This window comes from Bradyrhizobium sp. LeoB3, assembly GCF_055456055.1.
In genome coordinates this window covers 1-83,836 of record NZ_JBVBEF010000030.1, presented here as the reverse complement: position 1 = coordinate 83,836, position 83,836 = coordinate 1, and the positions used below count along the sequence as shown (strand labels likewise).

The 83,836-nt window shown below is 62.9% G+C and carries 83 protein-coding genes and 1 pseudogene; 42 read left to right on the top strand and 42 right to left on the bottom strand.

Annotation, left to right across the window (positions count from 1 at the left end; genetic code table 11):
- Window positions 1-340: 340 nt before the first annotated feature.
- Window positions 341-781: a hypothetical protein gene (locus ACZXDY_RS20630; RefSeq protein ID WP_464346745.1), complete on the bottom strand. Its 441-nt coding sequence runs from the start codon at window positions 779-781 to the stop codon at window positions 341-343.
- Window positions 782-992: 211 nt separating this feature from the next.
- On the opposite strand from ACZXDY_RS20630, the gene ACZXDY_RS20625 reads away from it, so the two are divergent.
- Together ACZXDY_RS20625 and ACZXDY_RS20620 are read left to right on the top strand one after the other, a co-directional pair.
- Entirely contained in the window at window positions 993-1,760 is a 768-nt protein-coding gene (locus ACZXDY_RS20625; protein ID WP_464346744.1) for an SDR family NAD(P)-dependent oxidoreductase, read from the top strand.
- Window positions 1,761-1,921: 161 nt separating this feature from the next.
- Window positions 1,922-2,173, top strand: a complete 252-nt coding sequence (locus tag ACZXDY_RS20620) for a helix-turn-helix domain-containing protein (protein WP_028166132.1) — start codon at window positions 1,922-1,924, stop codon at window positions 2,171-2,173.
- 38 nt (window positions 2,174-2,211) lie between these two features.
- Here ACZXDY_RS20620 and ACZXDY_RS20615 read toward each other — a convergent pair whose 3' ends face one another.
- Window positions 2,212-2,427 carry a hypothetical protein gene (locus tag ACZXDY_RS20615; RefSeq protein ID WP_464346743.1) on the bottom strand — a complete coding sequence of 72 codons (216 nt, stop codon included), beginning with the start codon at window positions 2,425-2,427 and terminating at the stop codon, window positions 2,212-2,214.
- 160 nt (window positions 2,428-2,587) lie between these two features.
- On the opposite strand from ACZXDY_RS20615, the gene ACZXDY_RS20610 reads away from it, so the two are divergent.
- Window positions 2,588-3,097: a collagen-like domain-containing protein gene (locus ACZXDY_RS20610; RefSeq protein ID WP_456644775.1), complete on the top strand. Its 510-nt coding sequence runs from the start codon at window positions 2,588-2,590 to the stop codon at window positions 3,095-3,097.
- A 37-nt stretch (window positions 3,098-3,134) separates the two neighbouring features.
- Here the strand turns inward: ACZXDY_RS20610 and ACZXDY_RS20605 are convergent, their stop codons facing one another.
- Window positions 3,135-3,401: a DUF2277 domain-containing protein gene (locus ACZXDY_RS20605; protein ID WP_028166130.1), complete on the bottom strand. Its 267-nt coding sequence runs from the start codon at window positions 3,399-3,401 to the stop codon at window positions 3,135-3,137.
- 144 nt (window positions 3,402-3,545) lie between these two features.
- On the opposite strand from ACZXDY_RS20605, the gene ACZXDY_RS20600 reads away from it, so the two are divergent.
- On the top strand, window positions 3,546-3,791 hold the full coding sequence (locus tag ACZXDY_RS20600) for a DUF2188 domain-containing protein (protein ID WP_028166129.1): 246 nt from the start codon (window positions 3,546-3,548) through the stop codon (window positions 3,789-3,791).
- Window positions 3,792-3,878: 87 nt separating this feature from the next.
- Window positions 3,879-4,484, top strand: coding sequence for a pyridoxamine 5'-phosphate oxidase family protein (locus ACZXDY_RS20595; protein WP_464346742.1), 606 nt, complete (start codon window positions 3,879-3,881; stop codon window positions 4,482-4,484).
- A gap of 57 nt (window positions 4,485-4,541) precedes the next feature.
- Here ACZXDY_RS20595 and bfr read toward each other — a convergent pair whose 3' ends face one another.
- Window positions 4,542-5,027, bottom strand: coding sequence for a bacterioferritin (bfr, locus tag ACZXDY_RS20590; protein ID WP_464346741.1), 486 nt, complete (start codon window positions 5,025-5,027; stop codon window positions 4,542-4,544).
- Window positions 5,028-5,161: 134 nt separating this feature from the next.
- Window positions 5,162-5,425: a (2Fe-2S)-binding protein gene (locus ACZXDY_RS20585; protein WP_455998293.1), complete on the bottom strand. Its 264-nt coding sequence runs from the start codon at window positions 5,423-5,425 to the stop codon at window positions 5,162-5,164.
- Window positions 5,426-5,686: 261 nt separating this feature from the next.
- Here ACZXDY_RS20585 and ACZXDY_RS20580 point away from each other — a divergent pair, with 261 nt between their 5' ends.
- Complete coding sequence (locus ACZXDY_RS20580; protein ID WP_028166125.1) at window positions 5,687-6,010, top strand: hypothetical protein; 324 nt, start codon at window positions 5,687-5,689, stop codon at window positions 6,008-6,010.
- A gap of 233 nt (window positions 6,011-6,243) precedes the next feature.
- Window positions 6,244-6,525, top strand: coding sequence for a hypothetical protein (locus tag ACZXDY_RS20575; RefSeq protein WP_028166124.1), 282 nt, complete (start codon window positions 6,244-6,246; stop codon window positions 6,523-6,525).
- An 80-nt stretch (window positions 6,526-6,605) separates the two neighbouring features.
- Here the strand turns inward: ACZXDY_RS20575 and ACZXDY_RS20570 are convergent, their stop codons facing one another.
- From ACZXDY_RS20570 to ettA, 3 genes are all read right to left on the bottom strand, one after another.
- A complete protein-coding gene (locus ACZXDY_RS20570; protein WP_464346751.1) occupies window positions 6,606-7,805 on the bottom strand; it encodes a lytic murein transglycosylase in 1,200 nt (399 codons plus the stop codon).
- A gap of 145 nt (window positions 7,806-7,950) precedes the next feature.
- Window positions 7,951-8,538, bottom strand: a complete 588-nt coding sequence (locus ACZXDY_RS20565) for a TIGR00645 family protein (protein WP_028166122.1) — start codon at window positions 8,536-8,538, stop codon at window positions 7,951-7,953.
- 107 nt (window positions 8,539-8,645) lie between these two features.
- Window positions 8,646-10,295: an energy-dependent translational throttle protein EttA gene (gene ettA, locus ACZXDY_RS20560; protein WP_130229899.1), complete on the bottom strand. Its 1,650-nt coding sequence runs from the start codon at window positions 10,293-10,295 to the stop codon at window positions 8,646-8,648.
- Between the two features lie 253 nt (window positions 10,296-10,548).
- On the opposite strand from ettA, the gene ACZXDY_RS20555 reads away from it, so the two are divergent.
- Window positions 10,549-10,740: a hypothetical protein gene (locus tag ACZXDY_RS20555; RefSeq protein WP_028166120.1), complete on the top strand. Its 192-nt coding sequence runs from the start codon at window positions 10,549-10,551 to the stop codon at window positions 10,738-10,740.
- 217 nt (window positions 10,741-10,957) lie between these two features.
- A complete protein-coding gene (locus tag ACZXDY_RS20550) occupies window positions 10,958-11,920 on the top strand; it encodes a D-2-hydroxyacid dehydrogenase family protein (protein WP_464346740.1) in 963 nt (320 codons plus the stop codon).
- Here the strand turns inward: ACZXDY_RS20550 and ACZXDY_RS20545 are convergent, their stop codons facing one another.
- Window positions 11,921-12,898 (bottom strand): sugar-binding transcriptional regulator, encoded by a 978-nt coding sequence (locus tag ACZXDY_RS20545; RefSeq protein ID WP_464346739.1) that lies wholly within the window; start codon window positions 12,896-12,898, stop codon window positions 11,921-11,923.
- A 114-nt stretch (window positions 12,899-13,012) separates the two neighbouring features.
- Here ACZXDY_RS20545 and ACZXDY_RS20540 point away from each other — a divergent pair, with 114 nt between their 5' ends.
- Both ACZXDY_RS20540 and ACZXDY_RS20535 read left to right on the top strand, forming a co-directional pair.
- Window positions 13,013-14,218 carry an ABC transporter substrate-binding protein gene (locus ACZXDY_RS20540; RefSeq protein WP_464346738.1) on the top strand — a complete coding sequence of 402 codons (1,206 nt, stop codon included), beginning with the start codon at window positions 13,013-13,015 and terminating at the stop codon, window positions 14,216-14,218.
- Window positions 14,218-15,528 (top strand): amidase, encoded by a 1,311-nt coding sequence (locus ACZXDY_RS20535; RefSeq protein WP_464346737.1) that lies wholly within the window; start codon window positions 14,218-14,220, stop codon window positions 15,526-15,528. Before ACZXDY_RS20540 ends, ACZXDY_RS20535 begins: the two co-directional genes overlap by 1 nt.
- 16 nt (window positions 15,529-15,544) lie before the next feature.
- On the opposite strand, the gene ACZXDY_RS20530 is transcribed toward ACZXDY_RS20535, so the two are convergent.
- Window positions 15,545-16,513: an NAD-dependent epimerase/dehydratase family protein gene (locus ACZXDY_RS20530; protein ID WP_464346736.1), complete on the bottom strand. Its 969-nt coding sequence runs from the start codon at window positions 16,511-16,513 to the stop codon at window positions 15,545-15,547.
- A 137-nt stretch (window positions 16,514-16,650) separates the two neighbouring features.
- Window positions 16,651-17,862 (bottom strand): L,D-transpeptidase, encoded by a 1,212-nt coding sequence (locus ACZXDY_RS20525; RefSeq protein WP_464346750.1) that lies wholly within the window; start codon window positions 17,860-17,862, stop codon window positions 16,651-16,653.
- Between the two features lie 306 nt (window positions 17,863-18,168).
- On the opposite strand from ACZXDY_RS20525, the gene ACZXDY_RS20520 reads away from it, so the two are divergent.
- Window positions 18,169-18,945 carry a hypothetical protein gene (locus tag ACZXDY_RS20520; RefSeq protein ID WP_464346735.1) on the top strand — a complete coding sequence of 259 codons (777 nt, stop codon included), beginning with the start codon at window positions 18,169-18,171 and terminating at the stop codon, window positions 18,943-18,945.
- A gap of 10 nt (window positions 18,946-18,955) precedes the next feature.
- Here ACZXDY_RS20520 and sseA read toward each other — a convergent pair whose 3' ends face one another.
- The 3 genes from sseA to ACZXDY_RS20505 form a co-directional block, all read right to left on the bottom strand.
- Entirely contained in the window at window positions 18,956-19,813 is an 858-nt protein-coding gene (sseA, locus tag ACZXDY_RS20515) for a 3-mercaptopyruvate sulfurtransferase (protein WP_464346734.1), read from the bottom strand.
- A gap of 128 nt (window positions 19,814-19,941) precedes the next feature.
- A complete protein-coding gene (locus ACZXDY_RS20510) occupies window positions 19,942-20,355 on the bottom strand; it encodes a rhodanese-like domain-containing protein (protein ID WP_464346733.1) in 414 nt (137 codons plus the stop codon).
- A gap of 133 nt (window positions 20,356-20,488) precedes the next feature.
- A complete protein-coding gene (locus ACZXDY_RS20505) occupies window positions 20,489-21,664 on the bottom strand; it encodes a vWA domain-containing protein (protein ID WP_028166113.1) in 1,176 nt (391 codons plus the stop codon).
- 229 nt (window positions 21,665-21,893) lie between these two features.
- Between ACZXDY_RS20505 and ACZXDY_RS20500 the strand changes: the two genes are divergently transcribed.
- Both ACZXDY_RS20500 and ACZXDY_RS20495 read left to right on the top strand, forming a co-directional pair.
- Window positions 21,894-22,736: an AAA family ATPase gene (locus ACZXDY_RS20500; protein WP_028166112.1), complete on the top strand. Its 843-nt coding sequence runs from the start codon at window positions 21,894-21,896 to the stop codon at window positions 22,734-22,736.
- 77 nt (window positions 22,737-22,813) lie between these two features.
- Window positions 22,814-24,316, top strand: coding sequence for a flavin-containing monooxygenase (locus ACZXDY_RS20495; protein WP_464346732.1), 1,503 nt, complete (start codon window positions 22,814-22,816; stop codon window positions 24,314-24,316).
- 117 nt (window positions 24,317-24,433) lie between these two features.
- Here the strand turns inward: ACZXDY_RS20495 and ACZXDY_RS20490 are convergent, their stop codons facing one another.
- The 4 genes from ACZXDY_RS20490 to ACZXDY_RS20475 all read right to left on the bottom strand — a co-directional run bounded on the left by ACZXDY_RS20490 (window position 24,434) and on the right by ACZXDY_RS20475 (window position 28,832).
- Window positions 24,434-26,077: a GMC family oxidoreductase gene (locus ACZXDY_RS20490; protein ID WP_464346731.1), complete on the bottom strand. Its 1,644-nt coding sequence runs from the start codon at window positions 26,075-26,077 to the stop codon at window positions 24,434-24,436.
- A gap of 27 nt (window positions 26,078-26,104) precedes the next feature.
- Window positions 26,105-26,698, bottom strand: a complete 594-nt coding sequence (locus ACZXDY_RS20485; RefSeq protein ID WP_464346730.1) for a GNAT family N-acetyltransferase — start codon at window positions 26,696-26,698, stop codon at window positions 26,105-26,107.
- A 135-nt stretch (window positions 26,699-26,833) separates the two neighbouring features.
- On the bottom strand, window positions 26,834-27,760 hold the full coding sequence (locus tag ACZXDY_RS20480; RefSeq protein WP_464346729.1) for an SMP-30/gluconolactonase/LRE family protein: 927 nt from the start codon (window positions 27,758-27,760) through the stop codon (window positions 26,834-26,836).
- 232 nt (window positions 27,761-27,992) lie between these two features.
- The gene (locus ACZXDY_RS20475; protein WP_464346728.1) at window positions 27,993-28,832 is read right to left on the bottom strand and encodes a GyrI-like domain-containing protein; all 840 of its coding nucleotides are present in this window, start codon (window positions 28,830-28,832) and stop codon (window positions 27,993-27,995) included.
- 242 nt (window positions 28,833-29,074) lie between these two features.
- On the opposite strand from ACZXDY_RS20475, the gene ACZXDY_RS20470 reads away from it, so the two are divergent.
- Window positions 29,075-30,304, top strand: coding sequence for an ABC transporter substrate-binding protein (locus ACZXDY_RS20470; RefSeq protein ID WP_464346727.1), 1,230 nt, complete (start codon window positions 29,075-29,077; stop codon window positions 30,302-30,304).
- 144 nt (window positions 30,305-30,448) lie between these two features.
- A complete protein-coding gene (locus tag ACZXDY_RS20465; protein ID WP_464346726.1) occupies window positions 30,449-31,552 on the top strand; it encodes a mandelate racemase/muconate lactonizing enzyme family protein in 1,104 nt (367 codons plus the stop codon).
- A 112-nt stretch (window positions 31,553-31,664) separates the two neighbouring features.
- Here ACZXDY_RS20465 and ACZXDY_RS20460 read toward each other — a convergent pair whose 3' ends face one another.
- Window positions 31,665-32,027 (bottom strand): hypothetical protein, encoded by a 363-nt coding sequence (locus tag ACZXDY_RS20460; RefSeq protein WP_464346749.1) that lies wholly within the window; start codon window positions 32,025-32,027, stop codon window positions 31,665-31,667.
- A gap of 177 nt (window positions 32,028-32,204) precedes the next feature.
- Here ACZXDY_RS20460 and ACZXDY_RS20455 point away from each other — a divergent pair, with 177 nt between their 5' ends.
- A complete protein-coding gene (locus ACZXDY_RS20455) occupies window positions 32,205-32,429 on the top strand; it encodes a hypothetical protein (RefSeq protein WP_028166103.1) in 225 nt (74 codons plus the stop codon).
- A gap of 336 nt (window positions 32,430-32,765) precedes the next feature.
- On the opposite strand, the gene ACZXDY_RS20450 is transcribed toward ACZXDY_RS20455, so the two are convergent.
- Together ACZXDY_RS20450 and ACZXDY_RS20445 are read right to left on the bottom strand one after the other, a co-directional pair.
- The gene (locus tag ACZXDY_RS20450; RefSeq protein WP_464346725.1) at window positions 32,766-33,200 is read right to left on the bottom strand and encodes a cupin domain-containing protein; all 435 of its coding nucleotides are present in this window, start codon (window positions 33,198-33,200) and stop codon (window positions 32,766-32,768) included.
- A 327-nt stretch (window positions 33,201-33,527) separates the two neighbouring features.
- A complete protein-coding gene (locus ACZXDY_RS20445; protein WP_464346724.1) occupies window positions 33,528-34,181 on the bottom strand; it encodes a glutathione S-transferase in 654 nt (217 codons plus the stop codon).
- A gap of 202 nt (window positions 34,182-34,383) precedes the next feature.
- On the opposite strand from ACZXDY_RS20445, the gene ACZXDY_RS20440 reads away from it, so the two are divergent.
- Window positions 34,384-35,604: a polyhydroxyalkanoate depolymerase gene (locus ACZXDY_RS20440; RefSeq protein WP_464346748.1), complete on the top strand. Its 1,221-nt coding sequence runs from the start codon at window positions 34,384-34,386 to the stop codon at window positions 35,602-35,604.
- A 138-nt stretch (window positions 35,605-35,742) separates the two neighbouring features.
- The gene (locus tag ACZXDY_RS20435; protein ID WP_464346723.1) at window positions 35,743-36,537 is read left to right on the top strand and encodes a substrate-binding domain-containing protein; all 795 of its coding nucleotides are present in this window, start codon (window positions 35,743-35,745) and stop codon (window positions 36,535-36,537) included.
- A 130-nt stretch (window positions 36,538-36,667) separates the two neighbouring features.
- Here the strand turns inward: ACZXDY_RS20435 and ACZXDY_RS20430 are convergent.
- From ACZXDY_RS20430 to ACZXDY_RS20410, 5 genes and pseudogenes are all read right to left on the bottom strand, one after another.
- Window positions 36,668-37,465, bottom strand: a pseudogene (locus ACZXDY_RS20430) (autotransporter outer membrane beta-barrel domain-containing protein); the annotation flags it as partial.
- 33 nt (window positions 37,466-37,498) lie between these two features.
- Window positions 37,499-38,245, bottom strand: coding sequence for a transporter substrate-binding domain-containing protein (locus ACZXDY_RS20425; protein WP_464346747.1), 747 nt, complete (start codon window positions 38,243-38,245; stop codon window positions 37,499-37,501).
- A gap of 156 nt (window positions 38,246-38,401) precedes the next feature.
- Window positions 38,402-38,827 (bottom strand): DUF4399 domain-containing protein, encoded by a 426-nt coding sequence (locus ACZXDY_RS20420; RefSeq protein WP_028166092.1) that lies wholly within the window; start codon window positions 38,825-38,827, stop codon window positions 38,402-38,404.
- Window positions 38,828-38,852: 25 nt separating this feature from the next.
- Window positions 38,853-40,415: an SUMF1/EgtB/PvdO family nonheme iron enzyme gene (locus ACZXDY_RS20415; protein WP_028166091.1), complete on the bottom strand. Its 1,563-nt coding sequence runs from the start codon at window positions 40,413-40,415 to the stop codon at window positions 38,853-38,855.
- A gap of 199 nt (window positions 40,416-40,614) precedes the next feature.
- Window positions 40,615-41,793, bottom strand: a complete 1,179-nt coding sequence (locus tag ACZXDY_RS20410; RefSeq protein ID WP_464346722.1) for an MFS transporter — start codon at window positions 41,791-41,793, stop codon at window positions 40,615-40,617.
- A gap of 122 nt (window positions 41,794-41,915) precedes the next feature.
- Between ACZXDY_RS20410 and ACZXDY_RS20405 the strand changes: the two genes are divergently transcribed.
- Both ACZXDY_RS20405 and ACZXDY_RS20400 read left to right on the top strand, forming a co-directional pair.
- On the top strand, window positions 41,916-42,716 hold the full coding sequence (locus ACZXDY_RS20405) for an AraC family transcriptional regulator (protein WP_464346721.1): 801 nt from the start codon (window positions 41,916-41,918) through the stop codon (window positions 42,714-42,716).
- Between the two features lie 106 nt (window positions 42,717-42,822).
- Window positions 42,823-44,175, top strand: coding sequence for a malonyl-CoA decarboxylase (locus ACZXDY_RS20400; protein ID WP_028166088.1), 1,353 nt, complete (start codon window positions 42,823-42,825; stop codon window positions 44,173-44,175).
- Window positions 44,176-45,286: 1,111 nt separating this feature from the next.
- Here ACZXDY_RS20400 and ACZXDY_RS20395 read toward each other — a convergent pair.
- The 7 genes from ACZXDY_RS20395 to ACZXDY_RS20365 form a co-directional block, all read right to left on the bottom strand.
- On the bottom strand, window positions 45,287-46,456 hold the full coding sequence (locus ACZXDY_RS20395) for a mandelate racemase/muconate lactonizing enzyme family protein (protein WP_464346720.1): 1,170 nt from the start codon (window positions 46,454-46,456) through the stop codon (window positions 45,287-45,289).
- A gap of 137 nt (window positions 46,457-46,593) precedes the next feature.
- On the bottom strand, window positions 46,594-46,863 hold the full coding sequence (locus tag ACZXDY_RS20390; RefSeq protein WP_028166086.1) for a DUF3297 family protein: 270 nt from the start codon (window positions 46,861-46,863) through the stop codon (window positions 46,594-46,596).
- Window positions 46,860-47,336 (bottom strand): glutathione peroxidase, encoded by a 477-nt coding sequence (locus tag ACZXDY_RS20385; RefSeq protein WP_130231380.1) that lies wholly within the window; start codon window positions 47,334-47,336, stop codon window positions 46,860-46,862. The genes ACZXDY_RS20390 and ACZXDY_RS20385 overlap by 4 nt, the downstream gene beginning before the upstream one ends.
- Window positions 47,337-47,538: 202 nt before the next feature.
- Window positions 47,539-48,930 (bottom strand): amidase family protein, encoded by a 1,392-nt coding sequence (locus ACZXDY_RS20380; RefSeq protein WP_464346719.1) that lies wholly within the window; start codon window positions 48,928-48,930, stop codon window positions 47,539-47,541.
- A 281-nt stretch (window positions 48,931-49,211) separates the two neighbouring features.
- Window positions 49,212-49,781: a c-type cytochrome gene (locus ACZXDY_RS20375; protein ID WP_464346718.1), complete on the bottom strand. Its 570-nt coding sequence runs from the start codon at window positions 49,779-49,781 to the stop codon at window positions 49,212-49,214.
- A gap of 145 nt (window positions 49,782-49,926) precedes the next feature.
- On the bottom strand, window positions 49,927-51,201 hold the full coding sequence (locus tag ACZXDY_RS20370; protein WP_464346717.1) for a PQQ-dependent sugar dehydrogenase: 1,275 nt from the start codon (window positions 51,199-51,201) through the stop codon (window positions 49,927-49,929).
- Window positions 51,202-51,376: 175 nt separating this feature from the next.
- Window positions 51,377-51,637, bottom strand: coding sequence for a DUF6894 family protein (locus ACZXDY_RS20365; RefSeq protein WP_028166081.1), 261 nt, complete (start codon window positions 51,635-51,637; stop codon window positions 51,377-51,379).
- Window positions 51,638-52,017: 380 nt separating this feature from the next.
- Here ACZXDY_RS20365 and pqqA point away from each other — a divergent pair, with 380 nt between their 5' ends.
- The 6 genes from pqqA (at window position 52,018) to pip (ending at window position 56,469) form a co-directional block, all read left to right on the top strand.
- Entirely contained in the window at window positions 52,018-52,098 is an 81-nt protein-coding gene (pqqA, locus tag ACZXDY_RS20360; protein ID WP_035635412.1) for a pyrroloquinoline quinone precursor peptide PqqA, read from the top strand.
- A gap of 151 nt (window positions 52,099-52,249) precedes the next feature.
- Entirely contained in the window at window positions 52,250-53,179 is a 930-nt protein-coding gene (pqqB, locus tag ACZXDY_RS20355) for a pyrroloquinoline quinone biosynthesis protein PqqB (protein ID WP_464346716.1), read from the top strand.
- Between the two features lie 35 nt (window positions 53,180-53,214).
- Window positions 53,215-53,970: a pyrroloquinoline-quinone synthase PqqC gene (gene pqqC / locus ACZXDY_RS20350; RefSeq protein ID WP_028166079.1), complete on the top strand. Its 756-nt coding sequence runs from the start codon at window positions 53,215-53,217 to the stop codon at window positions 53,968-53,970.
- A gap of 12 nt (window positions 53,971-53,982) precedes the next feature.
- Entirely contained in the window at window positions 53,983-54,291 is a 309-nt protein-coding gene (gene pqqD, locus ACZXDY_RS20345) for a pyrroloquinoline quinone biosynthesis peptide chaperone PqqD (protein WP_464346715.1), read from the top strand.
- Window positions 54,288-55,493 (top strand): pyrroloquinoline quinone biosynthesis protein PqqE, encoded by a 1,206-nt coding sequence (pqqE, locus tag ACZXDY_RS20340; protein ID WP_464346714.1) that lies wholly within the window; start codon window positions 54,288-54,290, stop codon window positions 55,491-55,493. Before pqqD ends, pqqE begins: the two co-directional genes overlap by 4 nt.
- A complete protein-coding gene (gene pip / locus ACZXDY_RS20335; RefSeq protein WP_464346713.1) occupies window positions 55,483-56,469 on the top strand; it encodes a prolyl aminopeptidase in 987 nt (328 codons plus the stop codon). Before pqqE ends, pip begins: the two co-directional genes overlap by 11 nt.
- A 28-nt stretch (window positions 56,470-56,497) precedes the next feature.
- On the opposite strand, the gene ACZXDY_RS20330 is transcribed toward pip, so the two are convergent.
- Window positions 56,498-58,819, bottom strand: coding sequence for a caspase family protein (locus tag ACZXDY_RS20330; RefSeq protein ID WP_464346712.1), 2,322 nt, complete (start codon window positions 58,817-58,819; stop codon window positions 56,498-56,500).
- Window positions 58,820-59,405: 586 nt separating this feature from the next.
- Between ACZXDY_RS20330 and ACZXDY_RS20325 the strand changes: the two genes are divergently transcribed.
- Together ACZXDY_RS20325 and ACZXDY_RS20320 are read left to right on the top strand one after the other, a co-directional pair.
- Window positions 59,406-59,612: a hypothetical protein gene (locus tag ACZXDY_RS20325; protein ID WP_464346711.1), complete on the top strand. Its 207-nt coding sequence runs from the start codon at window positions 59,406-59,408 to the stop codon at window positions 59,610-59,612.
- A gap of 126 nt (window positions 59,613-59,738) precedes the next feature.
- Complete coding sequence (locus ACZXDY_RS20320; RefSeq protein ID WP_464346710.1) at window positions 59,739-60,335, top strand: sister chromatid cohesion protein PDS5; 597 nt, start codon at window positions 59,739-59,741, stop codon at window positions 60,333-60,335.
- Between the two features lie 534 nt (window positions 60,336-60,869).
- Here the strand turns inward: ACZXDY_RS20320 and ACZXDY_RS20315 are convergent.
- The gene (locus ACZXDY_RS20315; RefSeq protein ID WP_464346709.1) at window positions 60,870-61,742 is read right to left on the bottom strand and encodes a LysR substrate-binding domain-containing protein; all 873 of its coding nucleotides are present in this window, start codon (window positions 61,740-61,742) and stop codon (window positions 60,870-60,872) included.
- 135 nt (window positions 61,743-61,877) lie between these two features.
- Between ACZXDY_RS20315 and ACZXDY_RS20310 the strand changes: the two genes are divergently transcribed.
- The 3 genes from ACZXDY_RS20310 (at window position 61,878) to ACZXDY_RS20300 (ending at window position 65,179) form a co-directional block, all read left to right on the top strand.
- Window positions 61,878-62,921, top strand: a complete 1,044-nt coding sequence (locus tag ACZXDY_RS20310) for a D-cysteine desulfhydrase family protein (protein WP_464346708.1) — start codon at window positions 61,878-61,880, stop codon at window positions 62,919-62,921.
- A 32-nt stretch (window positions 62,922-62,953) separates the two neighbouring features.
- On the top strand, window positions 62,954-64,552 hold the full coding sequence (locus ACZXDY_RS20305) for an MFS transporter (protein ID WP_464346707.1): 1,599 nt from the start codon (window positions 62,954-62,956) through the stop codon (window positions 64,550-64,552).
- A gap of 66 nt (window positions 64,553-64,618) precedes the next feature.
- Entirely contained in the window at window positions 64,619-65,179 is a 561-nt protein-coding gene (locus tag ACZXDY_RS20300) for a VOC family protein (RefSeq protein ID WP_464346706.1), read from the top strand.
- Window positions 65,180-65,238: 59 nt separating this feature from the next.
- Here ACZXDY_RS20300 and ACZXDY_RS20295 read toward each other — a convergent pair whose 3' ends face one another.
- Complete coding sequence (locus ACZXDY_RS20295) at window positions 65,239-65,634, bottom strand: (R)-mandelonitrile lyase (protein ID WP_464346746.1); 396 nt, start codon at window positions 65,632-65,634, stop codon at window positions 65,239-65,241.
- A 124-nt stretch (window positions 65,635-65,758) separates the two neighbouring features.
- On the bottom strand, window positions 65,759-66,538 hold the full coding sequence (locus ACZXDY_RS20290) for a carboxymuconolactone decarboxylase family protein (RefSeq protein WP_464346705.1): 780 nt from the start codon (window positions 66,536-66,538) through the stop codon (window positions 65,759-65,761).
- A gap of 116 nt (window positions 66,539-66,654) precedes the next feature.
- Here ACZXDY_RS20290 and ACZXDY_RS20285 point away from each other — a divergent pair, with 116 nt between their 5' ends.
- The 4 genes from ACZXDY_RS20285 to ACZXDY_RS20270 all read left to right on the top strand — a co-directional run bounded on the left by ACZXDY_RS20285 (window position 66,655) and on the right by ACZXDY_RS20270 (window position 69,968).
- Complete coding sequence (locus tag ACZXDY_RS20285) at window positions 66,655-67,554, top strand: LysR family transcriptional regulator (RefSeq protein WP_464346704.1); 900 nt, start codon at window positions 66,655-66,657, stop codon at window positions 67,552-67,554.
- Window positions 67,555-67,979: 425 nt separating this feature from the next.
- Window positions 67,980-68,591, top strand: a complete 612-nt coding sequence (locus tag ACZXDY_RS20280) for an NF038122 family metalloprotease (RefSeq protein ID WP_464346703.1) — start codon at window positions 67,980-67,982, stop codon at window positions 68,589-68,591.
- A gap of 125 nt (window positions 68,592-68,716) precedes the next feature.
- Window positions 68,717-69,430: a cadherin-like domain-containing protein gene (locus ACZXDY_RS20275; RefSeq protein ID WP_464346702.1), complete on the top strand. Its 714-nt coding sequence runs from the start codon at window positions 68,717-68,719 to the stop codon at window positions 69,428-69,430.
- On the top strand, window positions 69,378-69,968 hold the full coding sequence (locus ACZXDY_RS20270) for a cadherin repeat domain-containing protein (RefSeq protein ID WP_464346701.1): 591 nt from the start codon (window positions 69,378-69,380) through the stop codon (window positions 69,966-69,968). Before ACZXDY_RS20275 ends, ACZXDY_RS20270 begins: the two co-directional genes overlap by 53 nt.
- A 132-nt stretch (window positions 69,969-70,100) precedes the next feature.
- Here ACZXDY_RS20270 and ACZXDY_RS20265 read toward each other — a convergent pair whose 3' ends face one another.
- Both ACZXDY_RS20265 and ACZXDY_RS20260 read right to left on the bottom strand, forming a co-directional pair.
- Window positions 70,101-70,895: an alpha/beta fold hydrolase gene (locus ACZXDY_RS20265; protein WP_464346700.1), complete on the bottom strand. Its 795-nt coding sequence runs from the start codon at window positions 70,893-70,895 to the stop codon at window positions 70,101-70,103.
- 109 nt (window positions 70,896-71,004) lie between these two features.
- Window positions 71,005-71,514: a DUF4269 domain-containing protein gene (locus ACZXDY_RS20260; RefSeq protein WP_464346699.1), complete on the bottom strand. Its 510-nt coding sequence runs from the start codon at window positions 71,512-71,514 to the stop codon at window positions 71,005-71,007.
- Between the two features lie 203 nt (window positions 71,515-71,717).
- Here ACZXDY_RS20260 and ACZXDY_RS20255 point away from each other — a divergent pair, with 203 nt between their 5' ends.
- A complete protein-coding gene (locus ACZXDY_RS20255; RefSeq protein ID WP_464346698.1) occupies window positions 71,718-72,461 on the top strand; it encodes an SDR family oxidoreductase in 744 nt (247 codons plus the stop codon).
- 48 nt (window positions 72,462-72,509) lie between these two features.
- Here ACZXDY_RS20255 and ACZXDY_RS20250 read toward each other — a convergent pair whose 3' ends face one another.
- Together ACZXDY_RS20250 and ACZXDY_RS20245 are read right to left on the bottom strand one after the other, a co-directional pair.
- Complete coding sequence (locus ACZXDY_RS20250) at window positions 72,510-73,526, bottom strand: methyltransferase (protein WP_464346697.1); 1,017 nt, start codon at window positions 73,524-73,526, stop codon at window positions 72,510-72,512.
- 49 nt (window positions 73,527-73,575) lie between these two features.
- Window positions 73,576-74,556: a Bug family tripartite tricarboxylate transporter substrate binding protein gene (locus tag ACZXDY_RS20245; RefSeq protein WP_464346696.1), complete on the bottom strand. Its 981-nt coding sequence runs from the start codon at window positions 74,554-74,556 to the stop codon at window positions 73,576-73,578.
- A gap of 163 nt (window positions 74,557-74,719) precedes the next feature.
- Between ACZXDY_RS20245 and ACZXDY_RS20240 the strand changes: the two genes are divergently transcribed.
- From ACZXDY_RS20240 to ACZXDY_RS20220, 5 genes are all read left to right on the top strand, one after another.
- Complete coding sequence (locus tag ACZXDY_RS20240; RefSeq protein ID WP_464346695.1) at window positions 74,720-76,291, top strand: winged helix-turn-helix domain-containing tetratricopeptide repeat protein; 1,572 nt, start codon at window positions 74,720-74,722, stop codon at window positions 76,289-76,291.
- A gap of 46 nt (window positions 76,292-76,337) precedes the next feature.
- Complete coding sequence (locus ACZXDY_RS20235; protein WP_028166059.1) at window positions 76,338-77,009, top strand: DUF4286 family protein; 672 nt, start codon at window positions 76,338-76,340, stop codon at window positions 77,007-77,009.
- A 264-nt stretch (window positions 77,010-77,273) separates the two neighbouring features.
- A complete protein-coding gene (locus tag ACZXDY_RS20230; RefSeq protein WP_464346694.1) occupies window positions 77,274-79,073 on the top strand; it encodes an FAD-dependent oxidoreductase in 1,800 nt (599 codons plus the stop codon).
- Entirely contained in the window at window positions 79,043-80,890 is a 1,848-nt protein-coding gene (locus tag ACZXDY_RS20225; RefSeq protein WP_028166057.1) for a 2-oxoacid:acceptor oxidoreductase subunit alpha, read from the top strand. Before ACZXDY_RS20230 ends, ACZXDY_RS20225 begins: the two co-directional genes overlap by 31 nt.
- 130 nt (window positions 80,891-81,020) lie before the next feature.
- Complete coding sequence (locus tag ACZXDY_RS20220; RefSeq protein WP_028166056.1) at window positions 81,021-82,076, top strand: 2-oxoacid:ferredoxin oxidoreductase subunit beta; 1,056 nt, start codon at window positions 81,021-81,023, stop codon at window positions 82,074-82,076.
- A 138-nt stretch (window positions 82,077-82,214) separates the two neighbouring features.
- Here ACZXDY_RS20220 and ACZXDY_RS20215 read toward each other — a convergent pair whose 3' ends face one another.
- Window positions 82,215-83,405 carry an ABC transporter substrate-binding protein gene (locus ACZXDY_RS20215; protein ID WP_464346693.1) on the bottom strand — a complete coding sequence of 397 codons (1,191 nt, stop codon included), beginning with the start codon at window positions 83,403-83,405 and terminating at the stop codon, window positions 82,215-82,217.
- Window positions 83,406-83,836: the final 431 nt, after the last annotated feature.

Below are 83,836 nucleotides of genomic sequence, written 5' to 3'. Positions count from 1 at the left end.
TGTGGTCCTACCCCCGTGCTTTTTGTTGCACGGGACCCACGGGTGCAACCAGCACCCGGCTTTCCCTGCGCCCTCTAGTCGATGAGAGGGTGAAACGAAACGCAAAGCTCGGACGCAAAGCGCCGCGAGAACGCGGACTCACATCTCCTCCGCTGTTTGAAATTTGAATCAGAACTCACAATGACAAAGGAGAGCGACGCGCTCCAATCCATCCCCTCACCCTGAGGAGGTCGCGGAGCGACGGTCTCGAAGGGCGAGGCCACCGGCGGGGCCTCATCCTTCGAGACGCGGCGAAGACGCCGCTCCTCAGGATGAGGGGCAAACGGCTCTCCGCGCCTCGCTACTTCATCGTGATCGCGAGCCCGCTCAAATCGGCATTCGCCATCAATCCGATCTGGTGGCCGACGAGTTCGAGCACGGCGCCCTTCTGGTTGGTGAGCACGATGGCGCGGGCGCCGCCGCCGATCGCAAGGCCGGCGCCGGCTGCGCCGTAGACACCGGCGACATCGCTAGGACGATTGATGTTGCTGACGCGGCCGCGCAGCACCGTCTTCGAGCCGCCGAATACCAGGCCGTAGTCGAGGCCGCCGACCGACAGCGGATATCTGCGCCCGTGAAAATTCAACACGCCGCCACCGCCGGAGCCGCCGATGATCCAGCCTGCCTTGTAGATCGTGAGCGAGACAGTGCCGCTCTCGGCATGGGCAGCCGAGGAGAGAATGGCGCCGGCGAAAGCGGACAGCGCGAGGAGCGCGGCGCGAAAGGCGGATAGCAGTTTCATATCAAGGTCTCCGGGGTTTTCTTGGAAAGCATCAATGGCGACAGATCGATTCGCACGTTGCGAAGTGTAGCGCGGATGCAGGATGGAGCGAGAATCTGTAGGGTGGACAAAGCCAACGGGGCGCGCGTTCGCGCAACCCGTTGGCTTTGCCCTCCCTACAAAATGGATTAGCCTCTCCGCGGCGTCCAACAACAAGCAAGAGGAAACATCCATGGCCCTTCTCGAAAATCATATCGCCGTCATCACCGGCGGAGGCTCCGGCATCGGCCGCGCGATCGCAGCCGGCTATGCGCGCGAAGGCGCTCGCGTCGTGCTGCTCGATGTCAACGAGAGCGCGGCGGCGGAAGTGGCGAGGGAGATCCGCGACGCCGGCGGGAAGGCCGACAGCTTTGCGCTCGACGTCACCAGGCGCGAGGATTGCATCGCGCTTGCAAAGGAGATTTCCGGCAAGATCGGGCAGGTCTCGATCCTCGTCAACAATGCCGGGATTACGCGGCGCAACGGCATGCTCGGCGCGGACGAGGCCGTGATCAAGGATTGGGAAGATATCATCGCGATCAACCTCACCGGCGTCTTCAACGTGACGCATGCGTTCCTGCCGCAGATCCGTGCCACGAAGGGACGCATCGTCAACATCGGATCGATCCAGTCTTTCGTGCATGTGCGCACGCCGAGCTCGCCCGCCTACACAGCCTCAAAGCACGGCGTGCTCGGCTTCACCCGCGCGCTCGCTGCCGAGCTCGGCAAGGAAGGCGTGCGCGTCAACGCGATCGGCCCCGGCTTCATCGAGACGCCGCTGAACGCCCAGACGCGCGCGAGCAATCCGGAGCTCGTGAAGAGCTTCATCGCGCACACGCCGCTCGGCCGCGCCGGCAAGGCGGAGGATATCGTGGGACCGGCGATCTTCCTCGCCTCCGACCTGTCGGCCTATGTCACGGGATCGATCGTGATGGTGGATGGCGGCTACCGGACGGTGTGAGCATGGCGCGTGCGGGAACCCCAGCGCAAATGTGGATGGTGGCGATCGCGTTAATCGTTTGTTAACCATCTGCGGCCACGGTCTCGCGCGGGCAAGGGGTTTGTTCGTTCTCGATGTTTCCGATTCGCGATGTTGCGAACGGGCGTTGCTCGGGAGGTGTCATGTCCTATGTGTCCACGCAGCCCCTGCCGGAGATTCCGGCGTCCTCACTGGCCCCCAACGAAATCGTGCCGCTCCTGATCGGAGCCACCGTCGGCGAGGTCGAGCGCGAGCTGGTGCTGCAAACCCTGATCCGCTGCAATGGCAACCGCACGCGCGCCGCGCGCGTGCTCGGCGTTTCCGTGCGCACGTTGCGCAACAAGATCAGGAGCTATTCGGCCGACGGCATCGAGGTGCCCGCGCCGAACGATTAGTCGGAATTGCCTCAAGCGTGCGATCGCGTGCTTCTCACCTAGGCGCCGAGCGTGATGACGAACGAGATCACCGCTACGCTTCCCGCGATCAGCACGATCGCTCGCAGCACGAAAGCGGTCTCCACCAGCAACAGCGGCTGCGGCTCCTCGGCATAGGCGATCGGCACGATGTCGGGCACAAGGAGCTGTTCGGCGCCCAAGGCAATCGCGAACAGGACCAGCGAGAGCAAGAAGATCTTCCAGCCTGCATTCATGGCTTCGCTCCCGTCCCGCCAGCCACGCTCCCGAGGATGCCATGCCGCGCGATCGCATCATTGATGTTGATCAATGCGGCAATGGCGGCTCGCGGAATTGAAGCGGTCGTCAAACGCCGCTAAAAAACGCGCGGGCGCAGTTTTATTTCGGAGTGCAGCAGTGGCCGATGAAGCTTCCAGCCGGCGCGGAGCAGCGGGCGCGCCGGGCCCACGCGGCCGGCCCGGCGAACAAGGGCGGCCGGGACCGCAGGGACATCCCGGCCGGCGCGGCCCCGATGGCGCGCGCGGCAAGCCCGGCCCGCAAGGCAAGCCGGGAGCGCAGGGCAAACCTGGTGCGCAAGGGAAACCTGGTGCGCAAGGCAAGCGCGGTGAACCGGGTCCGCAGGGAGCGCCCGGCCTGCAAGGTCCCGCCGGACCGCAGGGACCTGCCGGTCCGCGCGGCGAGCCGGGCCCGCCCGGGCAATTGCCGTCGATCGAACAGGTGATGCCGTGGCTTCACATGATCTTCGACGCCTGGGAGGACTACCGCCGCCAGCGCGAGCAGGAGGCGGCCGAGCGCGAAGCGTTGGCTGCGGCCGTGGCCGAGCAGCCCGACGGCCTCGAGGATCCCGATGATGATGACGAGGATCGCAAGGACAAGAAAAAGAAGAAGCACAAGGACAAGAAATAGGCCGCGCGTCGATCGCGCAGGTCACGCCCGCCGCAGCTCACCCGAACCGCAGGCGCGAGCGCTCCTTGGCCTTCTCCGCCTCGATCTCGCGGTCGCGCGCCGGTGCCGTGGTGTGTAGCGAGACGAGAAGCCGGCGTGCGGCGTCTGAGACCTCGGCGACCGCGCGATCGAAGGCGGCTTCATTGGCCTGCGACGGCTTGTTGAAGCCGGACAGTTTGCGCACGAATTGCAGTGCGGAAGCGTGGATCTCGTCCTCGGTCGCCGGCGGCTCGAAATTGAACAGCGTCTTGATATTACGGCACATGCTTTGCTCCTGTCACCGGCGGCCCGGGCCCGTTGCCTGCCCTAAGGACGATTGGTCCATGGAAATTCCGACATCATCGCCTATTCTGTCATGAAAGCGCCGGTGGCTTCACCCTTCCAGTGTCAACCATGAAGCGAGTTCCCGATGAGCCATGTGATCTACAAGATCGTCGAGCATGACGGCGGCTGGGCCTACACCGTAGACGGTGTGTTTTCCGAACCGTTCGCGACCCATGCCGCAGCGCTGGCGGCTGCGCGGCGTGCCGCGGCCGAGCAGCGCGTGCCGGGCCGCACCGAGGCAATCGAGTATGAAACCCCTGACGGACAATGGCACTCCGAGACCGCTGCCGGCAGCGACCGCCCCGAGACGGATGTCGAGGATCGCGGCTGAGAATGAGCCTGCTTCCTCCGGCACGGGATGACGGCGGAATTTCCCGATGATACGCTTGTCACAAATACGACATCCGGAGGACCGACCGTGACCGACCTTGCCGCTGCCGACCTGGCCTCGATCTATCCAAAGCCGACCGCGCGCGTGATCGCGAAGGCGCGGCCGGAGATCGATGTGCATGCGAGGAAGTTCATCGGCATGTCGCCGTTCTGCGTGCTGGCGACCTCCGGCTCCGACGGCAGCGTCGATGCCTCGCCGCGCGGCGGCAATCCGGGCTTCGTCAGCGTCGCCTCGCCAAACCTGTTGTTGATGCCGGACCGCTCCGGCAACAACCGCATCGACAGCTTCCGGAACATCGTCGCGGGCTCAGGCTTCGTGCAGCTTATCTTCTTCGTGCCGGGGATCGACGAGACATTGCGCGTCGGCGGCAAGGGACGCCTCTCGGCGGATCCGGAGCTATTGGCCTCGATGGTAGAATTCGGCAAGCCGCCACGCGCGGTGCTGCGCATCGACGTGACGGAAGCCTATTTCCACTGCGGCAAGGCCTTGATGCGCTCGAAACTGTGGTCGGCGGACACGCGCGTCGAGCGCAAGGTATTTCCGAGCATCAGCCAAGTGATCCACGACCAGACCACGCTCGGCGAGCCGGAGAGCCAGGCGGTGGTGGAAGAGCGCTACAAGACGCAGCTCTGATACGATGGCGCGTGTCACCCTCCTCTTTCAGAGGAGGGTGGAAAGCCCCGGCAGTCCTCAGTGCTCGCTCTCGAGGTGGCCGACGTGCTTCTGGGTGTAGAGCTCAAGGCCGATGCGCTTGATCAGATCGAGCTGGGTCTCGAGGAAATCGATGTGATGCTCCTCGTCCTTCATCAGGTCCTCGAACAGATCCCGGCTCACATAGTCCTTCACGCCGTGGCAGTAGGTGGCGGCTTCCTGGTAGAGCGCGCGGGCGCCGATCTCGGCGGCGAGATCACACTCGATGATCTCCTGGACGTTCTGGCCGATCCGCAAGGGATCGAGCACCTGCATGTTGGGGAAGCCGTCGAGGAACAGGATGCGGTCGGTGAAGCGGTCGGCGTGGTGCATCTCCTCGATCGATTCCTTGCGCCAGACCTTGGCCATCTCCAGGAGGCCCCAGTTGTTCAGGATGCGATAGTGCAGCCAGTACTGGTTGATCGCGGTGAGTTCGCTGCGCAGGCCCTTGTTGAGATATTCGATGACCTTAGGGTCGCCCTGCATAGTCCACTCCAAATGTTTAAAGGCCCAAAGCGGGCCCGATTCCAACTTTAGAACGCTTCTAAATCAGATTATGAACAAGAGCAACCCTCCTCTGGGAGGGCATCTGCGAAGAGATCTGGGGAAATCCCGGCGGCTCAGCAGGCGGCCAACGCGAACTCTGTATTGGCGACGTCGTCGACGGCCTCATGGCTGTGCGGGCAGCCGGCACAGCAGGCCTTGGCACATGGGCCAAGCGCCTCGTCGATGATGGTCTTGATGGTCCGGGCGCAGCGCCCGCATTCGGCACTGCAGCCGAGGCAGCCATAAAGCTGCTTGGCATTCCGCGGCAACGACCCGCTGACGCTCACCGCATTGCGGACGTCATGGTCGCTGAGGACGTTGCAGGAACAAACGATCATCGAAAAGGCGGGTCCGGTCGGTGATGCTGACCTAAGAGATATTGAAGGCGAGCAAGCGACGCAAAAGGAAAAACGGGAATTTGAAGCAATTCCAAACTGATGACGGAGGTAAATTGGAATGAATCTAAGTGTGATCCGCGGGCACGCCGGTCATCACTTCTCGGGCCATCCGCTGCGGCGTTCATTGATCGTTACGGGGAAATGTGGAACTCTGGTCAGGACCAGTGCCCCAAAGTGGATGACTTGAAGAAAGGTGAGGCCATGAGGAAGACATTGCTCGGATTTGCCGCCATTGCATTGGCTGGCGCGCTCGTGGCGGCACCTCCTCCGGCGCATGCGCAGCGCGGCGTTGCCGCGGGCGTCGCGGCCGGACTTATCGGTGGAGCCCTGATCGGCGGGGCGATCGCTTCGCAGAACGGGTACTACGGTCCCGGTTACTCCTACGGTCCCGGGTATTCCTACGCTCCTGGCCCCGGCTATTACGTCGCCGACCCCTACGAGTACGGGCCGCCCTGCGCCTGGCAGCGCCAGCGCTTCTGGGACGGCTATGGCTGGCGGGTGCGCAACGTGCGCGTCTGCTATTAACGCGCATTCACCTTCATTAAATCTCGCACAGGATGCTGGAAAACCCCCGATTTTCCGGAACCTGAACGGCTTATGGCCAGAAAAAACCGTTTTTTTCAGGCCATTAGCCCGCTGACGTTTACTTTCGATTGACTGTTGTGCGCTCTTTTTGCGACACGGGATTTCGAAACCAGCGTGCGAGTCATCGTTAAACCCGGCGTCGGCTGAAGGCGCCATCCAGGAGAGCCCAAGACATGAAGAAGACATTAGCTGCCTTCGTCGCGGTCGCAACGATTGCCGGTTCGCTGGCTGTCGCGCCGGCCGCCAAGGCCGGAGACGGCCAGATCGCAGCCGGCGTGGCTGGCGGCCTGATTGGCGGCGCCCTGCTCGGTGGCGCGATTGCTGCGAGCCGTCCGGCTCCGGTCTATGTTGCACCGGCGCCGGTCTACGTTGAAGAAGCTCCGTGCCGCCTGGTTCGCGAGCGCTTCTGGGATGGCTACGGCTGGCGTTTCCGCCGCGTTCAGGTTTGCGACTAATCTGACCGGCTCATCGAGCCACTGAATCAAGACCCGGCCGACGTCCAGGCCGGGTTTTTGTTTGCCCCTATCGCCGACGGCTACCTCGCCGCCGTCATCGCGCGCAGCACCGCTTCACTCGGCCAGCAGTCGATCTTCAGGCCTGCCGATTTCTGGTAGGCGCCGAGCGCGGCACGGGTCTGCATCCCGGCCTTGCCGTCGAGCTTGTCCTTGTAGAGACCGATCCGCGTGAGATGGCGCTGCATCGCCTCGACATCGGCGGTGCGCAATTGCGTCGTCGCCGACCAGGGCGTGGCGAACGGCTGCGGGCTCGTCATGCGGTCAGCGAGATGGCCGACGAACAGCACGTAGAGATCGGAGAAATTGTATTCCTTGATGACGAAGTAGTTCTTCGTGGTCAGGAATGCGGGGCCATAGATGCCCTCGGGCTGCAATAGCGAGGCGGGCTGCGCCTGCTCGGTCGCATTGAGCTTCTGTCCGCGCACCGGCTCAAAGCCCGCGCGCAGCCAATCACCGATCGGCTTCGTCACTTCCGGCACGCCCATCGTGCAATCGACATTGGCCGGCGCCTTCACCTCGTAGGCCCAGCGCACGCCCTTCTGCCAGCCCTTGTTGACGAGTTGCTGGGCGGCGGACGCGAGCGCATCCGGCACCGAGTGCCAGATGTCGATGCGGCCGTCGCCGTCGAGATCGACGCCGTGCTTGTAATATTCGGACGGCAGGAACTGCGTGAACCCGGTGGCTCCAGCCCAGGATGAGCGCATTTCCTGGCGTGTCACCGCACCCTCGCCGAGGATCTTCAGCGCAAGAATGAACTCCGTGCGGTACTGGTCCTTGCGGCGGCCGACATAGGCCTGTGTCGCCACCACGCGCAGCGTGTCATAGGGCAGCTTGTAGCGGCCATAATCGGTCTCTCGCCCCCAGATCGCGAGCACCACGGTCGCCGGCACGCCGAAGCGATTTTCGATCTCGTTGAGGTCAGCACGATATTTCTGCATCAGCCGCTGCCCTTCGGCCGCAAGCCGCGCGATCGAAGCCTCCTTGACGTAGTCCGCCGGCACCTGGACGAATTCGGCCTGCGACGGCGCGCCGGTCGCGGGGCGGCCCGGCAAGATCAGATCCGGCAGCTTGTAGTCAGGCTCGAGCCCGCGCGTCTCACGATCGAACGTCGCGCGCGACACGCCGGCGGCCTGCGCCTCCGGCCAGAGTGAGGCGATGAATTGGCTGAAGGCGGCATCGGCGGCGTGGGCCGGCGAGGCCGTTGGTAACACCAAGAACAGAAAGCCGAAGGCGAGCGTGCGGAGGAATGGCAAGTCGAGCGGCTTGTTCACTCAGCGGTCCAATCGAAGTGCTGTCCCGTTTTCGAGGCGGACATCAGCCGCGCCCCGTCCATGAACCTAGCACGACCTCGCAAGCGCCGCACCCTTAATGATGTCCGGCCGACTGCTTGGCGCCTTCGATCGACGCATTCGACAGCTTGTCGACGAGGGCTATGCCGATCGCGGACAGGATGAAGACGGTGTGGATGATGGTCTGCCACATCACGCCGGTCTCGGTGTAGTTGGTCTTGCCCGACGTCAGCGCGCCGGCCTCGATGAAGGTGCGCAGCAGGTGGATCGAGGAGATGCCGATGATCGCCATCGCCAGCTTGATCTTGAGCACGCTGGCGTTGACGTGGCTCAGCCATTCCGGCTCGTCGGGATGTCCCTGCAGGTTGAGACGCGAGACGAAGGTCTCGTAGCCGCCGACGATCACCATCACCAGGAGGTTCGAGATCATGACGACGTCGATCAGCCCGAGCACCGCCAGCATGATCTGCTGCTCGCTGAAATCGAAGGCATGAGCGAACAGGTGCCACAGTTCCTTGACGAACAGCACCACATAGACGCCCTGGGCGATGATCAGCCCGACATAGAGCGGCAATTGCAGCCAGCGCGATCCGAAGATCAGCATGGGAACCGGGCGCAACGAAGCGATCTTCGGCGGCGCGGGGGCGTCGGAGGTGGCAGACATTATGAATTGCTCGCAGCAGTATCGGGGATTGCGGAGCGCTATATCTACGCAATCTCGTCGTGGTGGAAAGCGACAACTGGCCGCAGCAGATCGTCGCTAAAGTGCCGTCACCGCGTCAGCTTCTTGTACTTCACGCGATGCGGGATGATCGAATCCTGGCCAAGGCGCCGCATCTTGTCCTTTTCGTAATCCTGGAAATTGCCTTCGAACCATTCGACATGGCTGTCGCCTTCGAAGGCGAGGATGTGGGTGGCGATGCGGTCGAGGAACCAGCGGTCGTGGCTGATGATCACGGCGCAACCGGCGAAATCCTCCAGCGCCTCTTCGAGCGCGCGCAGCGTGTCGACGTCGAGGTCGTTGGTGGGCTCGTCGAGCAGCAGCACATTGGCGCCGGATTTCAGCATCTTGGCGAGATGCACGCGGTTGCGTTCGCCGCCCGAGAGCGCACCGACCTTCTTCTGCTGGTCGGCGCCCTTGAAGTTGAAGGCCGAGCAATAGCCGCGCGAATTCACCTCGCGCTTGCCGAGCAGGATCAGTTCGTTGTTGCCGGAAATCTCCTCCCATACGGTCTTGCTGCCGTCGAGCGCGTCGCGCGACTGGTCGACATAGCCGAGATGGACGGACTCCCCGACCGTGATCGTGCCCTGGTCCGGCTTCTCCTGCCCGGTGATCATGCGGAACAGCGTGGTCTTGCCAGCGCCGTTCGGACCGATCACGCCGACGATGCCGCCCGGCGGCAGCTTGAAGGTCAGATTGTCGATCAGCATGCGGTCGCCGAACGACTTCGTCAGGCCTTCGAAGTCGACGACGTTCTGCCCGAGCCGCTCGGCCACGGGGATGACGATCTGCGCAGTCTGCGTCTGCTTCTCGCTCGCCTTCTTGAGCAGTTCCTCGTAGCGCTGGTAGCGCGCCTTGGACTTGGCCTGGCGTGCCTTCGGCGAGGACGCGATCCACTCCTGCTCGCGCGCCAGTGTCTTCTGATGCGCCGCGTCCTCGCGGCCCTCCTGCTCGAGCCGCTTCTGCTTTTGCACCAGCCAAGAGGAATAGTTGCCCTCATAGGGAATGCCGCGGCCCCGATCGAGCTCGAGGATCCAGCCCGTGACGTTGTCGAGGAAGTAGCGGTCGTGGGTGACGATCAGGATCGCGCCGGGATATTGCCGCAGATGGCCTTCGAGCCAGGATACGGACTCGGCGTCGAGATGGTTGGTCGGTTCGTCCAGCAGCAGCAGTTCGGGCTGATCGAGCAAGAGCCGACACAGCGCTACGCGGCGGCGCTCGCCACCGGAGAGCTTTGTGACGTCGGCGTCGTCGGGCGGACAGCGCAACGCGTCCATCGCCTGATCGACCTTGCTGTCGAGATCCCAGAGGCCCTGTGCCTCGATCTCGTCCTGCAGCTTGGTCATCTCGTCGGCGGTCTCGTCCGAGTAGTTCACCGCCAGCTCGTTGTAGCGGTCGAGGATCGCCTTCTGCTTGGCGACACCCTGCATCACGTTCTCGCGGACGCTCAGCTTGGGATCGAGCTGCGGTTCCTGCTCGAGGTATCCGACGCGGGCGCCCTCGGCGACCCAGGCCTCGCCGGTATAGTCCTTGTCGATGCCGGCCATGATCTTGAGCAGGGTCGATTTACCGGCGCCGTTGACGCCGAGCACGCCGATCTTGGCGTCCGGATAGAAGCTCAGGTGGACGTTATCGAGCACCTTGCGGGTCGGGTAGCTCTTGGTCAGACCTTGCATGAAATAGACGAACTGGCGGGCCATTGAGTCCCCTGGAATCGGCAGGATTTATGGAAATTTTGCTGCCGCCGATGTAGCCGCCGGGCCCTCAAAGCGCAACCGCACACCGCGCGTTTTCCATCCGTTCACCCCGATGAATACGGGATCGAAACCATGTGTGCGCAAGATGACGACAATTGAAACCATCTTTTAACAAATCGGGCGAAATCTCGTTTTCAGCATCGAAAACGGCATTTTGCGCGAGAAAGCCGCGCATGACCAACATGAGGGCTGTGTCATGGCAACAAGCACGTCCCTGCCCGCCCCGGCGGCCAGCCGCACTGGCCTTACGAAGATTGTCGCCGAATTCCGCACCTTCTGGCGCCAGTTCTTCGCCAGGGCATTCAACCCCTACCGGCCGGAACTGCACTATATGCGCGGACCCGGGCCGGCCTGGCGCGCCAAGCACAGAAGCCGGTTGCGATCATGATCCGATGAGGCGATCGGATCATGATCTCATCTCTTTGTTTGAGCATGATCTTTTCGGAAAACCGGTTTCCACTTTTCCGGATCATGCTCTCAGCCTGTCGGATATTTGAAGCCGGCGTCCCCTGAACTCCGCTTGCGCGACCCAACGATTGCGCGCAACCATAACGATCTCCCCCGACGGTATTCTCGCCGTCCTTTCGCCATGAACGGGTTCATCGATGATGCGGCTGCGCTGTGCAATCCTCGACGACTATTTCGACCTGTCACTTTCGATCGCCGACTGGTCAGAGATCAAGGACCGCGTCGACGTCACCGTGTTCAGGGAGCCGTTTGCGAGCGAGGCGGCTGCCGCGAGCGCGCTTGCCGATTTCGAGATCATCTGCGCGATGCGCGAGCGCACCGCATTTGCGCGCACGCTGTTCGCGGCGCTGCCCAAGCTGAAACTCCTGCTGACATCAGGCATGCGCAATGCCGCGATCGATGTGGACGCCGCCAAGAATCACAAAGTGGTGCTGTGCGGCACGCAATACAGCCGCGACCCGACCGCGGCGCTGACGCTCGGCCTGATCCTGGAACTCACCCGCGGCATCGGCCGGGAAAACGCGCGGATGCATGCCGGCGAGCCCTGGCAGACCTTTGCCGGCGTCGAGATCGAGGGCCGCACGCTCGGCGTGGTGGGGCTCGGCAAGCTCGGCAGTCGGGTGGCGAAGCTCGCGCAGGCGTTCGGCATGAACGTCATCGCCTGGAGCCCCAACCTGACGGCCGAGAAATGCAAGGAGGCCGGCGTCGGCTATGCCAGCAAGGAGGAATTGTTTGCGACCGCCGACATCGTCACCATCCATGTGGTGCTGAGCGAGCGCTCGCGCGGCCTGGTGGGTGCCGCCGATCTCGCACGGATGAAGCCGACGGCCTATCTCGTCAACACCGCGCGCGGGCCGATCGTCGACGAGAACGCGCTGCTGGAGGTTCTCACGCAAAAGAAGATCGCGGGCGCCGGCATCGATGTGTTCTCGGTCGAGCCGCTGCCGGTCGACCATCCCTTCCGCAGGCTCGACAACCTTGTGCTCACCCCGCATCTCGGCTACGCGACCCAGGAGAGCCTCGGCATCCACTACGGCCAGATGGTCGAGTGTATCGATGCCTGGACCAAGGGCAGCGAACCTCCGCGCCGACTGGCTTGATCACCGTTCTTCGCAAAGGGCGGTCGCGACCCGTTCGTCCGTGATCAGGATGTCGGCGAGCCCGGCGCGGATTGCCGCGCTGATGATCGGGAGCTTCTGAAGACCGCCGGCGGCAAGGATGCGCTCGCGTACCGCCTTCAGATCGCTCATCGGCGGATGGATCACGCGCTGGGTCAGGGGATGCGTCACCGCGTTGCCGTCCTTGTCGAGATAGTGGCCGCAAATATCTCCGACCGCGCCGGCGTCGCGCAGCGATTGCCACGTCTCGCGCGATATCACGCCATATTCCAGCGCTTTCGATTGTTCGGACAGATCAATGGCGCTGAACAAGGCGATATCCAGCCCTGCTACCATTGCGAGAACCGAGCGCACCGGCTCACTGGAAACCAGCGCATCACGGAGCTGTGCCGTTGCCGCGAACATCGGCGCGGTCACGTAGTAGCATGTCGCACCCAACGCGCGCGCCATCATCGCTGCGTTGTCGTAAGGATTGATCGCCGTGCTTTCGGCAAGCCCGCCGCACAACAGGACGACACGGCAGCCGTCGCCGGAAAGGCGCCGCAGATTTTGTGCGGCCACGTTGATTGTGCCACCCCAGGTGATGCCGAGAGTCCCGGCGGGCGGCAGGTGCTCGGAGATATAGTGGCCGGCGGCGGCGCCGACGAGGTTACGGACGTCAGTGTCGCCAATCGGCGCGGGCACGACGATGGCGCCTCGCAGCTTGAAACGTGCAGCGAGGCGGGCCTCAAGTTCACTGCAAGGACCGAAGGGACTGGCAATTGAGATCTGGACGACGCCGCGCTCCCGCGCCTCTCCGAGGATCTGGTTGACCCGCTTCCGCGTGATTTTCAGATGCTGCGCGATGACGTCCTGGGTCTGCCCCTCCTTGTAGTAGTGCCAGCAGATGCGGGCGACCAATGCGTCCCCGTTCTCCACTTCCGGCCCGAACGTTTCGATTTCCGTCGCCTGTCTGGTCACGCTGTCCCTCATCGAATCTTCGTCACTAGCCAATAATCACATATGTACCAACATTGTCACATATGTGCAGCAGCGGATTGTTAGGCTCCGCCGCACCTCACGCGGAGCAGCGAAATGTACCGGAAAATCCTGATTTCAATTGCACTTAGCTCAATACTCACGTCGCCGGCCTTCTCTCAGTTCTCGGACAACAAGGTCGTCATCGGGGTCATGGGCGATCAAAGCGGCGTAGTCTCCGATGTCGGCGGGCCGGGCTCGATCAAGGCCGCGCGAATGGCCGTTGCCGATTTTGGCGGCTCGATCGACGGGGTCCCGGTCGAGATCATCACCGCTGATCATCAGAACAAGCCGGATGTCGCCTCAGCCATCGCACGCGAGTGGTTTGACCGGCAAGGCGTCGACGCCGTTGTCGACCTGCCCCATTCGGGCGCGGTGTTCGCGCTGATGACGATCGCGACCGAGAAGAAGCGGTCGCTCCTGGTATCGGGTGCCGCTAGCGTCGAGATCACCGGCGGACGCTGCTCGCCCTACGTGACCCATTGGACCGACGATACTTACGCACTGGCGCGCGGCACGGCTGCGGCGCTGACCGAGCAGGGGCAGAAGTCCTGGTTCTTCCTCACCGCCGACTACGCGTTCGGCCACGACCTGGAGAAAGACGCCAGCGCCGTGGTGCAGGAGCGCGGCGGCAAGGTGCTCGGCAGCGCGCGCCATCCGCTCAACACAGCCGATTTCGCCTCGCTGTTGCTACGTGCCCAGAGCACGAACGCGCAGGTCGTCGCGCTCGCGAGCGCCGGCGCCGACACCGTCAATGCGATCAAGCAGGCCGGCCAGTTCGACATCATGCGCACGCAGAAGATCGCAGCGCTCCACGCTTTCGTCACCGATGTCCACAGCCTCGGCCTCGAAGCGGCGCAGGGGCTGATCATCACCACGGGATTCTATTGGGATGACAGCGACGGCACCCGCGACTTCGCGCAGCGCTTCTTCAAGGAACACGGCCGAATGCCGACCCGCGAACAAGCCGGCGTCTATTCCGGCGTGCTGCATTTCCTGAAGGCCGCGAGAAGCGCCAAAAGCGACGATGCCGCGATCGTCAATGCCGAGATGCGCCAGCTTCCGGTCGATCGGTTCGGGCGGCAGGCTGTCGTGCAGCAGAACGGCCGCCTCGCCTATGATCTCGGCGTCTATCGCGTGAAATCGCCGGCGGCGAGCCGGCAGCCCTGGGACTATTACGAGCGGATCGCCACCGTTCCCGCCGCGACCGCGTTCCGCCCGGCCGCCGAATCGGGCTGCAGCATCACAGCCTCGGTTCGATGATGACCGGCTCTGTGCTTCCAAACCACCTGTCGGCCAGCATGCTGGCCGACAGGATCAAGCGGGGCGAGACAAGCGCGCTCGATTTGATGAATGCCTGCCTGGACCGGATCGCCGCGCGTGAGCCCGACGTCAGGGCGTGGGCTTTCCTCGATGCGGAGCGGGCGCGCGAAGAGGCGCGGCGTGCCGACGAGCACCGTGCATCAGGTGGGCCGCTCGGCGCACTGCACGGCCTGCCGATCGGGGTGAAAGACGTATTCGACACCGCCGACATGCCGTCCGAATATGGCAGCGAGACGCTTCGCGGCCGGCGGCCAAACGCCGATGCGGATGCGGTGGCGGCACTGCGCCGCGCCGGTGCAATCATTGTCGGCAAGACCGCGACATCCGAATTCGGGATGTACCATCCGAGCCCGACCCGCAATCCTCAGGACCTGTCGCGCTCGCCGGGCGTGTCGTCGGCGGGTTCTGCCGCCGCCGTCGTCGACCACATGGTGCCGCTGGCGCTCGGCACGCAACACACCGCTTCGACCACCCTCCCCGCCTCGTTTTGCGGCGCGTTCGCGTTCAAACCCTCGTTGGGTTTCACCTCAATGGCGGGATCGAACGTGCTGGTGCCGCGCATGGCGCATCTCGGCCTGTTGGCCCGCTCGATCGGAGACTTGTGCCTTTTCGCCGGCGCGTTCGATTCCGCGTTAGCGGCTGTCCAGCCTGCGGCCTCCGCGCCCCGTCTTGGCGTGGTCAAGGGGCCAGGCTGGAAGCTGATCGACGACAACGCGGGGAAGACATTCGAGACATTCATCCAGTCACTGCCGACCGCGACCGTCGAGGTCGAACTCCCACTTGAATTCGATCAGGCACTTGATGTCACCTTCGGGCTGCTCAACGCGCATCTTGCTTATCGTTTCGGCTCGGAGCCGACTGAGACCATCCGCCGCTATTGCGCGCCGCTGCAGCGGGGTATCGAAGCCGGCCACACCATCAGCGCGGCAAGCTACCTTACGTTCGATGCGCAGGCCGACCGTCTCGTTGAACTGGCCTCGCGTATGTTCATCCAACATGATGCGTTGATCACCCTGTCGGCGCCGGGCGAGGCGACCCGGCTGGAAGATGGGCCGGGCTCCGGTGTCATGTCGATGCCATGGAGCCTCTGCGGTCTGCCGACCGTTTCGCTGCCACTGCTCAGAGGCCATCAGGGACTTCCAATCGGCGTCCAGCTCATCGGCGCTCGCGGGCGCGATCGTGACTTGTTGCGCATCGCCGGTTGGCTCGAGAATGCAACCCGCGAAAGCGCTGATGAGGCGGAAGTCTGAGCGTCGCATCACCAGCTCAAGCGGCAGCGCTGTGGCCACTGGAGTGCCCGACGATTTCGGCACAGCCGGTGCGCCAGGACGGATGCGCCGGGTGCCAGCCGAGTTCGCGCCTGGCTTTGACGTTCAAGCCCGCCCGCACCTCGGTCATCATCGCCACCACATGTTCGCCGGCGAGCAATCGGCCGAGCCAGATGGGCACATGGAATGGCGGCTTAGCGCCGACGATCGCCGCAAGCGCCGGCAGCCATTCGCTGACTTCCGCGGGCTCATCGTCAACGATGTTGTAGATATTGCCGGCCTCGCCGCGCTCGATGGCGGCAACGGTGGCGGATGCCGCGTCGGCGACATGAATGAAAGACCACCAGCCGCCACCATCGCCGATCATCGGCACGCGGCGGCGCCGCAATTGATCGATCATCGCCCGCGACAGTATGCCGGTGTCGGGACCGTAGAACGATCCGTATCGGAGCACGATTCCTTCCGGCTGATCCGAGCCGGTGACGGCGCGCTCCAGATGCTGGATCGCTTCCAGCGTGCGTCGAAGTTCCTGCGGCGGATCGGGATCGAGCGGATCGGCCTCGGTTTTGACAGGTGCACCGGTTCGGCCATAGGTCCAGCCACAGAAGCTTTGCGCGACGAAACGCCTGACACCGGCTTCGCGCGCGGCCGCCAGCAGGCAATCGGTGCCGAGCGTGCGCAGCCGGTTGGTGACAGCGAAGGCGCGATCGAAATGGCGGAGATCGGTAACATCGGCGAGGTCGGTCATCTCGTGGACGATCACCTCGGGCTGCTTCGCAATGACCGCCGCGCGGACAGCCTCTGCATCGAGGCCATCGACGATGACGGGCTCGACGCCCATCTGCCCGATCGCCTCGGCTTTCGCTGCTGTTCGCGTCGTGCCGATCACCGAATGGCCGGCCCGGATCAGGGCGGGAACGAGTTGTCGGCCAATAGCGCCGGTGGCGCCTGCAACAAGGATGCGCATGGCATTGTCCCACGTCGGTTGCAGCCCTCTGGCACGTAATCCAGCCGAACACGAATTCAAGCGCGGGAATTTGACAGAAGCGCAAAACACAAAAGGCGCGCTGTTCGCGCGCCTTTTGATGTTGGACTGTAATCGCCCTAGCGGATCGTGACCGGGGCCGGCAGCGGCGGCACCGTGGTCGGCTGGGTGCCCGGCAGCGGCGCGGCGGCCTGCGCCTGGGTCGGCGCTGGGGCGGCCGCAACGGGCCCGCCCGGCGGCGGCGCAGCAGAGGCGGTGGCGGTTCCAGGCGGCGGACCACCCGGCAGCACCACGACGCGGGTGCCGACCTTCACGCGCTCGAAGAGGTCGGAGACGTCCTCATTCAGCATGCCGATGCAGCCGGAAGAGACGAACTTGCCGATCGTCGAGGGCTGGTTGGTGCCGTGGATGCGGTACACGGTCGAGCCGAGATACATCGCGCGCGCGCCGAGCGGATTGCCGGGGCCGCCGGCCATGAAGCGCGGCAGGTAGGGCTGACGCTCGATCATCTCGGTCGGCGGATACCAGTCCGGCCACTCCGCCTTGCGGCTGATCTTCTGCACGCCGGTCCAGGTGAAGCCATCGCGGCCGACGCGAACGCCGTAGCGCATCGCGCGGCCGCCGCCCAGGATGTAATAGAGGTAGGTGTTCGACGTATCGACCACGATGGTGCCTGGCGGCTCCTTGGTCGCGAACGAGACTTCCTGGCGGCGTAGGTTCGGCGGCAATTGCACGGGAGCGGCCTCGGGCTGCTCCTCCGGCGGCAGCGCCGCGACCGTCATCGGCCTGCCGTCGCTGCCGACCTGAGGCTGCTGTGACACGGCGCCGGTGACGGCGGGCGCACCACCCGCCGCGCCCACCGACTCCGGCGGACGCATGGCGCGATCATCGGGATAGTTGTAACTCTGCGCCGGCCCTTGGGGACGATCGGCATAGATCACCGCCGGCGGCCCCGCCGGACGGCCATAGCGCGGATCATCCGGCGACATGACCGGGCCGGTCGGCACGGTCCGATCCGAATAGACCGGCGGGGGCGCGCCCATCGGGCGGCCATACCGGGGATCGTTGGGCGAAAGCACTGGTCCGGGCGGCGACAGCGACGCCGAACTCTGGCCGTTCAGCGCCTCGTCGTCCTCCTCAAAGACATCGAAATCCGACGGCCGGCGGTCGTCGCGCACGTAGCCGGGGGGCGGCGGCGGATACGAGCCCTGAGGAGCGGAATAGACTGGACCTGGCCCTGCGGGGTAGCCCTGCTGCGCCTGCGCAACCGAAGTTCCTGCCGCGCCGAGCGCTGCGGCAGCACAAATCGTCAGAATGCGGTTGATCATCATCGCTCTTGTATAGTCCCCAAGCCACACCGGACCGTTAACGGCACTTGAAGGAAGATAGCGGCGCATTCAAGACAATTCCGCGAAATCCGGGCCGAATCGGTCATTTTGTGATTGGGCAGTGATCGCTGCGGCAAAGATGCCTCACCGTCAGGGAAAAGTTATTCTGGGGGACTACGGGCGTCATTGCTTTGACATTGGTTGCGATATCCTCGAATCGGTCTGATTCGCTGCCCGCGAGCGGCTTCCCTGTGATCACCGCGTTTCCTCTGGCTCAACAGAACACTTCGGCAAAGACGGAACCGCGCCATGCTTCCCGGCCTTCGTTTCCTGTTCGCGGCAATCGTGCTGTCGACGTCGGTCCTGATCTTCGGACTTGGCGCTGCCGCGCTGCTCCGGGCTGCCCATGAGGAAGTCGCGAGCATCCCGGCGCGACGCAGCCCGCCGGAGCCCGTCTTCGCGCAAGCCCAAACACAAGTTCAAGCGAAGCCGCCGACGCTCGCCATGCTGCGCGTCGAGGCGCCCGTAGCAGAGACAACAGAGAAGGCGCCGGACAGCGCCGAGACCTCCCCTGCTCCGACCGCAGCAACCGCCGATGCTCCCGCGCCGGCCGAGCCCGAGCAGATGGCCGCCGTGAAGCCCGAGGAGACTGCCTCAACCGAGACGCCGCCGGCCGAACCGCCTCTAGCAGATGCTCCGGAACCCCAGGCGCCGACGGCGGCAGCCCAGACGGAAACTCGTGCGCCCGCCGAAGAGGCCAAGCCTGCGGCGGTCGCAGAGGTCGCGCCCGCGAACGACGCCGCGCCGGCCGCACCCGAGGCGCCGACCTCAGCGGAAGCGAGTCCGGCGGCGACCAAGATCGCCACCCTGGGCGGCCCCGCGGTCACTGTCGAGCAAACGACATCAGCAAAGAGCGCGGATGCGAAGCCGGATCAAACCGCGGCCAAGAAGCGTGCACGGGCGGAGCGTGCCAGGGAGCGCCGGCGCGTCGCGGCGCAGCAGCAACGCCTGGCGCCGCAGGTTATTCCGCAGCAGCAGACTTTCGATCCGTTCGGCCAGCCGGTGTTCGTGCGCCCCACGCGCTGATCGTCTGCAATCACGCAGGTCCCGTCGCGATCGGCGGCCCGTCCTGCAATCCCCATTCGGCCCAGGAACCGTCATAGAGCGCACTGCCGCGCACGCCGAGGCGATAGAGCGCGAGCGTCAGCACCAGCGCCGACACGCCGGAGCCGCAACTGGTGACGATCGGCTTTGCCGTATCGACGCCGGCGGATGCAAATGCCTTGCGCAATTCATCGAGCGGCTTCATCGCGCCGGTCTTGGGCTCGAACAGGTCGGCATAGGGAACGTTGCGGCTGCCGGGGATGTGCCCGGAACGGCGGCCAGGCCAGGGCTCGACCACGGTGCCCTCGAACCGCGGGCGCGGCCTCGCGTCGATCACCTGCTCCTTCCTGGTCTCGATATTACCGAGCAATTGCTCCTTGCTGCGCACGAAGCTCGGATCGAACCTGGCCTGGAATTTTCCAGGCTTCGGCGTGACGGGCCCGGTTTCCGTCGGCCGCCCCTCGGCCTTCCACTTCTGCAAGCCGCCGTCGAGCACCTTCACGTTCGGATGACCGAACGACAGGAACATCCACCACGCTCGCGGCGCGGCAACCCAGCCGCCGGCATCATAGGCGACCACCGTATCGCCTGAGGAGATGCCGAGCGCGGAGACGTCCTCCGCGAACTGCTCGGCGGCCGGATACATATGCGGGCGCGGATCGCTCTTGTCGGCGATCGCATTGACATCGAAGAACACTGCACCGGGAATGTGGGCGGCGATGAAATCGTCGGCCGGCAACGGCAGCACACCCGGCATCTTGTAGGAGGCGTCGATCACCTTGACCTTGGGATCGCCGAGGTGGGCGGCAAGCCAGTCGGTGGAGACGAGCGGGTCTTCGGTGGTGGTCATCTAGCGATATCCTTCAGCTTGCGTCACGGCCGGGCTTGTCCCGGCCATCCACGTCTTCGCCTGCGTCGCCCGAGGGCGTGGATGCCCGGGACAAGCCCGGGCATGACGGTGGTGGCGGTGGCGACCACCTAGTCTTTCTTCTTCGGCTCCCACTTCTCGATCGGGCCGCCCGCATCGCGCCAGGCGGCGAAACCGCCGCCCATATGGGCGACCGGCTTCAGCCCCATGTCCTGCGCGGTCTTCGCAGCCAGGGCCGAGCGCATGCCGCCGGCGCAATGGAAGATGAACTTCTTGTCCTCTTGGAAGATCGGCTTGGCGTAGGGGCTCGCCGGATCGATCCAGAACTCGAGCATGCCGCGGGTGCACGAGAAGGCGCCGGGGATCTTGCCGTCGCGCTCGATCTCGCGGGGATCGCGGATGTCGACGATCACGACATCGTCGTCCGGGAGGATCTTGATCGCATCGGCGGCGCTGACGGTCTCGATCTCGGCATTGGCTTCGTCCATCATCTGCTTGATGCCGCGGTGAATGGTCTGGGGCATGGGCTCTCCCTTGGTTGTTGTTTGTCATTCCGGGGCGATGCGTAAGCATCGAACCCGGAATCTATTCCTCCGCCGGCGCAAGTGGCTAAATGGATTCCGGGCTCGTCCTTCGGACGCCCCGGAATGACGAGAGCTATCGTACCAGTTCCTTCATCGCATTCTCCAGACCTTCGATCGTGATCGGGTACATGCGCTCGGAGAAGATGCGGCGGATGATGGTGGTCGATTCCGAATAGTCCCAGTGCTTCTGCGCCACCGGGTTGAGCCACACCGCGTGCGGATAGGTGCGGATGATGCGATCGAGCCAGATCGAACCGGCCTCCTCGTTCACGTGCTCGACCGAGCCGCCGGGGACCATGATCTCGTAAGGCGACATGGAGGCGTCGCCGACGAACACCACCTTGTAGTCGTGCGGGTACTTGTGCAGCACGTCCCAGGTCGGGGTGCGATCGGTGAAGCGCCGCTTGTTCTGCTTCCAGACGCCCTCATAGAGGCAGTTGTGGAAGTAGAAATATTCCATGTGCTTGAATTCGCTCTTGGCGGCCGAGAACAATTCCTCGACCTGCTCGATATGCGAATCCATCGAGCCGCCGATATCGAAGAACACCAGCACCTTCACCGCATTGCGCCGCTCGGGGCGCATGTGCACGTCGAGATAGCCGTGGTTGGCGGTTTCCTTGATCGTGGTGTCGAGATCGAGCTCGTCGGGGGCGCCGGTGCGGGCGAACTTGCGCAAGCGTCGCAGCGCGACCTTGATGTTGCGGATGCCGAGCTCGACATTGCCGTCGAGATCCTTGAACTCGCGCTTGTCCCACACCTTCACGGCGCGGTTGTTGCGGTTCTTCTCCTGGCCGATGCGGATGCCTTCGGGATTGTAGCCGTGAGCGCCGAACGGCGACGTGCCGGCGGTGCCGATCCACTTGTTGCCGCCCTGGTGCCGGCCCTTCTGTTCCTCAAGCCGCTTGCGCAACGTCTCCATGAGCTTGTCCCAGCCCATGGCTTCGATCTGCTTCTTCTCTTCCTCGGTGAGGTATTTTTCCGCGAGCTTCTTCAGCCACTCCTCGGGGATCTCAGCCTTGTCCATGGCATCGAGCAGGCTCTCGAGGCCCTTGAAAACGGTTCCGAAGACGCGGTCGAACTTGTCGAGGTTGCGCTCGTCCTTCACCAGCGCCGAGCGCGACAAATAATAGAAATTCTCGACGCTCTGCTCGGCGAGGTCGGCGTCGAGCGCCTCCATCAGCGTCAGATATTCACGCAAGGTCACAGGGACCTGGGCATCGCGCAGCGATGTGAAGAATTGCAGGAACATGTTCCATAGATTGCCCGCCGGGGTCGCGCCGTCAAGGGCACACGGGGTCTTTAGGACAGCATTACGGGTTCGCCACGAAGGTGTGAGCGTCATTCTGCAAGGCGGAAACGGCCCGCCTAAATTCGAGGCGGTAGCGATGACCTCAGTTGCGTTCAGACGCTGGAATCCACGCTAGACCTGCTTGGTTTTTCCATTAGTATCAAATTGAAACTCATTCTGACGGGGTAGTATGAAATTCACCGGTACCAAGGATTATGTCGCCACCGATGACCTCAAAGTCGCTGTCAACGCCGCCATCGTGCTGGAGCGCCCGCTTCTGGTGAAGGGCGAGCCCGGCACCGGCAAGACGGTGCTGGCCGAGGAAGTCGCCAAGGCGCTCGATGCACCGCTTCTGACCTGGCACATCAAGTCCACCACCAAGGCGCAGCAGGGCCTCTACGAATATGATGCGGTGTCGCGATTGCGCGACAGCCAACTCGGCGATGCGCGCGTCTCGGATATCAAGAACTACATCAAGCGCGGCAAATTGTGGGAAGCCTTCACCAACGAGAAGCGCCCGGTGCTCTTGATCGACGAGATCGATAAGGCCGATATCGAATTCCCCAACGATCTCTTGCTCGAGCTCGATCGCATGGAGTTTTTCGTCTACGAGACCGGCGAGAGCATCAAGGCCAAGCTCCGCCCGATCGTGATGATCACCTCCAACAACGAGAAGGAGTTGCCGGACGCCTTCTTGCGCCGCTGCTTCTTCCACTACATCAAGTTCCCCGATGCGGACACGATGGAAAAGATCGTCGACGTGCATTTCCCCGGCATTAAGAGGCGCCTGGTGGAAGAAGCCTTGCGCATCTTCTTCGAGGTGCGGGAAGTGCCGGGCCTGAAGAAGAAGCCTTCGACCTCCGAATTGCTCGACTGGCTGAAGCTGCTGCTGAACGAGGACATCACGCCGGAAATGCTGCGGGAGCGCGATCCGCGCAAGCTGATCCCGCCGCTACATGGCGCACTGCTCAAGAACGAACAGGACGTGCACCTGTTCGAGCGGCTGGCCTTCCTGAGCCGCCGCGAAGTCTGACGTGACGATTTCCGAAGCGCCGGGAGCACCCCGGCGCTTCGTGCCTATACCAACAAAACAACAAACGAGCAGGGAAGATGAACGTCCAAACGCAGATTCGCGCTGCCGAGCCCGTCACATCTGAGCATTTCGACGTCCTGATCGTGGGCGCCGGAATTTCCGGAGTCGGAGCCGCCTACCACCTGACCACGCAATGCCCCGGGACCAGCTTCGTCGTGCTGGAGACGCAGAAGACTTTTGGCGGCACCTGGAGCACGCATCGTTATCCGGGCATCCGCTCCGACAGCGACCTGCACACCTTCGGCTATCGCTTCAAGCCCTGGACCAGCGCGCCGATCGCAACCGCCGCAGAGATCCTGAAATATATGGGCGAGGTGATCGAGGAGAACGACCTCGCCCGCCACATCCGCTATCGCCACACCATCACGTCGGCGAAATGGTCGAGCGAGACCAATCTGTGGACCATCGACGCCACGCGGACCGACACCGGCGAGCACTTCCGCTTCACCACCAATTTCTTCTGGATGTGCCAGGGTTACTACCGCCATGCCGAGGGCTATACGCCGGAGTGGAAGGACATGGCCAAGTTCAAGGGCCCGATCGTGCATCCTCAGAAATGGCCCGAGGATCTCGACTACAAGGGCAAGCGCGTCGTCGTGATCGGCTCCGGCGCCACCGCCGCGACGCTGATCCCAGCGATGGCCAAGGACGCCGGCCATGTGACCATGCTGCAGCGCTCGCCGACCTATTTCCGGACCGGCCGCAACGCGATCGAGATCGCGGAGCAACTGCGGCAGTTGCAGGTCGACGAGAAGTGGATTCACGAGATCACCCGCCGCAAGATCCTGTTCGACCAGGATGCCTTCACCCGCAAGACCTTCGAGAAGCCTGAAGAGGCCAAGAAGGATTTGCTGTCGGCGGTGGAAGCCTATCTCGGCAAGGACTACGACATCGCCACCCACTTCACCCCGCGCTACCGCCCGTGGCGGCAGCGCATCGCCTTCATCCCTGATGGCGACCTGTTCCAGGGCATCAAGGCGGGCAAGGCGTCCGTCGTCACCGACGAGATCGAACGCTTCACCGAGAAGGGTATCTTGCTGAAGTCCGGCGGGGAGTTAGAGGCTGACATCATCGTCACTGCGACAGGCTTCAATCTGTGCGCCACCGGCGATATCGAGTTCGAACTCGACGGCAAGCCGCTCGATTTCGCCGATACCGTGACCTATCGCGGCATGATGTTCACGGGCGTACCCAACCTCGTCTGGGTGTTCGGCTATTTCCGCGCGAGCTGGACCCTGCGCGTCGACCTCGTCGCCGACTTCGTCTGCCGCCTGCTCACGCACATGAAGGAAACCGGTGCGAAGAAGGTCACGCCGGCGCTGCGGCCGGAGGACCACAACATGCCGATCCTGCCGTGGATCGACGAAGAAAACTTCAACCCCGGCTACATGCTGCGCGGTATGCACCTGTTGCCCAAGCGCGGCGAAAAGCCGGAATGGCAGCACAATCAGGACTACTGGGCCGAGAAGGACGAGTTTCCGACGATCGATCTGACGGACAAGGCGTTCGTGTACGAGTGAAGGACTTTCCCCTCATGGTGAGGAGGCGCGCAAGCGCCGTCTCGAACCATGAGGCCCCGCCTGTTGCCTCATCCTTCGAGACGCGCTGCGCGCTCCTCAGGATGAGGAGAAACAGCGTCAGGCGTATTCCGCCAGGGCCACGGCGGCCGCCGCCTGCTTGCCGCGGATCATGTCGGAGGCCTTGTCGGCGATCATCATCGTCGAGGCGTTGAGATTGGCCGAGATCATGCGCGGCATGATGGAGGCGTCGACCACGCGCAGGCCCTGCAAGCCGTGGACGCGGAGCTGGTCATCGACCACGGCCCATCTGGCATCCGCCGGACCCATCCGGCAAGTGCAGCCGGGATGGAAGGTCGTCGTGCCGCGCTCGGTCGCAGCCGCGAGGAATTCGTCGTCGGTCTGCACGTTCGGTCCGGGGAAATCCTCGTAGTCGTAGTAAGGCGCAAGCGGCGCCGACTTCAACAGGCGGCGCGCCAGCTTCATGCCGGCGACCACGACGCGGCGATCAAGCTCTTCGACGAGATAGTTGGTCTGGATGATCGGCGGCGCGAACGGATCAGACGAGCGGATGCGGACAAAGCCGCGGCTCTCCGGCCGCTGCTGCCAGGAGGCGACCGTCATGCCGGGCTGATCCTCGAGCTGGCCCTGTACGCCTTCCTTGTAGCTCGCCGGCGTGAAGGTGAGCTGGAGGTCCGAACTCTCCGTGGTCTCGCCCGAATGCCAGAAGCAATAGACCATGGTCGGCGACAGCGACAGCAGGCCGCGCCGCGTCGTTGCCCATTTCAACGCCTCGACCCACAGGCTGAGGCCCCGCCGAAGCTCGTTGATGGTCCGGATGTTCTTCACGCGCGCGACGGAACGCGGCGCGTAATGGTCCTGCAATCCCTCGCCGACACCGGGCAATGCGTGGCGCACCTCGATGCCGTGCGACTGTAACAGCTCCGGCGAGCCGACGCCGGACAATTGCAGGACCTGCGGCGAGTTGTAGGCGCCGCCGGAGAGGATCACTTCCTTGCTGGCTCGCACCTCGACCGGCTCGCCGCCCCGCCCTCCCCGCAAGTAACGCACGCCGACCGCGCGCTTGCCCTCGAAGATGATGCTGGTGACATGCGCATGCGTGCGCACGTCGACGTTCGGCCGCTTCCGCGCCGGATGCAGGAACGCTTTCGCCGCGCTCATGCGCAGGCCGTTCTGGATGGTGCGCTGACAGTAGGACACGCCTTCCTGGATCGCGCCGTTGTAGTCAGGATTGCGCGGAATGCCGAGGCTGACCGCCCCCTCCATGAAGGCCTCGCAGAGCGGGTCCTGCCAGTCCATGGTGGTGACCGTGAGGCTGCCGTCGCGGCCGCGATAGGTCTCGTCGCACTCGCCGACACGACGTTCCATCCGCTTGAAATAGGGCAACACGTCCGGATAGCCCCAGCCGCGGTTGCCGAGCTGCGCCCAGGTGTCGAAGTCCTGGCGCTGGCCGCGGTTGTAGATATGGCCGTTGATGGAGGACGAGCCGCCGAGCGTCTTGCCGCGCGGCGCATAGATGCTGCGGCCGCCGGTCCAAGGGCCCGGCTCCTGCTGGTAGGCCCAGTTGACGCTCTTCATGTGGAACGTCTTGATGAAGCCGGCCGGCAGATGGATATAGGGGTGCCAATCCTTCGGGCCTGCTTCGAGCACGCACACCGTAGTGCCGGCATCCTCGCTCAAGCGGTTGGTAAGAACGCTACCGGCGGAGCCCGCGCCGATGATCACATAATCGAACGTTTCCATCGTCTCGTTTCTGGCGCGGCAGAGCGGCTACCGCGGCTTTTCGTCGAGTTGATAGGTGAGGTGCGCCTTCACCGTCGGCCATTCACTGGCGATAATGCTGTAGACCACGGTGTCGCGCAACGTGCCGTTTGGTGCAATCTGGTGGCTGCGCAGGACGCCGTCCAGCTTGGCGCCGAGCCGCTCGATGCCGCGGCGGCTCTGGTGATTGAAAAAATGCGTGCGGAACTCTACCGCAATGCAATCGAGCGTCTCAAAAGCATGCGTCAGTAACAGCAATTTGCACTGCGTATTGACCGCGCTGCGCTGCACACGCTTCGCGTACCAGGTCGAACCGATCTCGACGCGCCGGTTGAGCGCATCGACATTCATGTAGGTGGTCATGCCCGAGATGGTGGCGGAGGCATCGAACACCGTGAACGGCAGCATCGATCCGGCCGCCTGCAGGCCAAGCCTGCGGTCGATCTCTTTGCGCATGTCTTCAGGCCGAGGGATGAAAGTGTACCAGAGCTTCCAGAGCTCGCCGTCCTTCACGGCCTCAACGAGACCATCGGCGTGATCCGGCGACAGTGGCTCCAGCCGCGCATGCGCGCCGCGAAGGGTGATAGGTTCAAGCCAGGGCATTTCTTCTTCTCCTCATCCCGAGGAGGCCGCATAGCGGCCGTCTCGAGGGATGGGCCACGGGTGACGGCGGGGCCTCATGGTTCGAGACGGCGTTTCACGCCTCCTCACCATGAGGGTTTAGCATCCCATCAGCCATCACTTGTTCAAAAAATTCAGCGGCAGGCCAGGCCGCGCCCAATCCATCGCGATCAGCTCGCCCTTGCCTGACAGCGTGATGTAGGCGGTCTTCAGCTCGGGTCCGCCGAAGGCAATGTTGGTGGTGACGCGGTCGCCGGTCGGCACCTGCTCGACCAGGGTACCATCAGGCGCGATCACGGAGATGCAGCCCGAGACCAGCGTCGCCACGCAGACATTGCCGCTGGCTTCCACCGCGAGCGAATCGAACATCTGGTAGCCGCCGAGCCCGGCAATCGGCTTGCCGCGTTCGCCGCGATAGATCACGTCGCGCGGCTTGACGGTGCCGGGTGCGGAGAGATCGTAGGCCCACAGCCGCGCCGTGGGTGTCTCGGCGATGTAGACCGTGTTCTCGTCCGGCGACAGGCCGATGCCGTTGGCCGGCAGCAGACCATGCACGCCTTCGACGATCTCCTTCATGCCGGGCTTGATGTAGTAGAACGCGCCGACATCCATCTCGCGGGCGCGGCGCTTGCCGAGATCGGAGAACCAGAGTCCGCCATGCTTGTCGAAGACAAGGTCGTTCGGTCCCCTTAAGGCATGCTCGCCGCATTTATCGACGACGGTCTCGACCTTGCCCGACTGCAGATCGACGCGCTGGATCGAGCCACCGATATAGTCTTCCGGCTGCGGCCCCGGCATGATCATGTTGCGCGTCGGGATCCAACTAAAGCCGCCATTGTTGCAGATGTACATCTTGCCGTCAGGGCCGAGCGCCGCGCCATTGGGGCCGCCGGGAATCTGCGCCACCACTTCCTTGCGCCCATCCGGATAGACCCGCGTCAACCGCTTCCCGCGGATTTCGACCAGCACCACCGATCCGTCCGGCATCACCACCGGCCCTTCCGGAAATTCAAGATCGGTGGCAAGAACGCGGATATTGGCCATGAAATCCTCCCGGCTGCTTGTGGCTGCAGGGGGATTTTTGGACCGCCCCACGCAACGTATTGTTGGCGTGAAGTTATGGCAAAGACGCTCCTGCTTGCCAAGCAAGCGCGAAGCAGGGCAGCCTTGCGAGCTGCCGTAGGATGGGTAGAGCGAAAGCGAAACCCATCATCTTGCCCCATCGCATCTGGCGCATTGATGGGTTTCGCTTCGCCCTACCCATCCTACAAGTCCATCACTCCTTCACAGGTACCCAGATCTCGAGGCCGCCATTGCCGGTCATAGGATCGAAGTTCTCGTCATAGCGCTCGAAGTTCGGCGCATCGGCCGCCTTCATACCGGACTGCGGCAGCCAGTGATTCCAGATCGTGTTCACGGTTCGCCGGATCGTGGAGATGTGCTCGCCATGGGTGAAGACCGCATATCTCTGCTCGGGGATGCGCACCCGGCTGAACTCGCGCGGCAAGTCGGAGAAGTCGGCGACCTCGACGCCGGCGATATAATCGAAATTGCCGGCGTCATCGCCGTTGCAGCAGACGCCATAGGCGACGTTGCCAATGCGGCCGGGAATATTGCCGACCGTCTGGTGAAATCGCTGCCACTGGTTCGGAATGCCGGCGCCGTCGCAATTGGCGTGATTGTAGCGTTCGCCGACGCCGGCGACGAGGAACGCCTTTCCGGTTGCAATGCGTGGCGGGCTGAGATGATCGAGCGCGGTTGAATCCATCATGATCGGCTCCTGTAGCTTCAGCTTGCTGAGGCACGTCGTGGCGCGAACCGTTTCCGGCGTGACGCCGAAATGGTCGCGAAACGCGCGAGTGAACGCTTCGTGGGAGCCATAGTCCGCATCCAGCGCCAGGCTAAGAATGTCCGGCGCGCCGCCTGCAAGCGCGCGAGCCGCCTCGCTGAGTCGGCGGGCGCGCACGTAACGCATCACCGGAAACCCCGTCGCCGCCGCAAACGCGCGCACCAAGTGGAAGCGCGAGACACCGGCGATGCCGGCAATCTCGTCGAGCGTCAGCGGCTGACCAAGATGGCTCTCGATGTACCAGAGCGCCTTCTGGGCTGGATTCATGGCTGTCGGGCCTTCCCTCGATACGCATCGATCATGTGCGATCGCGCCCTGCGCCGTTTGACAGTCCTTGCTGTCCCGCAGCGATCAGAGCGTCATTCCGTTCCACGGAAATTGCAACCCACCCCGTCGCTGGCAAGGCCAAGCCAATCGTGCATACTCGTTGACGCATCGATCCGACGGCTCACCCAAGCTGCCCATAATCAAGACTGCAGAGCCGCGGCGAACGGTCAGGGAGGACAAAGATGCATTACCGGCTCTTGAACTATGCCCAATCCACGCTGCTTGCGACACTTATTGCTATCGCGCTCGCGGGAACCGCCAGCGCGCAAAAGAAATACGACCCCGGTGCCACCGACACCGAAATCAAGATCGGCAACATCATGCCCTACTCGGGCCCAGCGTCCGCCTACGCCACCATCGGCAAGACCGAAGCGGCCTATTTCAACAAGCTCAATGCCGAAGGCGGCATCAACGGCCGCAAGATCAACTTCATCAGCTATGACGACGCCTACAGCCCACCGAAGACGGTCGAGCAGGCCCGCAAGCTCGTCGAGAACGACGAGGTGCTGCTGATCTTCAACCCGCTGGGCACGCCGGGCAACACCGCGATCCAGAAATACATGAACACGAAGAAAGTGCCGCAGCTCTTCGTCTCCACCGGCGCCGCCAAGTGGAACGACCCGAAGAATTTTCCGTGGACCATGGGCTGGCAGCCCAGCTACCAGGTCGAAGCGCGGATCTACGGCAAGTACATCCTGCAGAACTATCCGGGCAAGACGATCGGCGTGCTCTACCAGAACGACGATTTCGGAAAGGATTACGTGATCGGGCTGCGCGAGGGCCTCGGCGATCAGGCGGGCAAGCTGATCATCGCGGAGGCCTCCTATGAGACCAGTTCGCCCACGGTGGATTCCCAGGTGGTGCAGCTCAAGGGCGCCAATCCCGACATCTTCGTCAACATCGCGACGCCGAAATTCGCAGCCCAAGCGATCAAGAAGATCGCCGAGCTGGACTGGCACCCGGTGCAGTTCCTGACCAACGTCTCGGTTTCGATCGGCGGCGTCATGAAGCCGGCCGGCTATGAGGCCAGCCAGGGCGTGCTGTCCACCAACTATCTGAAGGATCCCAAGGACGCCGAATGGAAGAACGATCCCGCGATGAATGAGTGGCGGGCGTTCATGGGCAAATGGTATCCTGAAGGCGATCTCGACGATGCCGCGACCGTGTTTGGCTATGGCGTCGCCAAGGGGCTCGAGCAGGTGCTGCGCCAATGCGGCGACGACCTCACCCGCGAGAATGTCATGAAGCAGGCGGCCAATCTCGATTTCCAGATCGGCATCTACCTGCCGGGCACCCGCATCAAGACCGGACCGAACGACTTCGCGCCAATCGAGCAGCTCCAGATGACGCGCTTCAAGGGCGAGAGCTGGGAGCGGTTCGGCCCCGTCATGAGCGGCGAGAAGGGCTCTTAACGCTCAACCTAAGACACCATCGAACCCGTCATGCCCGGGCTTGTCCCGGGCATCCACGTTGGGCACTTAATGGCGAAGGGCGTGGATGGCCGGGACGAGCCCGGCCATGACGGAGCACTCGGCATCCACCTTTGGAGGCACCTTATGAAAATCACTGATATCCGCGCACACCACATCCGCATCCCCTATGACGCCGGCCCCGCGAGCTTCCGGCAGGGCGCGTCGGCGATCGCAGCGCTTGACATGGTGCTGGTCGAAGTCTCGACCGATAGCGGCCTCACGGGCTGGGGCGACGCCTTCGCCTATGTCTGTCCACGGACGACCCGCACCGCAATCGAGGAGATGATCGCGCCGCAGGCGCGTGGCCTCGACGTGCCTGATGCATCCGGCATTCCCGCCGTGATGGAGCAGATCCAGCGCAACCTGCATCTGTTCGGCCGCTACGGCATCACGATGTTCGCGATCTCGGGGTTAGACATCGCGCTGTGGGACCTTGCCGGCAAGATCAAGGGCGTGCCGCTGCATCGGCTGATCGGCGAGGCCACACGCGCGAGGATCCCGGCCTATGCGAGCCTGATGCGTATCGGCATGCCGGAACATATCGCCGGCGAATGCGAGGCCGCGCTCCGTCGCGGCTACGGCGCGATCAAGCTGCACGAGACCACGACGCCCGCGGTGTTCGCCGCACGCAACGCGATCGGCAGCAACGTCCCGCTGATGGTCGACATGAATTGCCCGCTGGACGGCCCGAGCGCGATTGCTTTCGCGCGAGACTGCCAGGCGGCAAGTCCGATGTTCCTCGAGGAGCCGGTCTGGCCGCCGGAGGATTTTGCCACGCTCGCGGACGTGCGCGCCAAGGGCGGCCTCGACATCGCGGCCGGGGAGAATGCCTGCACCGTGCACCAGTTCCGCCAGATGATGACGGCGGGCGCCGTCAGCCATGCGCAACCCTCGGTAACCAAGGTCGGCGGCATCACCGAGTTCCTGAGAGTTGCGACGCTCGCCGACGAACTCGGCATCAAGATCGTTCCACACTCGCCCTATTTCGGACCGGGCTTCCTGGCGACGCTGCACCTGATGTCGATACGCCACGACGGCTTCATCGAAGCCTTTTACATGAAACGGCCGGCCTGCCTCTGGCGCGGCCGCGCCGATGTCGATGCAAGCGGCAGCGTCGAGGTGCCGCAAGGGCCCGGCCTCGGCTATGAGCCCGACAGAGACGTGATGGAGCAGTACCGCGTGTCGTAGGGGGCTTCTCACCCCAGGCGTCATTGCGAGGAGCGCTAGCGACGAAGCAATCCATGTCTCCGCGAGCGGTGAGATGGATTGCTTCGCTGGCGCTCGCAATGACGGACACACATCACTTCCCGCCTTCTTTCGCCGCCGGCGCAGCGTCCTTTGCCGGCGGCAGGTCGGCTTTCTTCTTCAAATCCTCGTCGATCTTCTTCTGCGCAGCCACCAGATCATCCACGCGCTTCTGCAGGGTCGCGGATGTGCTCTTGAGGTTTTCAATCTGGCGATTGGCCGCATCGAGCTTCTGCTGGTGATCGGTCACAAGCTTCGTGATCGTCTTCTGCAGGAAGTCGACATTGCTCTGCAGGCAGCTCGTGCGCCGCTCCCAGGTCTTCTCGACGGTACAGATCTCGATGCCTGGAACGTCCTGAGCATTAACTTTGTTAAATGCCAAAGCGCTGGATACGAGCATCATGAGCGAGGCGATCATCATCTTAACGTTCACTAAGTCCTCCACGCGCTCACGGCAATGTGCGCAAAGCACGACGACATCGTCAGAGATACCACACTGTAACCGCATTCCGGCGCTGTCCTCCACTTATTGCGGGGTGCGGGGGGCTTTTGGGAACTCAAACGTTTCCACGCATCGGAAGTGGAGAATAATCAGATGGCAACGCGCGAAAAGCGACTGGCGCAATTCGATGGCAACGGCGAACCTCCGCCGAACGAGATCGTCGAAGTGCTTTGCGAAGATCAGAGCGGCACATATCAGTTGCCGTTCGCCTGTCGCTTTACCGACGGTCATTGGCTCAATGACGAATCCGGCGGAACGGTCGAGGCGACCGTGATTGCTTGGCGTTTTCCTCGCGTCAAGCAAACAGGTGTGGCTTAGGAGATCACAGAAGAGTCGCTATCGGCTTCTGCTTCGCGAGCGACGCGAAGCTCACGCTGAAGCAAAACCTGCGAGTGGGATGAAGCATCATCCCTCTCGCATTTGCTTGTATCAAAATGCGACGGGAAAATTCGCCGCGTTAAGGTTCGGAACACCCGTGGAACGAAGCGCGTCCGAATCAGTGATGGAGTGCCGTACGCTGTTGTTCACGGCTAGATGTCGGTGCCAGTCCGAGCAGGCGCACCACATGCAGGAGAACAACCAGCGGCCGCAGCCAACGGCCAACCACAAGAGTTAATTCCTCCGGAGACGACATGATCGGTGACTCCCAATCAGTTACTTCCAAGGCGTCACCGGCGGCACCTTGTCGGTGGCCGGCGGCATGTCGACGGTCTTGAAGTCCGCCGGGCTCACGATCTCCAGATATTCCATATCCGGTGAGTAATCGAAGAGGTAGTGCACGATACCGGGCCGCTGGTGCACGACGTCTCCGGCCTGCACCAGCGTCGGCTTGTCCTCGTACATGAAGCGCGCCCAGCCCTTCATCATGATCACGATCTGGAAATCGCAATCATGGCGATGCCAGCCGGTGCCATCCTCGGGCGGGCAATCGGGATTCGCCTTGACCAGATGGCAGATCACCTGGCCGCCGGTGGCATCGGCTATGCCGAGATCGCGGTAGAGGAAGAAGTCGCGCAGGCCGCCGCCCGTGAATTCGGTATCGCCTGGCTTGACATGAGAGAACTTGCTGACAACGGCATGCTGGTTCATTTGAAGCCTCCAACGTTCTCGATCGCGAGACCCGCGGCTACGCAAGGCGTCCAAATTTTCGGCAGCGTCGCATCGTCGCGTTCACAGCTTGATTCGTGCCATGCGAAATCCGCGCCAGTCGCGCTGCGGCGCAGCGATTCCTGCAGATCGCTGTCGCCAAGCGGACGAAGCGCTTGGAACCAAGCCTGAATTTGAGTCGAGCGATTTTTCGCGGCGCAACCACCGCTCGCGTGCCGCTACTCGCGCGCGGCTGCCGTGGCACGAGCTTTAGGCAGTACTTGCACCGTGCTTGAGCCCGCTGAACGCGCAGCCGGCAGGCAGCACTGCCTAATATTCGACCTCCAGCTCCTCGACGTCGGCGGGCTCAGCCTTGGCTGCCTCGACCCACTCCCGCATCTCCGGCATCGACATGATGGTCTCGGCATAGGCTGCGAGCATCGGCTCGAGCTTGACGTCATAGGTGATGAAGCGGGTGACGACCGGCGCATACATCGCGTCCGCCATGGTGCGGCGCTCACCGAACAGGAACGGTCCGCCGGACTCCGCAAGGCAGTCGCGCCAGATGCTGCAGATCCGGTCGATATCGGCCTGCGCGCGCGACCAGATCTTGAAGCCCGGGAAATGGCCTTTCAGATTGACCGGCAGCGATGCCCGCAGCGTCGTGAAGCCGGAGTGGATTTCACCGCAGATCGAGCGGCAATGTGCCCGCTTTATGCGGTCTTCCGGCAACAGGCCGGCATTCGGCATGATCTCGTTGAGGTACTCGGCGATCGCCAGCGTGTCCCAGACGGTAGCGCCCTCGTGGCGCAGGCAGGGCACCAGGATCGACGACGACAGCAGCAGGAGTTCCGCGCGGGCCGAGGCGTCGTCCGGAGCTGTGATCACCTCCTCGAATTCCAGCCTCGCGAATTTCGCCAGCAGCCAGCCACGCAGAGACCATGATGAATAGTTCTTGCTGCTGATGGTCAGTGTCGTTGCCATAGAGCCTTCCTTCACGCCTCAACCTCGACCGCAGGGACCCAAAGCCTCCGGCCTATCCTTGCGGATATCGCCCCTGCTCATCGCCTGGGCGCCGAATATCCCAAGCAGCAAGCCACGTGCCAATTTCGAGGGCGGTTCGACTCCGCTTTGGCTTCGATATTGCATAGCAACGCGGGGCAAGGGGCGGTCGCGTACGATGTCAATGTCAATGATGTACCAAGCCTACCAGAATCACATGGACCTGACGGCACCATGGCGCACGGGGGCAGCGGCGGCACTTAGATATCTTAATCTGGTGCCGCAGGGCGCGTCGGACCGGTTGTTTGGCCGGCTCGCGGCCGCACTCGAACTGATCTCGCGCTCCACCCTGACCTACACCCGACCCGACTATGGCATCGGCAGCGTGAGGGTGGGCAATCGCGAATTGGAGGTGCGGGAGGAAGTTGCCTACGCCACGCCGTTCGGATCGCTCCTGCACTTCAAGAAGGTCGATGGACCCGAGCACCCGCGCCTGCTCTTGGTAGCGCCAATGTCCGGTCACTTCGCGACGCTATTGCGCAGCACGGTCATGACGCTGCTGCAGGATCATGACGTCTACATCACCGACTGGCACAATCCGCGCGACATTCCGCTCGACCAAGGTCGTTTCGGGCTCGAGGATTACACGGACCATCTCATCACCTTCCTCGATAAGCTCGGCCCGCGCGCGCACATGGTCGCCATCTGCCAGCCTTCAGTGTCGGCGCTGGCGGCGGCGGCGATCATGTCGGAGGACAATCACCCCGCGCGCCCTGCATCGCTGACCTTGATGGCCGGGCCGATCGACACGCGCATCCAGCCGACCAAGGTCAACGAATTTGCCAAGAGCAAGCCGATAAAGTGGTTCGAGGACAACCTCATCAACTATGTCCCGATCCAGTGCCGGGGCGCGTTCCGAAAGGTCTATCCGGGCTTTGTGCAGCTCACCGCCTTCGTCTCCATGAACCTCGAGCGCCACATCAAGCAGCACATGGACCTCGCCAATCATCTCGCCAAGGGCGAGAAGGAGAAGGCAAACGTCATCAAGACTTTCTACGATGAATATTTCGCGGTGATGGATCTGCCGGCGGAATTCTACATCGAGACCGTGCGCGACGTGTTCCAGGAGCATCTGCTACCCCAGGGCAGGCTGATGCACCGGGGCCGGCCGGTGAATCCCGCTGCGATCAGGCGCATGGGCCTGATGACGGTCGAAGGCGAGCGCGACGACATCTGCTCGATCGGCCAGACGCTCGCCGCGCAGGACCTCTGCACCGGCGTGCGCGGCTATCGCAAAGTGCATCACATGCAGGCCGGCGTCGGCCATTACGGCGTGTTCAGCGGCAAGCGCTGGAACAACGAGATCTATCCGCTGCTGCGCGATTTCGTGCACGTGAATTCGTGACGAGCAACGAACTCGCTTCGCCCCCTCCCCAACGACATGGCTGAACACACTTCAACGTGAGCGATTGCTGGTAGCCGCGTATTGCTTGCCGAAGTAACGTCGCCGCAACGATCAACGAATCCCTGGGGAGAAACATCCATGCGGCACCGCGCCACCTTCCGCGCATTCGCCCTCGCCTGCTTCGCCGTACTCTTCCTCACCGCCTCTACATCCGCCGCCGAAATCCACGTGATGATCTCGGGCGGGCTGACTGCCGCCTACAAGGTCCTGGTGCCCGAATTCGAGCGCAAGACCGGCCACAAGGTGTCGACCGCCTATGGACCGTCGATGGGAACCACCGTCAACGCAATTCCGGTGCGGCTCGAGCGCGGCGAGCCCGCCGATGTGCTCATCATGGTCGGCTACGCCCTCAATGACCTCGCCGCGCAAGGCAAGGTGATCGCCGACAGCCGCGTCGATCTCGTCAAATCGCCGATCGGGATCGCGGTGAAATCAGGCGCGCCAAAGCCGGACATCAGCTCGGCGGATGCCGTGAAGCGCGCGCTGCTCGCGGCAAAGTCGATCGCCTATTCCGACAGCGCCAGTGGCGTCTACGTGTCGACCGACATGTTCCAGAAGCTCGGCATTGCCGAAGCGATGAAGGACAAAGCAAGAAAGATTCCGGCCACGCCCGTCGGCGAGATCGTGGCCAAGGGTGAAGCCGAGATCGGCCTCCAGCAGATCAGCGAGCTGAAGCCCGTTGCCGGCATCGATATCGTCGGGCCGCTGCCGGATGAGCTGCAGAAGATCACGGTGTTTTCCGCCGGGATCGCCAGCGCCTCCAAGGAGCCCGACGCAGGACGCGCGTTGATCCACTTCCTCGCATCGCCCGACGCCCGCGCTGAGCTGATCAAGAGCGGACTGGACCCGATCCCCTCCGGCACCACGCACTAGAGCATGATCCGGAAAAGTGTGAAGCGGTTTTCCCTCGCGATAAACGCGAAGCGTTTGATCGGTCCAGCCTGAACCAATGCGAGGAGTTTCAAGCTGACCTCGCACCGCTGGCTCAAACCTCACGGCGAAGTCAGAACCGCCAGCTGAAATTACCCTTGATGGTGTTGGTGTGGCTTTGGTCAGAGAACTGGCCGCTCCAGGAGACGCCGAGGAAGGCGTTGCTGGCGACCGCAAGGTCGAGACCTGCTTCGGCGACGAGAGCATCACGGGCAATCGGCGAACCGGCCAAGGCGAAGGTCGATCCGGATTGAAAGGCCAGCACCGCCAACGGCGGCGTGACGTCACCAAGCGCATGGCGCCAGCCCAGCGTCCCGCGTGCTGTCAGGGTCTGCGTTAACGCCGTTGCACCGCGCAGACCCAAGGTCGTGTACGTGGTATCGAGCTTCGCCGATCCAGTCGTTGCCGCCAGGCCAAGTTCATTGATGCCACCATCAACCCGCACATAAGCAATGTTCAGGAACGGCTCCAGCGCACCGGCGCTGAACGCATAGGTGTAGCCAACCTCGCCGAACACCTGAGTCGTCTTCAGCGCATAGTCGCCGCGTTGGATCTCCACGAGATTGACCGCGGCAACCTGTCGCGAGGTCAGGATGTAGTTCCACGAGAAGCTGGCGCCGCCGCGCAGGCCCCATGCGCCGAGCTGCCCGCCGCCATAAACCGCCACATGGTAGCTATCGCTCGATCCGGATGCTACGACGTCAGGGGATTTGAAGATGGACTGGCTGTAGCCCCCCGCAAGGCCGACGCGCCAAATGCCGTTGAACGTAACGTCAACGCCGGAGAGCACGCCGCCGAGCGAGTGATCGGTCTGCGCGGCGTTGCCATCACCCTTGAGCGTACCCTCGCTACCCAGCGCCTGCGCCCATACCGAATAGACCTGCGCCGCCTGAGGACTGGGCGCCTATTTGGCCTGCGTCCGGATCGGCGCGTCCTTCAGCCCGTTATTGTCATAGGCTTTGCGGAGCGTGCCGTTGGCAGTCGCTTCCGTCATGAACTTGGTCGCAAAAGTCGCCGACAGCGGATGATTCAGCGGGACCGCGACCGCAGTCACCGTCTGCTTGAAGGTTTCGTCCAGCACCCGGGTGCCCGGAATATTCTTCGCCATAGCATTGAGCTGGTCACGCGACAGCGCGAACGCGTCGACCTCGCCACTTTTCAGGAGGTTGAAGATCTCGTCATAGGTCTGATAGCCCGTCACCTTGGCGTTCTTCAGGTGCGCGATCGCACCCCGCATGGTGGTGGTGTTGTTGACGGCGGCGACCTTGACGCCCGGCTGGTCGAGGCTGGCGAAATTCGTCACCGCCGAGCCCGGCCTGACGATGTAGGTGGCGTCCGCGACCTCATAAATCGGGCCGAACGTCATCTTGGTTTCGCGCTCTGGATCCTTGGGCAGGAAGGTGACGTCCCAGGTGCCCTTCGATGCCGCGTCGGTGATCTGTCCAGAATTCTGGTGCACGACATATTCAACGGGTACGCCGAGCTGCGTGGCCATTGCCTTGCCGAGATCGACCGGCACGCCGGCATAGCCGGTTTCGGTCTTGGTGCACCAGAACGCACCGCCCGCCGGACTAATCGCAATCGCGACGCGGAGCTTGCCGCTCGGCGCGATCTCGTCCTTCAGCGCGTCGGCACTGGCGGGTGCGGCCATCACGGCGACCGCGACAACAAGGCTTGTGATAAGGGGCAATTGACTGGCCATCGGCTTCCTCCACGCCGAGTCTGGTGCCCGGCTATTGCAGCAACAAACCGCATGATGGGGAAACAGGCAACCGCCAGTTTTCGCAAGCGGGCCGACACTACAAATTCATCTGACGCGGATCGTGATCTTCTCCGACACGACCGGCGGCTTGAAGGGATAGTGCTTGGCGTCACCGAGCACGAGCTGCAAGGTGTGCTTGCCGGGCGGCAGCTCGATACGCGCCTCGGTCTGGCCTGCACCGAAATGCAGGTGGGACTTGTCCGATGGGATCGGCTCGTTCGGATTGAGCGGCTCGTCGACGTCGATCAGCAGATGGTGATGACCTGCGTTCGCATAGTCATCGCCGGCATGGGTCACGCCCATGTTGCGCAGGCCGAAGCGGGCCCAGAAGGCGCCCTTGATGGTCGTGCCATTCTGCGGCCAGACGAAATACAGGACCGCATCCTTCGGTGCAGGCTTGTCCTGCGCGTGCGCAACGTTCGTAAGCGACGACAGGACCGCAGAAATCAGAAGCGTACGCGCAACTCTCATTGCCCCCTCCCCCAATCCAAATACTTTAAGGCGACAGCGCGACCCGGAAGCCATGGGTCGGATATCGAACGTTGGTGTCGTAGTTATCCCGATTGGCCGGTCGCACATAACGCGTGTCATTCTTCCAGGAGCCGGAGCGGAGCACATGGGATGTGCAGTCTCCGCCAAGCCAGGGAGAACCATCGGCCGGGGCACCCTGATAATTCTTGTGCCAGCAATCCTCGACCCACTGGTCGACCCCGCCGCCCATGTCATGCAGCCCGAACGGATTGGACTTGAAGTTGCCGACCTTGGTCGGCTGCTCGGCGGCGGCGCTGTCGCCGCAATCCTTGCAACTGGCCATGCCCGGCTGCATCTGCTCGCCCCACCAATATCTGGTCTGCGTTCCGCCGCGGGCGGCAAACTCCCATTCGGCTTCGCTCGGAAGCCGATAGGCCTTCTTCGTGACGTCTGCGAGCCAGGTGACGTATTGCTTGGCATCGCTCCAGCTCACATTCGTGACCGGCGCCTCGTCCTTTCCGGTCGCCGTGAAGCCGCACACCTTGGCGGCGGCGCACGCGTTCCATTCGCGGACCGTGACCGGATATTTGGCGATGGCGAATGGCTTGACCGTCACCCTTCGGATCGGCCGCTCCGACGCGTCGTCATTGCTGCCCATCGAGAAGCTGCCGCCCTGAAGCGCGACCATCTCGGGCTCCCGCACGGACGGCGTGGGCGGCGTCGGGGGCGCGACCGCCGTCACGGCCGGGCTCGCGGAGGGCTGCGGCGGCTGCGGTTGCGCCGTGGGACTGGCAGCGGGAGCTGCCGCCTGTTTCGTGGCGGGCGCCGGCTCGGCCGCCTTCGGCGATGCCGCGGGCGACGGTGATGCCGCTGGCGCCGGGGTTCGCACCGCCAGCTTTTCGCTCCGCGGTATCAGCAAGGACCAGAGGATGCCGCCGGCGATGATCGCGAGCGTGATGCTGAGCAGGAAGATCAGGACGTTCTCGCGCCGCCGGCGCGTCCGCTGGAAGGCCGCGGCATCCGGCAGCACACGATAGACCCGCACCGGGTCGGTGATGTTCTTGACCTTGCGGTCGCCGAGCGACTCGTAGCCGCACACCAGCTTGTGCTTGATCTGCTCGTAGATGCCGCCGGAAATGAAGACCTGCCCCGGCTCGGCGATCCCTTCAAGACGCGAGGCAACGTTGACGCCGTCGCCATAGATGTCGTCGGGCTCGATGATGACGTCGCCGAGATTGACGCCGATCCGGTACTCGATCCAGTAGTCCCTCGGTACCGCCGCGTTGCGGCCGACCAGGTTCTGCTGGATCACGATGCTGCACCTGACGGCTTCGACCGGACTGTCGAACATCGCAATGAAGCCGTCGCCGGTCGTCTTCACCAGCTTGCCGTGATGCTCGACGATGGTCGGCTCGATCAGGTCGCGCTCGATCCGCTTGACGCGGTTGTGCGTACCCTCCTCATCGAGCTGCATCAGACGGCTGTAGCCGGCGATGTCGCCTGCGACGATCGCGGCAAGGCGCCGCGGCGTCGGATCACCCGGCGGCCGCTCGTGCCTGCCCGACTTGAAGTCGCGAATCTCACCCATGGATCGGTTGGGCTCCAAAAACCGCAAATACAGCGTTGAGGCGCAATTAGCCTCAGCCCCCGAAACCTAAAGGTCTACCCATAAAGAGCCTATCACACTCCTTACCCCGAACAAGTTTGCCAGATATTGTGCAGCGCATGAAGTGATGCAGTTCACATAACGATCAACCTTGCGTGTCCGCGACAAAATATCCCCAGCCTCAGTTCGCCTGCGGCGCCGGCGTCCTGATCTCATTGGGCAGGATAATGGCCGCTGCGATCGCCAATAGACAGAGCGCGGCGAACGCGCGCAGCATGGTGACGAACCCGCCCTGCTCGTAAAGCCAGGCGACCAACCCGACCGAGGCGCCGGCCGCGGTGAAACCGACGAAATAGCGCACCGCATAGGCGCGCGACCGCCATTCCTCGCTGGTGTATTTGCCGACCATGGCATCGTTGACCGTGACCTGGCCGAACGCGCCCATCACGATGCCGATCGACACCAGGATCAGCGGCAGGTCCGACAGCGTCGCTGCCAGATAGAGGAACGGCGCCAGCATGAAGGACAGCGGCAGCGCCACCGTCTTAAGCGAATGGTGGTCGAGCAATTTGCCGATCGTGTACTGCGTCATCGCGCCGAACACATAGACGCAGGCTGCGATCACGCCGAGCAGCGCCGGGCTCCTGGTCAGGTCGGCGAGCCGTTCGGCGAACAGTTTCGGCAGCGCCACCGTCACCGCGTTGAAGGTGGTGGAGATCGCGATCACCACGATCAGGAGCGACAGGATCACGCGCCACATGTCCTTCTTCGCGACGCGCGCCTGGGCTGCGGCCTGCTTGCTCCCCTTGCGATCCTCATGCACCACGGTCAGCGCGAAGGCGATGCCGAGCAGCACGGTGACGATGCCGGGAATGATGAAGGCAAAGCGCCAGCCGAGATACTGGCCGATCACGCCGGTGACCAGCGCCGAGGAGGCGACGCCGAGATTACCCCAGACCCCGTTCAGCCCCATCTCGCGGCCGAGCTTGTCGGCATAGGACACGATCATGGCAGTGCCGACCGGATGGTAGATCGAGGCGAACACGCCGATCGCCAGCAGCGCCGCACCAAGCTGCAGCGGGGTCTGCACGAAGCCGACCGAAATCATGGACAGCCCGATGCCGATGAAGAAGATCACAATCATATGGCGGCGGCTCCAGCGGTCGCCGAGCCAGCCTGTCAGCAGCGAGCCGGCGCCGAAGGCGATGAAGCCCGGGGTGGCGTAAGGCAGCAATTCCGAATAGGCCATGCCGAGCGCCGGACCCATCACTATGACAGCGGCGGCGAAGATCAGCATCGAATAATGGTCAATGAAATGGGCGGTGTTGACGTAGGTGATCACCCGGCCGGGGCTGTTCATGCGTTGATCCTGTTTCGATCCCTTTGGAAGTCCTCTTGAGATGTCCCCTTAGATGTCCCTTTGGGGAATCCTCTTGCTTCCGGAACTAGGTTATAGGGAGTTGTCCTGACGGGATGTCGCCAATGACTGTCGCCGAAACGCCAATTGCCGCGATCTTGCGGGGCCAACGCGCCACCGGTGACGGCGTGCATCTGGTCGCGCGTCACTACCGGCGCGGCGTGCGGCTCGACACCCACATCCACCGCGAGTCGCAACTGGTCTACGCCGCCGAGGGCACGATGCAGGTGACGACGCCGAAGGGGCGCTGGCTGGTGCCGCCGGACCGCGCGGTGTGGGTGCCGGCCTTGATGGAGCATTCGATCGACGTGCTCGCCGACATCCAGATGCGGACGCTGTATTTCGAATTGCCGTGGCTGAAGCGCAACGCGCGCGGCAACAGCCTCGGTGCCGAATTCGTGGTGCGGATATCGCCGCTCTTGCATCAGACCATCCTGGCGCTGTTCGACAGACGGGACGATCACGAGCGGACTGCGCTTCTGCTGCAACTGGTCATGCTGGAACTGGACCAGGCCGAGGATTCCGCGACCTTCATTCCGCTGCCGCAGGAACCGCGCTGCCGGCGCGCCGCCAGCATCGTCCTCGCCAATCCAACCGCCCAATATGAAATCGAGACGCTGGCACGCGAGGTCGGCACGTCGGCGCGAACCTTGTCGCGCCTGTTCTCGTCGGAGACGCAGCTCAGTTTCAAGAGCTGGTGCCAGCGCGCCCGCATTGCCGCTGCAATTGAACGACTGTCGACAGAATCTAATGTGTCGATCAAGCAGATCGCCTCAGACCTCGGCTATGCCAGCCTTCCGGCGTTCTCCCATGCGTTCCGCCAGGTGACCGGCAAGACGCCGACGGAATTTGCGGGCAAGGAATGAACGCGAGACTTCATTGGCAAGTCATGACAAAATGGTGTTCTTGAGTATAGTCGGCAGGAACCAAAATCCTATGTAAGCTTCGGTGTAATCGGATTCGATCCCTCCCATGGCCAATGCCTTTTTCTCCGACCTGCTGGCAACGATTTCCGAGCGCGGCCGTACGCTGCTCCGGCGAGGCAATTCGTTGGAAACGAAGCAGGACGCCTCCGAGCTTCTTGAATTGTGCGAGGCGCTGCTCTCGGGCCGTGGCGAAGCCTCCGGCACTGCCATGGCGCGCGAGGTGCTCGACCGCTATCACCATCTCGACGCCGCGGGGCGGCTGGCGTTCTTCCAGACGCTCTCCCGGGATTTCGGCCCTGACCGCGCCAAGCTGATGCAGGCGATCGAGGCCTGGCGCAAGGGTTCCGACGACGGCGAAGCCAGCGATTTGCATTTCGCGTCCGAGCCGCGCCGGCAGGAACTGATCCGCCGGCTCAACCGCGCGCCGGGCGGCACCAGCGAACTGGTGTCGATGCGCGCGGATCTGCTCAACCTGATGAAAGGCAACAAGGACCTGGAGTCGCTCGATCGCGACGTCACCCATCTGCTCTCTTCTTGGTTCAACAGGGGATTTCTCGTGCTGCGCAGGATAGACTGGTCGACGCCGGCCAATATTCTGGAGAAGATCATTCGCTACGAGGCGGTGCATGAGATCCGCGACTGGAACGACTTGCGCCGCCGCATCGATCCCATCGATCGCCGTTGCTACGCGTTCTTCCATCCGGCGCTGAACGACGAGCCGCTGATCTTCGTCGAGGTGGCTCTGACCGAGACGATCCCCGGCGCGATCGCGCCTCTGCTCGCCGAGCAGCGCGAGCCGGTGCCGATCGAGCGCGCCCGCACCGCCGTGTTCTATTCGATCTCCAACACCCAGCGCGGGCTCGGCGGCATCTCCTTCGGCAGTTTCCTGATCAAGCAGGTGGTCGAGGAATTGCGCCGCGAATTGCCGAAGCTCGACACCTTCGTGACGCTGTCGCCGGTGCCGGGCTTCATGCAATGGCTGAGGCAGGCGAGCGACGCGCCGCTCTCCGACGAGGATCGGCTGCTGCTCGAAGGGCTCGGCAAGCCCGACTGGTTCGACATTGCCGAACTGGCCGCGCAGCTCCGCACCGTGCTGGAGCCGCTCGCCGCCTATTATTTCCTGAAAGCGCGAACGCCGAAGGGACGGCTGATCGATTCGGTGGCGCGCTTCCACCTCGGCAACGGCGCGCGGCTGGAGCGCATCAATTGGCTCGGCGATCTCTCGCCGAAAGGCTTGCGCGAATCCGCCGGCATCATGGTCAATTATCTCTATCGCCTCGACGATATCGAGAAGAACCACGAAGCCTACGCCAACAACGGCGAGGTGATCGCCTCCAGCGCCGTGAAGAAGCTGCTCAAGGGCGAAGGCCGCCGGCTGCTCGAGATGCGGCTGTCGTGACGGGCGAAGCATTAGCGCCGTAGGATGGGTAGAGCGCAGCGAAACCCATCGCGATCGAGCAAGCCGCGCGAATGACGGGTTTCGCTTCGCTCGACCCATCCTACGATTCTCTCACACCTCGCACCGTTGTCGTCCCCGCCTAGGGCGCAATTGCGCCCGGGAGCGGGGACCCATAACCACAGGGAGGTGTTGTGGCGCGAGCAAGCGGTGGTAGCGGAGCACGTCACATCTCCTGTGGTTATGGATCCCGGGTCCCGGCTACGCCCAAGGGCTTCGCCGCGGCGCGCAAGCCCGGGACGACGTGGGGAGAGTCGTGATTCAAATTTCAAACAGCGATGAGGATGCGCGCTCGCATTCTCGCGGCGCTTTGCGTCCGAGCTTTGCATCTCGTTCCACCCTCTCATCGAACAGAGGGCGCAGGGAAAGCCGGGTGCTGGTTGCACCCGTGGGCCCCGTGCAACAAAAAGCACGGGGGTAGGACCACAGGTTCAACCGAAGCATTCCGGCTTTCCCTGCGCGATGGTGTTACGGCTTCCTTCGCGCTCTCCCCGGTGACCGGGCTTTCTTGCCACCGTCGTCCGCGGCAGCTCTTGCTGCTCGCGTACTTAGCGCCAGCGTCGGGGCGCCAGGACCACACGACTTCGCCGTCCACGGATAGCTGCGCTCGTCGTTCACAGCACCCGCGTCCACCGCATCTCACCGCAACGTTCGTGACGATCGCGAGCCGCCCCTCATTCGGGTGAGACGCGCGGAGTTAAATCACTGATTTGCCCGACGGCGGAAGCGGAATGTTTTTTGCGCGAGGGCTGGACAGAGCAAATCACGTTGATCGGCTTAAGGAAAATCGCGCGAATGATACGACGCCGTCATGCCCGGGCTTGACCCGGGCATCCACGTCCTTCCACGCGCCCGCGACAACGTGAATGGCCGGGTCAAGCCCGGCCATGACGGAGGAAAGGATTGCGCGATGCGTCCCCCCGTCATTCCGGGGCGATGCGAAGCATCGAGCCCGGAATCCATCGAGCCACATACGCGGGCGGAGAAATGGATTCCGGGCCCGCGCTGCGCGTGCCCCGGAACGACGGCGGAGATTCAATGGCGCGAGCGTGGCTTACTCCGCGAGCGCTTTCATCTCCTCGTAGAGATCGCTCTTGCCCTCGAATCCGATGCCGGGAAGATCGGGCATGGTGATGTGGCCATTCTCGACGCGCACGCCGTCGGGGAAGCCGCCATAGGGCTGGAACAGATCGGGGTAGCTCTCATTGCCGCCGAGGCCGAGGCCGGCGGCGATGTTCAGCGACATCTGGTGGCCGCCATGCGGGATGCAGCGGCTTGGCGACCAGCCGTGGGTCTTCAGCACCTGCAGCGTGCGCTGATATTCGCAGAGGCCGTAGGACAGCGCGCAGTCGAACTGCAGCCAGTCGCGGTCCGGCCGCATGCCGCCATAACGAACGAGGTTGCGCGCATCCTGATGGCTGAACAGGTTCTCGCCGGTCGCCATCGGCGCCGGATAGAATTCCGCGAGCGCGGCCTGCAGCGCGAAGTCGAGGGGATCGCCGGCTTCCTCGTACCAGAACAGCGGATACTCCCGCAGCATTTTGGCATAGGCGATCGCAGTCTCCAGATCGAAACGGCCATTGGCGTCGACCGCAAGCTGCGCGTCCTTGCCGATCTCCTTCAGCACCGCCTCGATCCGCTCGCGGTCCTCGGTTAGAGGCGCGCCGCCGATCTTCATCTTCACGACATTGTAGCCGCGGTCGAGATAGCCGCGCATCTCCGCGCGCAGCGCGGAGAGATCCTTGCCGGGATAGTAATAGCCGCCGGCGGCATAGACGAAGACGCGCGGATTGGCCTTGAGGCCATGCCGCTCGGCGAGCAGCCGGAACAGCGGCTTGTTCGCGATCTTCGCAACCGCGTCCCACACCGCCATGTCGATGGTGCCGACCGCCACCGAGCGCTCGCCGTGGCCGCCGGGCTTCTCGTTCGACATCATGGTCGACCAGACCTTGTCCGGATCGAGATTGTCGCCGCTCGCATCAAGCAGCGTCTTCGGATCGGCCTCGAGCAGCCGCGGCGCAAAGCGCTCGCGGATCAGGCCGCCCTGCCCGTAGCGACCGTTGGAGTTGAAGCCGTAGCCGACCACGCGCTTGCCGTCGCGCACGACGTCGGTGACGACGGCAACCAGGCTCGTCGTCATCTTGCTGAAATCGATATAGGCGTTGCGGATCGGCGAGGCGATCGGCTTTGTCACTTCGCGAACGTCGATGATGCGGACGGACATGTGTGTTTGGCCTTTGGGTTTTGCGTCATGCCCGGGCTTGTCCCGGGCATCCACGCCCTTCCGTTATCGCGAACAAAGAACGTGGATGGCCGGGACAAGCCCGGCCATGACGGAGTGAACTACTTGCGCTTCAGATGTTACGACTTCGGCTTATCGCGGAAATACGGCTCGACCGGGCCGTGGACCTTGATGGTCAGCGGATTTCCATAGCGGTCCTTGGCGTTGCCGGCGGTGACGCGCACCCAGCCTTCGCTGACGCAATACTCCTCGACATTGGTCTTTTCGACGCCCTTGAAGCGGATGCCGACGTCGCGCGCCAGGATATCCGCATTGTAATACGGGCTATTCGGATCGACCGACAGGCGGTCCGGCAGCTCGTCGTGGGTGGTTTCGTTGTTCTCGCTCATAGCAGGGCCTCGATTGCAGTCTTCAGTCCTTCGGGCCGCGCGGTGGGCGCATGGCGCGCCACCACCCCGCCCGATCGGTCGACCAGGAATTTGGTGAAATTCCATTTGATCGACGGGCCGAGCAGGCCCGATTTCTCGTTCTTCAAGTAGTTGTACAACGGATGCGCATTCGCGCCATTCACCTCGATCTTGGCGAACATCGGGAACGTCACCGCGTAGTTGGTTTCGCAGAACTCCGCGATCTGTTTTTCATCGCCCGGTTCCTGCGCGCCGAACTGGTTACAGGGAAAGCCGAGCACGGAAAAGCCGCGCGGCGAGAGCCCCAGATAGAGCTCCTGCAGACCCTTGTATTGCGGCGTGAAGCCGCACGCGCTGGCGGTGTTGACGATGAGCAGCACCTGCCCCTCGAACCGCTTCAGGGGCACTTCATCTCCGACCAGCGAGCGGGCCGTGAAATCATAGACGCTTGGCATTGGCTTTACCTCGCCCCCCTTGCGGGGAGAGGTCGAAATTCAAGCAGCGCTTGAATTTCGGGTGAGGGGGAGCCTCCACGAGTACAACTGTCACCGTGATCGCGGAGAAAGCCCCTCACCCCGACCCTCTCCCCGTAAGAACGGGGAGAGGGAGAAGCGCCGTCATCAGTTCGACCTAAGATCGTCATGTTCGATTCTTCGCTCAGCCTGCAGGATCAATGGCCGCGGACGGCGTGCCGCCGGCTTCGATTGCCTCGCCCGCGGCAAGGCAGAGATCCTCGCGGTAGCGGCCCGAGACCAGTTGCACGCCGACGGGAATGCGGCCGACCAATCCTGTACTCACGACCAGCCCAGGCAGGCCCATGAAGGGAATGGCGATCTGCGGCAGTTGCGCGTGCCAGACCCGGGCAAAGGAGGCATCGTCCTTGCAGTCGAGCTGATCGGGGAACGGCAATTCGCCGGAGACCGGCATCAGCAGCACCGCGTATTGCTCGAAGAACGCCAGCCATTCGCGCGTCAATGTCGCCCGGCGCGTCAGCGCCTTCGAAAGATCGAATGGATGCACCTTGGCGCGGTTGCCGCGCAGGCAGGTCAGCGCGCCGGGATCGCCCTCGCGCTCGGCAGCGGCGAGCTGCGCCTCATAGCCATCGCCGAGCCAGAGTTTTGTCTGAAGGTCGGCGGCTTCGCGCAGCGGCGGCGTTGCCGTGATCTCCTCGACGGTCCAGCCGGCACGCTCCAGCCGCTTGCCGGCGTCCGCCACCGCAGCCTTCACCTCGGCGACCGGATTGAGACCGTCGGGATCGAGGCACATCGCGACGCGCTTCGGCACGGAAGGTCCCTCCAGCGGCACCGGCATCCACCAGGGATCTCTGATATCACGGGCCGACATCGCCGCGAGCGCGATGCGCAGGTCGCCAACGGTGCGCGCCAGCGGTCCCGAGACCGCGCTGATCTGCGGGCCGATCGGCCGCTCCGGCAGCGCCGCGTTAAAGGCGGGGATGCGACCCATGGTAGGCCGCAGGCCATGCACGCCGCAGGCATAGGCCGGATAGCGGATCGAGCCCGCGATATCGGTGCCATGCGCGATATGCCCGATGCCGGCCGCCACCGCCGACCCCGCGCCGCCGGACGAGCCGCCTGGCGTAAGGTTCGGATCGCGGGGGTTCTTGGTGTCGCCATGGATCAGGTTGGTGGTGAACCAGCGATAGGAGAAGGCCGGGCAGTTGGTGCGGCCGAGCAGGACGGCGCCCGCCTTGCGCAAATTCTCCACCACGGGATTGTCGGCCTTCGCGATCACGTCGCGCTGCAGCGTCAAGCCGTTGGTGGTGGCAAACCCTTCCTGGTCGACATTGACCTTGATCGTGACAGGGACGCCGCCGAGCGCGCCGACCTCCTCGCCGCGGCCGATCGCGGCATCGATGGCGTCCGCCTGCGCCAGCACGTCCGCAGGTCTGTGGTCGACCACGGCATTGAGCCTGGGATTGACCGCGTCGAGCCGCGCCAGGGCGGCGGTCGCCGCCTCCCTCGCCGAAACCTTTTTCGATTTGATCAGGCCGGCCAGATCCGCGGCCGACAGGCGCCAAAGTTCTTCCATTGCCGACTCCGTTGCGACGGGCGTGTTTTAGCGTCGTGGGGCGGACGTGGCCAGCGCAAGGAATGGACAATTATTCCTAAGCAAGTAAACCGGGCTGCAGCCGCGTGGACGGTGCCCACCTCTCCCAAAGGGAGAGGTCGGCGCCTAGCGCCGGGTGAGGGGTTTCGGTCTCTCATGGATACCGGCGCCCCCTCACCCGATTTGCTGCGCAAATCGACCTCTTCCCGCTGGGGAGAGGTAGACCGCGGCCACATCGAGTCAGACAAGAGCTATTCGGCGTGTCAGCGGTAGTGGGCGATGTAATACGCCAGGTCGGCGATCTGCTCTTTCGTCACAGGCTGCATCACGTCGGCCATGGTGCCGTCATAGCCGTGGCGGGTGTTGTCCTTGTATTCGCTGAGCGTCTTGTTCAGATAGTCTTCACGCTGGTTGGCGATGCGCGGGACGTTGTCGTTGCCGGAAAAATCCGGCCTGTGGCAGTTGTTGCAGAGATATTGATGCGCGAGCGCCTGGCCGCGCGCCATGCGCGCGGAGTCGCCGGCCTCGGCGGGCGATGCCGGCTTCGGCAGGGTGGCGATGAAATCGGAAAAGGCGCGGAGGTCGTCGTCGGACAGATTCTTCGCCATCTCGTTCATGGTGTCGAACGCGCGCAGCTTCTCGCGGAACATGAAGAGCTGGATCAGCACGTAAGCCGCTTGCTGGGCGCCGAGCGAAGGCGTGTTCTCGGTCTCCGACGTGCCGAGCTCGCCATGGCAGGCAAGACAGGGCGCGGCGCGCTCCTGAATGGTCTCAGCGCTGGCGGCGAAGGTGATGGATGCGAGGGCGAGCGCGGCAACTATTTTTTTGTACATCGATCTTTCCTGGCGCTCGTCATTGCGAGGAGCGAAGCGACGAAGCAATCCACTTCGCCACTTGCGGAGGCATGGATTGCTTCCGCCTTCGCTCTTTGAGCTACGGCGGACAAGTCGCTTCGCTTGCAATGACGGAGAGTACGACCTACTGCCCCGCGACCTTCTGCTTCTCGTAGCTGATGCGGTAGACGGCGCCGTTCCAATCGTCGGAGACGAGCAGCGAACCGTCCTTCAACTGCATCACGTCGACGGGACGGCCGACATATTTGTTATCCTCGAGGAAGCCGGTGAGGAACGGCTCGACCGACTTCACCTTGCCGTCCTTGTCGAGCTTGACCACGACGACATCGCCACCCTCCTTCTTCGACTTGTTCCAGGAGCCGTGGCGCGCGACGAAGATCGCGTTCTTGTACGTCTTCGGGAACATGTTGCCGGTGTAGAAGCGCATGCCGAGCGAAGCGGTGTGCGGGCCCATCAGGCCGACCGGCGGGGTATAGTCGCTGCAGGATTTGCCCCAGCCGAGCTCCTGGTCGATGATGTTGCCCTGGTAGCAGAACGGCGCGCCGAAATCCTCGCCGGCCTTGGTCACGCGGTTGAGCTCATCCTCCGGCACCGTCTCGGACAGCCAGTCGCGGCCGTTGTCGGTGAAGTAGAGGTGCTTGGTCTCCGGATTCCAGTCGAAGCCGACCGTGTTGCGCACGCCGACCGCATAGACTTCCGCCCCCGAGCCATCGAGATTGATGCGCCGGATCTGGCCATGCGCATCGTCATGCAGGACGTTGTTGCCGGGCTGGCCGACCGGGACATAGAGTTTGTTGTCCGGGCCGATGGCGATGAACTTCCAGCCATGGGCCTCGTCCTTGGGCAGATTGTCATAGATCACCGTCGGCTTCGGCGGACTGTCGATGACATCGTCGATCTTCTCGATCTTGGAGACCTTCGAGAGCTCCGCGATGTAGAGCGTGCCGTCCTTGAAGGCGACGCCGTTCGGGCGATAGAGGCCGGAGGCGATCACCTTCACCTGGCGTTTGCCGTCCTTGTTGACGATGGCATAGACCTTGTCGACGAGGCGGCTGCCGACAAACACCGTACCCTTGTCGCTCTGCGCCAACGACCGTGCATTTGCCATGCCGGCGGCGTAGACCTCGACGTTGAAGCCGGCCGGCACCTTCAGCTTGGCGAGCGGCAATTTGTCGGGCGCGGCCGCCAGCGGCGGCGGCGCGACCGGGGCAAGCTTGGCGGCCGCCTCGTTCTCCGGACGCCCGATCAGGGGCGAGCCCGGGGGCAGCGGCTGCGCTGCAGCGGGTGCCGCGCCGGCGGCGGGCGGACTGGCGGGCTGCTGGGCATGGGCGGCAAGCGTGAATGCGCCGAAGAAAGCGCCGGCCAGGACAAGGCTGCGCGGCGTGGTCAGATTGTTCATCGCTGTGGTTCTCCCCAGATGCGAAAGCCTGTTGGTCCTCGCATGTGCAGCATCCTGCGCATGCCGGCATGGCTTCCTGAGTGGCAGTTTCCGACATTCGTCCACGGATGCAATCCGGAACATGGTCGGAATCGAGGCGGGGGAGCGATCTAGCGCAGAACGACCGCGCAGACCTTCAATGTTTCGTGACCGAGCCCGTATCCGGCGGACCGATGATCGCCTCCGAGAATGGAAATTCGAGCACGATATCGCCCTCGTCGTCGGTCACTTCGATGACGGCATTCAACAGTGTGGCGTCGGCGCCTTCGGTCCGCAGCAGTTCCCGAATCATGGCGCGCGCCATCTCCCAGGCGCGATCGGGATCCCGCAGGATTTCGCCCTCGGGGTCGGAGATCAGCTCATCGCCGATACGGGTGTTGAAGAAATAGCGCGGCATCGGCGGCAGACACTCCGGTTGAGACCCCCTGCGATGGGACCTCCGTGAAACTCAGAATCGCCATTGATCGCAATGCGAACAACAACGAAACGTATGATTTGACTTGCGGCTCTCGCACAACTGCGTGAATTCCCAGAACATGATCCGGAAAAGTGGAAACCGGCCTTCCCTCGCGACAAACGCGAAGCGTTTGCGCGGAGATCATGATCAAACAAAGAGATGAGATCATGATCTGATTCCGTCTAATCTGGTCATGATCCAGTGCGGCGCAGCATGACTGATGCAGCGCAGCACGTCAAAATTTAACTGGCGAACTTTTTCGCCTGCATTACTTTGTTGCCCGGGACGAAATACGCCCGGATCATAAACAGGAGAACCTGATGGCCTGGAAAGCACCAAAGATCGTCGAAGTGTCCGTCGGCATGGAAATCAACATGTATATGTGCGCAACCCGCAAGTAAGCGGGCGCGACGATCTTAGCCTTAATTTACGTTGCTGGACTTGCGGGCGTCCGACCTTCCCAAAGGGAATGTGTGTTGACGCCCGGGTCCGCTTTGTTGTGTCCCTGGCTCGTTTGTTCCTACGCGTCAGGTCTTCGCCAGGAGACGGATCATGCTTCGCGTCGTCGTCCTGGGCGCGGCGGCCGGCGGTGGTGTTCCGCAGTGGAACTGCGGCTGCCCGGTTTGCACCACGGCAAGAAGCGAGGCGGCGGACCTGCAGAGTACCCAGGCTTCGATCGCGGTCAGCGCCGACGGCGCGCACTGGTTCCTGATCAACGCCTCGCCCGACCTGCGCCAGCAAGTGACCGCAACGCCGCAATTGCACCCAAAGCGCGGCGAGCTTCGCCATAGTCCGATCGCCGGCGTCATCCTCACCAATGGCGAGATCGACGCCATTGCGGGACTATTGTCGATGCGCGAAGGCTCGCCCTTTACGATCTACGCGCACCAGCGGGTGCTGGCGATCCTGAAGTCCAACAGCGTGTTCGACGTGCTCAGCGAGAAGAACGTGAAGCGCCAGCCGATCGCGGTGGACCAGGCGTTCGAAGCCGCTTTGCCCGACGGCTCGGCTTCCGGCCTCGAAGTGCTGCCGTTCGAGGTTCCCGGCAAGGGCGCGTGGTATCTTGAGGGCAAGGCACATCCGGCCGGCAATGACGGCGCAGGCGACACGCTGGGCCTGCGCATTGCGGAAAAGGCCAGCGGCAAATATTTCTACTTTCTCGCCGCCTGCGCGCGCGTGACCGATGATCTTAAATCTCGGCTTGCAGGAGCGCCGCTGGTGTTCTTCGATGGCACGGTGTGGCGCGACGACGAATTGATCGCGGCGGGACTCGGCAACAAGACCGGTCAGGGGATGGGACATATTTCGATGTCAGGCAGTCACGGCGCGATCGAGAGCCTCGCAGGGCTTGCCATCGGCCGAAAACTGTTCCTGCATATCAACAACTCCAACCCGGCCCTGTTGAAGGACGCTCCCGAGCGGAAGATGGCCGAGCGGGCCGGCTGGCAGATCCCTGCCGATGGAACGGAGATAGAGCTTTGAATGCACCTTTACCCCAAGGACCTTCACTCCAAGCGATGACCGCCTATTCGATCGGCAAGGGCGTGTCGCTCGATAGCGCCGCGGAGCTGGAAGCCGTGCTGCGCCATATCGGCGCGACGCGCTATCACAACCTGCATCCATTCCATAAACTGTTGCACGGCGGCAAATTGAACAAGGGCCAGGTGCAGGCCTGGGCGCTGAACCGCTACTATTACCAGAGCACGATCCCGATCAAGGACGCGGTCGTGATCTCGCGCTTCCGCGACCGCATGACCCGCATCGAGTGGCGCCATCGCATCGAGGATCATGACGGTGATGTCGACAGCGAAGGCGGGATCGAGCGCTGGCTGAAGCTGACCGAAGGCCTCGGCCTCGACAGTGCCTATGTCGAATCGACCGAAGGCATCCTGCCGGCGACGCGCTTTGCGGTGGAAGCCTATGTGCATTTCTGCCGCGACCGTACGCCGCTGGAGGCGATCGCCTCCTCGCTGACGGAGTTGTTTGCGCCGAACCTGCACGAAGAGCGCATCTCGGGGATGCTGCAGCACTACAACTTCGTCAATCCTGATATCATGAGCTACTTCAAACGCCGCCTGCAGCAGGCGCCGCGCGATGCCGGCTTTGCGCTCGACTATGTCAAGAAGCACGCCACGACACAGGCGGAGCGCGAGGCGGTCTGCAATGCGCTGATCTTCAAGACCAACGTGCTGTGGGTGCAGCTCGATGCGCTCTATCATGCCTATGTCGACGGCCACATCCCGCCCGGCGCTTTCGTGCCGACGGCGAGCTAGAGGAATTCTTCGATGGCGGGCCGCAACTTCAACGTCAGCGAGACAAGCCGGCCGAAATTGCCGCGGCATGCCAAGCTGAAGTTCGACGAGACACGGCAGGTCTGGGTGATCCTGGCGCCGGAACGCGTGCTGGCGCCGGATGAGATCGCGGTCGAAGTGCTGCAGCTCTGCGACGGCGAGCGCAGCGTCGCCGACATGGTCGATCAGCTCGCGGCGAAATACGCCGCACCGCGCGAGGCGATCGCGACCGATGTGATCGCGATGCTGCAGGATCTGGCGGACAAGGGTTTTCTGAGCGAAGCACGGGAGAAGACGCCATGAGCGACATTCTCACCGACGGCAAGACAACGGCCGCGCCGAATGACGGGCTGGCGGTGCTGGAGCAGCACCGCTCGACGGCGACGAGCTATGGCATTCCGCTGGCGGTGCTCGCAGAGCTGACGCATCGCTGCCCGCTGCAATGCCCCTATTGCTCCAACCCGGTCGAGCTCGACCGTGCCGGCAGCGAGCTCACCACGGCGGAATGGAAGAAGGTGATGACCGAGCTCGTCGAGCTCGGCGTGCTGCAGATCCATTTCTCCGGCGGCGAGCCGACCGCGCGCAAGGATCTCGTCGAACTGGTGCAGCATGCTAATGACGTCGGGCTCTACACTAACCTGATTACGTCGGCGGTGCTGCTGACGAAAGAAAAGCTGGCGGCGCTCGCCGATGCCGGCCTCTGCCACGTGCAGATCAGCTTCCAGGGCAACGAGCCTGTTGTCGCCGACCGCGTTGCGGGGTTGAAGAATTCGCACGAGAAGAAGATCCAGGCCGCCAAATGGACGCGCGAGCTCGACCTGCCGCTCACCGTCAATGCGGTGATGCACCGCCAGAACCTGCACCAGCTTTCCGACATCATCCAGATGGCCGTCGATCTCGACGCCGACCGGCTCGAGGTCGCCAACGTGCAGTATTACGGCTGGGCGCTGAAGAACCGCGCCGCCTTGATGCCGACGATTGAACAGATCGAGGAGACCAGCCGCATCGTCGAGGAGGCGCAGGCGCGGCTGAAGGGCGTGCTCGCAATCGACTATGTGGTGCCGGACTATTACGCGCTGCGGCCGAAGAAGTGCATGGGCGGCTGGGGCCGGCAGTTCTTCAACATCTCGCCGGCCGGCAAGGTGCTGCCGTGCCATGCCGCCGAAAGCATCACCGGGCTCCAGTTCGAATCCGTGCGCTCGAACCATTCGATCGCCTGGATCTGGCAGAACTCGGAAGCCTTCAACCGCTATCGCGGCACCGGTTGGATGCCCGAGCCGTGCAAATCCTGCGAATTCCGCGAGATCGACTACGGGGGCTGCCGCTGCCAGGCCTTTGCGCTGACCGGCGATGCCGGCAACACCGATCCGGCCTGCACGCTGTCGCCGATGCACGAGAAGATCTTCAAGCTCGCGGAGACCGAGGCGGCCGGTGGCAACAACCGCTTCCTCTATCGCAATTTCGCCGGCGGCACGCTGGAGACGGAAGGCGACCATGGCGCCTGACGCCGAGGCGGGCAAAGCATCGCGCCGCACGGATCCCTTCGCGCCAGTGACGTCCGAATTCTTAGGTGTCGGCGACGACCACGAGATCTATGTCGAGAGCGTCGGCCGCGAGGGCGGCGTGCCTGCGGTCTATCTGCATGGCGGCCCCGGCAGCGGCTGCCAGCCGGATCACCGTCGCCTGTTCGATCCCGAGCGTTTTCACGCGGTGCTGTTCGACCAGCGCGGCGCCGGACGCAGCCGCCCCAAAGGAAAGCGCGAGGCCAACACGCTGCCGCTTTTGATCGCGGACATGGAGGCGATCCGGCAGAAATTCGGTTTCGAGCGCTGGCTGGTGGTCGGCGGCTCCTGGGGCGCGACGCTCGCGCTGGCCTATGCGCAGGCGTATCCCGATCGCGTCAGCGGCTTGGTGCTGCGCGCGACATTCCTTGGCACGCGCCCCGAATTGGAAGTCGCCTTCCTCGACACGCTGCCGCGCTTCTATCCCGCGCTGTCGGCGGACTTCCTGAGCGTTCTGCCGGCCGAAGAACGCGAGCAACCACTCGAGGCCTATTGGCGCCGCATCCTCGATGCCGACGCGGCGGTGCACGGCCCGGCCGCGCGCGCCTGGCATGACACCGAGCACATCCTCTCCGTCCACGCGCCCAGCCGGACACGGCTTGATCCCGCCTCGCTGAACTCGTCGCGCGCCTTGCCCGCGACGCCGATCATGGAGGCGCATTACTTCGCCAATGACTGCTTCATGGCGCCCGACCAATTGATGAACGACGCCGGCAAGCTTGCAGGAATTCCCGGCATCCTGGTGCAGGGCCGCTACGATCTGCTGTGTCCGCCGGCAACCTCGTTTGCGCTGGCCGCACGCTGGCCGAGGGGCGAAATCCGCATCGTCGAAGGCGCCGGGCACATCCTGTACGACCCCGGCGTCCGCGATGCCGTGATGAGGGCAATCTCCGACCTCGCCTCGCGCAAGCGGGATTGATATCGCCGAGGCCCGCGCTTCACACCGGTCAATGCTGAGGGCACCCGCCAGGCGGGCAGGCAGCTCCGCCGCGCCCCGCCGGCGCAGCGGCCCGCGCCGGCGGTGGCGCACGCTGCACCTGATGCATCTGCGGCGGCGGTGATGCGACCCGCGGCGGCGCGGCCGGGTGTGGCGGTGGCGCCGCGACGCGCGGAGCAGGAGCTGGCGGCGGTGCGACCGCGGCACGCGCGGGCGGCGGCGTCCGCGCTGCTGCCGGCGGCGGTGTCCGCGCCGCTGCCGGCGGCGGTGACGGGCGATGTGCGGCAGCCGGCGGAGCGACGGAAGGCGTCGGCCTTGCCAATGCGGTTGCCGCAGGCGCGTGGCGCGACGGCGGCGCGCCAGCGGCCCTCGGAACATCCGCCGGCCGTGCGGCCGACGGGCGCTGTGCGGGCGCTGCCCGGTTGAGTTTCGTGTCGGTCGGCGCAGCGGCCGCGTTCGGCGAAGCTCCCGGCCTGATCGCGTTCGGCTGCGCGGCCGTGGCAGGTGCCGTCGCGGTCTGCGGCGAAGGCCGCCCCTTGGTCCCAGCCGGCGCATTGGCGCCAGCCGCGTTGGGAGCTGTGCCGGGCGGCGACGTCAGTCTCGACGCCTTGGTGCCCGCATCAGGTTGCGCGGCGGTCGCGGGCGGCGGCGCCTGCGGCAATGGCTGCCTTCCGGCGCCTGGCAATGCATTCGCGCCGGGAGTGTTGGGTGCCGCACCCGGCGTGGCTTGTGTCGGCGCACGCGGCGCAAACTTGGTACCCAGCGCCGACTGACCGGCGCCCTGCGGCGATGGCTGGACCAGATTGGCCCGCTGCGCCGCGGCCGGCGGCAGCGATGGCGCTATCGCCGGTCGAGCTGCGCCACCACTGAACTTCGTTCCGAGCGCGCCGAGCTGCGCCGGAGTTGGGTTCGGATTGTTGATGACGTTGTTGATGATCGTCGTGTTGTGGATGTTGGCGAACACGATGTTGTTCGGCGGCGGCGCAACATAGATCGGCGGCCGGACAAAGACCGGGATCGGCACGAACAGCGGAACGGGCAGCACGTACACATCCACCGGAGGCGGCGGTGGCGCCAGCACCACGAAATCCGGCGGCGGTGGCGGCAGGAAGAACACCGGCGGCGGCGGTGGCGGCGCAAAGGCGTACACCGGATCGTCGAAGTAGAGCACCGGCCGGTCGTCCACATACGTCAGCTCGTCGGGCGGCGGCGGCCCAACGTCGTAGTCGATCGGCGCAAAGGACGGCGGCGGCTCCAGCGCCGCCGAAAGGATTGTAAGACGCCGCCGCGCATCGGCCGCATGAGGGCCGCGCGGATAGCGATGGAGATAGGACCAATAGGCATCAGGCGAATCGGTGCGATAGCTCCGACCCCAGGTGATCGCCTCGCGGCGCGCGGCAACGATCGCCCTCACCCGCTTGGCGAGCGGATCATTCGGAAACGCCTGCAGGAAGTCTTCGTAGCCCTGCAGCGTGTCGCGCTCCAGCGCGGCCGCGTAGGCGTCCTTGGCGTCGAAGTCGCGGATCGGCTTGTCGCGGGCGCTGGCATCGACCTGGGTCGGCGGCGCGTCCTGCTGCCGTTCGAAGAACATGAAGGGCGTGTCGATCTTCTGCGCGTTCCACGGAATCTGCGCGCCCTTGGTCATCTCGCTGACGCGCAGGCGGACGCGGTCGAACAGTTCAGGCAGCGGCAGGCCGCCAGCGCGAATCATCTCCGCGAGCGCCTGCGCGTAGGCGCCGTAAGGCGGCTGTCCCTCGGGCGCGATCGTGCCGGGTGCGGCATTGAACGCCACCAGCATCTTCGCGTCGGGCTCGACCAGCGCGAGGCCGCCGGCGAGCGGCTGCCCCTCCTTGGCGAAGGAATTCGCACGCGCGCCGTCGAGAACGATGATGTTGGCCTTCACCGGCAGCGCCGAGAGCTGGCGCATGTAGTCCGACAGCCGCAGGCCTTCGACCGGCACGTCGATGTCGCGGGCGATCTTCGCATCGACCGGAATGAAATAATTCTCACCCGTAAGCTGCACGCCATAGCCGGCGAGATAGACAAAGGCGACCGTGTTCGGTCCCGCCTCCTGCACCTTCTGCACGAACTCACGGAACGACTTCCGCAGCGTCTCGCCGTCGAGGTCGCGCGCACCGACGACGTCAAAGCCCGCGGCCTGCAGCGTCTGCGCCACGAGACCCGCATCGTTGGCCGCCGTCGGCAGCGCGCCGGACGCGTAGGCGCCATTGCCGATCACCAGCGCGAGCCGCTTCTCCTGCTCTTGCGCCTGTGCGGGCAGCGCGATCGATGACACCAGGCCGATGAACAATGCGAGCAGAATGCGCGTCATGATCGTATCCCCTATCGGATGCCAATCGATTGGATTCCTCGACGGGTGAACCACCGCTGAACAGAAATTACGCCAATTATGGCAATCCTTGGCCTCCCCTGTACGTTCCACTGGCTTTTCGTCGCGGCCCAATTCGACGGTCAGTGAATGGAACCGTGGCTAGGTCGCCTGCACTTGAAGCCGCCAGCGCCCAGTATGATTCCAGCCCTCGGGTTAGGATTTCGGAGCCGGCGCATTTTCATGCAGACAAAAACCGCCTTGATCTAACTCAAGCGTTCTTGCGCCTGATCAGGATTGTCTCTCGTTTCAAGCTCGGGATTCGACCTCAGCTCGTTCAAAACACGTGGACCAGGTTTTATGCGCGACCTTCGCAGTGCAATTGCATCCGGCCTGATAGCGTTCGCCGCGTGGACGTTAACAACCATTCCGTCGCCGGCGGACACTGGCAGCGTGCATGTCCTCTTCTCCAAAGCCGGAATCATCGCCGCCGTCGGCAATGGTACAGGCGTGCTGACATTCCACGGCAAAAAATATCCCTTCGACGTTTCGGGCGCGAGTTTTGGCGCCACGCTTGCGCTGTCAATTGATGAGCGTCGGGCAAGCCCAGAACCTGCGCGATCCCGGCGATCTGGCAGGCACCTACACAGCGGTCGGAGCCGGAGGTGCTCTCGTGGCCGGAGCCGGCGCTGTGCGCCTGCAGAATGCGAATGGCGTCGTCCTGGTGCTTAGCGGACCAAGGTTGGGCGTGGAGCTCTCGGCCAGCCTGGCCCGCATCACCATTACGATGAAGTGACTGGGACGCGTCCCCATAAACCGGATTCTGTGGACGCCTCCGGTTGATATCCACCTCGCTCCGAAAGCGACCGAATTGCTGCGCCGCTGCGAAATGACGCGATGAACCATAAGCGGAAGTGCCAATATGGAGAGACGTGCGGCGGCATGCTATTGGTGCCGACGTTCAACAACCCGACGGGTCGCTGATATGTTGGCGGAGCACCACGAGATCATCGAAGAACTTGCATTCCCGTACAAGGCGCCTGACGCCTATCGGGCATTGCTCAATCTCGGGATACAAGCGCTTCCTGCAGTGCGCGTGGGGCTGCGGCATGACAATCCTGATGTCCGCCTGCATTGTTGCAGATTTCTCGACCGATATCTGTCGCCCGACACTCTCTCCGATCTAACGGGTATGCTGAACGATGGCGATGAGCGCGTCAGATGCTCCGCCTTGCACACGTTGGCGTGCGACCGGTGTAAGGAAGGGACCTGCAGGCCCGAGCAAGCTGACGTGCTGCCAAAGGCGATGAAACTGCTTGCGCGCGACCCCGATGCGCATGTTCGCGCAATGGCTATAGAAGTGGTCGGACAGTTCGTCCACACCAATGCTCTTGCCGCTGCGGCGATCGCCGCTGCCCAGCAATGTGATGAAAATCCAACCGTGCGCAAAAAAGCCGGATGGTATGTGCCGGGAGGCCCGATCCACAGGCGGACGAAGCCGAGGCTTAGTTCAGTTTAGTCGAGCTAAGTCGGCAATGGGTGGGCTGCGGCTTGGCCATTTCCGGTCTAACCCTGAATACCGACGTTGAGACGGGTGTCGGGCTTCGACGGTACGGGCCAACAACAGAAATTCGTTTCGATTTGCATTTAGCAATTCGGCAGCGCACGATTGGCCCGACGAAGAAGCGCAAATTCATATCGCCGAATGATGATCGAAAGCCCAAATCCAGCAGCAACAAACAATACGAGTGGGAAGCAAATTCGCTTTTGCCAACCTTACGGCGCAAGCTGCAGCGCGCAACAATCGCATCGATGCGCTTCAGTACTGGCGCAAATGATCGTGGCTTGAGTCTTGTCGAGAAGTACCCAAAGCCGCAGCGTTTCAGCCACGGTCTCGGACGGAATCAGGCGTGCTCCCAGCAGCCTCCTGGCACGTCCGCTTTGACGCCTTCGGCCTTCAAGAGGCGAGATTGTAAGGCGGCACGTATCCGGGGCAGCAGCCCCATGCCCGCGCCCGTCCCAAAGATGCACCGGTATTTATCCCGGAACGCCATCAGAACATTCGGACGGATGATGAAGATGACAGGCTCTGTACTGACTCCGACAGATACTCGCCCAAGTAAGTTGCCGCCACGTTGCGCGACGATCCCTTGAAGAGCGCTATTTCAGTCTCAGGGAGGTCCGGCAAACCTTCCGCGGCGCCAAGAGTTACGAAATCCGGGAGAACGGTGCTTTGGGCCAACGCCGCGATGCCGATGCCTGCCGATACAGCGGCTTGCACGCCGGCAAGGCTGGTGCTCGTGTACACGATCTCCCAAGGGCGCGAACAGGAGCGCATGCGCCGTAATACTTCCGGGCGGTAGACGCAGCCGTGGGGAAACATCACGAGGGGAAGAGGGTCGACGGCAAAACTCTGGCCGCGGGCGCCGACCCAGACAAGCGGCTCCCGCCAAAGAACATATCCCTCCGTCGCTTCGGATTCGCGGCGGGCCAGCACGATGTCGAGATCGCCGTTACCCAGGTCGCGCATCAGTTCGGCTGTCAACGCACTCCTGACTTCCAGACGGATCGCTGGATGACTTGCTGTGAAGCGTCGCAGCGCCATCGGCAGATGGCGGGTGGCGAAATCCTCCGGCAACCCAAGCCGAACCGTGCCCGTCAGCGGTGGGCGGCGCAGCTTCAGCAGCGCCTCGTCATTTAGATCAACCAGCGCCTCGGCATAGGTTCGAAGCACCTCCCCTTGCTCTGTCAGCGCGACACCGCGGCCCTGACGTTCGAAAAGCGGCCGGCCGACGATCTCCTCGAGCCGACGAATATGGAGGCTGATGGTTGATTGCGTCTTATGCAGCCGACCCGCCGCGCGGGTGAAGCCGCCTTGCTCGATGATCGCGAGGAAGGTCCGCACGAGCTCCAGTTCGAGGTTCATTGCGCAATCCATCAGATTATTCGATCAAATTCCATCGAAACAACTCGTTTTACTAATGATTTGCCAAAAAATAGCGTTCCGATGGCGCTTTAACAAGGCAACCGATCTTTTGTTCTCGATCCATGAGCATTTTCGATGGCGTACCGTCTTGCGGGTTCACCTGAGCGCGCGCAACAGGAAGCACAGCGGCTTTCTGCATTTCCTCGCGTGGACCTCGTCCACTCGCCGACCCGACTCGAGCGGCTCGACCGGCTTTCGTCCAGGCTGAACGGACCAACCATCTGGGTCAAACGGGACGACTGCACAGGCCTGGCCGGTGGCGGCAACAAGATACGAAAGCTCGAGTTTCTGATCGGTGCTGCCCGCAAGGAGCGCGCGGACACGGTCATTACGGCGGGCGCGGTCCAGTCCAATCATGCGCGTCAGGTCGCAGCCGCGGCGGTTCGTTGCGACCTGCGGCCGATTCTGGTTCTAACCGACTCCGTTCGTGGGCGCGGCGACCTCTATCGCACCAGCGGCAATGTCCTCATCGATCGTCTGCTCGGCGCCGACATTCGTCTTGTCGGGGACATCGAGAGCGGCCCGATGATGGAAGAGATTGCCGGACAGGAGCGCGAGCGCGGCCGGCGGCCTTACATCATTCCGGTGGGCGGTTCAAACGCGGTCGGCGTCCTCGGTTATGTCGCCGGCTATTTCGAACTGTTCACGCAACAGCATGAACGCGCAATCGCCATTGACAGCATCATCCTGCCAACTGGCAGCGGTGGCACTCAGGCGGGCTATATCCTCGGCGCCCATCTCACTGGGCTCGGGGCCTCTATTCTTGGCATCTCCGTCGGGGCGCCGCTGGAGAGGCAGCGCGCGAAGGTGGCGCAGCACCTGCGATCCGCTGCGCTTCTGCTCGGCATCGAAGATGTCGCCGCTTTCAAGGCTCCTCTGATCGACGATGGCTTTGTCGGCCCCGGGTACGGCCAGCCGGCATCGCAAACCATCGACGCCATCCGGCTTGCGGCCGAGACCGAAGGATTGCTGCTCGATCCTGTCTACACCGGCAAGGCAATGGCGGGGCTGATCGCGCTGATCCAGAGCGGCAAATTCCGGCGGGGCGAGAACATCCTGTTTCTGCACACCGGCGGCAGCCAGGCGCTTGGCGCTTACGCCGACGCTTTCACCTCATAAGACTTCACATCACACAAAGGGGGAACACCACCATGGTCGCTGTGGCCGAAATCGATGCTGCACAAGCAGACACCACAAAGTCGCGCCGACTGGTCATCACGGCCGCATCGCTCGGCACCATCTTCGAGTGGTACGACTTCTACATCTACGGAACGCTCGCTGCGTTCTTCGGCGCACTGTTTTTTCCTCCCGGCAACGAGACTGCAGCATTCCTGGCCAGCCTCGCCACATTCGGAGCGGGATTCGCCGTGCGTCCGCTGGGAGCGCTTGTATTCGGCCGTCTCGGCGACATGGTCGGACGCAAATATACGTTCCTCATAACGATCTTGATCATGGGGCTGTCTACTGCGGCTGTTGGCCTGTTGCCGACCTATGCCCAGATCGGAATGCTCGCGCCGGTGCTGCTGGTTGGGCTTCGTCTGCTGCAAGGACTGGCCATCGGCGGCGAGTACGGTGGCGCTGCGATCTATGTCGCCGAGCACGCACCGGACCGGCAGCGAGGACTTCACACGAGCTGGATTCAGACCACGTCTACTGTGGGCCTGCTGCTGTCCCTTGGCGTCATTCTCGCCTGCCGGCAGTCAATGGACGCGGCTGCGTTCGCGAGCTGGGGCTGGCGAATTCCATTCCTCGTTTCCATCGCATTGCTCGGGATGTCCGTCTACATCCGCCTGCGATTGGAGGAATCTCCCGTCTTCGCCGAGATGAAGAGGGTTGGCGCTACGTCTCGCGCGCCATTTCGCGACAGCTTCGGCAACTGGGGCAACCTGCGCCTCGTGCTCATCGCGCTGTTCGGCGCCACCGCCGGACAGGCCGTCGTCTGGTACACCGGACAGTTCTATGCGCTCTACTTTCTCACGGCCACGCTCAAACTTGACTACGTGAGTGCCTATGTCCTGATCGCGATTGCGCTGGTGGCAGGCACACCGCTCTACATCGCGTTCGGCGCGCTGTCGGATCGGATTGGCCGCAAGCCGCTGATCGTCGGAGGCTTCCTGCTGGCCGCCGTGACCTATTTCCCGATCTTTCACGCTCTGACTTGGGCGGTGAATCCCGCACTGGCGACCGCGCAGAACAACAGCCCAGTCCAGATCGCGGCCAAGGACTGCAATTTCAACATGTTCGCCAAGCCTTCAACGCCCTGCGACATGGCCAGGGACTACTTATCCAAGGCCGGCGTCACTTACTCGTCCGCCGAAACGGCTGATGCAGCGGACGTGGTCGTCCATATCGGAGCGACGGCGATCAAAGGATTCGACAGCGCCGCCTACGCCGCAGCACTCGCCGCCGCCGGCTATCCGAAGACGGCCGATCCGGCGCAGGTCAAATGGCTTCCCGCCGCGCTGCTGTTGATCCTGATGATGGTGTGGGCAACGATGGTCTATGGGCCGATGGCCGCGTTCCTGGTCGAATTGTTCCCGGCGCGCATCCGCTACACCTCCCTCTCGCTGCCATTCCATGTCGGGAATGGCCTGTTCGGAGGTTTCCTCCCATTCGTCGCGTTCGCCGTGGTGACGGTGACCGGGAATCCCTATGCCGGACTTTGGTATCCGGTTGGCGTGGCGTCGCTGAGCTTTGTGATGGGCCTCATGTTCATGCGCAACCGAACTGGAAGCCGCATCGCAGACTGACACCGCGGCCCGGATGGAGGCAATCGCCGACCCGCCGCCCCCAACCGTCATGCTTTGGAGAGAAATATGCGCAGAGATCCGAAAAATGTGGTGCCGGGCCAGCCGCACACCGACCGCACCGGCACGATCAATCACTTGCGGCTGACTGTCTCCGATGTCGCGCGAGCCAGGGATGTTTATCAACCCGTTATGGAGCGGCTTGGCTATCTCCTGATGGAGGAAAGCGTCACGCGCCTCGCCTGGGCGAGCTGGGCGCCACATGGAACGCTGCATTGGTTTATCATGAGCATTTCGAATCCGGACAGCCCGAACAAGACCCACGATCGCTATTCGCCGGGCTTCCACCACCTCGCCTGGAATGTCAGTTCTCGAGACGAGGTCGACGCCTTCTATCGGTTTCTAAAGGATAGGAACGTGCCGATCCTCGATCCGCCGGCCGAGTACGACTATGAGCCCGGCTACTACGCGTTCTTCTTCTCCGATCCGGACGATCTCAAGCTCGAGATCATGCATGTCGATGTTGCCGGGAGTCTTTCCTACTGGAAGCGTTTCTCGGAAGCGGGCGCCCCGCTGAAGCCACTCGAGATCGCAGAACCCCTCTTCGTGCGAGCAGCGTTGAAGAGCTGAGAAGCGTACGGCCTCCAACGCTCGCAGCCATGAGGCAGATGACGTGGGCTATCCAGTCATCACTTGCGGTATTGCGCGTCGCTGACCTTCTCCATCCAGTCGACATTCTTGCCCTCGAGCGATTCCTGGATGGCGATGTGGGTCATTGCAGTGGTCGGCGTCGCTCCATGCCAGTGCCTCAGGCCTGGCGGGAACCACACCACATCGCCCGGCCGCACCTCCTCGATCGGTCCGCCGTCGCGCCGCACCCATCCCAGTCCCGAGGTGATGATCAATGTCTGGCCGAGCGGATGCGTATGCCAGGCGGTCCGGGCACCGGGCTCAAAGGTGACCTGCCCGGCGCCGACCCGCGCCGGATCAGGCGCCTGAAACAACGGCTCGACGCGGACCGAACCGGTGAACCAGTCCGGCGAGCCCTTGGCAGCGGGCCGCGAACCATTTCGCTTGATCTCGATATCCATGTCTCCACTCCTTCGCTCGGCGGCCGACTTCTCCGCCGCGGCCGGGCCGATCACGGTCAGGGCGAACCCGGCCGCGCTGCCAGCGATCAATCGTCGACGCGAGTACGTCCGGATCATGCTAGCGGGGCCGCTTCTCGATCACCTCCTTGACCACCGGCGCCGCGGAAAACGCGTTGGGCCAGCCGGCATAGAAGGCCAGATGGCCGAGCACCTCTCCGGCCTCTTCCCGCGTCAATCCGTTATCCATCGCCCGGTTCAGGTGATAGGTGATTTGCGCGACCTGTCCGGTCGCCACAAGGGCGCTTACGGTGACGAGGCTGCGGTCCCGAGGGGCAAGGCCCGGTCTCAGCCAGAGATCGCGGAACAGCACGTCGGTCGTGTACTGAACAAGACTGGGCGTGATCTCGCCGAACTGCTGCCCGACGCGCGTCGCCCGCTGCGTCTCCGCGGCCTCGTCGAGGGGGAGCTGCGGTCCGGACGCCCGCGGGAGCTGATCGGCTCCGATGTTGCGGCTCCTGAAGACCTCGCGCGCGGCCGGAATCGCGTTCGTTGCATTCGCCCAGCCGGTGTAGAACGCCAGATGCGTGATGATTTCCGACAGCTCCGACGGCTTCACGCCATTGTCGATGGCGAGATCGAGATAGTATGGCAGCTCGACCGTCTGGGCGCGGGCGATCAGGGCTGCGACGGTCACGATGCTGCGATCCCGCGCCGAGAGGCCGGGCCTCTTCCAGAGATCGCCAAGCACAACGCCTTGCGCGTAATTTTCGAGGGCGGGCGCGACCGCCCGAATATCCTGGGGCGTGGGCATCGTTCTCGCTCCATTGGTTGCGGACGTCTGGGCCGAAGCCTGCGCCGTCAGACAGAGTGAGACGGCGGCGGCTGCGAGCACTCTCATGGAGAACTCTCCTCGGTAGCAGATGGCTGGGTCAGCGATCGCGGGCGAACGTAGCGCTTTGGGCATCCGAGGATTAGATGATAAAATCCGATCAGATTTATCGGAGTGGCCTATAAATGGACCGCGAGAACGCGAGCGATCTACTTGCCTTTCTGGCAGTGGCGCGGGAGCGAAGTTTCACCCGGGCGGCGGCAAAGCTCGGAATCTCGCAACCGACCCTCAGCGAGATCGTCCGCGGCCTGGAAGAGCGGTTGGGTGTCAGGTTGCTGAACCGCACGACCCGGAGCGTCACACCAACTCAGGCCGGCGAACGGCTGTTCCTGAAGATCGGGCCCAAGTTCGACGAGATGGATGTCGAGCTGGCGGCCTTGGGCGAACTGCGCGAGAAGCCGGCAGGCACGATCCGGATCACCGCCACGGAACATGCCGCCGACGCGATCCTGATGCCTGCCCTGGCGAGCATCCTGCCGCAGTACCCGGATATCAAGGTCGAGGTTCTGATCGACTACGGTCTCACCAACATCGTCGCGGCCCAGTACGACGCCGGGATTCGGCCGGGCGAATTGGTGGCAAAGGACATGATCGCTGTCCGGGTGGGGCCGGACCTGCGCATGGCGGTCGTGGGCGCGCCCTCCTACTTCTCCAAGCGGAAGCGGCCGCGGACGCCGCAGGATCTGACTCATCACAACTGCATCAACCTGCGCCTGCCCACGCATGGCGGCAGCCTCTATGCCTGGGAATTCGAGAAGAACGGGCGTGAAGTGAATGTGCGCGTCGAGGGCCAGCTTGTCTTCAATGGCGCCGGCGCGCTCCTCAGCGCCGCCTTGAAAGGCTTCGGGCTCGCCTACCTGACCGAGGGACATGTGCAGCCGTATTTGTCGAGCGGCCAGCTTGTGCGCGTCCTGTCGGACTGGTGCCCGCCGTTCTCCGGCTATCACCTCTATTACCCGAGCCGCAGGCAGCCATCGCCGACATTCTCGCTGCTGGTCGATGCGCTTCGCTACCGCCGAAAATGATCGCTGCTGGAGTTTTGTCGAGAATGATCCGCCGGGGCAATTCCGACAGACCGTCTCCCGATCCGGAATTGCCGACGGCCGCAGGTGAAGCGACCGCCCTGCCGAGCGTTGTGAAGGTCCGCTTGGCGCATCGGCACAATTTCAAATAGTCCGATCAACGCCGAACACTTAGAGTAGCTTTTTCATTGACGCAGCGGAGGAACGGACGCATGCACCGCAGCAATGATGCGTGGACACCCCTAAACGCACTCATCCGAGCAGTGCACGGCTTGAGGCGCTAGCACGCAACCAGCTCGGGCCCGAGTTGTAGTCGCTCGCCATGTCAAAGACCGACTGATCCCTCGCTTTTGGTCTCCTAAAGGTACAGAGTGAGTGTACCGGGGCGCGTCCCCGTGATCTCAGCGCGTTAGCACAGGGAGGCTAAGATGAGCTTCAGTGTTAGCTTCGATTCCAGCGTCAACGCCACGCAGCAAGCTGCGGTTCAAGCGGTCGCAAATTTCTTCAACGCCCATTTCACCGACCCCCCATCGATCGATATCAGCATTTCGTTCGCGAACATTGGCGGGCTTGGGGCGAGTTCCTACTCCCTCGACACTCAGACGTTCACTGCCATTAGAACTGCTCTTGTAAATGACAGCACGTCCGCCGACGACGCCACTGCAGTAGCGAGCCTGCCGAACTCTGATCCGGTCACCGGGACGCACAGCTGGACTTTGACGCCTGCCGAGGAAATGGCCCTGGGCATGATCGCCAATAACGGCTCAGCCTCCGATGGCAGCATCCGCTTCAGCAACACCGCGACTTTCGATTACGACCGTACGGATGGCATCACGGCAGGCGCCTTTGACTTCTTCGGCGTCGTTGCACACGAGTTCACCGAAATCATGGGGCGAGAGTTGAATGCCGTCGGCAACACGGTTGCAACGGCGCGGGCGATCATCCCCTCGATCTCTTTAAGTTCTCGGCTGCGGGCACGCGTGAGTTCGTTGGAACAAATGCGGGTTATTTCTCGATCGACGGCGGCACGACCAATCTAGACAATTTTAATACCGCAACGAATGGTGACTTTGGCGATTGGGCAGCGAGTGCGGGAAATGACTCGTTCCTCGCCTTCAGCCCATCTGGTGTGGTGAACGCCGTTAGCCTTACCGACCTGAGAGAGATGGATGTCATCGGTTGGCAGGTGGTGGAGACAGCACCGGCTGTGGCTGCTTTGACGGCAACGGTGGGCGAGGACGGACCGACCCTCAGCCAAAACCTACTCACCGGGGCGTCAGACGCTGAAAATGATACCCTGTTTGTGCAAAATCTGGCCAGCAGCGTGACGACTGTCAGTACATCCACGCTTGCTCAAACGCTCTTGCTGGGCAGCGACTACACGCTATCGGGATCGACAATTTCTCTTACCCCTGCAGGTTTCGCCAAGTTCAACGGGTTGTCTGCTGGGGAAACGGATACGGCAACATTCAATTACGATGTAAGCGACGGAATAACCACGACGCACAACACGTTTGCATTGACGATAAATGGTGTCAACGACGCTCCGTCGGCAATTGCGATTGCAGATAGTGTGAGCGAGGATGGACCGGCCGTCACGCTGACCGCCAACTTCACTGATCCCGATAGAGACGATACCCACGGCTTTTCGATCAACACTGCCGGCACCATAGGCAACGTCATAAACAACAACGACGGGACGTTCAGTTACGACCCGAACGGGCAATTTGAATTCCTGGCTCTCGGGCAGACGGCGACCGACGCCTTTCGCCTACACTGTGACCGACAACCACGGCGCAAGTTCGACAGCGACAGCCTCGATCACCGTGATCGGTCAGAACGATGCTCCTGTAATTCAGACCGGCGGCGGGGGCGATGAGGCAACTTACTGGCTTCGAGTGCACAATGCTGCGATCACGACGGTCCAGGCCAAAGACGTCGATAATGGAGACGTCGTCACATACTCCATCGTTGGTGGGTCAGATGCGAGCAGCTTCACCATCGATAGTCAAACTGGTGTACTCGCCTTCGCGTCCTTGCCTAAGCAGCCGCACAAGGCTTACGAGGTGCAGGTCCAGGCCTCCGACGGTCACCCCGGAGGCACCGACGTTCAGGCAATCACCGTCAATGTTACCGCAGACAAGATGGCAGGGGATCAGGCGAACCTGGAGGCTGACACCTTTGTCTTCCACGACAAGTTCGGGGCAAATACGGTTCAACACTTTGATGTCCTTCACGACTTCCTCCAGTTCGATCGGGGCATGTTTGCCGCAGATACGGCGGCTGCGGTGCTAGATGCCTCTCATGATGATGGCCATGGCAACGTGGTAGTCGATGCACATGCGGGCCATCTGACGCTGCAAGGCGTATCAGTGGCCCAACTGGCAGCTCACACTAACGACATCCTATTCGTCTGAGACGGACTCGGACATCAAGGCTCGACCGCCCCCGCGGTCGAGCCTGCAGCGAAAAAGGAAAAGGCTCGTATCGGAGTGTGCCGGGCTTTTGTACCAACCCGCTGAGTGGCTGGCCTTGCGGCCCCGGAGCGCTCAAGAGACGAGAGGATGTCGTTCAAGGAAGTCCTTGATGGCTGCGTTCACGGGGCCTGGATTGGTCATGTTGACGGAGTGACCGCCCGCAATCAGGATCAGTTCCGCATTGGGGATTGCTGCCTTCATGGCTTGCGCCCTCGAAAGTGGAATCGCGGCATCGGCATCGCCATGGATGACCAGTGCGGGGACGCGGATCGAGGAGATATTGTCGCTGATATCGTCTCGGCGAGCGAGCGTGTCGAGACAGCTCAAGAGATTTGGCGCTGTCATGGCACGCCACTTTTCCCTCCATGCGGAGGCGCCAGGCCAGTTGGGACCGAAAATGATGTGCTCGACCGTGGTGGCGATTTCGTCCGGCAGCTTGCCTGCGATCCATGCACCGAGCAGCGCGCGATAGCTCGCGAGTGTTTTCGGATCATCTACGCCCGCCTGCGTTGCGATCAAGACCAAGGCACGGACGCGTTCGGGATTCATCAAGGCGCATCTCATACCAAGGAAGGAGCCCTGAGACACGCCGACGAGAATGGCGCTGTCGATGCCAAGAAACGAAAGAAGCGCGGAGAGATCGTTTGCGGAATCGTAGTACGAAAAGGCGGGCAACGTTTCCGTGGCAGTCTTCCCATGCCCGCGCTCGTCCCACACGATGCAGCGGTATCTGTCCCGGAACGCCATCACCTGCGGCGAGAACATGGTGCCGTCAAGCAACAGTCCGTGCGAGAAGACAATCGCCGGGCCAGCGCCGCCCGTATCCTCGTAATAGAGCCGCTGACCGTTAACGTCCGCGTAGGGCACTTCTTGCTCCTGCTTACCATTCTCCGTCATTGAAGCATGCGACATCGGCCCGACAAAGGCGACGGAATTTGAGCTACGGCGGTAACAGAGCGGCGCGTCGGAGAATTCCTCACAATGAGTTCAGCCGAGCGCGCAACTGAACGTCGGTCTCGGAAGCGAGTTCGAGCAAGCCGCGATAGGGATCGCCGTCTATCCCAAGAACGGCTGCGAAGGCGGGCTCGGTCTTGATCCCGAGCGACCTTTGCTGAAGGACGGCCTTGCGGAGGCGTCCGTCGTCGAGCGCCAGCAATCTTCTTTCGATCTCGAAATGCAACCAGCCGTCCTGCTGATCCACCGGCCGAGTGTCGCCGAACACCTCGAAGGGCCACCCGCTCCATTCGAAGCGAGCGACCACCGGTCGTCCCGCGGAGGTCCACTGATAAAGACAGAAGCCATCGCAGGATTGGTATTGTTTCCAGATCGCCTCGGCAAAGACCGCCGGGTCAAATGCGTGACAGACGATGTCGATATCGCTGCCCGGCACGGAAATCGCCAAGGGAAGAGTGCCGACGACATGGGGATCGAACGCACGGAGCGTATCCAACACACCTGAGCTACTGATCGCGACTTCGTATTCCATCGTTGCTCGCCGAGGCACGAACCGCCGCCACTCCGGCTCTCAGCCTTTCAGCATTCGCAGTACCACATTTCATGCGATCCTCCATCATCGCTCCCGAGAGTTGCTGGACGTAGCGGCTCGTGAGATATTTGCACCTGTTGGCGAGCCGTCCCAGTCGTCAATCCGGAACTACTCGCCTTCGTCAAACGCTGAGGGAGAGTGCCATGAAGATCATCGTCATCGGCGGCACCGGGCTAATCGGATCGAAGCTGGTCGCAAAACTCAGCCAACAGGGACACGAGGCCGTGCCGGCCTCTCCGCGGTCGGGTGTGAACGCGGTGACGGGAGAAGGGCTCGCGGCCGCGCTCACCGGCGCGCAAGTCGTGGTGGACGTTTCCAATTCGCCATCCTGGGAACCTGCCGCAGTGCTCGACTTTTTCGAGCGTTCCACCCGCAATCTCGTTGCTGCGGAAACCGCGGCCGGCGTGACGCATCACGTCGCGCTATCGATTGTCGGGACCGACCGCTCGCCGGATATCGCCTATTTTCGTGCCAAGATCGCGCAGGAGACACTGATCAAATCGTCCGGCGTTCCCTACTCCATCGTCCGCGCGACCCAGTTCTTCGAATTCCTGAGCGCCATCGCCGAAACCGGAGCGGTCGGGAACAGGATTGTCGTTCCGTCGGCCCTGTTCCAGCCGATCGCGGCCGACGATGTCGTTGACTGCCTGGCAGAGGTTGCGGTCGGGCAGCCGCTGAACGCCACGATAGATATAGCAGGCCCGGAGAAGGCGCCCTTCGATGAATTCGTTGCGCGCCGCCTGAAGGCATCAGGCGACAGCCGGCTCGTTTTCGGTGATCCAACCGCGGAGTATTATGGCGCGCCGATCGACGATGCCTCGCTGACGCCCAGCGGCACAGCCCGGCTTGGACCAACTCGCCTGGAGGCTTGGCTCGCGAGACTTTAACGTCGGCCGAGGCTCGGCTGACCCAGACTCGGAGTTTCCGCACCGACCTCAGTTCGTGATCTTGTCGAACTGAATCAGGCTGAACGAGCCAGCGCTGGAGAGTCCCGCAAAGGTGAAGCCGGCCGACTCGGCAAGGGTGCGGTACTGGGTTTCGGTGCGCTCCAGGCCGCCCGGCTCCCGCAGCATGTTAAGGTCGCTCATGGCGCGCTCCCGGTCTTGAGCTGATGTCGTCGGACGTTCTGGCATGATCCGCTCGACGATGATCAGCTTGCCGCCCACTGGAAGCGCATCCCGGCACTTGCGCAGTATGATCTCGCTCCGATCGTCCCTCCAATTATGGAGGATGCTCTTCATCAGGATTGTATCGGCGCCGCTCGGGACCGCCTCGAAGAAATCGCCGGCAACGAACCGGCAGCGGTCGGCGATGCCGACCCGATTGAAATGCGCTCGCGCCTCGTTCTCGCAGCGTGCAAGATCGCACGCTATTCCCGTGAGATGCGGATTATGCAGCAGCACGCCGGCGATCAGCTCGCCTGAGCCGCCGCCGAGATCCATGACGACGCGCGAGGTCGAGAAATCGTAGGCCTGAACGATTTTCGGAACGAGGCTCCGCGTCAGACTGACCATCGCGGCATTGAACCGGCTGACGACTTCCGGCGAATTGCCCATCACAGCATAGCGATCGTGTCCCTCCCCCCGCATCTCGGTCGCGGTCTTCCCGGAGCGAACGGAATCGACAAGGCCGGCCCAGGATCGCACGAGGACTTCGCCTTCGAAGAGAACCCAGTCCTTGAAAGAGGGATTGGCATTCCGATCAAGCTGTCGGCCGAGGTCGGTGATCGTAAACCTGTCCCCGCTTGCCCGGTTGCAGACCCCAATCGTTGTCAGCGCAACGAGCAGCCTGCGCAGCGCGCTTTCGTCGGCGGACACCAACCGGGCAAGCTCGGCCATCGATTTTGCATCGTCTCCGATCGCCTCCGCGAGGTCGAGCTTGGCGGCGGCATAGATCGCCGCCGTCACACGGTGGGACTGCACGAGATCGAATATCGATTCTGATCCGTTCATGTGTTCCTCCAACAGGATGAGAGCCCGGGACTGCAGTCGGTCGGAGTCTTCAATTGGTCGGAGTGAATCCCGTTGCTTGCACGATCGCTTTCCAGCGTTCGGATTCGGATGCGATCAGCCGGGCGAAGTCGCCCATCGCGATCGCGTCGGGCTCAACTGCCAGCTTTGCCATGCCGGACCTTACCTCGTCGATGCGGAGGGCAGCCTGGATGGAACCGTTGAGGCGCTCGACAATACCCGCCGACGTCTGCGCGGGAACGAAAAACCCATACCATGTGAGGTCCTCAAGCGAGGGATAGCCGAGTTCTCGCACCGTCGGCACATCAGGAAGAAACGGACTGTGGCGCGGTCCGGTGGTCGCCAGCGCACGAAGATCTCCGGATCGGACAAGGCCGAGCGAGCTGCCGACCGGCATAATGGCCGATGCGATCTCTCCTTTGACCAAATCCTGGATCGCGCCATTGCCTTGATAGGGTACGTGAAGAAAATCGAAGCCCGCGGTGCGGCCCAGCATCGCGCCAAGGAAATGCAGCGTGGTGCCGGCACCCGCCGTGCCGTAGGTGGCCTGCTTTGGGTTGGCGCGGCACCAGGCGACGAAATCTGCAAGGGTCCTTACGTCACCCGGCACCTTCGGACCGACCGTCAGCAAGGTCGGAGTCGAGGCGACGGTCGACACCGCCGTGAAATCGCGCGGCTCATATCTGAGCGTCTTGTAGACGTGCGGAAAGAGCATCATGAATCCAAGCGGCGCGAACAGCATGACGGTTCCGTCGGCGTCAGCCGTCTTCACCGCCTCGACCGCGACACGGCCGGCTGCGCCAGGCCTGGTCTCGACCACGATCGTTTCCGCATAATCCTTCATCTGGCCGGCAACGAGCCTTGCCAGGGCGTCCTGCAACCCCGGCGTAAAGCCTGTCAGTATATGCACGGTTCTTGCCGATGGTTGTGCGATGGCACGCTGCACGAGACCCGCGGCAGAGAACGCGACGCCGGCCGCCGACACGATCAACAAGTCACGACGTGTGATCATCAACTGTCTCCCAACCTGATCTCATTCCGCGCTTACTCTACCTTTGGATGTACCACGGCGAGGATGGACAGGCTTGGTCTCCGGCTTACTTTTTCCTTATCGTCGGCTTACTCTTGCGTTCGGGCATAAACTTCCGTGATTGGCCGCCGTGCGGGGAAGTCGCTTGCGTTATATTTTTGAAGATTTTTCATTTGATACCGCCCGGCGCGAGCTGCGTCGCGGCGCGGATGTCATCGCTGTCGCGCCGAAAGTATTCGACTTGCTTGGCTATCTGATCGGCAACCGGGACCACGTCGTCAGCAAGGACGATCTCATCAAAGCCATCTGGCAAGGCCGCATCGTTTCGGATGTGGCCCTGACCACGCGCCTGAATGCTGCGCGCAGGGCGATTGGCGACTCCGGGGACGAACAGCGACTCATCAGAACGTTTCCGCGCAAGGGTGTCCGTTTCATCGGCACGGTGCACGAATCGGCTGTGCCAGCGGGCGCAACGGTGTCGGACGGCTCGCCGAAACCGGGCTTTGCCATTCCTGATAAACCTTCGCTGGTCGTCCTGCCGTTCACCAATCTCAGCTCCGATCCCGAGCAGGAATATTTCGTCGACGGCGTGACCGAGAGCCTGACCACGGATCTGTCGCGCATGGTCGGGATCTTCGTGATCGGCCGCAACACCGCTTTCACCTACAAGGGCAAGCATGTCGATCTGAAGCAGATCGGTCGAGAACTCGGCGTTCGCTATGTCCTCGAGGGTTCCGTGCAGCGTAATGGAAGCCGCATGCGTATCAACGTTCAGCTCATTGATGCCGAGACCGGCAATCACCTGTGGGCAGAACGGTTCGACAAGCCGATCGCCGATCTCTTCGACATGCAGGATGAAATCGGCGCGCGTCTTGCCAATCAGCTTGGAACGGAATTGGTCACGGCTGAGGCGCGGCGGGCGGCGCGGGCGCCGCTTCCGGATTCGATGGACCTGTATTTCCAGGGCATGGCGTGTGTGAACCGAGGATCGGACCCGGCCAACCTGTCGCATGCGCGCAGGTTCTTCGAACAGGCCTTATGCCTGGATGCCGGCAACGCTGAGGCGATGGTCGGAGTGGCATTCGTCGATGCCATGCGGGGAACGTCCATGCAGACCGGCGACCGGACCGCACGCCTTCTGGCGGCCGAGACGTCTTTGACCAAGGTCCTGGCGTACGTGCCCAACCACGCGATGGCGCATTGCCTTCTTGGCGTCGTCCAGATTTTTACCAAGCGTGCCGCTCAGGGCATCGCCGAATGTGAGCGGGCCTTGGCGCTGGATCGAAATCTGGCCACAGCTTACGCATGGATTGGGCTTGGCAAATGTTATCTCGGTCGAGCCGAAGAAACTGAAGCCTACGTCATGGAAGCATTTCGGCTTTCGCCACGTGACAACCGAGCGTTCAGTTGGATGAATACAGCGGGTGTCGCGCAGTCCTATCTTGCAGCCGATGAAGCGGCTGCCTACTGGTTTAGGCGATCCATCGAGACCAACCGGAATGTCGCCGCGTTCGTTCACTTCTACCTTGCCGCGGCCTTGGCACATCTCGAGCGGATCGAGGAAGCACAGGCTTCGGTACAGGCGGGACTGGCCCTCGATCCCGATTTCACGCTCTCCCACTTCCTCGCCATCGCGCCAATGGACAACCCGACCTGCCTCGCGCAGCGCGCACGGATCGCCGAAGGTATGCGCAAGGCAGGGCTACCGAACGGCTGAATAGGCGGACAGTAATTCCGCAGTTGGAAACTTCTGGAGAACACCAATGCCCCTGGCCGGAAAAGGCATGCTGCTGACGTCGATGGATATCGATCCCGCTGATGAGGCCGATTTCAATCGCTGGTATGACCGCGAGCATCTCGAGGAGCGCGTCGCCATTGATGGCTTCCTGGAGGCGCGTCGCTACGTCGCACATGAGGGCAAGCCGAAATATCTCAGCCTCTACTCGACTGAGACCTTCGAGGTGTTGGACAGCCCGGCCTACCGCACCGCACTCGCCAACCAGACCGAATGGTCAAAGGCCAACATCGCGCGCTTCAAGAACATGATCCGCGGCGTCGCGCGCATCACCATCAGCCGGGGCACCGGCCGCGGCGCTGCGCTCGGCATCATCCGGCTTCGTCCGCCCGGCGAAGGCAAAGACAGACTGCGCGAAGCGCTGCGCGACCAGCTCGATCCCGCCAAGCTCGATGGGATCATCTCCATCCATTTGATCGAAAACGACCCTGCCCTTTCGAAACCGCTGACATCAGATGCATCGAATGCCGCGCCGGGCGCCGGTGACTGGTTCGTGCTGATTGACGCCACCGATGTAAGGGCCGTCCCGGCCGCCTTGGCGCTGGTGACCGACAACGCCGCCTGCAAGCCGCTGGTGATCTCCAGCGGCACTTACCGGCTGATGTGGGACCTCGCCAAGAGCGACCTGCCCCGCGCGTGATCCGCGCCGGCGGTGTCACGAATTGTTGCACCGCCGCATAAAGCCTTCATGGAGCTGAGCGGCAGGCGCGTGCTGCACCGCGCGAATGCCTGATGTCGCGCAGAATTGGCTTGTGTGCCTGATCTGGAATGGCTCTAATAAGAGCCGTCTATGATGCAATTGGAAAACCAGAAGAACGCCCGTCCGTTGGGCGTTCGCAGGCAAAGATAAGGCCGCGCATCTGACTTTGGGCTCCGACTTGGGTCCCGCGCGGATAAGGTAGGAATGAAACCGACTGATATCTCGGCGCCGGACTACTTTCACAAAGTAGTCGACTGCCAATGGGCCTGCCCCGCCCATACACCGGTTCCCGAATATATCCGTTTGATTGCCGAGGGGCGTTACAGCGACGCCTACATGATCAACTGGAAGTCCAACGTGTTCCCCGGGATTTTGGGGCGCACGTGCGACCGTCCATGCGAGCCGGCCTGCCGCCGCGGCCGCATCGAGGAAAATCCGGTCGCGATCTGCCGCCTGAAGCGCGTGGCAGCCGACTTCAAGGACGATATCAAGCACCGCCTGCCACGGCCCGGGCCGAAGAACGGCAAGCGCATTGTGCTGATCGGCGGCGGCCCCGCTTCGCTCACGGTGGCGCGCGACCTTGCCCCGCTTGGCTATCACTGCACCGTGTTCGACCAGGATCCCAAGGCCGGCGGCATGATGCGGACGCAGATCCCGAAATTCCGCCTGCCGGATTCGGTGATCGACGAGGAAACCGACTACATCCTGGGCCTCGGCATCGAGTTCAAGGGCGCCCACCGCATCGACAGCCTGAAGCAACTGCTGTCCGAGAACTATGACGCGATCTTCGTCGGCTCCGGTGCGCCGCGCGGCCGCGAGCTCGACATTCCCGGCCGCAAGGAGGCAGCCGCCAACATCCACATCGGCATCGAGTGGCTGTCGTCAGTGTCGTTCGGCCATGTCGAGAAAATCGGCCGCCGCGTGATCGTGCTCGGCGGTGGCAACACGGCGATGGATTGCTGCCGCACCGCGCGCCGCCTCGGCGGGGCGGACGTGAAAGTGATCGTCCGCTCCGGCTTCGACGAGATGAAGGCCTCGCCCTGGGAGAAGGAAGACGCGCTCCATGAGGACATCCCGATCCTCAATTACATGGTGCCGGTCGCCTTCATCCACGACAACGGCAAGCTCACCGGCGTCACCTTCCAGAAGGTGAAGGCCGAATATGACGCCAAGGGCCGGCGCAATCTGGTGCCGTCAGGCGAGCCCGATGAGACCGTGGCCTGCGACGACGTGCTGGTCGCGGTCGGCCAGGAGAACGCCTTCCCCTGGATCGAGGCCGATTGCGGCATCGAATTCGACAAATGGCACATGCCGAAGGTCGATCCGAAGACCTTCGCCTCGACCAATCCAAAAGTGTTCTTCGGCGGCGATGCCGCATTCGGCCCGAAGAACATCATCTGGGCGGTGGCGCATGGCCATGATGCCGCGCTGTCGATCCACAAGATGCTGTCCGGCGAGGACATCAACGAGCGCCCGCTGCCCGAGGTGCACGTCTCCTCGCAGAAGATGGGCATCCATGAGTGGAGCTACGACAACGACATCTCCACCGACAAGCGCTTCAAGGTGCCGCATCGCGACAAGGTGATCGCGCTGAAGGACATCCGCGCCGAGGTCGAGCTCGGCTACGACCTCAAGCTTGCGCTCGGCGAAGCCGAGCGCTGCCTGAACTGCGACGTGCAGACCGTGTTCACCGCGCCGCTCTGCATCGAATGCGACGCCTGCGTCGACATCTGCCCGATGGATTGCATCACCTTCACAGAGAACGGCGAGGAAGACGATCTGCGGCAGCGGCTGAAGGCGCCTTCGCCGCATCACGACCAGGCACTCTATATCGCCGACGGGCTGAAGACCGGCCGTATCATGGCGAAGGACGAAGACGTCTGCCTGCATTGCGGGCTGTGCGCCGAGCGCTGCCCGACCGGTGCCTGGGACATGCAGAAATACCTCATCGATATGGTTCACGCGGGATCAACATGTCAGTCCAAAGCCCGATCAGCAGCGTAAACGACTTCGTCGTCCGCTTCGCCAACGTCAACGGCTCGGGTTCGGCGAGCGCCAACGAATTGTTCGCGCGTGCGATCCTGCGCCACGGCGTGCCGGTGTCACCGCGCAACATCTTCCCCTCCAACATCCAGGGCCTGCCGACGTGGTATGAAGTGCGGGTGACAGAAGCCGGCCATCTCGGCGCCCGCGGCGGCGTCGACATGATGGTGGCGATGAACCCGCAGACCTGGGACAAGGACGTCGCCTCGATCGAGCCTGGCGGGTATCTGTTCTACGATTCCACCAAGCCGATGCCGTCGTCGAAATTCCGCGCCGACATCACCGTGATCGGGGTGCCGCTGACCGCGATCACCAACTCGACCTATACCGATCCGCGCCAGCGCCAACTGTTCAAGAACATCATCTATCTCGGCGCGCTGTCCGCGCTGCTCGAGATGGATCCGAAGCTGATCGAGCAACTGATCGGCGAGCAGTACAAGGGCAAGGAGAAGCTGCTCTCCTCCAACGTCCATGCGCTGCATCTCGGCCGCGACTGGGCGCTGCAGAACCTGAAATGCCCGATCGGGCTCAGGGTCAAGAAGGCCGACAAGGTCGGCGATCGCATCTTTCTGGAAGGCAACAGCGCCGCCGCGCTCGGCGCGGTCTATGGCGGCGCCACGGTCTGCGCGTGGTATCCGATCACGCCGTCATCTTCGCTCGCGGAGGCCTTCACCAACCATTGCAAGAAGCTGCGGCACGATCCGGAGACCGGCCAGGCGAAATATGCGATCGTGCAGGCCGAGGACGAGCTTGCTTCGATCGGCATCGTGATCGGCGCCTCCTGGAACGGCGCGCGCGCCTTCACCACGACCTCCGGCCCCGGCATCTCCCTGATGACGGAGTTCATCGGTCTCTCCTACTTCGCCGAGATTCCGGCCGTGATCATGAATGTGCAGCGCGCCGGTCCTTCGACCGGCATGCCGACGCGCACCCAGCAATGCGACATCATCGCCTGCGCCTATGCTTCGCATGGCGACACCAAGCATGTGCTGCTGTTCCCGGAAGATCCGGCGGAGGCGTTCGAGTTTGCCGCGACCGCCTTCGATCTTGCCGAGCGGCTGCAGACCGTGATCTTCGTGATGCTCGATCTCGATATCGGCATGAACCACCGGCTGTGCCGGCCGCTGCGCTGGGACGACGCCCGGCAATATGACCGCGGCAAGGTGATGACCAGGGAGATGCTGGAAGAAGGCCGCGATTTCGGCCGCTATCTCGATGTCGACGGCGACGGCATTCCCTTCCGCACCTATCCCGGCACGCACCCGACCAAGGGCTCGTACTTCACTCGCGGCACCTCGCGCGACCGCTATGCGCGCTATTCGGAGGAAGGCCCTGTCTACGCCGACAACATGCAGCGCCTGGTGCGCAAGTTCGAGACCGCGCAGGACCTGGTGCCGCGGCCGCTGCAGGCCAATGCGGCCAAGCCGACCAAATATGGCGTGATCTATTTCGGCTCAACCGCGCCGGCGATGGACGAGGCGATCGAGATTCTGGACGCGCGCGGCCATCATCTGGATCGGCTGCGCATCCGCGCCTTCCCGTTCCACTCCAGCGTCGCCAGCTTCATCGCCGACCACGATTTCGTTTACGTCGTCGAGCAGAACCGCGACGCGCAACTCCGGCAATTGATCGTCAACGAGAACGGCATCGATCCCGTGCGGCTGGTGCCGATCCTGCATTATGACGGCACGCCGATCACCGCGCGCTTCATTGCCAACGCGATCGGCGACCACCAGGACCATCTCAAGGTGACCCCTCTGCGCAAGGCCGTGTCATGACCTCTCCTTTCATCTCTCCGGCGTCATGCCCGGGCTTGACCCGGGCATCCACGCCTTTCTTTCTCCTGACCAGTACGTGGATGGCCGGGTCAAGCCCGGCCATGACGCGGCGGGGACCGCAGGTGTTGTTATGACCTACATTGCAAAGCCGAAATTCCATCATCCCGGCCTCAAGAAGAACGAGCTCGGCTATACCCACCGCGACTACGAGGGCAAGATCTCGACGCTGTGCGCCGGCTGCGGTCACGACTCGATTACGGCATCGATCATCGAGGCCTGCTATGAGCTCTCGATCGAGCCGCACCGGGTCGCGAAGATTTCCGGCATCGGCTGCTCGTCGAAAACGCCGGACTATTTCCTCGGCAATTCGCACGGCTTCAACTCGGTCCATGGCCGCATGCCGTCGGTGCTGACCGGCGCCAACCTCGCCAACCGCGACCTGATCTATCTCGGCGTTTCCGGCGATGGCGACAGCGCCTCGATCGGCTTCGGCCAGTTCGCGCATTCGATCCGCCGCGGCGTCAACATGACCTATATCGTCGAGAATAATGGCGTCTACGGCCTGACCAAGGGTCAGTTCTCGGCGACCGCCGACCGCGGCTCGAAGTCCAAGAAGGGCGTGGTCAATACCGACAATGCGATCGACCTGGTCGCGATCGCGCTGCAGCTCGGCGCCACCTTCGTGGCGCGCAGCTTCTCCGGCGATAAGACCCAGCTCGTGCCGTTGATCGCGGCCGCGATCCAGCACAAGGGCGCGTCCTTCATCGACGTCATCAGCCCCTGCATCGCCTTCAACAATCACGCCGGCTCGACCAAGAGTTTCGATTATGTCCGCGAGCACAACGATGCCGTGAACCGGCTCGACGTGCTGGTCGGCCGCGAGCCGATCCATGTCGACTATGCGCCCGGCACCGTGCAGGTGGTCGAGCAGCACGACGGCTCGCGGATCGCGCTGCGCAAGCTCGATGCCGATTACGATCCGCATGACCGGGTGGGCGCGATGACCTTCCTGCAGAAGCACGCCGCCAAGGGCCAGATCGTCACCGGTCTGTTGTACGTCGATCCGGAAGCCGAGGATTTGCACGCCCATCTCAACACGGTGGACACCCCGCTCAATACGCTGGATGCGAAGGCGCTCTGCCCCGGCTCCGCCGCGCTGGACAAGATCAACGCCAGCCTGCGTTAGCTGCGCCCCCTCTCCCGCTTGCGGGAGAGGGCGGGGGTGAGGGTGTCTCCACGAGTCATTACGTGGAGAGGGCCCTCACCCGGCGCTATGCGCCGACCTCTCCCGCAAGCGGGAGAGGTGAAAGGAGCCTGCACGCCCTCACTTGTCGCCGAGCACCTCGCCGAACAGGACCCATGACTTGCCGTCGAAGCGCGCCATCTGGATTTGCCGGATGGGCGTGACATTGGTCGGCTCGGTCGTCACCTTGATGCCCGGCAGCAGCATCGGCAGTTCGAGGCCGTTGAGGTTGGTGGCCTGTTTGATGATGTTGTCCCGGCTGAGATCGTCCTCGCAATTCTTCAGCACCGCCGCCATCACGCCTGCAACCGTATAGCCCTGCACGTTGAAGAGGTCGCCGGGACTGGCATTCGGCTGATACTTCGTCATCCAGGCCGAGAATTCCTTCTGCGCGGGATCGTCAGCCCAGCGCGGATCAGTCGGGTCCTTCAGATACAGGCCAGTAACAACACCGACCGCGTTCTCAAGACCAGCAGGTTCGAGCACGGCGGATACGGAATTCGAGACGGTCGGCAGGATGATCAGCGGTTTCCAGCCCATGCCGGCGGCCTTGCGCAGCGCTTGCGCCGCGAACTTCGGCGTCGCCTCGGCAAAGAACACGTCTGCGCCGGACTCGCGCATCGACACCATCTGTGAATCGATGGTCGGATCGCTGGTCAGATAGGTCGTCTCGGATACGATCTGGCCGACATGCTCGCCGAGCCCTTCCTTGAAACCCCTCAGATAATCCTTGCCGGCGTCCTCGTTCGGCGTGATCACGGCGATCTTGGCGTCCGGCTTGGTCCGCAGAATGTACTTGGCGTAGAGCCTGCCTTCGAGTTCGTAGGTCGGATTGAAGCCGACGGTCCAGGGGAACTGTTTCGGGTCGTTCCACCGCGTCGCGCCCGACGAGACGAAGAGCTGCGGCACGCGCTTGATGTTCAGGTATTTCTGAACGGCGATATTGGGCGCGGTGCCGACGGAACTGAACAGCGCAAGCACCTCATCCTGTTCGACGAGCTTGCGTGTCTGCTCCACCGTCTTCGACGGCGAATAGGCATCGTCCAGGCTGTCGAATTCGATCTTGCGGCCGTTGATGCCGCCCTGGTCGTTCAACATCTGAAAATACGCGGCTTCCGCGCGCGCGATGGTGCTGTAGGCCGATGCGGGCCCGCTGTAGGGCGCGGTGTTTCCAAGCTTGATGGTGGTTTCGGCACTGAGCGAAGCTGACGTCGTCAGCATCGAGAGCGCGGCGGAGGCGAGAGCGCCCGCCAGACATTTGCGAGTTGTCACGGTCTATTTCCTTTTTGGTTTTTTCGACCGCGCGCACCATACCAATCGCGCCAGATGAGGCAATCGCGCAAGAATTCCGCGTGCCGGCAATTGGCACGCGCAATGTCTCTTTCTCCCTCTCCCCGTTCTTACAAGGAGAGGGTTGGGCTGAGGGGCTTTATCCGCGAACAAAATGGCAGACGGACTCGCGGAGACTCCCCTCGCCCGAAATTCAAGCTCCGCTTGAATTCGACCTCTCCCCGCAAGCGGGGCGAGGTGAGACCGGATTCGCCGCTCGATTAGAGAGAACGACTAGAGCGTGATGTTTTTATACGGAAACATATCCTGAGTTTTTGAGATAGTTGGCGCACTCCTCGAGACTGTGAATCTTTTTATATCGGGCGCGTGGCAGCTGTGATTCTCTTCGCGGATTGATTTGCAGGAGGGGGATG

Coding starts and splice junctions, on each gene's coding strand:
- ACZXDY_RS20575 (WP_028166124.1), top strand. CDS start 6,244: ATGAAGAAGACATTAGCTGCCTTCGTCGCGGTCGCAACGATTGCCGGT.
- ACZXDY_RS20630 (WP_464346745.1), bottom strand. CDS start 781: ATGAAACTGCTATCCGCCTTTCGCGCCGCGCTCCTCGCGCTGTCCGCT.
- ACZXDY_RS20305 (WP_464346707.1), top strand. CDS start 62,954: ATGGTCGCTGTGGCCGAAATCGATGCTGCACAAGCAGACACCACAAAG.
- pqqE (WP_464346714.1), top strand. CDS start 54,288: ATGAGCGACATTCTCACCGACGGCAAGACAACGGCCGCGCCGAATGAC.
- ACZXDY_RS20250 (WP_464346697.1), bottom strand. CDS start 73,526: ATGAACGGATCAGAATCGATATTCGATCTCGTGCAGTCCCACCGTGTG.
- ACZXDY_RS20310 (WP_464346708.1), top strand. CDS start 61,878: ATGGCGTACCGTCTTGCGGGTTCACCTGAGCGCGCGCAACAGGAAGCA.
- ACZXDY_RS20320 (WP_464346710.1), top strand. CDS start 59,739: ATGGAGAGACGTGCGGCGGCATGCTATTGGTGCCGACGTTCAACAACC.
- pqqC (WP_028166079.1), top strand. CDS start 53,215: ATGACCGCCTATTCGATCGGCAAGGGCGTGTCGCTCGATAGCGCCGCG.
- ACZXDY_RS20330 (WP_464346712.1), bottom strand. CDS start 58,819: ATGACGCGCATTCTGCTCGCATTGTTCATCGGCCTGGTGTCATCGATC.
- pip (WP_464346713.1), top strand. CDS start 55,483: ATGGCGCCTGACGCCGAGGCGGGCAAAGCATCGCGCCGCACGGATCCC.
- ACZXDY_RS20550 (WP_464346740.1), top strand. CDS start 10,958: ATGATGCGGCTGCGCTGTGCAATCCTCGACGACTATTTCGACCTGTCA.
- ACZXDY_RS20400 (WP_028166088.1), top strand. CDS start 42,823: ATGGCCAATGCCTTTTTCTCCGACCTGCTGGCAACGATTTCCGAGCGC.
- ACZXDY_RS20535 (WP_464346737.1), top strand. CDS start 14,218: ATGACCGGCTCTGTGCTTCCAAACCACCTGTCGGCCAGCATGCTGGCC.
- ACZXDY_RS20520 (WP_464346735.1), top strand. CDS start 18,169: ATGCTTCCCGGCCTTCGTTTCCTGTTCGCGGCAATCGTGCTGTCGACG.
- ACZXDY_RS20325 (WP_464346711.1), top strand. CDS start 59,406: ATGAGCGTCGGGCAAGCCCAGAACCTGCGCGATCCCGGCGATCTGGCA.
- ACZXDY_RS20505 (WP_028166113.1), bottom strand. CDS start 21,664: ATGTTCCTGCAATTCTTCACATCGCTGCGCGATGCCCAGGTCCCTGTG.
- ACZXDY_RS20245 (WP_464346696.1), bottom strand. CDS start 74,556: ATGATCACACGTCGTGACTTGTTGATCGTGTCGGCGGCCGGCGTCGCG.
- ACZXDY_RS20225 (WP_028166057.1), top strand. CDS start 79,043: ATGTCAGTCCAAAGCCCGATCAGCAGCGTAAACGACTTCGTCGTCCGC.
- ACZXDY_RS20605 (WP_028166130.1), bottom strand. CDS start 3,401: ATGTGCCGTAATATCAAGACGCTGTTCAATTTCGAGCCGCCGGCGACC.
- ACZXDY_RS20455 (WP_028166103.1), top strand. CDS start 32,205: ATGGCAACGCGCGAAAAGCGACTGGCGCAATTCGATGGCAACGGCGAA.
- sseA (WP_464346734.1), bottom strand. CDS start 19,813: ATGACCACCACCGAAGACCCGCTCGTCTCCACCGACTGGCTTGCCGCC.
- ACZXDY_RS20600 (WP_028166129.1), top strand. CDS start 3,546: ATGAGCCATGTGATCTACAAGATCGTCGAGCATGACGGCGGCTGGGCC.
- ACZXDY_RS20260 (WP_464346699.1), bottom strand. CDS start 71,514: ATGGAATACGAAGTCGCGATCAGTAGCTCAGGTGTGTTGGATACGCTC.
- ACZXDY_RS20445 (WP_464346724.1), bottom strand. CDS start 34,181: ATGGCAACGACACTGACCATCAGCAGCAAGAACTATTCATCATGGTCT.
- ACZXDY_RS20580 (WP_028166125.1), top strand. CDS start 5,687: ATGAGGAAGACATTGCTCGGATTTGCCGCCATTGCATTGGCTGGCGCG.
- ACZXDY_RS20625 (WP_464346744.1), top strand. CDS start 993: ATGGCCCTTCTCGAAAATCATATCGCCGTCATCACCGGCGGAGGCTCC.
- ACZXDY_RS20365 (WP_028166081.1), bottom strand. CDS start 51,637: ATGCCGCGCTATTTCTTCAACACCCGTATCGGCGATGAGCTGATCTCC.
- ACZXDY_RS20255 (WP_464346698.1), top strand. CDS start 71,718: ATGAAGATCATCGTCATCGGCGGCACCGGGCTAATCGGATCGAAGCTG.
- ACZXDY_RS20485 (WP_464346730.1), bottom strand. CDS start 26,698: ATGCCCTGGCTTGAACCTATCACCCTTCGCGGCGCGCATGCGCGGCTG.
- ACZXDY_RS20585 (WP_455998293.1), bottom strand. CDS start 5,425: ATGATCGTTTGTTCCTGCAACGTCCTCAGCGACCATGACGTCCGCAAT.
- pqqB (WP_464346716.1), top strand. CDS start 52,250: ATGCTTCGCGTCGTCGTCCTGGGCGCGGCGGCCGGCGGTGGTGTTCCG.
- ACZXDY_RS20465 (WP_464346726.1), top strand. CDS start 30,449: ATGAAAATCACTGATATCCGCGCACACCACATCCGCATCCCCTATGAC.
- ACZXDY_RS20440 (WP_464346748.1), top strand. CDS start 34,384: ATGTCAATGATGTACCAAGCCTACCAGAATCACATGGACCTGACGGCA.
- ACZXDY_RS20315 (WP_464346709.1), bottom strand. CDS start 61,742: ATGAACCTCGAACTGGAGCTCGTGCGGACCTTCCTCGCGATCATCGAG.
- ACZXDY_RS20380 (WP_464346719.1), bottom strand. CDS start 48,930: ATGGAAGAACTTTGGCGCCTGTCGGCCGCGGATCTGGCCGGCCTGATC.
- ACZXDY_RS20230 (WP_464346694.1), top strand. CDS start 77,274: ATGAAACCGACTGATATCTCGGCGCCGGACTACTTTCACAAAGTAGTC.
- ACZXDY_RS20275 (WP_464346702.1), top strand. CDS start 68,717: ATGGATGTCATCGGTTGGCAGGTGGTGGAGACAGCACCGGCTGTGGCT.
- ACZXDY_RS20450 (WP_464346725.1), bottom strand. CDS start 33,200: ATGAACCAGCATGCCGTTGTCAGCAAGTTCTCTCATGTCAAGCCAGGC.
- ACZXDY_RS20285 (WP_464346704.1), top strand. CDS start 66,655: ATGGACCGCGAGAACGCGAGCGATCTACTTGCCTTTCTGGCAGTGGCG.
- ACZXDY_RS20555 (WP_028166120.1), top strand. CDS start 10,549: ATGGCAACAAGCACGTCCCTGCCCGCCCCGGCGGCCAGCCGCACTGGC.
- ACZXDY_RS20470 (WP_464346727.1), top strand. CDS start 29,075: ATGCATTACCGGCTCTTGAACTATGCCCAATCCACGCTGCTTGCGACA.
- ACZXDY_RS20405 (WP_464346721.1), top strand. CDS start 41,916: ATGACTGTCGCCGAAACGCCAATTGCCGCGATCTTGCGGGGCCAACGC.
- ACZXDY_RS20370 (WP_464346717.1), bottom strand. CDS start 51,201: ATGAACAATCTGACCACGCCGCGCAGCCTTGTCCTGGCCGGCGCTTTC.
- ACZXDY_RS20435 (WP_464346723.1), top strand. CDS start 35,743: ATGCGGCACCGCGCCACCTTCCGCGCATTCGCCCTCGCCTGCTTCGCC.
- ACZXDY_RS20300 (WP_464346706.1), top strand. CDS start 64,619: ATGCGCAGAGATCCGAAAAATGTGGTGCCGGGCCAGCCGCACACCGAC.
- ACZXDY_RS20490 (WP_464346731.1), bottom strand. CDS start 26,077: ATGGAAACGTTCGATTATGTGATCATCGGCGCGGGCTCCGCCGGTAGC.
- ACZXDY_RS20475 (WP_464346728.1), bottom strand. CDS start 28,832: ATGAATCCAGCCCAGAAGGCGCTCTGGTACATCGAGAGCCATCTTGGT.
- ACZXDY_RS20620 (WP_028166132.1), top strand. CDS start 1,922: ATGTCCTATGTGTCCACGCAGCCCCTGCCGGAGATTCCGGCGTCCTCA.
- ACZXDY_RS20415 (WP_028166091.1), bottom strand. CDS start 40,415: ATGGGTGAGATTCGCGACTTCAAGTCGGGCAGGCACGAGCGGCCGCCG.
- ACZXDY_RS20565 (WP_028166122.1), bottom strand. CDS start 8,538: ATGTCTGCCACCTCCGACGCCCCCGCGCCGCCGAAGATCGCTTCGTTG.
- ACZXDY_RS20480 (WP_464346729.1), bottom strand. CDS start 27,760: ATGGCCAATATCCGCGTTCTTGCCACCGATCTTGAATTTCCGGAAGGG.
- ACZXDY_RS20420 (WP_028166092.1), bottom strand. CDS start 38,827: ATGAGAGTTGCGCGTACGCTTCTGATTTCTGCGGTCCTGTCGTCGCTT.
- ACZXDY_RS20280 (WP_464346703.1), top strand. CDS start 67,980: ATGAGCTTCAGTGTTAGCTTCGATTCCAGCGTCAACGCCACGCAGCAA.
- ACZXDY_RS20385 (WP_130231380.1), bottom strand. CDS start 47,336: ATGCCAAGCGTCTATGATTTCACGGCCCGCTCGCTGGTCGGAGATGAA.
- ACZXDY_RS20375 (WP_464346718.1), bottom strand. CDS start 49,781: ATGTACAAAAAAATAGTTGCCGCGCTCGCCCTCGCATCCATCACCTTC.
- ACZXDY_RS20500 (WP_028166112.1), top strand. CDS start 21,894: ATGAAATTCACCGGTACCAAGGATTATGTCGCCACCGATGACCTCAAA.
- ACZXDY_RS20540 (WP_464346738.1), top strand. CDS start 13,013: ATGTACCGGAAAATCCTGATTTCAATTGCACTTAGCTCAATACTCACG.
- ettA (WP_130229899.1), bottom strand. CDS start 10,295: ATGGCCCGCCAGTTCGTCTATTTCATGCAAGGTCTGACCAAGAGCTAC.
- ACZXDY_RS20410 (WP_464346722.1), bottom strand. CDS start 41,793: ATGAACAGCCCCGGCCGGGTGATCACCTACGTCAACACCGCCCATTTC.
- bfr (WP_464346741.1), bottom strand. CDS start 5,027: ATGCAGGGCGACCCTAAGGTCATCGAATATCTCAACAAGGGCCTGCGC.
- ACZXDY_RS20235 (WP_028166059.1), top strand. CDS start 76,338: ATGCCCCTGGCCGGAAAAGGCATGCTGCTGACGTCGATGGATATCGAT.
- ACZXDY_RS20615 (WP_464346743.1), bottom strand. CDS start 2,427: ATGAATGCAGGCTGGAAGATCTTCTTGCTCTCGCTGGTCCTGTTCGCG.
- ACZXDY_RS20425 (WP_464346747.1), bottom strand. CDS start 38,245: ATGGCCGCACCCGCCAGTGCCGACGCGCTGAAGGACGAGATCGCGCCG.
- ACZXDY_RS20510 (WP_464346733.1), bottom strand. CDS start 20,355: ATGCCCCAGACCATTCACCGCGGCATCAAGCAGATGATGGACGAAGCC.
- ACZXDY_RS20395 (WP_464346720.1), bottom strand. CDS start 46,456: ATGTCCGTCCGCATCATCGACGTTCGCGAAGTGACAAAGCCGATCGCC.
- pqqA (WP_035635412.1), top strand. CDS start 52,018: ATGGCCTGGAAAGCACCAAAGATCGTCGAAGTGTCCGTCGGCATGGAA.
- ACZXDY_RS20220 (WP_028166056.1), top strand. CDS start 81,021: ATGACCTACATTGCAAAGCCGAAATTCCATCATCCCGGCCTCAAGAAG.
- ACZXDY_RS20525 (WP_464346750.1), bottom strand. CDS start 17,862: ATGATGATCAACCGCATTCTGACGATTTGTGCTGCCGCAGCGCTCGGC.
- ACZXDY_RS20460 (WP_464346749.1), bottom strand. CDS start 32,027: ATGATCGCCTCGCTCATGATGCTCGTATCCAGCGCTTTGGCATTTAAC.
- pqqD (WP_464346715.1), top strand. CDS start 53,983: ATGGCGGGCCGCAACTTCAACGTCAGCGAGACAAGCCGGCCGAAATTG.
- ACZXDY_RS20530 (WP_464346736.1), bottom strand. CDS start 16,513: ATGCGCATCCTTGTTGCAGGCGCCACCGGCGCTATTGGCCGACAACTC.
- ACZXDY_RS20290 (WP_464346705.1), bottom strand. CDS start 66,538: ATGAGAGTGCTCGCAGCCGCCGCCGTCTCACTCTGTCTGACGGCGCAG.
- ACZXDY_RS20495 (WP_464346732.1), top strand. CDS start 22,814: ATGAACGTCCAAACGCAGATTCGCGCTGCCGAGCCCGTCACATCTGAG.
- ACZXDY_RS20390 (WP_028166086.1), bottom strand. CDS start 46,863: ATGAGCGAGAACAACGAAACCACCCACGACGAGCTGCCGGACCGCCTG.